Raw genomic sequence first — 114,057 nt, forward strand, 5'->3', positions numbered from 1 at the left:
CCATTCAGGTTCGCGATGCTGGCTGCTGGCGACGAAGTTGAGCACCGGCAGCAATGGCTTGCCGCAACTGGCCAGCACCTCCAGTTCGTCGCGGTATTTGGCCAGCACCGGCTCGCGCGCGTCGATCACATACAGGCCGGCATTGCTTGCCAGCAACTGGCGCAGCACCTTGGCTTCCTGCTCGAAGCGCTGGCGTGCTTCGCTGCCCTGCAGAAAGCGCTCCAGCCGTGCCGGGCCGTCCAGGCGCTCGCCCGGCCGTTCGAGGCGTTCCAGGTAGTCGAGCAAGGCAATGGCATCTTCCAGCCCGGGGGTATCGTAGAGCTCAAGCAGCGGCTCACCGTCCACCGAAAGGCGCGCGCCCTCGACGTGGCGGGTGGTGCTCGGGCGATGAGACACCTCACCGAAGCCGACATCGCGGGTCAGGGTGCGCAGCAGCGAGGTCTTGCCGACATTGGTGTGGCCGACCACGGCCAGTTTCAGGGGCTCAGTCATGGCCATGCTCCAGCCAGCTCATGGGGGCGGTGTCGGCGTGGGGCAGGCCCAGGCGGTCGAGGGCTTCATGCCAGTCCCCCAGGCGCTCGGCGTCCAGGACCTGGCCTGGGGCAGCCTGCAACAACCAGATGCGCGTGGCACCGGCATTGCGTGCCAGCTCTGCCAGAAGTGCCAGGCTGCCGCGGTCAGGTGAGCGGCGGGGGTCGCAGGCGATGGCCAGGCGTGCAGGAGGGAAGCGGCTCAGCTGCTCGAGCAGCCGGTTGCGCGATTCCCGGCTGTCGAGTACGCCGGCGTCGGTCACCCCCTTGGCCAGCGCAGGCGGCCATGGGCGCTGGTCGTCCAATTCGAGGCCGACCAGCAAGGCTCCACTGCTGCCGGTTTCCAGTTGACCTGCCTGGAACTGTGGCAACGCTTCGGGGGCGGAGTCCTGCACACCAATCCGTTCGCTGCGGGGCATCAGTGCATCGCGCAGTTGGGCATAGCCGGGCAGGCTGAGGTCCAGGGCCAGGCGTCGGCGACCTTGGTACCAGCGCCAAAGGCACAAGCCAGCCAACAGCAGGCGCGGCAGCAGGCCATAAACCAACACTACGCCCAGCAGCCAGCTGGCCCAGGCCTGGCGGGCGATATCAACGGCAAGCTGGGTGTCGCCGCTGGCGCGGATCATGCCCTCGTCCGGCACGGCAAAGCCGAGCAATGAGGGCAGGGCACCAAGCGTTTGGGTAAGGGTGATGAAGGGCTCGGGGGCGAGCAGGGTGGTTTCCCAGACGAAGCCGTAGCGCCGGGTGGCAAGCAACACCAGCAGCAGTGTCAGCGCACTGAGCATGGCCGCCAGCCACAAGCTGTGTACGAGCAGGCCAAGCAACCAGCGGTTGAGGCGCTGGCGCTGCAGTAGCACCAGCAGTGCTGGCGCCAGGTGTACGGCCTTGGCGTCGCGCGCGAAGCGTTCGCTCAGCCAGAGCCACAGCCGTCCGAGGCTGGCGCCATGTTCGCCACTCAAGGCCAGCCCGGCGGCCCAGCCCAGAAGCATCAGCAGGTTGAGCCCGAGCAGGCTGCCCAGCGCCCAGAACACGTTGACCGGGCGCAGGCCATCGCCGAGGGCGGCAAAGGCAAGGCCCGCGCCGCTGAGTATGGCCAACAGCAGCAACGCCAGCAGGGCCAGGCGTGCGCCTTGTTTCCAGTGCTGCAGGGCAGTGGTCATGCCATCGCGTTCTGCCAGGAACAGTGCGCGCGCTTCGATGCGGGCTGCCAGGTCGCCGCCCTGCTGGCGGGCGTGGCGGTTGGCTTCCTGATCCTCCAGGGGGCCGGCGTGTTCCTCGCGCAGGCGCACCGCTTCGGTGAGCCAGCGCTTGTCCAGTGGCGTATGTCCAGTCACAGGGTATTCCATTGCACACGGTTCAGGGCGCAAGCATAACCCACCATGGGTTTGCTATCCTCGCCGGCATGACTACTTCACTCCCCCTCAGCCTGATTGCGGCCCTCGCCGAGAACCGCGTCATCGGCATCGACAACACCATGCCCTGGCACTTGCCGGGGGATTTCAAATATTTCAAGGCCACCACCCTGGGCAAGCCGATCATCATGGGCCGCAAGACCTGGGACTCGCTGGGCAGGCCGCTGCCGGGGCGCCTGAACATCGTGGTCAGCCGTCAGGCCGGCTTGGTGCTGGCCGGCGCCGAAGTGTTCGCTTCGCTCGAAGATGCGCTGGAGCGCGCTGAGCAGTGGGCACGTGAGCAGGGTGTTGACGAACTGATGCTGATCGGCGGGGCGCAGTTGTACGCTCAGGCCCTGGAAAAGGGCTTGGTGAGCCGTATGTATCTGACCCGGGTGGAGCTTTCGCCGCAAGGGGATGCGTGGTTCCCGGAGTTCGACAAGGCGCAGTGGCAGCTGGCATCGAGTGAGCCGCAGGCAGAAGCGGACAAGCCTGCGTACCACTTCGAGGTGTGGGACAAGTCTTGAAGTGGTTGGGGCTGCGCACGCAGCCCCGCCTATATCAGGATTGGCTCAGCTCGGCATGCTCTTCGCCGGCCAGCACATCCTTGTCGGTTTCTTTCAACAACTGGCTGGTCACCACGCCCGCCGTCATCGAGCCGTTCACGTTCAAGGCTGTTCGGCCCATGTCGATCAGCGGCTCAACCGATATCAGCAGTGCCACCAGCTCGACCGGCAGCCCCATCGCTGGCAGCACGATCAGCGCTGCGAAGGTCGCACCGCCGCCCACGCCGGCAACGCCAGCGGAACTCAAGGTCACGATGGCCACCAAGGTCGCGATCCACAGCGGGTCGAAGGTGTCGATACCCACTGCCGGGGCAACCATCACCGCCAACATGGCCGGGTAGAGCCCGGCGCAGCCATTCTGGCCAATGGTTGCACCGAACGAGGCGCTGAAGCTGGCGATCGACTGTGGTACGCCCAGGCGACGGGTCTGCGCCTCGATGTTCAACGGGATGCTCGCCGCGCTGGAGCGGCTGGTGAAGGCGAAGGTCAGCACCGGCCATACCTTGCGCAAGAAGCGCAGCGGGCTGACGCCGGTTGCGGCCAGGATGATGCCGTGCACCACGAACATCAGGCCCAGGCCGATGTACGACACGACGACGAAACTGCCGAGCTTGAGGATGTCGTCCAGGTTAGAGCTGGCCACCACTTTGGTCATCAGCGCCAGCACGCCGTACGGGGTCAGCTTCATCACCAGGCGCACCAGGCGCATTACCCAGGCCTGCAGGGTATCGATGGCCGAGAGGGCGCGTGCGCCCTTCTCGGAGTCATCCTTGATCAGCTGCAGCGCGGCCAGCCCGACGAACACTGCGAAGATCACCACGCTGATGATCGAGGTCGGCTTGGCCCGTGCCAGGTCGCCTACCGGATTGCTTGGGATGAACGAAAGCAGCAGTTGCGGGATGTTGAGGTCGGCGACCTTGCCGGCATAGTCACTGTGGATGGCCTGCAGGCGTGCGCTTTCCTGTACGCCTGCCACCAGCCCCTCGGCGCTCAGGCCGAACAGATTGGTCAGGGCGACACCGATCAGCGCAGCGATGGCAGTGGTCAGCAGCAGTGTGCCGATGGTCAGGACGCTGATGCGGCCAAGCGCGGAGGCGTTGTGCAGGCGGGCCACGGCGCTGAGGATCGAGGCGAAGATCAGCGGCATGACGATCATCTGCAGCAAGCCGACATAGCCGTTGCCGACCAGATCCAGCCAGCCGATGGTGGCCTTTAGTACCGGGTGGCCGGCACCGTAGAGGGTGTGCAGCACCAGGCCGAAGCCCACACCCAATGCCAGGCCGAGCAGGACTTTCTTGGCCAGGCTCCAGTCGGTATGGCGAGTTTGCGCCAGGCCCAGCAGCAAGGCCAGGAACACCAGCAGGTTGAGAGACAGCGGCAGGTTCATTGAAGCTCCAGGAAAAAGCAGAAGAGGCATCGCCTCTGTGAGCGATTGCGAACGGAAATGCTAACAGCCTGAAAACAAACGAATTTATACCCAAAGGTAATTTGCTTAGTCGTTTATGGAATAACAGGTGGTCGCAAATAGCAATGAACACGACGTTTACAATTGTATGAGCGTCGCAGTGGAGGGGCGCTCGGGTGGTTTGATGGTCTAGTTTTTCCCGATCATTTCAGGGGATTCGTACATGAGGTTTGCTCCGAAAGCCTTGGCCATCGGTTTGTCCCTGCTGTTCAGTATCGAAAGCGGAGCCACTGAGCTCAAGCATTAGCCAGCCGAGGCGGCCAAGCAGGCGGCGATCCTCACGTATATCGATGAGTGGAAGAAGAGGGTGCTGGTGGGCGGTGATACCCCGGCCAGTGATGGCTACATGCAGTTTCAGGGCGTGGATATTGACAGGGGCGGTATCCACCTGTGGATAAACCGCAAGGCCAAGAACATGGACCAGTTGAACGGGATGATCGCCAGGAACGCGGCGGCCCAGGCCAAGGCGGGGTTGCCTGTGACAGCGGACAAGAACTGGGTGATCGTCACGCCGAAGCAGATTCAGTAGGCCATTGGATGCCTGTGCAGGCCCACATGGACCGCGCAGTTCCTGAGGTGTGCGCTGTACCTGTGGGAGACTCTATGGTTATCAGCAAGCCATTTTCGCGCCTTTGGTGACCTATTCGTTCTGATTTTTCCTCAGGGCGAATGCCACTCGTGCGAATTTTCTAGCCAGGATTATCTTTGCGGGGCTTTCTTTTGAGTCTTGCATCGGATTTACCGGCCCTATCGCCGGCAAGCCGGCTCCCACTGGGTTTGCGCTGAGCTTGAGAGCAGCGGGGTACCTGTGGGAGCCGGCTTGCCGGCGATAGGGCCGCAAAGCGGCCCTAAATCACTTGACTGCCTGGCACTAGGGCTCAGGGGGCCGGTTTCTTCACGTCATCAAGGCCTCACAGCCCTTCAAGCATTGCCTTGTTGCGCACAGCACCCTTGTCGGCACTGGTCGCCAGCAGGGCGTAAGCTTTCAGCGCGGTGGTCACCTTGCGTGGGCGCACTTCGGTCGGTTTCCAGCCTTTCTTGTCCTGCTCCACGCGGCGTGCAGCCAGCTCTTCATCACTGACCTGCAGGTTGATCGAACGGTTGGGGATGTCGATCAATACCTTGTCGCCGTCACGTACCAGGCCGATGGCGCCACCAGCGGCGGCTTCTGGTGAGGCATGGCCGATCGACAGGCCCGAAGTACCACCCGAGAAGCGGCCATCGGTGAGCAACGCGCAAGCTTTGCCCAGGCCTTTGGATTTCAGGTACGAAGTCGGGTAGAGCATTTCTTGCATGCCCGGGCCGCCTTTCGGGCCTTCGTAGCGGATGATGACGATGTCACCGGCCTTCACTTCGTCGGCGAGGATGCCGCGCACCGCGCTGTCCTGGCTTTCGAAGATTTTAGCGTTGCCTTCGAACACGTGGATCGACTCATCGACACCTGCGGTTTTCACCACGCAGCCGTCCAGGGCGATGTTGCCGTACAGCACGGCCAGGCCGCCTTCCTGTGAGTAGGCATGTTCGAAGCTGCGGATGCAGCCGTTTTCACGGTCGTCGTCCAGGGTTTCCCAACGGGTCGACTGGCTGAAGGCCGTCTGGGTCGGAATACCCGCCGGGCCGGCTTTGAAGAAGGTGTGCACCGCCTCATCGTCGGTCTGGGTGATATCCCACTTGGCGATGGCCTCTTCCATGCTGCGGCTGTGTACCGTAGGCAGGTCGGTGTGCAGCAGGCCGCCGCGGGCCAGCGAACCGAGGATGCTGAAGATGCCGCCGGCGCGGTGGACGTCTTCCATGTGGTACTTCTGGATGTTCGGCGCCACTTTGCACAGCTGCGGCACTTTGCGCGACAGGCGGTCGATGTCACGCAGGTCGAATGCCACCTCGCCTTCCTGCGCTGCGGCCAGCAGGTGCAGGATGGTGTTGGTCGAACCGCCCATGGCGATGTCGAGCATCATGGCGTTTTCGAACGCCTTGAAGTTGGCGATGCTGCGCGGCAGGACCGACTCGTCGTTCTCGCCGTAGTAGCGCTTGCACAACTCGACGATCGTACGGCCGGCGGTGAGGAACAGCTGCTCACGGTCGGCGTGGGTGGCCAGGGTCGAACCGTTGCCAGGCAAGGCCAGGCCGAGTGCTTCGGTCAGGCAGTTCATGGAGTTGGCGGTGAACATGCCGGAGCAGGAACCGCAGGTCGGGCAGGCGCTGCGCTCGTACTCGGCAACCTTTTCGTCGGAGGCCGAGGAGTCTGCAGCAATGACCATGGCGTCGACCAGGTCCAGGCCGTGGCTGGCCAGTTTGGTCTTGCCCGCTTCCATCGGGCCGCCGGACACGAAGATCACCGGGATGTTCAGGCGCAGGGCGGCCATCAGCATGCCGGGGGTGATCTTGTCGCAGTTGGAAATGCACACGATGGCGTCGGCGCAGTGGGCGTTGACCATGTATTCCACGGCGTCGGCGATGATCTCGCGGCTGGGCAGGGAGTACAGCATGCCGTCATGGCCCATGGCGATGCCGTCATCGACCGCAATGGTGTTGAACTCTTTGGCCACGCCACCGGCGCGTTCGATCTCGCGGGCGACCAGTTGGCCCAGGTCCTTCAGGTGCACATGGCCCGGGACGAACTGGGTGAACGAGTTGGCGATGGCGATGATCGGTTTCTTGAAATCTTCGTCCTTCATCCCGGTGGCGCGCCACAGGGCACGGGCGCCGGCCATGTTGCGGCCTTGGGTGGAAGTCTTGGAACGATAATCAGGCATGAAGCACTCCTGGCGGCTTAATCAGGTCACAAAAAGGGGAGTGAGCTTCTCTTTTCCTATGCGCCTTAGGCCGGTTGCCACTGGCACGGATGGGGCCGAAGACACAACGGGATCGCCGCGTGCTCGACCAGAGCTCATAAACCCGCCGGGGATGACTGGCGATGAATAGCCCGATTCTACACCGCTGGCGCGGCGAGGGAATGGCGATGTGTCTGGGCGGTGGCTTGGGGAGCATGACCGGCACTTTGTAGGACCGATCTGAAAAGCCCGGTGCGCAGCTGACAGGTGCGCATTGGCTGCTTATTATCCGCCGCGCCGCATGTGCGGTATCACGAGACAACACCTCAATGGACCTTCCCAGTTTCAGTTCATACAGAACCTGCAAATTGGCACTGAGCGCGCCGTCGCCAGGGCTTCCGAAGGCTTGAGCTCGTGTGGCTGAGGTTTACGGGTGCCTGCGTCGGCGCCTGGAGAATCTCATGCAACACACTTCCGATTTCGTCGTTTCCCCGTTCGACCTGCGTCAGGCTGCACAGGCGCGTCGTGATGGCCTGCTTCATCCTGAAGGCTACCCCGAGGGCACAGCCGGTTACCTGATGACCAGCGAGTATTCGTGTCTGGATGCCGGCCTCACTGCCAGCCAGGCGATCGACATGCTGCGCCGCGAGGCCGCAGATGCCGAAACCATCTATCAGTCCTATGTGCTCGACGAGAAACGCAACCTGCTGGGTTCGCTTTCCCTGCGCGAGCTTATCCTTGCGGCGCGTGAACAGCCGATCGAGCAGCTCATGGTGCGCAAGGTCATCTGCGTCTGTACCTCGACCCGCCAGGAGGAAGTGGCGCGGTTGATCCGCGAGCACGACCTGCTGGCGGTGCCGGTGCTGGATGAGGCCGGCCGTTTGGTCGGCCTGGTGACCTGCGATGACGCACTCGATGTGGTCGTCGAAGAGGCTACCGAGGACTTCCACAAGGGCGCCTCCATCACCAACCACGTGGGCAATCTCAGGGACGCCACTGTCAGCCTGCTGTACCGCAAGCGGGTGCTGTGGCTGGTGCTGCTGGTGTTCGGCAATCTGTTTTCGGGGGCGGGGATCGCGGCATTCGAGCAAACCATTGCCGCGCATATCGTCCTGGTGTTTTTCCTGCCGCTGTTGGTGGACAGCGGTGGCAACGCGGGCGCGCAGTCGGCGACATTGATGGTGCGTGGCTTGGCAACGGGTGAGGTGGTGATGCGCGACTGGTTGCGCATGCTGGCACGTGAATGCGCTGTGGCGCTGGCGCTGGGCGGCACCATGGCAGTGGCGGTGGCATCGCTGGGGGCGCTGCGCGGAGGGGCGGATGTCGCCTTGATCGTTGCCAGCAGCATGCTGGTGATCGTCCTGCTGGGCAGCCTGATTGGCATGAGCCTGCCCTTCATGTTCACCAGGCTCAAGCTCGACCCGGCCACTGCCAGCGGGCCGCTGGTGACCTCTATCGCCGATGCGGCAGGGGTGCTGGTGTATTTCGGTATTGCTTCTTACGTGCTGGGCATCTGAGGCACCCAAGGGGCCGCAGCGCGGCCCCTTGGACGTGAATCAGCTGTTGGGCAGCAACCGGCAGGTAATGCTCTTGATATAGCGGGTTTCAGCGATGGCCGGGTGAACCGGGTGGTCCGGGCCCTGGCCGCCGCGTTCGAGCATTTGCAGGTTGCGGTCCAGGTGGCGGGCGCTGGTCAGCAGGATGTTGTTCAGGTCGTCTTCGGGCAGGTGCATCGAGCACGAAGCACTGACCAGGATGCCGTCCTTGGTCAGCATGCGCATGGCCTGTTCGTTGAGGCGGCGGTAGGCGGCTTCGCCGTTTTTCAGGTCTTTCTTGCGCTTGATGAACGCGGGTGGGTCGGCAATGATCACATCGAAGCGCTCTTCAGCGGCCTTCAGCTCGCGCAGAGCCTCGAACACGTCGCCTTCGATGCAGGTCAGTTTTTCGCTGATGCCATTGAGCGCGGCGTTACGCTCCACGCCATCCAGTGCAAAGCCCGAGGCATCCACGCAGAACACTTCGCTGGCGCCGAATGCGCCGGCCTGCACGCCCCAACCACCGATGTAGCTGAACAGGTCGAGCACACGCTTGCCTTTGACGTAGGGCGCCAGGCGCGCGCGGTTCATGCGGTGGTCATAGAACCAGCCGGTCTTCTGGCCTTCGCGTACTGGCGCTTCGAACTTCACGCCGTTTTCTTCCAGCGGGACCCAGTCCGGCACTTCGCCGTAGACGGTTTCGACGTAACGCTGCAAGCCTTCGGCGTCACGGGCGGCGGAATCGTTCTTGAACAGGATGCCGCTGGGCTTGAGGACCTGGACCAGGGCGGCGATCACGTCGTCCTTGTGCAGTTCCATGGTGGCCGAGGCCAGTTGCACCACGAGAATGTCGAAGAAGCGGTCGACCACCAGGCCCGGCAGCAGGTCGGAATCACCATAGACCAGGCGGTAGCACGGCTGGTCGAACAGGCGCTGGCGCAGGGACAGGGCGACGTTGAGGCGGTGTACCAGCAGCGACTTGTCCAGCGGCAGCTTGGCATCGCGTGACAGCAGGCGGGCGCAGATCAGGTTGTTCGGGCTCAGCGCCACGATACCCAGCGGCTTGCCGTTGGCGGCCTCGAGGATCGCCTGTTGGCCGGCCTGAAAGCCCTGCAGCGGCGTCGCGGTGACATCGACTTCGTTGCTGTAGACCCACAGGTGGCCGGCGCGCAGGCGGCGGTCGGCATTGGCTTTGAGGCGAAGGCTGGGCAGGGACATGACGTCGCTCCGGGAAAAAAGAGCGGGAGTATAACCGGTTGGCCCTTGATTCGGTGCAGGGTACGACAAACTGCCCTGCCTGTTCGCGGGCACAAGCGCTACAAGTCGAGCGACCTACAGGGTTAGAATCCCCCGTCCTCAACGAGTATGTACGTATGTCCCAAGAACTCAGCGCCGAACAGATCCAGCAAGCCTTGCAAGGCATTACCATCCCGCCGCAACCGCAGATCATGGTCGACCTGCAGTTCGAGCAGTACATGCCCGACCCGGACCTGGAAACCATCGCCAAGCTGATTTCCCAGGACCCGGGCCTGTCCGGTGCCTTGCTCAAGCTGGTCAACTCGCCGCACTTCGGGCTGTCCAACAAGATCGGTTCGATCCAGCGTGCGGTGAACCTGCTGGGTAGCCGTTCGATCATCAACCTGATCAACGCCCAGTCGATCAAGGGCGAAATGAGCGACGAGACCATCGTTACCCTCAACCGCTTCTGGGACACGGCCCAGGACGTTGCCATGACCTGCCTGACACTGGCCAAGCGCACCGGCATCCAGGCGGCGGACGAGGCCTACACCCTCGGGCTGTTCCATGATTGCGGCGTCCCGCTGATGCTCAAGCGTTTCCCCAACTATATGGATGTACTGGAGGAGGCCTACGCCAAGGCTGATGCGCAAACACGCGTGGTCGACACCGAGAACCGTGCATTCAACACCAATCATTCGGTGGTCGGCTATTTCACCGCCAAGTCCTGGCGCCTGCCGGAGCACATCAGCGCGGCCATCGCCAACCATCACAATGCCCTGGCCGTGTTCCGCGAGGAGTCGCCGCGCAACACCCAGAGCCAGCTGAAGAACCTGCTGGCGGTGCTGAAGATGGCCGAACACATCTGTGCGTCCTGCCGGGTCTTGGGCAACCAGCATGTCGACCATGAGTGGAATGCGGTCGGCCCGCTGGTACTGGACTACATCGGTTTGTCGGAGTACGACTTCGAGAACCTCAAACAGACCATTCGCGAGCTGGGCGGGCACTGATTCATGCCGGAATTACCCGAAGTCGAGACTACGCGGCGCGGTATCGCACCGCACCTGGAAGGCCAGCGGGTCAGCCGCGTGGTGGTGCGAGACCGGCGCTTGCGCTGGCCAATCCCCGAGGACCTGGACGTGCGTTTGTCCGGGCAGCGTATTCTCAGCGTCGAGCGGCGCGCCAAGTACCTGCTGATCAATGCCGAGGTCGGCACCTTGATCAGCCATCTGGGCATGTCGGGCAACCTGCGTCTGGTGCAGATGGGGCTACCGGCGGCCAAGCATGAGCACGTCGATATCGAGCTGGAGTCGGGGCTGATGCTGCGCTACACCGACCCACGCCGGTTCGGTGCCATGCTCTGGAGCCTCGACCCGCTCAATCACGAGTTGCTGCTGCGTCTGGGCCCAGAGCCGTTGACCGACCTGTTCGACGGCGAGCGTCTGTTTCAGCTGTCGCGCGGGCGGACGATGGCCGTCAAGCCTTTCATCATGGATAACGCGGTGGTGGTGGGCGTGGGCAATATCTACGCGACCGAGGCGCTGTTTGCCGCCGGTATCGACCCGCGCCGTGAGGCGGGCGGAATCTCCCGTGCCCGTTACCTGAAACTGGCCATCGAGATAAAGCGCGTGCTGGCGGCAGCCATCGAGCAAGGGGGTACGACCTTGCGCGATTTCATTGGCGGCGACGGGCAGCCTGGGTATTTCCAGCAGGAACTGTTCGTGTACGGCCGGGGCGGAATGCCTTGCAAGCTGTGTGGCACTGCCTTGCGCGAGGCCAAGCTTGGGCAACGGGCCAGCGTTTACTGCCCGCGTTGCCAGCGTTGAATGGCATGGCCCAATCGCCGGCTAGCCGGCGATTGGGCCATCAGGAGCAGCGCAGCGTTCAAGCCTTGCCGGTAATCCGGCGGTACTTGGCCATCAGCTGCTCTTCGGTTTCCGGGTGCGCCTCATCCAGCGGGATGCAGTCGACCGGGCAGACCTGCTGGCACTGCGGCTCGTCGTAGTGACCCACGCACTGGGTGCACAGGTTCGGATCGATCACGTAGATCTCTTCGCCTTGGGAGATGGCCTCGTTCGGGCACTCGGGTTCGCAGACGTCGCAGTTGATGCAATCGTCGGTGATTATCAGGGACATGGGGACTCCGGCCGGGGCTCACCGCCCGGGCATGTTCAACGCAATGGGCACAATTGTGCCGCATTCGCGCCCGCAGTGCACGCGGGCGCGATAATCAGCGCTCAGGCTTACTTCTTGAAACGCTCAGTCAGGGCCTCGGCCACCACCGGGTGCACGAACTTGGTGATGTCGCCGCCCAGCGCTGCGATTTCCCGGACCAGGGTCGAGGAAATGAACGAATAGCGCTCCGAAGGCGTGAGGAACAGGCTTTCGACCTCTGGCGCCAGTTGCCGATTCATGTTCGCCAGCTGGAATTCGTATTCGAAGTCGGACACTGCCCTCAGCCCACGCAAGAAGACGTTGGCGCCCTGTTCCTTGGCAAAATGCGCAAGCAGGGTGGAGAAGCCGATGACTTCGACATTGGGCAGGTGCCTGGTGACCTCACGGGCCAGCGCTACCCGTTGTTCCAGCGGGAACAGCGGGTTTTTCTTCGGGCTGGCTGCCACTGCGATGATCACGTGGTCGAACAGCCGCGAGGCGCGCTCGACCAGGTCGCCATGGCCCTTGGTAATAGGGTCGAAAGTACCCGGGTACAACACTCGGTTCATCGCGTCATCCTGGCTGGAGTGCGTTGGGGAGTCGGATGGTAGCGCAGCGATTGCGCCCGGCCAAGTCATGCGGCCGGCTGATGGCACTATAGACAGCAGGGGCATTTGTTGTCATGCACTCTGTGCCAGGCGGGCTATCAGGGCGTCGGTGAGCTTCGCGCTGATGGCGTAGACCGACAGTTGTGGGTTGGCACCGATGCTGGTCGGGAACAGCGAGCCGTCGTGAATCGACAGGTTTTCCAGCTGATGGTGACGGCCCAGGCTGTCGCACACCGCGTGACGTGGATCTTCGCCCATTGCGCAGCCGCCCATTACGTGGGCGCTGCCCAGCCGCGTATGGAACGGCTCCAGGCGCAAACCGTCGATCATGCGTTGGGCCTGCGCCAGGCTGGCAGCAGCGCGGGCATCGCTGTGCGCGGGTGTAACCTGCGTGGCGCCTGCTGCGAACTGGATCTGCGCCATGCTGTGAAAGGCGCGGCGCAGGCCGTCTTGCAAGTAGTCGGTGACCGGGTAATCGAGCACCGGTGAGCCATCGCCACGCAGTTCCACCGCGCCGCCCGTGCTTTCGGGGTGGAAACCGTCGCGCAACAGCGCAAGCATGACGTGGGTATGCGGCAGCTCGGCCATGCGCCGGGCATTTACGACACCATCGCCACCGAGCAAGGTGCTGGCCAGCGCCGGGTGCAGGGGCGGCACTTCAAGTTTGTAGCCGACCGCGCCATCGACGCCGTCCTGCCATTGGAAGTGGTCACTGTAGATGGATTGCGGGGCGCCGTAGTAAGGGTCGATGCGTGCGTCGAAGCGTGCCGCGCTGAAGTTGACCAGGTGCAGGAAGGTCCGCTTGCCCAGGCGCTCGTGGGGGTCAGGAGCCTTGGAACGCAGCAGCAGGGCGGGGCTGTTGATGCCGCCGCCTGCGAGGATGTAGTGGCGTGCGCGCACAGTGATGCAGCGCCCGTTGGTGTGTATCCCTTGAGCATCCAGCCCTTGGCAGCGCAGATGCTCGATGCGCTCGCCGTCATGCTCGAAGCGTTCGGCCCGGGCCAGGTACAGCAGCTCGCCGCCCTTGTCGAGCATGGCTGGAATGCGCGTCACCAGCATCGATTGTTTGGCGTTGACCGGGCAACCCATGCCGCAATAGCCAAGGTTCCAGCACCCCCGGACATTGCGCGCAATCACGGCCCATCGGTAGCCGAGCCGTTCACACCCACGGCGCAGTACGTCGTTGTTGGCGTTTGGCGGCACCGCCCAAGGCGTAATGCCGAGGTCTTGCTCGATGCGTTCGAACCAGGGGCGTAGCGCGTCGTTGTCCAGCCCTTTTACGTTGTGGGCCGTGGCCCAGTGGGCCAAGGTCGGCGCGGGCGTGCGAAAGCTGGAGGTCCAGTTGACCAGCGTGGTGCCGCCTACCGCACGGCCCTGCAGAATGGTGATGGCGCCGTCCTTGCTCATCCTGCCCAGGCCTTCCTGGTAGAGACTGGCGTAGGCCTCATTCTCAAGCAGGTGGAAGTCACTGCTGGTCTTGAGCGGGCCTTCCTCGATCAGCAGTACCTTGAAACCTGCGGCACTGAGCATCTGCGCGCTGGTGGCGCCGCCGGCACCGCTGCCTATCACGGCAATGTCGGCTTGCAGGCTGAGGTCCTGCCCCAGGCGTGAGCCGTCGTAGGTGATCCAGCCGCGTTCGAGGCCTTGGCGAAACGGGTCGATGACAGGCATTGAAGATGCTCTTGTTGTTGGTCAGATTTTCGGCGGTCCGGGGTAACCACAGGCGGTCCAACTTTCCGGGCGCTCGTACCAGGCCATCGTCAGTAGTTGCACGATCGACGAGTGCCCCATGCGCAGCAGGTTCAGCGAACTGTCCTGCCAGCGTTGCAGAAACCCCGCAATCTGCTGTTCACTGGCCTGTTCCCAGGCGCCCCAGACCCCGGTCAGTGGGCCACGGGTCAGCGGCAGGTTGAGCACATCGAACAATTGCCGGGTGAGCTTGAGCATTTGCGGGGACAGTGCCGCCAGTTTGGCGTCGAGAGTGGGCAGCACCAGTGCTGCGCTTGCCGAAGTACCGGCAAGCACCACCGGGATCAGTGCCCGCAGCAATGGCAGGTCGTCATCGCGCAATACGTGGTATCCGGTTGCAGGCGCCTGAGGGCTGCAGCCGACCAGGCTGGCGCTGGCCAGAAACACACTGGCTCCCAGGCTGAAACGCATGAATTCGCGCCGCTGCATGGCCCGGCCCTCAGCGGATGAACAGTTTGTAGACCAGGCGCTGCAAGGCCTTGCCATACGGCGGGTAGATCAGGCGTGCGGCGTTCAGGCGCTGCTTGGCCAGCACTGCCTTGGCCTTGCTGAAGGTCAGGAAGCCGTCGTGGCCGTGGTAGTGGCCCATGCCCGAGGGGCCGATGCCGCCGAACGGCAGGTCGTCCTGAGCCACATGCAGCAGTGTGTCGTTGAGGCATACACCACCGGAGTGGCTGTGCTGCAGTACATATTCCTGCTCGGCACGGTCGTAGCCGAAGTAGTACAGCGCCAGTGGGCGTGGCCGTTCATTGATGTAGGCCAGTGCGCCGTCGAGGCTGTCATAGGGCACTACCGGCAGCAGCGGGCCAAAGATTTCGTCCTGCATCACCTGCATGCTGTCGTTCACCTCCAGTAGCAGCTGCGGCGGCAGGCGCCTGCCTTGGCGGGGCTCGTCCGGGTACAGGTCGATGATCTGCGCGCCTTTGCTGCGGGCGTCATCCAGCAGGTGTTGCAGGCGCTGCAATTGCCTCGGATTGATGATGGCGCTGTAGTCGGGGTTGTCGGCGATGCGCGGGTACAACCGGTGGACCGCCCTGCGGTAGGCATCGCTGAAGGCGTTCAGGCGCTCGCGTGGTACCAGGACGTAGTCTGGGGCGACGCAAGTCTGGCCGGCATTGAGGGTCTTGCCGAACGCGATACGCTCGGCGGCGCTGTCCAGCGGCACGCTGGACGAAACGATGGCTGGCGACTTGCCGCCAAGCTCCAGTGTGACCGGGGTCAGGTTTTGTGCCGCGGCCAGCATGACCTGGCGCCCGACGCTGGTGGCACCGGTGAACAGCAGGTGATCGAAGGGTAGCCGGGCAAACGCCTGGCCGACTTCCACCTCGCCCAGCACCACGCTGACCAGCTCGTGCGGGAATACCCGCTCAAGCAAGGTTTTCAGCGCCAGGGCGCTGGCAGGTGTGGCCTCACTGAGCTTGAGCATCACCCGGTTGCCGGCGGCCAGGGCGCAGGTCAGCGGGCCGATGGCGAGAAACAGCGGGTAGTTCCACGGCACGATGATGCCAACTACGCCAAGCGGCTGATACAGCACGCGGGCGCTGGCCGGCTGGAAGGCCAGGCCTACGGTTCGCCTTGCGGGTCGCATCCAGCGCTTGAGGTGGCGCTCGGCATGGCGAATACCTTGTACCGAGGGCAACAGTTCGGCCAGCAGGGTTTCGTCGGCGCTGCGGCCGGAAAAGTCCGTATCGATCGCCTCTATCAGCCGTTGTTGATCCGCCAGCACAGCCTCGCGCAGGCTTTTCAGCCATTGCCGGCGTTGGGCCAGGGGCGCCATGGGGTTGCCCGCAAATGCTTTGCGCTGGGTGGCGAACGTGGCCGCCAGGTCGTCGGACTGCAAGGGAGGCACGGCGATAGGTGAAGTCACGGCGGCTCTCATCGGGGCTAGAGAATCTCTAGAGCCTATACTCTAATCGGGACGATGGTACGAATATTTTTCCCGCCACCGCACGGTGCATCCGGGCCCTGTTACCCCGTAATATGGACCCTTACCGTAAGCCTGCAGACTGGGAGCTGAGCATGGCCCCGCGCATGAAGACCCGAGAGCGCATCGTGCAGAACAGCCTTGAGCTGTTCAACCAGCAAGGCGAGCGTAGCGTGAGTACCAACCACATTGCTGCGCACATGGAAATTTCGCCCGGCAACCTCTACTACCACTTCCCCAACAAGCAGGCGATCATCGCCCTGCTGTTCAGCCAGTACGAAGAGCTGGTGGACAGCTTCCTGCGCCCGCCGCAGGGGCGCGCCGCCACCGTCGAAGACAAGCGTTTCTATCTCAAGGCGTTGCTCGCAGCGATGTGGAGCTACCGGTTCCTGCACCGTGACCTCGAGCACCTGCTCGACAGCGACCCTGAGCTGGCTGCCCGTTACCGGCGCTTTTCCGAACGTTGCCTGCGCCAGGGCCAGGCGATCTATCGGGGCTTCGTCGAGGCCGGCATTCTGGTCATGGCACCTGCGCAGATCGAATCGCTGACCATCAACGCCTGGATCGTGCTTACTTCTTGGGTCCGCTTTCTCAGCACCACGCGCGAGCACTCCGCTCACCTGGGTGAAGAAGCCTTCAAGCGTGGCGTCTATCAGGTACTGGTACTGGAACTCGGCTTCGTCACCGCCAACGCCCGCAGTGCCGTGGATGCCTTGTGCCAGGAATTCCATGTTCCGTTCAACCAGGCTCTGGAACGTTAACCCAGAGCCTTCGTGCCATCGATCAGGAGATTGTCATGCCCCTTGCGCAATTGATCACCCCGCAGCAACTGGCCGAGCGCCTGGGCTCGCCCAAGTTGGTGATCCTCGATTGTCGGTTTGCCTTGGAAGACGTGGATTACGGCCAACGCAGCTATGCCGAGGGGCATATCGCCGGGGCGCACTTCGCCGACCTGGAGCGCGATCTGAGTGGGCCGGTAAGCAAGGGCAAGACCGGCCGCCATCCCTTGCCTGATCCGCAGCGGCTGGTCGAGCGTTTGCGTGAGTGGGGGCTGGACAATGACAGCGAGGTGGTGCTCTACGACGATGGGCCTGGTGCCTTTGCCGCCCGTGCCTGGTGGCTGCTGGCCTGGTTGGGTAAACGCACAGGTGTGGCGATTCTCGACGGAGGCCTCAAGGCCTGGCACGCCGCGGGCCAGCCATTGAGCCTGGACGCACCGGCACGCTATGAGGGTACGTTCAGCGGCGAGCCGGATACCAGACTGCTGATTGACGCCGAGCACTTGGCCACTGAGCTTGCAAGCCCCAAGCTGACGCTGATCGATGCGCGTGCCTTGCCGCGTTTTCGTGGGGATGTGGAGCCGATCGACCCGGTGGCCGGGCATATTCCCGGCGCTCAGTGCGCAGCCTTCACCGACAACCTGGGCGAAGATGGGCGTTTCCTGGCGCCAGAGCAGCTCAGGCAGCGCTTTGCCGAGAAGCTGGCGGGGCGTTCACCGGAACACCTGGTGGCGTATTGCGGTTCGGGAGTGACGGCTTGCCATAACCTGTTTGCCCTGGCATTGGCGGGGTATCCGTTGGGCAGGCTGTATGCCGGGTCGTGGAGTGAGTGGATCAATGATCCGGCGCATCAGGTTGCCACGGGCGACTGATACGCCGGGTTATCGCCTATCCACCAGCCACTGCGGAATCCGCCGCTCAAGGTAATACCCCGGATTTCGCAGGCTGCCTTCGACAAACCCCACATGCCCGCCCCGCTCATGCAGCTCGAACTGAGTTTGCGGCGTCAGCTCGCTGGGGGTGGGCAGGCTGTGGCGGTATACGAACGGATCATCGTTTGCCTGGATGATCAGCGTCGGCGTGCGGTTTTCCCCGAGATAGTAGCGGCTGGATGAGCGACGATAGTAGTCGTGTACATCGTCAAAACCGTTGAGTGGCGCGGTCACCTTGCCGTCAAAATCCCAGAAGGTACGCAGCTTGCGCAACGACCCGAGCTGGTCGAGCGCGGCCAGGCCTTCATGATGGCCCTGTGCGCGGAAATGCCGTTGTTTGACCTGCACATAGGCCATCATTTCACGCATGAAATGCGCCTGATACACCTTGGAAAAGCCTTGGCCGATGCGGTCGGCGCACTGATCCAGGCGAAACGGTACGGAAACCGCCACGGCCGCCTGCAGTTGGCTGGCGCTGCCACTTTCACCCAGGTACTTCAGCAGCACATTGCCGCCCAGTGAATAGCCGACGGCATACAAGGGGGCCAGCGGGCGTTGAGCGCGCAGGTGGGCGACGACCTCGGCCAGGTCCCCGCTGGCCCCGGAATGGTAACTGCGTGCCAGCAGGTTCGGCTCCCCCGAGCAGCCACGCCAGTTCACCGCAACGCTGGCCCAGCCGCGGGCATCGAGCGCCTGCTGCAGGCCTTTGACATAAGGCGAATGGGACGAACCGGTCAGGCCGTGCAGCACCAGCACCAGCGGTGTATCTGGCTGGTGGGGCCCGTGCCAGTCGAGGTCCATGAAGTCGCCATCGGCCAGCCACAGGCGCTCGCGCTTGCGTTCAAGTGCAGGCAGTTTGCGCCACAGCGGGCCCCAAAGGGTTTGCAGGTGAGGGTTGGACAACCCGGTGGCCGGGCGGAATGTGGCGGTAAGACTGGGCATGCTGGGCGACTCGTGTTGTGCCTGCCTAGATTGCCATGAAACACCGCCGTTGTACTTGCGCTATTGGTCGGTCAGGGCAGCTCGGGCAAAGGTTGTTGCGCATGGGGCGGGCCGAGAGTGATGAACACTTCCTGCGCAGGGCTCAGCCATAAGCGCGCGGCTTCGCGAATGTCCTTGGGCGTCAGGGCTGCCAGGCTTTGGATGTAGGTTGCAAAATGATCTGCAGGTTGGCCAAGGTGGCTTGACGTTGCCAGGCTCTTGGCCAGCTCTGCGTTGCTCGCCATGGTGCGATGCAACCTGCCTGCTATCTGGTTGCGCGCCATGTCGCACTCCGCCTGGCTTGGGCCATGCTCGCGCAGGCAAGCCAGCATCCCGGAAACCAGCTCACGCGAGGCATCTCGGTATTGGGGGGCAATGTCCCATTCAATTTGCAGCAGGCTCGCCGCATCAAAGGGTCTGAGCGACGAGCGGATGGTGTAGGTCAAGGCACGTCGGCTTCGTAGCTCTTGTGTCAGACGCGACTCGAAGCCGCTGCCGAGGATTTCGTCAAGCATGGTCAAAGCTGCATACCCTGGCTTGTCGGGTGATGTGGGCAGCAGCAGAGTCAGCGTGGCCCGGGTCGTACTTGCGGTGTGTTCCTGATGCCGGGTGAGCGCCTCTGGCAACGGCGCCGGTGGCGGGAGCTGCCCTGCCCAGTGTTGTGGTAGCGCCTGGAGCAGTTCAGTGATGAGTGTCTGCGCCTCGTCGCGCGAGAGGTCGCCCACCAGGCCGATATCGAGGTTGTTGGCAGAGTAGGCGCGTCGGTGGAAATCGCGCAGCTGCTGCTCGTCGATCTGCTTGAGGCTCTCAGGGGTGCCAGCCCAATGTGTGGCGTAGGGGTGGCCATCGAATACATGGCTCATTGTCGCGTGAGACATCCCTGAGGCCGGGCTCGATGCAACTGCGCCAAGGAAGTTGAGCAGTCGTTCGCGGATGCCTGCGACGGCTTCCTCCCGGAAGGCGGGGCGCGCCAGCATTTGCGTGAGCAGTTGCAGGGCGCTTGTACGCAGTGCCGGCAGGCTCAGGCAGCGCAGCGTGATCACGGCCTCATCCTGGTTCATCTGCCTTGCCATGATCGCACCCAGCCCCTCGATGGCCTGTGCGAATTGGGCGGCATCCAGATGCTCGGTACCCTGATCGAGGCTGTAAAGGACAAGGGCGGCCAGGCCCGGGCTAGTGCCGTCGAGCGCACTGCCAGCGCGAAAGCGTAGCGCCAGGTCGAATATCGGGCGGTCATGGGATGGCATGAAGCTGACCTTGGCGCCTTCGTCGGTCTGCCATTGCTGTATCTGGGCCGGCAAGGGCTGGTGCTGCTCCAGGTCCAGGCCTTGCGTGGACTCCAGCCGGGCCATTGCCGCCACGGCGGTATCGGTCATGGGGCCCTTGCAAATCAGTGGCATGCTGCTGGTGGAAAGAGGTTTGTTCATGCCGGTGCTCCTGTTTGCAGATGAGTGATGGTCAGCCTTTCGCGGCTCAGGTAGTCGAACGCTACCTGTCGTAATGTCGCGCTATCGAGGTGGCGGACACGTTCGGCTTCTTGATCGATCAGCGAGGGAGACAGACCAGCGGCCGCCGCTGCGCCGATGCGCCCAGCTTGCAGGGTGACGCTGTCGCGGCTGAACAGGCGGCGGGTAAGCATGCGCAGTTTCGCGCGCTCCAGTTCCTGGGGGGAAAGCAGCGTATGGCGCAGGGTATCGATCAAGGTATAGATCGCTTCTACGGCGTGCTCGTGGGTGGATCTTTGACTGTTGATATAGGTTGAAAGGGTCAACAGCGTGTCGCCACGCACCATTGGCTCATATGACAGGCCGATGCCCTTGAGCAGCCGTCGGTCTCGCACCAGCTCGCTGTAGAGCCTTGCGCTGAACCCTTTGCCAAGCACTTCACAGAGCACGCCCAAGGCAGGCACTGTGGTTGCCTCGGTGGCCGTGGCGTGGCTTGGTGCATTGAAGGACATGAACAAACCATCACGCAGGCCTGGCAATTTCAGCTTCTGGCTTCGCTCCTGCAGGTGCGCGTCATGCCGGGGGACCGGTGCTGCGCCAAGCGGGGCCCTGGCGATGCTGGCGAAATACCGGCTCACGTGCTGGCGAAGCGTGGGAAGGTCGACGGCGCCCACCACCACGAGGGTGGCGTTATTGGGCCGATACCACGTTTGATACCAGGTGCGCACGGTATCCAGGCGCATGTTGTTCAGGTCTGCCGGGTTGCCAAACGCCGCCGTGGCATACGGGCTGCTGCCGTGAGCAAGCGCTATGTGCCGTTCAGCTGCCTGCTGTGCAGGAGCGTTTTCGACTTTGAGTCGGCGCTCGTCTTCGATCGCTTTGACTGCCCGCTCCATGTCTGCCTGGCCAAAGGTTGCGCCCGCCATGGCATCCGCCATTATTTCGAGTGCAATCGGCAATCGTGCCGCGGGTAACAGGACATCGTATGCCGTTGCGTCATCGGTGGTAGTGGCATTGGCCTTTCCGCCGAGCCGCGCGATCACCTGGGTGTATCGGCCCGCTTCGAGTTTGCGGCTGCCTTCGAATATCAGGTGTTCCAGCAGGTGCGAGAGGTTGGTATGGCCGGCCGGTTCATGGCTGGTGCCAACGTGGTACCAGAGCTGGATTGCGGCGAGCGGGGTGCTGTGGTCTTCACGCAGATAGACAGCCAGGCCGTTATCCAATGTGAAATGCTGCAACGATGGGGGGGTGGCATCCGCGATGGAGTCGATGCCGGCTGACACCGTTTGGTCGTCGAGGGTAAACGGGGGAGTCGATGGCATTGCTCAAGTGCTCCTGGTTGGGGTGACCAGGAGCAGCTTCGGCGAGATTGTGCGCTTGCCTGCGCTATATAGTTAGGGCCTGCGTTCAGGCGCGCTGCCACAGCGCGTAATGCACCTGGCCGGTCTTTTTTTCGCGGTGCAGGCGCCAGTTGCCTGGCATTTGCAGGGTAGAGGGGGCGGCTTCGCTCTCGGTGTAGATCCACGCCTGCTCGCGCAGCCACTGGTTCTGCTCCAACAGGTTGCAGGTGTTGGCCAGCAGGTCCTGGTGGAACGGCGGATCGAGAAACACGACGTCGAACTGTTGCTTGGCCGGGGCTTGCAAGTAGCGCTGGGCGTCGGTCTGGAGGATTTGCCCGCGCGGGCAGCGCAGGATCTCCAGGTTGTTCTTCAGGTTGTTGATAGCCGCCGCGTTGCTGTCCAGTGCTACGGCATCTGCAGCACCGCGTGACAACGCTTCGAGCACCAGGGCGCCACTGCCGGTAAAGGCATCCAGCACCCGGGCGCCTTCGATGTAGGGCGCCAGCCAGTTGAACAGGGTTTCGCGCACACGGTCGGTGGTCGGCCGCAGGCCTTCGCCTTCAGGCACCGCCAGGCGGCGGCTGCGCCACTCGCCAGCGATGATGCGCAGGTGGCCCTGTCCCTTGCTTTGGCCCTGCTGAGGTCGGGCGGGAGGGGTGGATCTAGGCATTAGTGCTCCGGTACGCCGAGAGGCTGCTCGGCGGGTTTGTCAGTAGGGGCTGGCAGCGGCTTTTGCGGCACGCTCGGGCCGACGGTGACGATCACCAGTTTGTCGGCTGCCAAATGCTTGTTCATGGCTGCCTTGACCTGCTCGACGGTCAGCGCTTGGGACTGCTGCATGAAGTCTTCCAGCCAGGTCAATGGCAGGTTGTAGAAGCCGATGGCGCCCAATTGGCCGACGATGCTCGCATTGCTGGCGTTCGACAGCGGGAAGCTGCCGGCCAGTTCGCGCTTGGCGTCGTCCAGTTCCTGCTGGGTCGGGCCGCTCTTGAGGTAGTCGGCAAGGATACCCTGCACCAGCTTGAGTGTGCCCTCGCTGAGTTCGGCACGGGTTTGCAGGTTGATCATGAACGGGCCGCGCACCTGCATCGGGCTGAATACCGAGTATACGCCGTAGGTCAGGCCGCGTTTTTCCCGCACTTCGCTCATCAGGCGGGTACCGAAGGCGCCGCCACCGAGAATCTGGTTGCCCAGCGACAGGGCTGGCCAGTCCGGGTCCTGGCGGTCGATGCCCAGCTCGGCCAGCATCAGGTGGGTCTGCTTGGACGGGAAGTCGATGTGGGTGGTACCTGCCTTGGGCTCGACGGGTTGCGCAGGCTTGGCCAGTGCCGGGCCTTTGGGCAGGGCGGCGGAGACCTGGGCGGCAATCGCCTCGGCCTCTTCGCGGCTGAGGTCGCCGACCAGTGCGATTACCGCGTTGCCCGCTGCATAGGCTTTGGCGTGGAATGCGCGCAGCTGTTCCAGGGTGATGCCCGGGATGCTTTCAGCGCTGCCGTCGCTTGGATGGGCGTAAGGGTGTTCGCCGTAAAGTTTGCCGAACAACGCCTTGCCGGCGATCTTGCCGGGGTTCTGCTTCTCGTATTCGAAACCGGCCAGCAGCTGGTTCTTGATTCGTTTGAGTGCGTCCTCCGGGAAGGTCGGCTTGCCGGTTACTTCAGCGAACAGCTTCAGGGCCGGTTCGCGCTTGTCCTTCACACTCAGGCTGCGCAGCGAGGCCACCGCCATGTCGCGGTAGGAACCGTTGCCGAAGTCTGCGCCGAGCCCTTCGAAGCCTTCGGCGATGGCGGTCACATCCTTGCCGGCAACGCCTTCGTTGAGCATGGCATTGGTCAGGGTGGCCAGGCCCGGCGTGTTGCCGTCCTGGCTGCTGCCGGCGGCGAAGGTCACGCGCAAATCGAACATCGGCAGCTCGCGGGCCTCGACGAACAGTACGCGTGCACCTTCGGCAGTGGTCCAGTTCTGGATGTTCAGCTGGCGCCGGCTGGGGGCCTTGCCGTCCAGCTCGGCCAGCGACTGCAGGGTATTGGCGGGGCGGGCCGCGGTGCTGTCGGTTTCGGCGTGGGCAGGGCGAGCCAGGACGCAGGTCATCGCCACCACCAGTGCGATGATGCCCGTGCCGATCAGGGTGTAGCGTGGTGCGCTGCAATCACTCATGAGCGGACTCCTCAGGCAGTACATGGGCAACGCTCAGGCGTTCGCGGGTGAAATAGGTGCGTGCGGCGGCCTGGATGTCTTCGGGGGTCACGCGCTTGAGTTCGTCCAGTTCGCTGTCGATCAGTTTCCAGGACAGGCCGACCGTCTCCAGCTGACCAATGGTGGTGGCCTGGCTGCTGATGGAGTCGCGGTCGTAGACCAGCCCGGCGATCACCTGGGCGCGTACACGTTCCAGTTCCTCGGCGCTCGGCGGGGTGGTCTTGAGCTCATCGAGCAACTCCCAGACGCCTTTCTCGACATCGGCGAGCGTCTTCTGCTTCTGTACGTTAGGGGTAGCCGAGATCATGAACAGGCTGTCGCCGCGGGTGAAGGCGTTGTAGCTGGACGAGGCGCCGGCCACCAGTTCCTGGCCACGCTCCAGGCGCGCAGGCAGGCGGGCGCTGTAGCCGCCGTCGAGCAAGGCCGAGATCAGCCGCAGGGCGTGCGCGGTGCGCGGGTCCTTGGCGGTGGCAAGGCCCGGTACGTTGAAGCCGTAGATCAGGCTTGGCAGTTGGGTGCGCACGTGCAGGGTCAGCTGGCGCCGGCCTGGCTCGGTCAGCTCCAGCGGCAGCTTGGCCGGCGGCACGGCGCGCTTGGGGATACTGCCGAAGTACTTCTGCGCCAGGCCTTTGACCTCGGCGGCGGTAACATCGCCGACTACCACCAGGGTGGCGTTGTTCGGCGCGTACCAGGACTCGTACCAGTGGCGCAGCTCCTCGACTTTCATGCGTTCGAGGTCGGCCATCCAGCCGATGGTCGGGGTGTGGTAGCCGCTGGCCGGGTAGGCCATGGCGCGGAACAGCTCGAAAGCCTTGGCGCTTGGCTGATCGTCAGTGCGCAGGCGGCGCTCTTCCTTGATCACCTCGATTTCGCGGCTGAACTCATCGGCCGGCAGGCGCAGACTGGCCAGCCGGTCGGCCTCCAGCTCCAAAGCCACCGGCAGGCGGTCGCGGGCCAGAACCTGGTAGTAGGCGGTGTAGTCGTCGCTGGTAAAGGCGTTCTCTTCCGCGCCCAGGTCGCGCAGGATGCGTGAAGCTTCGCCGGGGCCGACCTTGGCGCTGCCCTTGAACATCATGTGTTCCAGAGCGTGGGACAGCCCGGTCTGGCCGGGTGTCTCATAGCTGGAGCCGACCTTGTACCAGATCTGCGAAACCACCACTGGCGCGCGGTGGTCCTCGCGTACGACCACTTTCAGGCCGTTGTCGAGGATGAATTCGTGGGTGGGTTGCACATCGGCGGCAAAGGCTGCGAGCGGCAGGCAGAGCGTGCTGAGCAACAGGCCAGCGGCGCGGCGGGCTAGAGCATTCATAAGGTGTTTAACCTGTTCGGCGGCCCGCAGGGTTTAGCGTCGGCGGGCCAGGAGGTGCTAGGATACTGATCCGGTTGCCTGGCGACCATGCCTGTCGCCGTTCTGGCCTGCAGGTCCATTAAGACAAAACATTGCGCATGAACCAGCCGGCTTCAAAACAGTCTGTTCTGCGTTTAGAGAATTCCAGATGAGCCGCTGCTGGCCCATCGCTACCCTGAGATAGCCGTCTTCCATGTTTGGTTCCAACGACGACAAAAAAGCGCCGGCCGAGGCTGGCGAGAAAAAAGGCCTGTTCAGCTGGTTTCGCAAGAAGCCGCAGCAACCTGTCGCCGAACAGCCACAAGCCCCTGATGCTCAGGCAGTAGAGCCGGTATCGCCGCAGCCTGCCGCCGAGCAGCCTGAAGTGGCAGCGGCCGAGCCGGTGGTTGCCGAAGCGCCCCCGCCTGCCGTTGAGCCGGTACGGCCCGCTGAGCCGGTGCAGGCCCCCCAGCCTGCGCCTGTCGTTGAGCCCGCTCCGGCTCCTGAGGTTGCACCGGTCCCTGAGCCTGCTCCAGCCCCTGAGCCAGTGCCGGTTCCCGAGCCTGTCCCGGCCCCTGTGAGGGCGGACTTGCCTGCGAGTGCTGAGCCCGCTGCTGCGCAGCTCGAAAGCCCTGCTCCAGTCGCAGCAGCCCCCGAAGCCCCGGTCAGCAACCTGGTCTTGCCCGTTGCCGAAGAGCCGGTCGCCCTGGTTCCAGACCTTGAGCCAAAAGCCCCGCCAGCGATCCCCGAGCGCCCGGCCCCCGAACAGGCCGTCGCGGCCGTCACCCCAGCCGTTGCCGAACCTGCCAAGCCCGGCTTCTTCGCTCGCCTCAAGCAGGGCCTGTCGAAGACCAGCGCCAGCATCGGCGAAGGCATGGCCAGCCTGTTCCTGGGCAAGAAAGTCATTGATGATGACCTGCTAGACGAGATCGAAACACGCTTGCTGACCGCCGACGTTGGCGTGGAGGCGACCTCGACCATCGTTCAGAACCTGACCCAGAAGGTTGCGCGCAAACAGCTGGCCGATGCCGATGCCCTGTACAAGTCGCTGCAGGAAGAACTGGCCGCGCTGCTGCGCCCGGTCGAGCAGCCGCTGAAGATCCAGGCGCAGAACAAGCCCTATGTGATCCTCGTGGTAGGCGTCAACGGCGCCGGCAAGACCACCACTATCGGCAAGCTGGCCAAGAAGCTGCAACTCGAGGGCAAGAAGGTCATGCTGGCCGCGGGTGATACCTTCCGTGCTGCCGCCGTCGAGCAGTTGCAGGTCTGGGGCGAGCGCAACCAGATCCCGGTGATCGCCCAGCACACCGGTGCCGACTCCGCGTCGGTGATCTTCGATGCCGTGCAGGCCGCCAAGGCCCGTGGCGTCGATGTGCTGATCGCCGATACCGCCGGCCGGCTGCACACCAAAGACAACCTGATGGAAGAGCTGAAAAAGGTTCGCCGGGTCATCGGCAAGCTTGACGCCGAGGCGCCGCATGAGGTGCTGCTGGTGCTCGATGCCGGTACTGGCCAGAACGCCATCAGCCAGGCCAAATACTTCAACCAGAGCGTCGAGCTGACCGGCCTGGCCCTGACCAAGCTGGACGGCACCGCCAAGGGTGGCGTGATCTTCGCGCTTGCCAAGCAGTTCAACATTCCGATCCGCTTCATCGGCGTGGGTGAAGGTATCGACGACCTGCGCACCTTCGAAGCCGAGCCGTTCGTCAAGGCTCTGTTTGCCGAGCGAGAGCACCCATGATCCGATTCGAACAGGTTGCCAAGCGCTACCCCAACGGCCATGTTGGCTTGCATGAGCTGAGTTTCCGGGCGCGCCGGGGCGAATTCCTGTTCGTCACCGGCCATTCCGGGGCCGGCAAGAGCACCTTGCTGCGCCTGCTGCTGGCCATGGAACGCCCCACCAGCGGCAAGTTGATGCTGGCAGGGCAGGACCTGGGCCAGATCAGCAATGCGCAGATCCCGTTCCTGCGTCGGCAGATCGGGGTGGTGTTCCAGAACCACCAGTTGCTGTTCGACCGCACCGTTTTCAACAACATCGCCCTGCCGCTGCAGATTCTCGGCCTGTCCAAGGCAGAGATCGCCAAACGCGTGGATTCGGCGCTGGAGCGTGTGTCGCTGGTCGACAAGGGTGAGCTGTTCCCGGCCGACCTGTCCACCGGCCAGCAGCAGCGGGTCGGTATCGCTCGTGCGATCGTCCACCAGCCCGCCTTGCTGCTGGCCGACGAACCCACCGGTAACCTCGACCCGCGCCTTGCCGCAGAGATCATGGGGGTGTTCGAGGACATCAATCGGCTGGGTACCACGGTGTTGATCGCCAGCCATGACCTGGCACTGATTGCGCGCATGCGCCACCGCATGCTGACCTTGCAGCGCGGCCGTCTGATCGGCGATGGGGAGGCCGGGCAATGAGCACTACACGTACACCCAAGGTTTCCGAACGGGTCGCCCCAAAGGCCGCCGACGCGGATACCCGGAAAAAGCGCGGCGAGCATGATGATGACGGCCCGGACTTCCGCACGCTGTTGCACGCCTGGCTGGACAGCCACCGTGCCAGCTTGGCCGACAGCCTGCGTCGCCTGGGCAAGCAGCCGATCGGCAGCTTCTTCACCTGCCTGGTGATGGCCGTGGCGCTGAGCATGCCCATGGGCCTTTCGCTGCTGTTGAAGAACGTCGAGAAGCTGGGGGGCTCCTGGCAGCGCGCCGCGCAGATTTCCCTGTACCTGAAGCTCGACGCGGGCAGCAAGGAGGGCGAGGCCCTGGGCCAAGAGATCAAAGGCATGCCTGGGGTGGCCGATGCCTTGTACATCAGCCCAGGGCAGGCGCTGGAAGAGTTCCAGCAGCAGTCCGGGTTGGGTGAAGCCCTGCGTGAACTGCCCGACAACCCGCTGCCTGGTGTCGTGGTGGTGACCCCGACCGAAGTCGACAAGCCGGCTCTGGAAGCGCTGCGGCAACGTCTGGCCGAGCTGCCGCGAGTGGAAAATGCACAACTCGACCTGGTGTGGGTGGAGCGCCTGGCGGCGATCCTCAAGCTGGGCGACCGGTTCGTCTTCGGCCTGGCGGTGATGCTTATTTCTGCCTTGCTGTTAGTAATCGGTAACACAATTCGTCTACATATTGAAAACCGCCGTACCGAGATCGAAGTCATCAAGCTGGTAGGCGGCACCGACAGCTACGTCCGTCGGCCTTTCCTGTACATGGGCGCGTTGTACGGCCTGGGTGCGGGCCTGCTTGCCTGGGGTATCCTCGCGTTCGGCCTCAACTGGCTGAACGAGGCCGTGGTAGGGCTGTCCGGGCTCTACGGCAGCGACTTCTCCCTGGGCGGTGTGCCAGCATCCGATGGTCTGTCGCTCTTGATCGGGGCGGTACTGTTGGGGTATATCGGTGCATGGATTGCGGTGGCTCGGCATTTGAACGAGTTGGCCCCGCGATAGTTTTTCTGAGCCAGCATTGACAATTTTTCATTTTTGGAACTTGCACCTTGGTTCCAGGTCTATGTTGGCAGTGCTCACAAGGCACGAGTCTGGTAAGTCGGAGGTTCTTGAATGACCACATCGTTGCAACCTGCCTATGCCCTGGTTCCCGGTGCAAACCTGGAAGCCTACGTGCACACGGTCAACAGCATCCCGCTGCTGACTGTCGAGCAGGAGCGTGATCTGGCCGAGCGTCTCTATTATGAGCAGGATCTTGAGGCCGCTCGGCAAATGGTGATGGCCCACCTGCGCTTCGTCGTACATATCGCCCGCAGCTATGCTGGCTACGGGTTGGCCCAGGCCGACCTCATTCAGGAAGGCAACGTCGGCCTGATGAAGGCGGTCAAGCGCTTCAACCCGGAAATGGGTGTGCGCCTGGTGTCGTTCGCCGTGCACTGGATCAAGGCTGAAATCCACGAATTCATCCTGCGCAACTGGCGCATCGTCAAGGTGGCTACCACCAAGGCCCAGCGCAAGCTGTTCTTCAACCTGCGCAGCCAGAAGAAGCGTCTGGCCTGGTTGAACAACGATGAAGTGCACCGCGTGGCTGAAAGCCTCGGCGTCGAGCCGCGTGAAGTGCGTGAGATGGAAAGCCGTCTGAGTGGCCAGGACATGGCCTTCGACCCGGCAGCAGAGGCGGACGACGACAGCGCCTTCCAGTCGCCTGCACATTACCTGGAAGACCATCGCTACGACCCGGCTGTGCAGCTTGAGGACGCTGACTGGAGCGACAACTCCACCAGCAACCTGCATGAAGCCTTGCAGGGCCTGGACGAGCGTAGCCGCGACATTCTCTACCAGCGCTGGCTGGCTGAAGAGAAAGCCACATTGCATGAGCTGGCAGACAAGTACAGCGTTTCGGCTGAGCGTATTCGCCAGCTGGAAAAGAATGCGATGAACAAGGTGAAGGCGTTGATTGCTGCGTGATTGGCGCCTGATGCACTGAAAAGCCGCTGGCCCATGACAGGGTGAGCGGCTTTTTTGTTTGCGTATGCTTTACCGGCCTCGGGAAGGGGCAGTCAAAGTCAGCGTATCAATTCAGGGCCTGCGCGAAGCATCCAGCTGCATCAGGTAGCTCGGCCCACCCAGCTGGCTCATTTGCCGGCGAATCCAGCCTGCCCGGCTCGCCACGTAGGCGCTCGGCCGGCTGGCGCTCCACTTGATGGGGCTGGGCAGCACCGCAGCCAATTGAGCAGCCTGCTGGCGGTTCAGGCGGCTGGCATCGATACCGAAGTGGTAGCGCGCCGCAGCCTGGGCACCAAATACCCCTTTGCCCCATTCGGCACTGTTCAGGTAGACCTCGAGGATCCGCTCTTTCGACCAGAACAGTTCCAGCAGCGCCGTGAACCAGGCCTCCAGCCCCTTGCGCAACCAACTGCGACCCGACCACAGGAACAGGTTCTTGGCCACCTGCTGGGTCAAGGTGCTGGCACCACGGATGCTGCCGCCGCGCTCGTTATAGGCTAGCGCCGCCTGGATGGCGGGGATGTCGAACCCCCAGTGGTTGGCGAACTTCTGGTCTTCACCGGCGATGACCGCGACCTTGAGGTCATCCGAGATATTTTCCCACGGCTGCCAGTCGCGCTGCAGGTCGATCGGCTCGCCACTGACCCACGACTGCACCTTGCGCTCGACCATCAATGCCGTGCCGGGAGGCGGCACCCAGCGGAACACCAGCACCAGCACGATGCTGCCGGCAGCGAACCAGAACAGGGCGCGGGCGAGGCGACGGAATAGGGATGACAGCATGGCGATGGCTTGGCCGGACCGGTGGAACGGGCCATTATACAGACCCGATCCCAGGAGTCGTCCCATGCTTCGCACCTTCCTCATGCTCGCCGCCCTTTTCGGCTTTACCGGTGTCGGCCTGGGCGCATTCGCCGCCCATGGGCTGAAAAACCGCCTGAGCGCAGATTACCTGGCCATCTTTCAAACCGGAGTGACCTATCAACTGGTACATGCCTTGGCAATCTTCGGGGTCGCGCTGCTCGCGGCGCATTTGCCGGGGCGCCTGGTTGGCTGGGCCGGTGGTCTGTTCGCCCTGGGCATCGTGCTGTTCTCCGGTAGCCTGTACCTGCTGACCCTCAGCGGGCTGGGCAAGCTTGGCATCATCACCCCTATCGGCGGCTTGTGCTTCCTGGCCGGCTGGGTCTGCCTGGGCATGGCAGCATGGCGTTTAGGCTGACCAAGCGGTCCACAATCACGACTAATGGCGTGCACCGCCCTTGGGTTAACGCGTTGATCGGCGCTAGAATGCTGGCCCCCAACGCACAATGGTGGCCGTGCGCATGCGCATTCAATTGAACGGTGAACCCTATGAATTGCCCGCTGGCGAAAGCGTCGCGGCGCTGCTGACCCGCCTGGAGCTGACCGGGCGCCGGGTGGCAGTGGAATTGAACCTGGATATCGTGCCGCGCAGTCAGCACGACAGCACGCAGCTCAACGACGGCGACCAGGTCGAAGTGGTCCACGCTATTGGCGGCGGCTGATTCCGGCCTGGCGATTCACCTGCAAGCCCAGCAACCTTTTCCAGAGGATCTTTGATGAGCAACGTTCGTAGCGACAAGCCCTTTACCCTGGCCGGGCGCACTTTCCAGTCGCGCCTGCTGGTCGGCACCGGCAAATACCGTGACATGGAAGAAACCCGCCTGGCCATCGAGGCCTCGGGCGCCGAAATCGTCACTGTCGCCGTGCGCCGCACCAACCTCGGCCAGAACCCGGGCGAACCGAACCTGCTCGATGTGCTGCCACCGGACCGTTACACCATTCTGCCGAACACCGCCGGCTGCTATGACGCCGTCGAAGCGGTGCGCACCTGCCGCCTGGCCCGTGAACTGCTCGATGGTCATAACCTGGTCAAGCTGGAGGTCCTGGCAGACCAGAAGACCCTGTTCCCCAACGTGATCGAAACCCTCAAGGCCGCCGAAGTACTGGTCAAGGACGGCTTCGACGTGATGGTCTACACCAGCGATGACCCGATCATTGCCCGTCAACTGGCCGAAGCAGGCTGCATCGCGGTCATGCCGCTGGCCGGCCTTATCGGCACTGGCCTGGGCATCTGCAACCCGTACAACCTGCAGATCATCCTGGAAGAATCCAAGGTGCCGGTGCTGGTCGATGCAGGCGTGGGTACCGCCTCCGATGCCACCATCGCCATGGAAATGGGTTGTGAAGCGGTGCTGATGAACTCGGCCATCGCCCACGCCCAGCAGCCCGTGCTGATGGCCGAGGCCATGAAACACGCAATCGTCGCCGGGCGCATGGCCTACCTCGCCGGGCGCATGCCGAAGAAACTCTATGCCAGCGCGTCTTCGCCGCTGGATGGTCTGATCAAGTAAGAGCTACTGATGACTGAATCGCAAGATACGCCGATCACCACCGACGGCGAAGCGCGTCCACACCGCCGCATCAAGAGTTTCGTGATGCGCGCCGGGCGCATGACCGAAGGCCAGCAACGCGGCCTGGACCAGGGCGGCCCGCTGTATATCCTGCCGCTGGCCGAAAGCCCGGTGGACTATGACCAGGTGTTCGGCCGTTCGGCGCCACGCACCCTGGAGATCGGTTTCGGCATGGGCCATTCCCTCTTGGAGATGGCCGCTGCCGCACCTGAGCAAGACTTCATCGGTGTTGAAGTGCACCGCCCGGGTGTCGGCGCGCTGCTTAACGGCGTGCTGACCGAGGGCCTGAAGAACCTGCGGGTGTACGATTGCGACGCCATCGAAGTGCTCAACCGCTGTGTGGCCGATAACAGCCTCGACCGCTTGATGCTGTTCTTCCCTGACCCATGGCACAAGGCGCGCCACCACAAGCGTCGTATCGTGCAGTTGGAGTTCGCCGAGCTGGTGCGTCGCAAGCTCAAACCGGGTGGCATATTCCATATGGCCACTGACTGGGAGCCGTATGCCCAATACATGCTGGAAGTGATGAGCGCGGCGCCGGGGTACCGAAACCTGGCCGCAGACGGGGCTTATGTACCGCGTCCCGAAGAACGTCCAATCACCAAGTTCGAGCGCCGTGGTGAGCGCTTGGGGCATGGGGTTTGGGATTTGAAATTCGAGAAGGTGGGTTGATTGGCTGTTTGAGCCTTTCGATGTTGCGCTGAGCCGCCTATGCAAGCCCTCCGGGGCTTGTTTGTAAACAAGGCCGAGGGGGTACGCCTGACCGCCTCGGTGGCTCCCTGCAAAGGGCAGTCGAGTGGTAGAGCTGCCCTGGTTTTGCGGGGCAGCTTCCAGTCAGTCAGCTTTACCCCCGCCGATCAGCGACCACGCCAATCAACACCAGCACCACCAACAGCACCGGCGCCAACGCGTAGTTGTTGAACTGGCTCAGCCCCTTCACCACCCACGGCGTGGCATAGATCAGCGCCGCGCCGCTGCCGATCATCACCAGCAGCGCCATGAACGGAACCCGCAGGGCACCTGCCAGGCCGCCCAGCCGTTGTTCCACCCAGCCCTTGATATCGGTGCCAAACAGCACCAGCAGGCAGCCCACCAAGGCCAGCGAAATCTCAGACAGGTTGCTACGGCTCCAGCGGGAAACCGTTGCCAGCAGGTCAAGTACCAGATCCATGGGTCATCCTTAGGTCAAGAAATACTGCAGCAGGTCATTGAGGAACAACTGGCCGCGTGGCGTGGCCACCAACCGATCCGGTTCGACCTGCAAAAGGCCTTTTTGTTCGGCGGCGCGGCGGGCCTCGGCCAGTTGCGCCAGTGGCAAGCCGGTACGCTGGCTGAACAGCTCGGCTTCTACGCCATCGGTCAGGCGCAGCGCGTTCATCAGGAACTCGAACGGCAGCTCGTCCACCGGCAGCAGCTTTTCGCCGGCCTTGAACGGCTTGGCCAGGTTCAGGTAGTCCTTGGGCAAGCGGGTTTTCCAGGTGCGCAGGATACGGCCGTCGGCAAAGGTCAGCTTGCCGTGGGCGCCGGCGCCGATGCCGATAAAATCGCCAAAGCGCCAGTAATTGAGGTTGTGCTTGGCAGCACGCCCCGCCTGGGCATAGGCCGAAACCTCATACTGCTTGTAGCCGTGCGCCGCCATCAGTGCCTGGCCGGCCTCCTGAATGTCCCAAAGAATGTCGTCCTCGGGCAGTTCAGGTGGTTGGTTCCAGAACACCGTGTTCGGCTCCACGGTCAGCTGGTACCAGGACAGGTGCGTTGGCCCCAGGTCGATGGCCTGGCGCAGGTCGCCCAACGCATCGTCCAGTGACTGATCCGGAAGGCCGTGCATCAGGTCCATGTTGAAGTTGTCGAAGCCGGCCGCCCGGGCCATGCCCGCTGCGCGAATGGCTTCGTCGCCATTGTGGATGCGCCCAAGCGCCTGCAGTTTGGCCGGCTGGAAGCTTTGCACGCCAATCGACAGGCGATTGATGCCCGTCTGCCGGTACGCCTTGAACTTCTCCTGCTCGAACGTCCCTGGGTTGGCTTCCAGCGTGATTTCAATGTCCGGCGCGAAGGGGATGCGTTGCTCCACGCCGCGCAGCAACCTGCCAAGGGCATTGGCGCTGAACAGGCTAGGGGTGCCGCCGCCGAAGAAGATCGACGAAATTGGCCTTCCCTGAACCGCAGGCAGCTCTTGGTCTAGGTCGGTCAGCAGGGCATCGACATAGGCCTCTTCCGGAAGCTCAGGCCCAGCTGCATGGGAGTTGAAGTCGCAGTAAGGGCATTTGCGCACGCACCAAGGAATGTGGATGTACAGTGCCAAAGGTGGCAACGTGGCGAAACCCGCCACGCCAGGCTGGCGCGGCTGGGTGGACAACAATTCGATCATGCCAGGCCCAGACGTTGGCGCAGCAGGGCCATGGCGCGGGCGCGGTGGCTGAGCTGGTTCTTGTCGGCAGGCGCGAGGTCGGCGCTCGAGCAGTTGCGCTCAGGCACCCAGAACAGCGGGTCATAGCCAAAGCCTTGATCGCCGCTGGCTTCGAACCTGATGCGCCCATGCCAAAGGCCTTCGCAGAGGATGGGCAGTGGATCGTCGGCGTGGCGTACCAGTGCCAGCACACAGACGAACTGGGCGCCGCGCTGATCTTGCGGTACATCCTTGAGTGCTTCGAGCAGCTTGGCGTTGTTTGCCGCATCGCCCTTGCCGTCGGCATAGCGCGCCGAGTAGATGCCCGGCGCGCCACCGAGAAAGTCGACCGCCAGGCCAGAGTCGTCGGCCAGCGCCGGCAGCCCGGAGATGCGTGCAGCATTGCGCGCCTTGAGGATGGCGTTCTCGACGAACGACAGGCCGGTTTCTTCGGGTTCTACCTGGCTGAACTCACCAATCGAGCGCAGTTGCACGGTCTGGCCGAGCATGGCCTGAAGTTCCTTGAGTTTGCCGGCATTGTGGCTGGCCAATACGAGTTGCTGGAGATTCATCATTCGCCTGGGAACACTTCCTGGTTGAAGCTGAGTTTATGGCTGACCCCGCCGGTTTCGACATTCAGGTCGAAGGTCAGCGTCTCGGCCTGTTGGATCTTGAACTGGGCGATGTAGTAAATCGCGCCTCGATCGGTAATCTGCTTGAACGACAGCGGGTTGCTGCGCCCGGTGAGGTCTTTTACCGTGCCGCTGACCACCGCCATGGCGGGTTTGCTGGCCTTGAGCACGGCGATGTTGAGCACCCCCTGATTCTTGCTGCGGACAAGCCCAGTGGCGGCGGCAATGTCCGGCTGCAGCATGCTGGAGGTGAAGGCGCTGTAGTGCACCGTCACGTCGCCGAACACTTCCTTGCGCTCGGGTTTGGCGGCATCGGCAGCCAGTACCGGCAGCGCCAGGCACAAGCTGATCAGAAACAGGGCTAGGCGACGCATGGTGCGATTCCTCTGCTGGGCGTCAGACCGCGAGCTGGTGCTCCTGCAGGCCGGGGCTACTGACGCGGTAAATGCCGATTTCCCCTAACAGATTAGGCCAAAGCCGGCCGCCCCACCCATTGCGGTGCAAGTGGTCGACGGCCAGGCGGTCCAGGACCTTGGCGCGGCGCTCATGGCACAGCTGTTCGAAGTCGGCAAAGGTGCAGAAGTGGATGTTCGGGGTGTTGTACCAGGTGTACGGCATGAAGTCCGAAACCGGCATGCGGCCTTTGGTCGCCAGGTACCAGCGGCAACGCCAGTGGCCGAAGTTGGGGAAGGTGATGATGCACTGGCGGCCTACCCGCAGCATCTCGTCGAGGATGCGGTCGGGGTACTCCACGGCCTGCAGAGCCTGGGTCATGATCACTACGTCAAAGCTGTTGCTGGCGAAGTTGCCAAGGCCCTTGTCCAGGTCCTGCTCGATGACGTTGACGCCTTTGGCTACACAGGCGGCGATGTTGTCGGGGTCGATCTCCAGGCCGTAGCCGGTGACCTGCTTGCGATCACGCAGCGAAGCCAGCAGCTCGCCACTGCCGCAGCCCAGGTCGAGTACCCGGCTGCCGGCGGGAATCCAGTCGTGGATGATTTCCAGGTCGGCTCTCATGCTGTCCTCAGATGGCGATGCGGTTCATGTAGTTCGCGAAACCCTGCATGTAGCGAGGCGTGGGGATCAGGAAGGCATCGTGCCCGTAAGGAGAGTCGATCTCCAGATAACAGACGTTCTTGCGTGCCGCCATCAGGGCATCGACGATCTCGCGCGAACGGGCCGGCGAGAAACGCCAGTCGGTGGTGAACGACATGATGCAGTAGTCGGCTGTGACGTGGGCCAGGGTCGCGGCCAGGTCGCCGCCATTGGCCGCCGCCGGGTCGAAGTAATCCAGCGCCTTGGTCATCAGAAGGTAGGTGTTGGCGTCGAAGCGGCCAGAGAACTCTTCGCCCTGATAGCGCAGGTAGCTCTCGACCTGGAATTCGACGCTGTGGAAGTCGTAATTGAGCTTGTCGCTCTTGAGCTCCCGGCCAAACTTTTCCCCCATCGAGTCGTCGGACAGGTAGGTGATATGCCCGACCATACGCGCCAGCATCAGGCCACGCTTGGGGATCACGCCCTGGTCCTGGAACGAGCCGCCGTGGAATTCGGGGTCGGTGAGGATGGCCTGGCGCGCCACTTCGTTGAAGGCAATGTTCTGGGCCGACAACTTTGGTGCCGAGGCGATATCGACGCAATGGCGCACGCGGTCGGGGTAGGTCATGGTCCATTGCAGGGCCTGCATGCCGCCGAGGCTGCCGCCGACAATGGCCGCCCACTGCCGGATGCCCAAGCGATCGGCAAGGCGTGCCTGGCTGTGTACCCAGTCTTCAACGGTCAGTACCGGGAAGTCGGCGCCATACGGCTTGCCGGTGGCGGGGTTGACGCTGCTGGGGCCGGTGCTGCCGTTGCAGCCACCGAGGTTGTTCAGGCTGACCACGAAGAAACGGTTGGTGTCGATCGGCTTGCCAGGGCCGATGCAGCTGTCCCACCAGCCGGGCTTGCGGTCGGTGGTGGCGTGGTAGCCGGCCGCGTGGTGATGGCCAGAGAGGGCATGGCAGATCAGCACAGCATTGCTTGCGCTGGCGTTCAGGGTGCCGTAGGTCTCGTAGACCAGCTCGTAGCTGGCCAAAGAACGGCCACAGGCCAGGGCCAGCGGTTCATCGAACCGGGCTGTTTGCGGTGTAACCAGACCGACGGAATCTTCGGGAAGGACAGTGGACATCGACCCTGCTCACGCTTGACGGAGGCGTAAGTCTAAAGAGCGCTACCCCCAGCGGCAAGCAAAGGCTTGCCGCCGGGAGCAACAGGGCTCAGATCATCCGCCACAGTTCCTGTGGCATGCCGGCATAGGCTGCCAGCGGTGGCATGACAAACGATTGCAGCACCTGGATCGCGATGAAGGCGAAGATCGGCGAAATGTCCATGCCGCCCAGGCTGGGCACGATACGGCGGAACGGCGCCAGCACGGGTTCGCTGATCTGGTAGGCCAGCTCGGCCGCAGGATTGTGGCTGTTCGGCGCGACCCAGGACACGATCACCATGACGATCATCGCGACCCAGAAAATCTTCAGGAACAGCGAGGTGATGCCGATGATCGCCCACATCAGCAGGTGCAGCACATCACCGAAGGTGCCGTAGGTCACCATCAGCACAAAGCCCATCAGCAGAGCCTGGATCACCACCGCCAGCAGCAGAGACGAGGTATCGAGGCCGCCGACGCTTGGGATGATGCGACGGATCGGTTTGAGCAGCGGTTGCGTGGCGCGCACCGCGAACTGGCACAGCGGGTTGTAGAAGTTGGCTTTTACCAGCTGCAGCACGAAGCGCAGCAGGACGATCACCAGGTACAGGCTGACCAGGGTTTGCACCACGAAGATCGCGGCGCCCGACAATGCATTCATCTAATACTCCTTATTTGCCCAATTGCTCGGCCAGCTCGGCAGAACGCTTCGCCGCGGCTGCCAGTGCCTGCTCGACGATGGCTTCGAAACCGTTGCTCTGGAACGACTTGATTGCGGCCTCTGTGGTGCCGGCTGGCGAAGTGACCCGGCGACGCAGCTCCGCGGCGTCAACGTCACTGGCCACCGCCATGTGCGCGGCACCCAGTGCGGTCTGCAGGGTCAGCTGGGTAGCGGTTTCGCGTGGCAGGCCAAGCTTCTCGCCGGCGGCAGTCATGGCTTCGATCAGCAGGAAGAAATAGGCCGGTCCGCTGCCCGAGACAGCTGTCACGGCATCGAGCTGGTGTTCATGCTCAAGCCACAAGGCGGTGCCCACGGCCGATAGCAGCTGCTCGGCCTGCTGGTGCTGTGTGCTGGTCACTTCGGCGGTGGCATACAGCCCGCTTACGCCTTGGCGCAACAGGGCCGGCGTGTTGGGCATGCAACGCACTACCGGGCGGGCGCCGAGCCAGGCCTGCAGGCTGGCGCAGGTGATGCCGGCGGCAATCGAAACGATCAGCTGGCCATCCTGCAGGTTCGGCTGCAGGGCCTCGCAGACGGTTTTCATCACCTGCGGTTTGACTGCCAGGACGATCACGTCGGCTCCGGCGATGGCCTGTGCGTTGTCTTCGAATACCTCGATACCGTGCTCGGCCTGGACCCGGGTGCGGGTCTCGGCGCCTGGATCGCTGGCGCGGATCTGCGTGGCGTCCAGGCCCTGGGCGCGCAGGCCGCCGATCAGGCTGGCAGCCATGTTGCCGGCGCCGATGAAGGCAATACGTGTCTTGCTCATGTCAGGTCCTTGAGGGAAAGAGTGAGTAAAGCATGGAATCAGGCGGGGCCGTAGCTGCGGGCGCCGAACAGGGCGGTGCCGATACGCACCCAGGTCGCACCCTGCGCGATCGCGGCTTCCAGGTCGTGGCTCATGCCCATGGACAGGGTGTCCAAGCCAAGATTCAGGCCCTCCTGCAGCTGGCGCAGGCTAGCGAAGGCGGCTTCTTGCTCGGCGCGGTCCTCGCTGGGTTCGGGGATCGCCATCAGCCCGCGCAGGCGCAGGTTGGGCAGTGCGGCCACGGCATTGGCCAGTGCCGGCAGGTCCTCGGGGGCGCACCCCGATTTGCTGTCCTCGCCGCTGACATTCACCTGCAGGCAGATATTCAGAGGCGGCAGGCCTGGGGGGCGTTGTTCAGACAGGCGTTGGGCGATCTTCAGGCGGTCCACGGAGTGTACCCAGTCGAAATGTTCGGCAATTGCTTTGGTCTTGTTCGACTGAATGGGGCCGATGAAGTGCCAGATCAAGGGCAAGTCCCGCAGGTCCTCCTGCTTGGCCAGGGCTTCCTGCAGGTAGTTTTCACCGACATCGCATACACCTGCGGCATGCAGCTCGCGGATGGCACTGGCCGGTTTGGTCTTGCTGACGGCCAGCAACTGAAGGCTGGCCGGGTCGCGTCCAGCGGCCTTGGCTGCGCTATCGATACGGGCGGCAAGGGCGCAAAGGTTGTGTGCTATGGTGGACATGGATCGATGCCGTTGGCTCAGGAGTCAGCGGCATTCTACCTGCTTGATGGCTGTTGGGGAGTCTCATGGACGTGACTGACCTGTTGGCCCGGGCTGGCGATGCAGGGGCGAGTGACCTGCACCTGGCCGCGGGCGAGATACCGATGCTGCGCGTGGATGGTGAGCTGCGGCGCATGGCGCTACCGAACTTGACGCCAGCGGCGTTGACCGATGCCCTGGCGCCGCTGCTCGATGAGTGCCGGCGCCAGCAGTGGGCGCAAGGTGATGAGCAGGACCTGGCACTGGAGCTGCCCTCGCTCGGGCGCTTTCGCCTGAACCTGTTCCGCCAGTTGAATGGCCCGGCGGCCTCCTTTCGCTTGATCCCAAAGCGGATTGCGACGCTCGACGAGCTTGACCTGGAAGATGTGTTTCGGTCTGTTGCACAGTGGACTGACGGCCTGATTCTGCTCGGCGGGCCTACCGGCAGTGGAAAATCCAGCACCTTGGCGACGCTGATCGATCAGCTGAACCGGCAGCGGTCCTTGCACATCATCACCCTCGAGGACCCTGTCGAAGTTATCCACAACAGCCAGCGAAGCCTGATCAATCAGCGAGAAATCGGTCGGCATTGCCGCGACTTTTCCCAAGGGCTGCGCAGCGCGCTGCGTCAGGACCCGGATGTGATCGTCATAGGCGAATTGCGCGACCTGGAGACGATTCGCCTGGCGTTGCGGGCTGCGGAGACCGGGCACCTGGTGCTGGCAACGGTGCATACGCGCTCGGCTGCTGGCAGTGTCGACCGGCTGGTGGAGGTGTTTGCCGCCGAGGAGAAACCGCTGGTGCGAGCGATGTTGGCGGAGTCGCTGCGTATGGTTGTGGCGCAGGTGCTGGTCAAGTGTGTGCGGGGTGGGCGGGTGGCTGCCCGGGAGGTGCTGGTGGGAACGCCTGCGGTACGTAACCTGATCCGCGAGGGGCGTATGGCGCAATTGAATTCGGTGATGCAGGCGGGTGCTGCGCAGGGCATGCGGACGATGGAGGGGGCGTTGCAGCGATTGAAGACCCAAGGGTTGATCGGGGCCGTGTAGCAGTGGCCCCAGCAATCCATCGGTTGCCTTGCCAGGTCAGCGCTTGGCCAGGGCCAACTGCTGCGGCGCCTTCGGCAACACCCGCTTGGCCACGACATAGTGCTTCTGCCAGTAAGGCTTGCTCAGGTTGTCGATGCTTACCCGCTTGCCGCGGCGCGGTGCATGGATGAAGCGATCGTTGCCCAGGTAGATGGCTACGTGGTTGACGCGGCGGCTCTTGATGTTGAAGAAGATCAGGTCGCCAGGCTTGAGATCGCTTTTGGCCACCTTCACGCCGTGGCCCTTTGCCATGGCATTGGAGGTGCGCGGCAAGTCGACATCAGCCACGTCATTGAAGGCGTACTTGACCAGCCCGCTGCAGTCGAAGCCTTTTTTAGGGCTGCTGCCGCCCCAAACATAAGGGGTGCCGAGCACATTCACGGCGCGGCTGAGCACGTCGCTGCTCTGTTTCGGCGACATGGCAGCCACTGGCACCTGGCCAGCGTTGTTGGCGCGTGCACGCAAGGCGGTGTGCTTGCTGGGCACGTGTTTCACCGTGGCATTGGTGGTATAGCCGGTGAAACCGTTGGGAAGACGTTGCTCACGGTTGGTGGCGTGGGCGGCCAGGGGCAATAATAGGCAGAGGGTCAGCCATGTCTTGAACAAAGGCGGCATAGATGAAGCTCTTGTGAAGTTTTGGTATTGGTTTTGGTATTGGCGCGCAACTTTATAACAGCTTTTTGATCAATTTCTGATCCGTTTGTCGATTGTCATGCTGCCGTACGTCGGCCTGCGACGCAAAAGTCACATTTTTTTTTAGAAAATTTTCGGCTAACCCATGGGGGCTATGAATGAACAGTTATGAACAAGGGGCGCCGTTCCACGACACCCATAGCAAGGTCATCGGCTATCTGTTGTGGATTTTCGGCTTCACGGGCTCGCATCGTTTCTACTACGGCAAGCCGATCACCGGAACAATCTGGTTCTTCACCCTGGGCCTGCTTGGCATAGGCTGGCTGATCGACCTGTTCCTGATCCCGTCGATGGACCGCGAGGCTGACTTGCGTTTTCAGTCTGGGCGCATCGACTACAACATTGCCTGGGTACTGCTGACCTTCCTCGGCATCTTTGGCGTGCATCGCCTGTACCAGGGCAAGTGGATCACCGCGATCATCTACTTCTTCACCGGTGGCCTGTTCCTGGTGGGTGTGCTGTATGACTTCTGGACGCTGAACAGCCAGGTTTCCCAAGCCAACGCTGAACGCCGTTGAGCACAAAAAAGGCCTTGTCACGCTGAGCGACAAGGCCTTTTTCGTTACTGGCGGGTCTGGCGCTGCTGCAGTAGCAGGTTACTGAACCCCGCTCCGGCCAGTTGCTTCTGCGCACCGGTCAACTGCTCACGGTTGCTGTATGGGCCGACCAGCACGCGGTACCAGGTTTCATCCTTGACCGTGCCCGACTCCACCTTCACCGTCTGGCCCAACAGGATGATCTGCGCCCGCACCTTGTCGGCGTCGGCCTGTTTGCGGAACGAGCCGGCCTGAAGGAAGTACTGCGTGGTGGCCGCAGGTTTGATCACTGGCGGAGCCGGGGGTGGCGTCTGGCCCAACAGTGCAGCCTGGGCGCGCGCGGTATCGATTTTCGCCGCTTCGGCAGGTGTGACCGGTGTGACCGGCTGGGCTGGGACAGGCGGCGTCTTCTCAGGCACGGCTTCTGGCGGCACGATCACTTCCGACTCGGGCAGCAGGGTGTAGAAGTCATACTTGGGCTTTACCGGCTGCTGCGTAGCGGCCGCGGTTGATTTGCCCGCCTCGGCAACTTTCTCGGGCTTCTGCTGCTCGGGCTTGGCGCGCTTGATATCGCCACCGCCAGGCTCGAGCTTCATCAGGAAGACGATGAAGGCGCCGACCGTCAGGCCGACTGCCAGCCATATCCAGCCGGGGATCGGCTGTTTGGCCGGTGCCTGGGTGCGGCTTGCACCGCGCTTGGGAGCTGGTTTTTTCTTGGCAGCCAACTTACATGCGCTCCAGGGTTTCCAGGCCGAGCAGTTCCAGACCTTGCTTCAGGGTGCGACCCGTCAGGGCTGCCAGGCGCAGGCGGCTCTGCTGTTGCTCGGGGGTTTCGGCGGCGAGGATCGGGCAATTCTCGTAGAAGCTGGAGAACAGGCCGGCCAGGTCGTACAGGTAGGTGCACAACACATGCGGGGTGCCCTTGTCCGCGACGTTGTTGAGGATCTCGCCGAATTGCGCCAGGCGTGCAGCCAGGTCCTGCTCGTGTGCAGCCTGCAGGACGATGCGGCCTTCCACCTCGTCAAAGCCCTTGCCCAGCTTGCGGAACACGCCGGCCACGCGGGTGTAGGCGTACAGCAGGTAGGGCGCGGTGTTGCCTTCGAAGTTGAGCATCAGCTCAAAGTTGAAGCTGTAGTCGCTGGTGCGGTGCTTGGACAGGTCTGCGTATTTCACCGCGCCGATACCGACCACTTCACCGATGTGGCGCAATTCGTCCTCGGCCAGGCTCGGGTTTTTCTCCTTGACCAGTGCGTAGGCACGTTCCTTGGCCTCGGTGAGCAGGTCGATCAGCTTCACGGTGCCGCCGTCACGGGTCTTGAACGGGCGGCCATCGGCGCCGTTCATGGTGCCGAAGCCCATGTGTTCCATTTGCATCGGGTGGCCGACGAAACCGGCGCGGCGCGCCACTTCGAACACCTGGTTGAAGTGCAGTGCCTGGCGCTGGTCGACGAAGTACAGCGCGCGGTCGGCCTTGAGCACATTGCTGCGGTAGCGCACGGCAGCCAGGTCGGTGGTGGCGTACAGGTAGCCGCCGTCGGCCTTCTGCACGATCACGGGCAGCGGCTCGCCTTCGCTGTTCTTGAACTCTTCGAGGAACACGCACTGGGCGCCTTGGTCCTCGACCAGCAGGCCTTTGGCCTTGAGGTCGGCAACCACGTTGGCGAGGTCGGCGTTATAGGCGCTTTCGCCCATCACGTCGGCCATGGTCAGTTTGACGTTGAGCAGCTCGTAGGTTTTCTGGCAGTGCGACAGCGAAATGTCCTTGAAGCGCGTCCACAGCGCCATGCACTCAGGGTCGCCGGCCTGCAGCTTGACCACCAGGCCGCGAGCGCGGGTGGCGAATTCTTCGGACTCGTCGAAGCGCTTCTTGGCGGCGCGGTAGAAGTTCTCCAGGTCGGACAGCTCGTCGCTGGTGATCGGGTTTTCTTCCAGATAGGCCAGCAGCATGCCGAACTGAGTACCCCAGTCGCCCACGTGGTTCTGGCGGATGACCTGGTCACCCAGGAACTCCAGCACGCGGGCGACGCTGTCGCCGATGATGGTGGAGCGCAGGTGGCCGACGTGCATCTCTTTGGCCAGGTTCGGTGCCGACATGTCGATCACCACCTTCTGCGCTGGGCCAGCCTTGCGCGCACCCAGGTGCGCATCGGCAAGGGCGGCGTCCAGGCGGTTGGCCAGGGCGTCGGTGTTCTGGAAGAAGTTCAGAAAGCCTGGGCCTGCGATCTCGACCTTGCTGATGTCGGCACTGGCCGGCAGGGCTGCAATCAGCTTTTCGGCGAGGTCGCGCGGCTTCATGCCAGCCGGCTTGGCCAGCATCATTGCGATGTTGCTGGCGAAGTCGCCGTGGGTCTTGTCCCGGGCGTTTTCCACCTGGATCGCCGGCGACAGCCCTTCAGGCAGCACACCGTCGGTGACGAGTTGGGTGAGGGCTTGCTGGATCAGCTGGCGAATGGTGTCTTTCATGGGGATCTCTTTTCGACCGCTAGCGCGGTGGAGCGCCTGGGTGCGCAGGTGGAAAAACTGGGCATTATCCGTTGCTGGGGCCGGGTTGCCAACCTTTGAGCTGCAAGCTTCAAGCTGCAAGAACAAACGCCATCGCCCGGCCTGCTCTTGCTCTTGCTCTTGCTTGCAGCTTACAGCTCAATATAGGTCGACCGGGTCGACATCCAGCGACCAGCGTACTTGCCGCCCGCCTGGAAGCTGCTCCAACACTAGCAACCAGGCACTGATCAGTCGATGCAGCGGTGCCCGGGTTTCGGCCTGTATCAGCAATTGCGCACGGAAGCGCCCGGCCTTGCGCTCCATCGGAGCAGGCACCGGGCCCAACAGTTCAATGCCGGGCAAGCGCTGCTCGGTCACCAGGCGCTGCGCGGCGCTGCAGGCTTCGTCGAGAAAACCTTCGGCCTGCCCTGGCTTGTGCGCTTCGGCGCGCAGCAGGGCAAGGTGGGAATACGGTGGCAGGCCAGCGGCGCGGCGCTCGTCCAGCGCCTGTTCGGCAAAGGCGAAGTAGCCTTGCTCGGTCAACTGCACCAGCAGCGGGTGGTCGGCCAGGTGCGTCTGGATGACCACTTTGCCGGGTTCCTCGGCACGCCCCGCGCGCCCGGCGACCTGCACGATGAGCTGGGCCATGCGCTCGGTGGCGCGGAAGTCGCCGGAGAACAACCCGCCATCAGCATCGAGAATCGCGACCAAGGTCACCCGCGGAAAGTGATGCCCCTTGGCCAGCATCTGCGTCCCGACCAGGATGCTCGGCTGGCCGCGCTGAATGGTGCTGAACAAATTGTGCATCGCGTCTTTGCGCGCCGTGCTGTCGCGGTCGACCCGCAGGATCGGGTAATCGGGGAACAGTACCTTCAGACGTTCCTCGGCGCGCTCGGTGCCTGCACCTACCGGGCGCAAGTCGACATGGTCGCACTTGGGGCACTGGTGCGGCAGGCGTTCGTCGTACCCGCAATGGTGGCAGCGCAGTACGCCGGCGCGCTGATGCACGGTCATGCGGGCATCGCAGCGCGGGCATTCGCTGAGCCAGCCGCAGTCGTGGCATAGCAGCGTCGGGGCGAAACCGCGGCGGTTGAGGAAAACCAGCACCTGCTGGCCTGCTTCCAGTGTCTGGCGGATGGCCTGTTGCAGCGGGCCGCTGATGCCGCTGTCCAGCGGCAGGCTTTTCACATCCAGGCGTAACATGCGTGGCGGGCGCGCGCCTCCTGCGCGCTGGTTCATGCGCAGCAGGCGGTAGCGGCCGGTCAGGGCATTGTGCAGGGTTTCCAGCGAAGGGGTGGCCGAGCCGAGCAGGATCGGGATGTTCTCCTGGTGAGCGCGCACCATCGCCAGGTCGCGGGCGTGGTAGCGCAGGCCTTCCTGCTGCTTATAAGAGCCGTCATGTTCTTCGTCGATGATGATCAGGCCCGGGTTCTTCATGGGAGTGAACAGCGCCGAGCGCGTGCCGATGATGATATCCGCCTCGCCATCTCGCGCCGCCAGCCAGGCGTCGAGGCGTTCGCGGTCATTGACGGCCGAATGCACCAAGGCGATGCGTGCGTTGAAACGCTGTTCGAAACGCGCCAGGGTTTGCGGGCCGAGGTTGATTTCCGGGATCAGCACCAGCGCCTGCTTGCCGGCTTCCAGGGTTTCGCGGATCAGTTGCAGGTAGACCTCGGTCTTGCCGCTGCCGGTAACGCCGGCCAGGAGGAACGCATTGAAGCTGCCAAAGCCATCGCGCACGGCCTCGAAGGCCACTCGCTGTTCTTCGTTGAGCGGCAGTTCCGGCTGGGCCAGCCAGTGCTCATGGCGTTGATCCGGCAGGTGGCGGCGTACTTCGAGCTGAACCAAGTCCTTGGCCAGTAACAGGTCAAGGCTGTCCTTGTTAAGGTTGAGCTTGCTCAGCAGGCTGTGCGCAACGCCGTGCGGGTGTTGCGCCAGCGTTCTGAGGGCGTCCCGCTGGCGCGGTGCGCGGGCGATGCGCGGGTCTTCCAGGCGGGCACCTGGGGCCACGTGCCAGAAGCGCTCCTGGCGCATCTCGGCCGGCTCGCCCTGGCGCAGCAAGGTGGGCAAGGCCCAGCTCAGGGTGTCGCCGAGGCTGTGCTGGTAGTACTGGGCCGTCCACAGGCACAGCTTGAACAGCGGCGCCGGCACCGGTGAAACCGGGTCGAGCAGGGCGCTGGCCGGTTTGAGCTTGTCGGCAGGGACCTCGCTGTGGTCGCAGACCTCCACCAGCACGCCGATCATCTCGCGGCGGCCGAACGGCACCCGGATGCGCATTCCCGGGGTGAGTGCCTGGCGCGCCATGCTCGCCGGCGCCCTGTAGTCGAACAGGCGACGCAGGGGGGAGGGCAGGGCAAGGCGCAGGATGACGTCGGACACGCGTAAGGTCTCGCAGGGCGTTTCGAAGACTGGCGAGCCTATCAGACGACAGTCGGTGCAAGCGACAACTTGCGTCGACGCGGCGCTCTGGTATTATTCCCCGCCTAATTACGTGCGGTATTCAACAATTGGTGTTGGGTGGCGGCACGCAGCTCGAGGAAGTGACCATGAAAGCTGATATTCATCCGAACTACGAAGCAGTTGCTGTGACCTGCAGCTGCGGCAACAAATTCGAAACCCGTTCGACCCTGGGCAGCACCCTGGCGATCGACGTTTGCAACCTGTGCCACCCGTTCTACACCGGTAAGCAGAAAGTGCTGGACACCGGTGGTCGCGTTCAGCGCTTCGCCGATCGCTTCGGTATGTTCGGTACCAAGAAGTAATCATGCGCATGGCGAATCCTTCGGGCTTCGCGTTGTTGCTGAAAAAGGCGCCCCTTGTGGGCGCCTTTTTTGTGGGCGCGCTCTGGCAAGTGCCGGCCCTGGCGTTTTGCCCATTGCCGGACAGGCCGCAGATCGTGGCGGTGCGTCAGGTGGTCGATGGCGATACCCTGCGCCTTACCGATGGTCGCAGCGTGCGCATGATTGGCATCAACGCCCCGGAGATAGGGCGCAAGGGGCGCACCAGCGAACCTTTTGCCGAGGCCGCCAAGCGGCGTTTGCAAGCCTTGGTCAAAGCCAGCGACGGCCGTGTCGGCTTGGTGCTCGGCGTCGAGCCCAAGGACAAGTACGGCCGCACGCTGGCACACGTTTACGCCCGCAGTGGCGACAATCTTGAAGCCCGATTGCTTGGCGAAGGGCTTGGCTATCGCGTCGCGGTTGCGCCCAATGTGCGTTTGGTGGCGTGCCAGCGAGTGGCCGAGCAATCGGCGCGCAAGGCAGGCGCTGGCCTTTGGCGCCCTTCACCGGTACTTCGCGCCAGCCAGGTTCGCCAGTCGGGCTTCGCGGTGATCGGCGGCAGCATCCGGAATATTGCACGCAATCGCGGTGGAGTCTGGCTGGAACTTGAAACTGACGTGGTGCTGCAAGTTCCCGCTCGTCTGCAACGCAACTTCCCCGTCGGCTTCTTCGATAACCTCAAAGGACGCCAGGTCGAGGCGCGGGGTTGGGTGCTGGATCGTTCCCGCAAGGGTGGGCTCAAGCCGGGGCAGCGACGCTGGGTGTTGCCAATCACCGATCCGAGCATGCTGGAACGCATTTCAAGCTGAAAAGATGTAGACATTTCGCTATTGGATTGTACACACTGTTGTTCGAATGCCCCCGTGTGTTATAGCGTAAAGTCGTAGGCTAAAGGCCTTGACACAAGTGACCGACCAGTCTTGTGGCTCCCCGGCTCTTTGCGTATCCTCGGCGGTCCGTCAGAACAGTAAATAGCGGAATGCCCACCATGTCAGACCTGAAAACCGCCGCTCTCGAATACCACGCTCAACCTCGTCCGGGGAAACTGAGCGTCGAGCTCTCCAAGCCCACCGCCACCGCCCGCGATCTCGCCCTGGCCTACAGCCCAGGTGTTGCAGAACCGGTGCGTGAAATCGGCCGTGATCCTGAGCTGGCCTACAAATACACTGGCAAGGGCAACCTTGTTGCAGTTATTTCCGATGGCACCGCCATCCTCGGTCTGGGTGACCTTGGCCCACTGGCTTCCAAGCCGGTCATGGAAGGCAAGGGCGTTCTGTTCAAGCGTTTCGCCGGTATCGACGTGTTCGATATCGAAGTCGAGTCGGAAAGCCCGCAAGCTTTCATCGACACCGTTCGCCGCATCTCGATCACCTTCGGTGGCATCAACCTCGAAGACATCAAGGCACCCGAGTGCTTCGAAATCGAGCGCACCCTGATCGAGCAGTGCGATATTCCGGTGTTCCACGATGACCAGCACGGCACCGCTATCGTTACCGCTGCCGGCATGATCAACGCCCTGGAAATCGCGGGCAAGAAGCTCGAAGACGCCAAGATCGTCTGCCTGGGTGCCGGCGCTGCCGCCATCTCTTGCATGAAGCTGCTGGTCAGCATGGGCGCCAAGGTCGAAAACATCTTCATGATCGACCGTAGCGGCGTGATCCACGCTGGCCGTGACGACCTGAACCAGTACAAGGCCCAGTTCGCTCACGCTACCGACAAGCGCACCCTGGCTGATGCCCTGGACGGTGCCGATGTGTTCGTTGGCCTGTCCGGCCCGAACCTGCTGAGCGCGGAAGGCCTGAAATCGATGGCTGCCAACCCGATCGTGTTCGCCTGCTCGAACCCGGACCCGGAGATCTCGCCAGAGCTGGCTCATGCCACCCGCAACGACGTGATCATGGCTACCGGTCGTTCCGACTACCCGAACCAGGTCAACAACGTGCTGGGCTTCCCGTTCATCTTCCGTGGTGCCCTGGACGTTCGCGCCAAGCGTATCAACGAAGAAATGAAGATCGCCGCCGCTATCGCCCTGAAGGACCTGGCCAAGCTGCCGGTGCCTAAGGAAGTTTGCGAAGCCTATGGCGTTGAAGGCCTGGAATTCGGCCGTGAGTACATCATTCCGAAGCCGCTGGACGCACGCCTGATCACCGTCGTTTCCGATGCCGTAGCCAAGGCTGCCATCGAATCCGGCGTGGCTACCCTGCCATATCCGAAGCACTACCCGCTCAACAGCGTTGACGAAGTATTCAACGGCTGAAGCAGGGTGCAAAAAAAAAACCGGCTCATATGAGCCGGTTTTTTTTTGGGTTCAAGCTGCAAGCTGTCGGCTCAGAACAAATCCATGGGCGCCGCTTCATCGGCCGGCAGCGGGCTGCCCGGCGCTGCACCGTTGCCCAGTTCATCCACCGATGGTGGCGAATCTTCAGCCTTGAACAGTTCGAAATACGCGTTAGGCGTGCTCGGGGAGGCCGCACGGCCGCTGACCGGGTCGACACGCAGGCTGAGGATGCCTTCCGGTTCTGCAGGCGGGTGGTTGGGCTTGTCCTTCAGGGCCGCGCCCATGAAGCTCATCCAGATCGGCAGGGCAGCCGTCCCGCCGTATTCGCGGCGACCCAGGGTTTCCGGCTGGTCGAAACCGACCCAGACGGTAGTGACGTAATCGGCGTTGTAGCCGGAGAACCAGGCATCCTTGGACTCGTTGGTGGTGCCGGTCTTGCCCGCCAGGTCCGTACGACCCAGGGCCAGGGCGCGGCGCCCGGTCCCGCGTTTGATCACGTCCTGCAGCATGCTGGTGAGGATATAGGTGGTACGGCCATCGATGATCTGCTCGGCGGTTACCGGCACTTGTGGAGCAGGGGCGGGCGGGCTGGCAGCCGACGGCGCCTCACCAGGCAGCGACGCCGTGCTGATCGGCTGCTCTGGTGCCGCCAGGCCTGCGTCGTCCTCGGCGCCCTGCGGCACGCGCGCAGGGTTGGCGGTGAACAGTGTCTCGCCGTTGCGGCTCTCGATGCGCTCGATCAGGTACGGGTTGATCTTGTAACCGCCGTTGGCGAAGGTGCTCCAGCCAGTGGCGATTTCCATGGGCGTGAGTGTCGCGGTGCCCAATGCCAGCGACAGGTTGGGCGGCAGATCCTGCTTGTTGAAGCCGAACTTGGTGATGTAGTCGATGGTGCGGCCTACGCCCATGGCCTGCAGCAAGCGGATCGATACCAGGTTGCGCGACTTGTACAGCGCTTCGCGCATGCGAATCGGGCCGAGGAAGGTGTTGGTGTCATTCTTGGGTCGCCATTCCTTGTCCAGGTATTCGTCGACGAACACGATCGGAGCGTCGTTGACCAGGCTGGCGGCCGTATAGCCGCTGTCCAGCGCCGCGCTATAGATGAACGGTTTGAAGCTTGAGCCGGGCTGGCGCTTGGCCTGCATGGCGCGGTTGTAGTTGCTCTGCTCGAACGAGAAACCGCCAACCAGCGCACGGATGGCGCCGTTGTAAGGGTCCAGCGTGATCAGCGCGCTCTGCGCTGCCGGTACCTGGCTGAACTTGAGTTTGCCGTCGTCCAGCCGCTGCACGCGCACCAGGTCGCCAACCTGGGCCACGTCTGCCGGCGATTGTGGCGCCCGGCCCTGCGCATTGCTATTGATGAACGGGCGTGCCCATTTCATGGTGTCCCATGCGACATCTTCTTCCTTGCCGCCGCGGGTCAGTACTTTCAGGCCGCTTTTTTCAACCTGGGTAACGATGGCCGGCTCCAGCCCGCCCAAGGTGCGCTGCTTGTTCAATTCCTGCAGCCAGGCAGCCTGGCCTTTGCCCGGGAAGCGCGATTCAGGGCCGCGGTAGCCGTGGCGCTCATCATAATCGGACAGGCCACCGTGAACGGCCTTGTTGGCGATTTCCTGCATGTCGCTCGGCACTGTGGTGGTGACGCGGAAACCCTCGGTATACGCATCGCTGCCATAGCGGCCAACCATTTCGGCACGGGCCATCTCGGCGATGTAAGGCGCGTTAACCTCCGGCGCCGATACGTGGTAGCTGGCGTTGAGCGGTTCGGCCAGGGCGGCCTGGTAGCTCGCCTCGTCAATCTTGCCGAGCTTGTACATGCGGCCCAGGATCCAGTCGCGACGCTCTTTTGCACGCACCGGGTTGGCCAGAGGGTTGAAGCGCGACGGTGCCTTGGGCAGGCCGGCGATCATCGCCATCTGCGCCAGGCTCACGTCACGGATCGACTTGCCATAGTAAACCTGTGCGGCAGCGTCGATGCCGTAGGCGCGGTTGCCCAGGTAGATCTTGTTCACGTACAGCTCGAGGATCTCGTCCTTGGTCAGTTCGCGCTCGATCTGCAGGGCCAGGAGAATCTCGTTGGTCTTGCGCGAGAAGCTGCGCTCGCTGGTGAGGAAGAAGTTCTTCGCCACCTGCATGGTGATTGTGCTGCCGCCGGTCTGTATATGACCGGTTTTCACCAGTTGGGTCGCGGCGCGCATCAGGCTGGCCGGGTCAACGCCGTAGTGATTGAGGAAATTGTCGTCCTCGGCTGACAGAAGCGCCTGAATGAATTGCGGGGGAATGTCCGCGAAACGGATGGGCGAGCGGCGCATTTCGCCAAACTCGGCGATCAGCTTGCCGTCGCTGCTGTACACCCTCAGGGGGATCTGCAACTGGATGCTTCTGAGCGAATCGACCGACGGCAGGTTGGGACTAAGATACAGAAACGCACCGCTCACACCGAGTACGAGCGCGCAGATGACTGCGACGAAAGACCACCAGAAGAACTTCAGCAGACGTATCAAGGCTTTTGGGTGTCCAGGTTGAGGGGTGAATTGCGCACGGAGCCGGCGGACGAAAAAACGCTGGGCATTATAAGCATTTTTCGCCTCGCCGGGTGACCGGCCGGGCGGCCCGCTGCACCTTCCGGCCATCAAGCCTTGGTGCTGGCGCGGGTTTCAGGGCTGACACAAAGGAGCAGCGATGCTTGGACGCATTGGCAAGGATGCCGGTTCACTGTTGGGGGTTGAAATTGCCGTCGATTCGGTTCGGCTTGTACAACTGCAACGCAGAAAAGGGCGCTGTGAGCGTCTTGCCTGGGAGGTTGAGCGATTCGAGCCCGCAGGTGCTGCTGATTGGTGGCAAGTGCCTGATCGCGTCGTGGCGGCGCTGCGTAGCGCTTGTCGGCGCAGTGGCAGTCGCCAGCGCCGGGTCGCAGTGGCCCTGGCTGCCTCGCAGGTAATCTGCAAGTTGTGCCAGCTACCGGCAGACCAGCCAGTAGCCGAAATGGAGGCGCAACTTCTGGCTGATGCGGACAGGTTGTTTCCTTTCCCGCTGGAAGACCTGGTGATGGACTTCCAGGTGTTGGGGGCTTCATGTGGGCAGGCTGGCGCGCGTGATGTTCTGGTGGTGGCCTGCCGGCAGACCTTGCTGCAGTCGTTGGAAGCGATTTTCGATGACGCTGGGTTGCTGCTGGAAGTCGTCGAGGTCGACAGCATCGCCTTGCGGCGAATGATGCCGCAACCGGGTGCAGACGGCTGCGCGCTGCTGCGCCTTGAGCCCGGCAGCGCTACGCTGCATTGCTGGTCACAGGGTGTATTGCCGCAGCGGCGCGAAGTGCCCCTGGGCCGGCTGGCCGAACTGTTTGTCGATGACCTGCAGGTGCAAGACCTGCTTCTGGCTGGGAGCCTGCAGCTTGAGCAAGGTCGGCTCGGTGATTTGATTGACCGGTTGGAAGTGCCTTATCGGGCGTTGCCCCAGGTGGCTGGCCTTGCATGTCACGACGACAACATGGCATTGGCGTCTGCCCTGGCGCTGGGAGCTTTGCGCTGATGCTGCGTATCAATCTTTTGCCCTGGCGCGAACAGCAACGCTTGGCGGCGCTTCGCCGTTTTCAGCTCATGCTGATTGGCAGCGTGGTGCTGGCACTCTGTGTTGTGTTGTTGATGGACCAGCTGGCGCGCCAGCGGGCGCAGCATCAGGCCGCTGCCAACCTGGGGCGCCAGGCCGCGATCGCGGGGCTCAATAGGCAGCTGGAGCAGCTTGACGTCATTCAGCAGGCTCTCGACGCAGCAAGGGCCCAAACCGCCTCGCTGGACGCTTTGTTTGCGGACCGAGGGCTTCTCACGGCGCTGTTCAGCGATCTGGAGCGGGCATTGCCCGAGGGCGTTCAGGTTGTCGAACTGAAGGTCGAGGGTGAGCGGTTGCACTTGGTTGGGCTGGCCGCTTCCAGCGCTGTGATAGCGCAATTGATGCGTGATCTCGGGCGCTCCGGGATATTGCTCGACCTGGAATTGAGGCGGATCAAGAGCTTGCCTGCTGGTGAAGAGTTTTTGCTGCTGGCGCGGATGTCGGACTCTTGGTCGTGAAGCTGCGCGTGCGTCTGGACTGGCAGGCGCTGGTAGCTCGCTCGCGCTTGTTCCGATGTGCCCTGCCGATAGCCGCGGCGTGCCTGGTGTTTGCGGTCGGCTGCCTGATTCGTTGGCCGGAATGGCGGCAACTGCAGCAGGCAGCGCAGGTAAACCAAAGGGCCCTTAACGACAAGCATCATGCCAAGGCCACCCAGGTGTTGGCGCATGTGCATGCACCGCAAGCGCTGAGTGAAGCCCAGCGGCACCTGCACGATATGCGATGGCGCCTGGCAGCCGGGGGCGAAATCAGCGATCTGCTCGATCAGTTGGCCGCGTCGGGGCATGTGCATGGGCTGCATTTCGAGCAACTTGAGGTACTGGATGAGCAGAAGAAGGCAGGTTTTGGACGAACGCCGCTGGATGTGCAGGTAGTTGGGCGTTACGCGGCGTTGCGACTTTGGCTCGATGAGTGGCTTGGGCAGGTTCGCCTGCTGCGTGTCGGCGACATGCATCTGGCCGATGCTCAAGGCAGGCCCGGCTTGCTGCGATTGAGGCTGCGGGTTGACGCCTTCCACGCCGATGGGCCGGTGGCAGAGCCGCAATCATTGGCCTGGATACCCGCCCGGGGTGAGGTCTTGCCAGCGGTTCTCGATCCGTTTTCGACGTGGTCGGGTCGCGTTGTCAGGCGAGGGCTCGCCTCTGTCCCGCTGGCTCAGCTGGAAATGGTCGGAAGCTTGTCCCGGGGCATGGAACATGAGGCTTTGCTGTCATCTGCCGGGAGGCTCTATCGCGTGCGTTCCGGTGACCGTCTGGGGCGCGATGGGGGGCTGGTGGAACGCGTGGATGAGCACCAGGTAACGGTGCGCGAGCGGTTGTTCGTGGGCGGCACTTGGCGCGAGCGCACGGCATTTCTGAGGCTCAGGCAGGGCGTGGACGGGGAGATCAGGGAAGATCATGAACAGGTTGATGAAGTGGGTGGTGGCGGCCTTGCTGCCGATGCCGTTGCTGGCGGCAACGCCTTATCGGGGTGAGCCGATTTCGCTGAACTTCCAGGACGTGGAAGTGCGCCTGGTGTTGCAGGTGCTGGCCGATTATGCCGGCATCAACCTGGTCGCCAGCGACACGGTGCAGGGCAGTATTACCTTGCGTCTGCAGGATGTTCCCTGGGATCAGGCTTTGGGGCTGGTGTTGCGCAGCAAGGGCCTGGCCCGGCGCGAAGAGGGCAAGGTGCTGTTGGTGGCGCCAGCGGCTGAGCTGGCCGAACAAGCCCTGGGCGCGCGTATAGGCTTGGAGCTGGACGCCCAATCGCAGCCGTTGCGCCGCGAGTTGCTGCCGATACACCACGCCGAGGCCTCAGAGCTTGCCGAATTGCTGCTGGCCACGCTGGCCGATGACGGCATTCTGACGGGGCGCGGTAGTTTGAATGTGGATGTGCGCACCAATACGCTGGTGGCGCACCAGCCTGAGGAGCGGCTTGCCGAGCTGCGCCAGTTGGTGGCGCAACTGGATGTGCCGGTACGGCAGGTAGAGATCGAGGCGCGCATCGTCGAGGCCAATGTCGATTACGAGAAAAGCCTTGGGGTGCGCTGGGGCCCGCGGCTCTACAGCGAAGCTGCTGTTTTGGGCAAGGACGTGTTTGTCGATCTTGGGGTGGAACGGGCCGGTTCCAGCATTGGCCTGGGGGTGTTGCGTGGGAGCGTGCTGCTGGACCTTGAACTCAGCGCCATGGAGAAGACCGGCAATGGTGAAATCATCTCCCAGCCCAAGGTGGTCACCGCCAATAAGGAAACCGCCCGCATCCTCAAAGGCACCGAAGTCCCTTACCAGGAGACCACGAAGAGTGGCGCTACCTCGGTTGCATTCCGCGAGGCTTCGCTGTCGTTGGAGGTCACTCCGCAGATTACGCCGGACGGCAAGGTGATCATGACGGTCAAGGTGACCAAGGACGAGCCTGATTTCGTCAATGCCTTGAACGATGTGCCGCCGATCCGCAAGAACGAGGTCAATGCCAAGGTACGGGTAGCTGACGGGGAAACCATCGTCATTGGCGGTGTGTATTCGACCACGCAAAACAATGTGGTCGACAAGGTGCCATTTTTCGGTGATCTGCCGTATGTTGGGCGGCTGTTTCGACGCGATGCATTACAAGAGAAAAAATCCGAGCTGCTGGTCTTCCTGACTCCGCGTATCATGAATGACCAGGCGATTGCTGTGAGTCGTTGATTCTGTGCGAAATTTGATACTTGTAGGGCCCATGGGCGCTGGAAAAAGCACCATCGGGCGCCTGTTGGCCAAAGAGCTGCGCCTGCTGTTCAAAGATTCCGACAAGGAAATCGAACTGAAAACAGGCGCCAACATCCCGTGGATCTTCGACAAAGAAGGCGAGCCGGGCTTCCGTGATCGTGAGCAGGCGATGATCGCCGAGCTCTGCGCGCTCGATGGCGTGGTCGTGGCGACCGGCGGCGGCGCGGTGATGCGCGAGGCCAACCGCCAGGCTCTGCACCATGGTGGCCGGGTGATCTACCTGCATGCCTCGGTGGAACAGCAGGTCGGGCGTACTGCGCGCGATCGCAATCGCCCTTTGCTGCGTACTGCCAATCCGGAGGCGACTTTGCGTAGCCTTCTTGAAGCACGCGATCCGCTCTACCGTGAGATCGCCGACATCGTGGTTGAAACCGACGAACGGCCCCCGCGCATGGTCGTACTGGATATTCTCGAGCGCTTGCAGCAGTTGCCGCCCCGGTAGGCCGGGACTATTCTCGGCCAGCGCCGAGGCGAGGTTCAACGTTACCGCGTGGGTCGCTCAGCCGACGCCGCGCCCAAGTACATTGTGGGGATACATGCAGACACTAAAGGTCGACCTGGGCGAGCGCAGCTACCCGATCTACATTGGCGAAGGCCTGCTTGAGCAGCCAGAACTGCTGGCGCCGCACATTGCCGGCCGGCAGGTTGCCATCGTTTCCAACGAGACCGTCGCGCCCCTGTATCTCGAACGTCTGAGCAAGACGCTGGGTGCCTATTCGGTGCTGCCAGTGATCCTCCCGGATGGCGAAGCCCACAAAAACTGGGAAACCCTGCAGTTGATTTTCGACGGCCTCCTCACGGCCCGGCACGACCGCCGCACCACGGTGGTGGCCCTCGGTGGTGGCGTTATCGGCGACATGGCCGGCTTCGCTGCGGCGTGCTATCAGCGCGGCGTCGATTTCATCCAGGTACCGACCACCCTGCTGTCCCAGGTCGACTCCTCTGTCGGCGGCAAGACCGGCATCAACCATCCGCTGGGCAAGAACATGGTGGGTGCGTTCTACCAGCCCAAAGCCGTGCTGATCGACACCACCACCCTCAACACCCTGCCCGAGCGCGAGCTGTCGGCGGGCCTGGCCGAAGTGATCAAGTACGGGCTGATCTGCGACAAGCCCTTCCTTGGTTGGCTCGAGGACAATATCAAGGCTTTGCGCGCCCTCGAGCCAGCGGCGCTGACCGAAGCGATCCAGCGCTCGTGTGCAGCCAAGGCAGCGGTGGTCGGGGCTGACGAACGTGAGTCTGGTGTGCGCGCAACGCTCAACCTGGGGCATACCTTCGGGCATGCCATCGAAACGCACATGGGCTACGGTGTCTGGTTGCACGGCGAAGCTGTGGCAGCGGGTACGGTGATGGCCCTGGAGATGTCGATGCGTCTGGGCTGGATCGATCAGTCCGAGCGCGATCGCGCAATCCGCCTGCTGCAGGATGCAGGTTTGCCGGTGGTGCCACCACAGGAAATGACCCCGGCGCATTTCATGGAGCATATGGCGGTCGACAAAAAGGTGATCGATGGGCGTTTGCGTCTGGTGCTCCTGCGCCAGATGGGCGAAGCCGTGGTTACCGACGACTATCCGAAAGAGATTCTTCAGGCCACGCTGTCGGCGGATTACCGCGCGATCGTGGCCCAGCTTTGAGGTTGTGACAGCGCAATGACCAGTTTGCATGCCGATGAGGCGTTTCTCGACCATTACCAGTTGAGCCACGATCCGTTCGCGCCGCGTGTGCCCGGCTTCAAGTTTTTCCCTGCCCAGCGCAAGCCTGTGCTCGGCCAACTGCACCACCTGGCCCGTTACAGCCAGCTGATGCTGGTGGTTACAGGCCCCGTCGGCAGCGGCAAGACGTTGTTGCGCCAGGCCTTGGTGGCCAGCACCAACAAGCAGTCGGTGCAGAGCGTCGTGGTATCGGCGCGCGGCGCCAGCGATGCCGCCAGCGTGCTGGGCCAAGTGGCCCAGGCGCTGGACGTGGCTCCAGCGGAAGTTCAGGCGATCCTCTCCAAGGTAGTACAGCTTGCCCTCACCGGGCAGGAAGTCTATTTACTGGTGGACGATGCGGAACAACTCGACGAGTCGGCACTCCAAGCGTTGCTGGAGCTGGCGGCAGGTGTCCCGGAGGGGCGCCCGCACGTGTTCCTGTTCGGCGAAGCGTCGCTGATCGCCGGGTTGGATGAGATCCATGTCGAGGAAGAGCGTTTCCACGTCATCGAACTCGCCCCCTACAGCGAGGAAGAGACCCGCGAGTACCTGGAGCAGCGCCTGGAAGGTGCAGGCCGGGGCATCGAGGTGTTCACCCATGAGCAGATCGTCGATATTCATGAACACTCCGACGGTTGGCCTGGCAACATCAACCAGGTCGCCCGCGATACCTTGATCGAAGCCATGATCGCCAGCCGTAGTACGGCGAAGCGACCAACCATGGGGTTCAAAATGCCTAAGAAACACGTGCTCGCGCTGTCCGCTGTCGTTGTAGTGGCCGTTGCTGCCGCGGTTCTCATGCCCAAGAAAAGCGACAAGGCGGCTACGGATGCGCCCGCAGCCCAAGCCCAATTGCCGCTGGGGGAAGCAAAGCCCGCTGACCCGGCCATCGAATTCTCAGGCTCGTCGCAGCCGATGCCACTGCCCCTGGTTGGCCAGTCGCAGCCGGTGATGCGCGAGCCGCTGGCGCAGGCCGCCGGCATGGGGGATGGTGAAGAAGGTGGCCCGGCGGACAGCACTGCGCTGCAGCCAGGCAATCCGCCAACGGTAACGACCATCGCACCACCGCAGGGTGAAGCTGCAGGCCCCGCACCGACCATGGCTCAGGCCACCACCAGTACGCCGCCGGCCCAGCCGGTTGCGCCTGCGCAGAAGCCGGTAGCAACCCAGCCGGCCAAGCCGGTTGCACCCGCCAGGCCCGCTCCGGCACCGACCCAGGTTGCCACTGCCAAACCTGCAACAGGCGGCAGCGGTAACAGCGGCTGGTACTCCGGTCAGAAGCCTGGCAATTATGTAGTGCAGATCCTTGGTACCAGCTCCGAAGCGTCGGCGCAGGCCTTCGTCAAGGCGCAGGGTGGCGACTATCGCTACTTCAAGAAAAGCCTGCAGGGCAAGCCGCTCTACGTGGTCACCTATGGTAGCTTCGCCAACCGCGATGCAGCGGTTGCGGCAATCAAGAACTTGCCAGCGAAGGTTCAGGCTGGTAAACCTTGGCCACGTACTGTCGCCAGCGTCCAACAAGAGCTGGCCACGGCCCGCTGATACCTTCCGGGCGGCACCACCCCGCCGCCCAGTTGCTGAGCGATAACTGACTTTCGTCTAGCCTGCTGCGCCCGAGCGCGGCAGGCTTTTCTGTCCCAGGCTGCCGGCCACAAGCCAATCTTGCAGTCATGGCTGAAACGCTTCAGACTCGAGCCAAGCCGCTATCACGGCGCATGGCGCAAAAACATTCAAAATTGCGACATAAATTTTCAATGGTGAGACATGAAAATTTGTGGGCATCGCTGTCGCTGTGCAACAATGGTTTTCCATGGCCACCGCAAAAAAGCTGGCATTTGATCGGCGTGGATGGTAAGTGGTTGTTAAAAAAGAGATTTGCCTCCGGTTGAGAGGTGAACCTGGTGAGAAAGTGTCTATGAAAACAGGTCTGTACCATCCCGAAGAATTCAAGGACAACTGTGGTTTTGGCCTGATCGCCCATATGACGGGCGAACCGAGCCACCACCTTCTGCAAACGGCCATGCAGGCCCTGACTTGCATGACCCACCGTGGCGGCATCAACGCCGACGGCAAGACCGGTGACGGTTGCGGTCTGCTCATGCAGAAACCCGATCAATTCCTGCGTGCCGTGGCCCAGGAGCACTTTGCCGTCGAGCTGCCCAAGCAGTACGCCGTTGGCATGGTGTTCTTCAATCAGGACCCGGTAAAAGCCGAAGCCGCTCGCGCCAACATGGATCGCGAAATCATCGCTGCCGGCCTGACCCTGGTTGGCTGGCGCAAAGTCCCGATCGACACCAGCGTGCTCGGCCGCCTGGCGCTGGAGCGCCTGCCGCAGATCGAACAGGTGTTCATCGGCGGTGAAGGCCTGAGCGATCAGGAATTCGCCATCAAGCTGTTCAGTGCCCGTCGCCGTTCGTCCGTGGCCAACGCCCACGACGCCGACCACTACATCTGCAGCTTCTCGCACAAGACCATCATCTACAAAGGCCTGATGATGCCGCGCGATCTCGCGGCCTTCTATCCCGACCTGGACGACGAGCGCCTGCAAACCGCGATCTGCGTGTTCCACCAGCGCTTCTCCACCAACACCCTGCCGAAATGGCCGCTGGCGCAGCCGTTCCGCTTCCTCGCCCACAATGGCGAGATCAACACCATCACCGGTAACCGCAACTGGGCGATGGCCCGTCGCACCAAGTTCGCCAACGACCAGATCCCCGACCTCGAAGAGCTCGGCCCGCTGGTCAACCGCGTAGGCTCCGACTCCTCGAGCATGGACAACATGCTGGAGCTGATGGTCACCGGCGGTATCGACCTGTTCCGCGGCGTGCGCATGCTGGTACCGCCAGCCTGGCAGAACGTCGAGACCATGGACGCCGACCTGCGCGCCTTCTACGAATACAACTCCATGCACATGGAGCCGTGGGACGGCCCGGCCGGCATCGTCATGACCGAGGGCCGTCATGCGGTCTGTCTGCTTGACCGCAACGGCCTGCGCCCGGCGCGCTGGGTGACCACCAAGAATGGCTATATCACCCTGGCGTCGGAAATCGGCGTGTGGGACTACAAGCCTGAAGATGTCATCGCCAAGGGCCGTGTCGGCCCAGGCCAGATCTTCGCGGTGGATACCGAGACCGGCCACATCCTCGACACCGATGCCATCGACAACCGCCTGAAGTCGCGCCACCCGTACAAGCGCTGGCTGCGTCAGCACGCCTTGCGCATCCAGGCGACGCTCTCCGACGACCAGGGCGCGGCCAGCTACGACGCTGACCAGCTCAAGCAGTACATGAAGATGTTCCAGGTCACTTTCGAAGAGCGTGACCAGGTACTGCGCCCACTCGGCGAGCAAGGCCAGGAAGCGGTCGGTTCGATGGGTGACGACACGCCAATGGCCGTGCTGTCGCAGCGCGTGCGTTCGCCTTACGACTTCTTCCGCCAGCAGTTCGCCCAGGTTACCAACCCGCCGATCGACCCGCTGCGCGAAGCGATCGTCATGTCGCTGGAGATCTGCCTGGGTGCCGAGCGCAACATCTTCCAGGAATCTCCTGAGCATGCCTCGCGGGTAATCCTCAGCTCCCCGGTCATCTCGCCCGCCAAGTGGCGTTCGTTGATGAACCTGGAACGCGAAGGCTTCGACCGTCAGCTGATCGACCTCAACTACGAGGAAGACATCGGCCTGGAAGCGGCCATCCGCAACATCGCCGATCAGGCTGAAGAAGCGGTGCGCGCGGGCAAGACCCAACTGGTGCTCAGCGACCGCTACATCGCCCCGGGCAAGCTGCCGGTGCACGCTTCGTTCGCCGTTGGCGCGGTCCACCACCGCCTGACGGAAAAAGGCCTGCGTTGCGACAGCAACATCCTGGTCGAAACCGCCACTGCCCGTGACCCGCACCACTTCGCCGTGCTGCTGGGCTTCGGCGCCTCTGCGGTGTACCCGTACCTGGCGTATGAAGTGCTGGCCGACCTGATCCGCACCGGCGAAGTGCTGGGCGACCTGGACGAGGTCTTCAAGTACTACCGCAAAGGCATCTCCAAGGGCCTGCTGAAGATCCTGTCGAAGATGGGCATCTCCACCATCGCCTCCTATCGTGGTGCTCAGCTGTTCGAGGCCGTAGGCCTGGCCGAAGAAGTGGTCGGCCTGAGTTTCAAAGGCGTGTCCAGCCGCATCAAGGGTGCGCGTTTCGTCGACCTCGAGGGCGACCAGAAGCTGCTCGCCGCTGAAGCCTGGAGCGCGCGCAAGCCGATCCAGCAGGGTGGCCTGCTCAAGTTCGTCCACGGTGGCGAGTACCACGCCTACAACCCGGATGTGGTCAATACCCTGCAGGCCGCCGTGCAGCAGGGCGACTACGCCAAGTTCAAGGAGTACACCACGCTGGTCGACCAGCGCCCAGTGTCGATGATCCGCGACCTGCTGAAAGTGAAGGTGGCCGACGAGGCCCTGCCGCTGGATCAGATCGAGCCGCTGGAGGCGATCCTCAAGCGCTTCGACTCCGCCGGTATCTCGCTGGGTGCGCTGTCGCCAGAGGCTCACGAAGCGCTGGCCGAGGCGATGAACCGCCTGGGCGCGCGCTCCAACTCCGGTGAGGGCGGTGAAGACCCCTCGCGCTATGGCACCATCCGCAGCTCCAAGATCAAGCAGGTGGCCACCGGCCGCTTCGGTGTGACCCCGGAATACCTGGTCAATGCCGAAGTGCTGCAGATCAAGGTTGCCCAGGGCGCCAAGCCGGGCGAGGGCGGCCAGTTGCCCGGCGGCAAGGTCAACGGCCTGATCGCCAAGCTGCGCTATGCGGTACCGGGCGTGACCCTGATCTCGCCGCCACCGCACCACGATATCTACTCGATCGAAGACCTGGCCCAGCTGATCTATGACCTCAAGCAGGTCAACCCCCAGGCCCTGGTATCGGTCAAGCTGGTGGCAGAGGCGGGCGTTGGCACCATCGCCGCCGGCGTGGCCAAGGCCTATGCCGACCTGATCACCATCTCCGGTTATGACGGTGGTACCGGCGCTTCGCCGCTGACCTCCATCAAGTACGCCGGTGCCCCGTGGGAGCTTGGCTTGGCCGAAACCCACCAGACCCTGCGCGGCAACGACCTGCGCGGCAAGGTACGGGTACAGACCGACGGCGGCCTGAAAACCGGCCTGGATGTGATCAAGGCCGCCATCCTCGGCGCCGAAAGCTTTGGCTTCGGTACCGCACCGATGATCGCCCTGGGCTGCAAGTACCTGCGCATCTGCCACCTGAACAACTGCGCCACTGGCGTGGCCACGCAGAACGACAAGCTGCGCAAGGACCACTACATCGGCACCGTCGACATGGTGATCAACTTCTTCACCTTCGTCGCCGAGGAGACTCGCGAGTGGCTGGCCAAGCTGGGTGTGCGTAGCCTGGGCGAGCTGATCGGCCGCACCGACCTGCTCGACGTGCTGCCAGGCGATACCGAGCGCCAGCACTACCTGGACCTGTCGCCGCTGTTGGGCAGCTCGCACATCCCGGCTGACAAGCCGCAGTTCTGCGAAGTCGACAAGAACCCGCCGTTCGACAAGGGCGAGCTGGCCGAGAAAATGGTCGAAATGGCCCTGCCGGCCATTCGCGATCAGGCCGGTGGCGAGTTCGCGCTCGACATCTGCAACTGTGACCGCTCCATTGGTGCGCGCATCTCCGGCGAAATCGCCAAGCTGCACGGCAACCAGGGCATGGCCGCAGCGCCGATCACCTTCCGCTTCAAGGGAACTGCGGGCCAGAGCTTCGGCGTGTGGAACGCCGGTGGTCTGAACCTGTACCTGGAAGGTGACGCCAACGACTACGTTGGCAAAGGCATGACCGGTGGCAAGGTCACCATCGTGCCGCCAGCCGGCAGCCCGTTCGAAACCCAGCACAGCGCCATCGTCGGCAACACCTGCCTGTACGGCGCCACGGGCGGCAAGCTGTTCGCCGCCGGCACCGCGGGCGAGCGCTTCGCTGTGCGTAACTCCGGCGCCCATGCTGTTGTCGAGGGTACTGGCGATCACTGCTGTGAATACATGACCGGTGGCTTTGTCTGCGTTCTGGGCAAGACCGGTTACAACTTCGGCTCTGGCATGACTGGCGGCTTCGCCTACGTGCTCGACATGGACAACAGCTTCGTCGACAAGCTCAACCACGAGCTGGTGGAAATCCAGCGTATCAGTGGTGAAGCGATGGAAGCCTACCGTAGCCACCTGGCGCGGGTCCTTGGCGAATATGTGGAAGAAACCGGCAGCGAGTGGGGGCGTGAGCTCTCGGAGAACCTGGACGACTACGTGCGGCGCTTCTGGCTGGTCAAGCCGAAGGCGGCCAACCTCAAGCAACTGCTGTCCAGCACCCGTGCCAACCCGCAGTAAAAACAGCTGCAAGTGGCAAGCCTCAAGCTGCGAGTAATAGCAGCTCGAGGTTTGCCCGGCTTAAGTGATCGTCTTGCGGCTTGCAGCTTGTAGCTTGCAGCTGCTGTTAAGAGGTTTTGAAAAATGGCTGAACGTCTGAGTAACGACTTCCAGTTCATCGAAGTGGGCCGCAAGGACCCGAAGAAAAAACTGCTGCGCCAACGCAAGAAGGAGTTCGTGGAAATCTACGAGCCTTTCAAGCCCCAGCAGTCCGTAGAGCAGGCACACCGCTGCCTGGGCTGCGGTAACCCGTATTGCGAGTGGAAGTGCCCGGTGCACAACTTCATCCCGAACTGGTTGAAGCTGGTCTCCGAAGGCAACATCCTGGCTGCGGCGGAACTCTCGCACCAGACCAACACCCTGCCGGAAGTCTGCGGCCGTGTGTGCCCGCAGGACCGCCTGTGCGAGGGTGCCTGCACCCTGAACGATGGCTTCGGCGCGGTGACCATCGGTTCGGTCGAGAAATACATCACCGACACCGCCTTCGCCATGGGTTGGCGCCCGGACATGTCCAAGGTCAAACCGACCGGCAAGCGCGTTGCCATCATCGGTGCTGGCCCGGCAGGCCTGGGCTGTGCCGACGTGCTGGTGCGCGCCGGGGTTACCCCGGTGGTGTTCGACAAGAACCCGGAAATCGGCGGCTTGCTGACCTTCGGCATCCCTGAGTTCAAGCTGGAAAAGACCGTGCTGAGCAATCGTCGCGAAGTCTTTACCGGCATGGGTATCGAGTTCCGCCTGAACACCGAAGTGGGCACCGACATCACCATGGAACAGCTGCTCGCCGAGTACGACGCCGTGTTCATGGGCATGGGTACCTACACCTACATGAAAGGCGGCTTCCCGGGCGAGGACCTGCCGGGCGTGCATGACGCGCTGGACTTCCTGATCGCCAACGTCAACCGCAACCTGGGCTTCGAGAAGTCGCCGCAAGACTTCGTCGACATGCAGGGCAAGAAGGTCGTGGTGCTGGGCGGTGGCGACACCGCAATGGACTGCAACCGCACCTCGATCCGCCAGGGCGCCAAGGCGGTGACCTGTGCCTACCGTCGTGACGAAGCCAACATGCCGGGCTCGCGCAAAGAGGTGAAGAACGCCAAGGAAGAAGGCGTGAAATTCCTCTACAACCGTCAGCCGATCGCCATTGTCGGTGAAGACAAGGTCGAAGGCGTGAAGGTGGTCGAGACCCGTCTTGGCGAGCCGGATGCCCGTGGCCGTCGCAGCCCTGAGCCAATCCCGGGTTCCGAAGAAATCCTCCCGGCGGACGCCGTGGTGATCGCTTTCGGCTTCCGCCCAAGCCCGGCACCTTGGTTCGAGCAGCATGGCATCCAGATGGACAGCCAAGGCCGCGTGGTGGCCCCGGAGAAAGGCAAGTTCAAGCACCAGACCAGCAACCCGAAAATCTTTGCCGGTGGCGATATGGTGCGCGGTTCGGACCTGGTGGTGACCGCCATCTTCGAAGGTCGTACCGCTGCCGAAGGTATCCTGGATTACCTCGAAGTCTGATGTGACCGATGGGGCCGCACAGCGGCCTCATCGCTTTTTGTATACAAAATTGCTTGATCCACGGCACCCAATAGACAAAACGCATGGTCTCAACCGTGCCTTTTGCGCTGGCGTCTGAGAAAATGCCCGCACTTTTTTGCCGGATGCCGACATGACTGCCCTGAAGAACGATCGTTTCCTGCGTGCACTGCTCAAGCAACCCGTAGACGTCACCCCTGTATGGATGATGCGCCAGGCCGGCCGTTACCTGCCGGAATACCGCGCCAGCCGCGCCAAGGCCGGTGACTTCATGAGCCTGTGCATGAACCCGCAGTTCGCCTGCGAGGTCACCCTGCAGCCGCTGGAGCGCTACCCGCTTGACGCAGCGATCCTGTTCTCGGACATCCTCACCATTCCCGATGCCATGGGCCTGGGCCTGTACTTCGAGACCGGCGAAGGTCCGCGTTTCAAGAAGGTCATCAGCACCCCGGCCGACATCGAAGCCCTGCCAATCCCTGATCCGCAGAAAGACCTCGGCTACGTGATGGATGCCGTCAGTACCATTCGGCGCGAGCTCAACGGCCGTGTGCCGCTGATCGGTTTCTCCGGCAGCCCGTGGACCTTGGCCACCTACATGGTCGAAGGTGGTTCGTCCAAAGACTTCCGCAAGACCAAGGCGATGGCCTACGACAACCCGCAGGCCCTGCACCTGCTGCTGGACAAGCTGGCACAGTCGGTCACCAGCTACCTCAACGGGCAGATCCTGGCCGGCGCCCAAGCCGTGCAGATCTTCGACACCTGGGGCGGCAACCTGTCGGCGGCGGCGTATCAGGAGTTCTCCCTGGCCTACATGCGCAAGATCGTCAGCGGCCTGATCCGTGAGCACGATGGGCGCAAGGTGCCGGTAATCCTGTTCACCAAGAACGGCGGCCTGTGGCTGGAAAGCATCGCCGAAGCCGGCGCTGATGCCCTGGGCCTGGACTGGACCTGCGAGATCGGCGACGCCCGCCGCCGCGTTGGCGACAAGGTTGCCCTGCAAGGCAACATGGACCCGACCGTGCTGTACGCCAAGCCTGAGGCCATTCGCAACGAAGTGGCACGGATCCTGGCGAGCTATGGCAAGGGTACCGGCCACGTGTTCAACCTGGGTCACGGCATTACGCCGGAGGTCGACCCGGAGCATGCGGGTGTGTTCATCAACGCCGTGCATGAGCTGTCGGCGCAGTATCACCAGTGATCTGAATGGCAGTCAGTCAAGCGATTTGGGGCCGCTTTGCGGCCCATCGCCGGCAAGCCGGCTCCCACAGGTACGGCGCACAGCTCAACAACTGCGCGGGCCTTGTAGGAGCCGGCTTGCCGGCGATGGTCTGCGTAGCAGACCTGATCACGCTAACTGACTGGCACTAGCCTGCAGGCCGGTTTTTGTTGCATTAAGTTTTAATTCAGCGATCGTCGTTAATCTGGTCCCATCGAAACCGAAACAGGACCCGACCCTCATGAAAGCTCGTTACTTCGCTCTGATTCTCGCCCCCTTGTTCAGTACCGCTGCCTTGGCCGCCGGCTATACCGGCCCGGGCGCCCAGTCGGTGACTACCGTCGCTGCTGCCAATGACGCAGCCGATGACACCCCCGTGGTGCTGCAGGGTTATGTCACCAAGAAGATCAACAACGACGACAAGTACGAATTCAAGGACAACACCGGCACCATCACCGTTGAGATCGACGATGAAGACCTGCCGCCGACGCCGTTCAACGACAAGACCAAGGTCAAGCTGACCGGCGAGGTGGAAAAGCACCTGATGAGCCGTGAAGTGGATGTGGATATTGTCGAGATCGTGAACTGATCTGAAGCCCCAATCGCCGGCAAGCCGGCCCCCACAGGTAAACCACTGTATTCAAGGGCAGTGGGATACCTGTGGGGGCCGGCTTGCCGGCGATTGGGCTGCACAGAGCAGCCCTGTTTCAGGCAGCCTTGGGCGCCAGCTTGCTAAGGTGCAACGCCACCAGCAACGCCACCGCCAGGAGGCTGCCGATGAACAGCCCGATGCCACTCCAGCCCCATTGGTGCCAGAACACCCCGCCTGCCGTCCCCGCCACACTCGACCCCGCGTAATAGCAGAACAGGTACAGCGAAGACGCCTGGCCCTTGGCCTTCAGCGCTCGGCGGCCGATCCAGCTGCTGGCCACCGAATGCGCTCCGAAGAAGCCGAAGGTAAAGATCAGCATCCCGACGATAATCATCGCCAGTGGGTTGGCCAATGTCATCAACAGCCCGCCCGCCATGACCAGAATGCTCGCCCAGAACACCCGGCGGCGCCCCAGTTTATCTGCCAGCGCACCCACTTGTGCCGAGCTGTAGATACCCGACAGATAGACCACCGAGAGCAAACCGACCAGCGCCTGGTTCATGTGATACGGCTCGGCGAGCAGCCGATAGCCTATGTAGTTGAACAGAGTGACGAATGCGCCCATCAACAGGAAGGCTTCGAGGAACAGCCAGGGCAGACCCGCGTCCTTGAAGTGCATGACGAAGCCATCTAGCAGGCTGCGCGGTTTGAGCGTCTGCGCCCTGAAATTGCGCGATTCGGGCAGCACCTTCCAGAACACCAGCGCTGCGATCAGGGCCAAACCACCGATGGTCAGCATTGCCGTGTGCCAGCTGACGAAGTCGATCAGCACGCCTGTGATCAGCCGACCGCTCATGCCGCCGATGGCATTGCCACCGATATACAAGCCCATGGCCAGGCCGATGTGCTGCGGGTGGATTTCTTCACTCAGGTAGGTCATCGCCACAGCTGCCAGGCCGCTCAGCGACAGGCCGACCAGCGCCCGCGTGGCGAGTACGCCTTCCCAGGTCGGCATCACTGCGCTGACCATGGTCGATAACGCGGCGCAGAGCAGCGCAAAAACCATCACCGGCTTGCGCCCGATGCGGTCGGAAATCGGCCCGGTGATCAGCAGGCCGAACGCCAGCATGCCGGTCGACACCGACAGTACCAGGCTGCTCTGCGCGGCATTGATCGAAAACTCCTGCGACAGCAGCGGCATCATCGGCTGCACGCAATACAGCAGGGCGAAGGTCGCGAAGCCGCCGCTGAACAGGGCCAATACGGTCTTCATGAAGGCAGGGGTGCCTTTCTCGATCCAGATTTCGTTCAGCGGGGCAGGCTCGGGGTCGGCAGGAAGGGGGGCTACAGCAGTTTTCACGGGCGGGTACCTCTGGCGCAATGGAAAAAGCATATAGCTGCCTAATGATTAGATCCAATATATTGTTCGACCTATTTAAGACGTTTTGCGACTTGTTCTGGAGGCCCCATGGAACTGCGCCACCTGCGTTATTTCATTGCCGTTGCCGAAGAGCTGCACTTCGGGCGGGCGGCCCAGCAGTTAGGCATTTCTCAGCCACCCCTGAGTCAGCAGATTCAGGCTTTGGAACAGGAGTTGGGCGCGCGCCTGTTCGAACGTACCAATCGTCGGGTCGAGCTGAGTGAGGCCGGTCGGCTGTTCCTCGAGGAAGCCCGTCAGGTAATTGCGCAGGTAGAGAAGGCGGCCGATGTTGCGCGCCGTGCGCAACTGGGTGAGCTGGGCGAAATGAAGATCGGCTTTACCTCGTCGGCCCCTTTTACCTCGAAGATTCCCAAGGCGATTCATGCCTTCCGCCAGCGCTTCCCGGCGGTGCACCTGAACCTCAAGGAAATGAGCAGCCGCGATGTCGCCGAAGGGGTGTTCGACGAGTCCATCGAGGTCGGCCTGATGCGGCCCATGCCCTTGCCGGAAGGGCTGGTGGCCACGGAGCTGTTTCGCGAGCCGCTGGTGGCGGTGATCAATGCCTCACATGCGCTGGCCGAAGGGACCGAGCACGGTGTGCACATGGCGGCGCTGGCCCACGAGCCCTTCGTGTTCTTCCCGCGCAGTTACGGCAGTGGATTGCACGCCCAGTTGCTGAGCCTGGCGCGACAGGCGGGTTTCAATCCGCATTTTGCTCAGGAAGCAGGGGAGGCCATGACCATCATTGGGCTGGTGTCGGCGGGCCTTGGGGTGTCGATTTTGCCTGCTTCCTTTCAGCGCATGCGCATCGAGGGCGTCGTGTACCGAACGCTTCTGGATGAAGACGCCACCTCTGCTGTATGGCTGGTCCAGCGCCAACATGGCGGATCGGCAATGGCCAAGGCCTTTGCCGCATTGCTGATGGGCGTAACCGCAGGGGGCAATTGAACCCTTGCCATCGGCGTCGGGCAATTGGCGCTGGCCAATGCCGCTGCGCCGCCACATACTCGGGCATTCGTTGATACACGGAGGTCTCTCATGCGGCGCGTGGTGTTCAATCAGAAAGGTGGTGTGGGCAAGTCGAGCATCGCTTGCAATCTGGCGGCGGTCAGCGCCAGTGAAGGTTATCGGACCCTGCTGATCGACCTGGATGCCCAGGCCAACTCGACTCAGTACCTGACCGGCCTTACCGGCGAAGACATTCCGATGGGCATCGCCGACTTCTTCAAGCAAAGCCTCTCCAGCGGGCCGTTCAGCAAGAAGAACAAGGTCGATATCTACGAAACCCCGTTCGACAACCTGCATGTGATCACCGCCACGTCAGAGCTGGCCGATTTGCAGCCCAAGCTTGAGGCCAAGCACAAGATCAACAAGCTGCGTAAGTTGCTCGACGAGCTCGACGAGGATTACGAGCGGATCTACATCGATACCCCGCCTGCACTCAACTTCTATGCGGTATCGGCGCTGATTGCGGCAGACCGTGTGCTGATCCCGTTCGACTGCGACAGTTTTTCGCGCCAGGCGCTGTATGGGCTGCTGGCCGAGATAGAAGAGTTGAAGGATGACCACAACGAAGAGCTGGTGGTCGAAGGCATTGTCGTCAATCAGTTCCAGTCCCGCGCCAGCCTGCCCCAGCAGATGCTCGACGAACTGCTGGCCGAAGGCCTGCCGGTATTGCCGGTATACCTGAGCAGTTCGGTGAAGATGCGCGAGTCGCACCACGCCAGTTTACCGCTGATCCACCTGGAGCCACGGCACAAGCTGACCCAGCAGTTTGTCGAGCTGCATGACTTGCTTGAGCGCACCGCGTGAAATGCTCATCCTTGCGCGAGGAGTAGATAAGCGCTAGCATCTCCCAAAACGGGAGATCTGCTTGGATGCGCGTCATTGCCAAAAGTACATTGGTGAAATTCTGGGAGTTACCAGGGCATGAAGATGCCAAGGCACCGTTGGAGAGTTGGCACGATATGGCACAAAAAGCCACATGGCGAACACCGCAAGAGGTGAAAAGCCAGATTGGCAGCGCTAGCATATGTGGCAACAACCGCGTGGTCTTCAACATCGGAGGCAATAAATACCGGCTAGTGGTTGAAATGCAGTATCGAGCTGGTATTGCCTGGGTGAAATTCGTCGGAACGCACAAGCGATATGACGAAATTGACGTGGAGACGATCAGTGAATATTAAGCCAATCCGCAATGACGACGACCTTAAAGCCGCATTTCTGCGACTGGAATCCATTTATCAAGCACAAGCCGGTACGCCCGATGCTGATGAAATGGAAGTTCTTGTGACATTGATTGAGGTGTACGAAAACAAGCACTACCCCATTCAGCCCGCAGACCCAATCGAGGCTATCAAATTCTGCATGGACCAGCAGGGGTTGACAGCGCGGGACCTGGAGCCTTACATCGGCCCAAGCGGTCGCGTATCTGAAGTCTTGAACGGGAAGCGCAGGCTAAGTCTGTCCATGATCAAACGGCTTCACGATGGCCTCCGTATTCCCTATGAATCCCTACTGGCGAACGCTTGAGGCTTAAACCCCTTGGCTGCGTAGCCACTCCAGCAACGACTGCAGTGGAAACGCGCCGGCCTGGCGGCTGACTTCGCGGCCGTTCTTGAACAGGATCAGGCTGGGAATCGAACGGATACCCAACTGGCCCGCAAGGTTGCGGTTGGCTTCACTGTCGAGCTTGGCCAGGCGGCAGCGGCCGGTGAGCTGGCGGGCGGCCTGTTCGAAAGTGGGGGCGAAGGACTTGCACGGGCCGCACCAGTCGGCCCAGACGTCGATCAGCAGCGGCAGGTCGCCTTTGATCTGGCTGGCATAGTTGCGTTCGTTGAGCTCGAACGGCTGGCTCAACAGCACATCCTGTTTGCAGCGGCCGCATTTCGGCGCATCGCCCAGGCGGGATGAAGGCAGGCGGTTGAGGCCGTCGCAGTGGGGGCAGGGCACTAGCAGTGAGTCGGACATGTCGTTTCCTTGTGGTGTTTGTTCGGACGCTATCGCCGGCCAGCCATCAGGAGGAGCAGCTGATTTCCAGGTGTTTGCCCCACGCGGGCGGTCGCTCGGCGTAGGCCTGCATTCCGGCTTGTTCCTCGAAAGGCGTGCTCAACACCTGATGCAGCCGCCGCACTTCACTGTAGTCACCGGCCTCGGCGGCTTCGATGGCTTTTTGCGCCAGGTAGTTGCGCAGTACGTACAGCGGGTTCACCGCATGCATGCGCTCGCGGCGCCCATCGCCATTACCGGCTTCACGCTCACAGCGGGCCAGATAGTCCGCGCCCCAGGCATCGAAACCTGCCAGGTCGATGAAATCGTCGCGTACGCCCTTGAGTGCCTCGGCCACCGGTTGATCGCCCAGCCTGCGGAAGAACAGGTTGTAGTCCACACCCCCGCTCTGCATGCGTTGCAGCAGGCGCTCGACCAGCGCCATGTCGTCGTCCTCGGCCGTGGTCAGGCCCAGGCGTCGGCGCATCAGGTCCAGGTAATGTGCCTGGTACAGTGGCAGGAACAACCCCAATGCCTCCTTTAAAGGCTCGACCTCGATCACGGTGGTCAGGGCCTGGGCCAGTGCGCTGAGGTTCCAGTGGGCGATCGGTACCTGGTTGGCATAGCTGTAGCGGCCACGATCATCGGAATGGTTGCAGATGAAGTTGGCGTCGAAGTCGTCGAGGAAGGCATAGGGGCCAAAATCGAAGGTGATGCCCAGGATCGACATGTTGTCGGTGTTCATCACCCCATGACAGAAGCCGTACGCCTGCCAGTGAGCAATCAGTTCGGCGTTACGCTCGACGATGGTGCGGAACATGGCCAGGTAGGGTTGTTCGGCCTCACGGCATTCGGGGTAGTGCTGTTCCAGCACATGATCGATCAGTACCCGCTGCTGTTCCGGTTGCTTGGTGTAGTAGAAATATTCGAAGTGGCCGAAGCGCACGTGGCTCTGCGCCAGGCGCGTGAGCATGGCCGCACTTTCGCGTGTTTCGCGCCATACCGGGGTGCTGGAGCCGATCACGCACAGTGCCCGGCTGGTGGCGATACCCAAGGCATGCAGGGCCTCGGATGCGAGAAACTCGCGGATGGAGGAACGCAGTACGGCGCGGCCGTCGCCCATGCGTGAATACGGCGTCTGGCCGGCGCCCTTGAGGTGCAGGTCCCAGTGTTCGCCTGCGTCGTTGAGCACTTCGGCCAGTAGCAGGCCGCGCCCATCGCCCAGGCGTGGGTTATACGAGCCGAACTGATGTCCGGAATAGACCATCGCCCGCGGGTCGGCCTCTTCCCAGAGCTTTTGGCCGCTGAACACTTCGGCGAACAAGGGCAAATCGGCTTGGGCCGGGTCGAGGTCGAGCAAGGCCATGGCTGACTCGCTTGCCACCACCAGGCGAGGCTCTGCGATGGGCTCGGGCAAAACCTGAGTGGAGAACGCATCGCCCAGGCGGGCGAAGCGGTTGTCGAAGGTGAGTTGGTCGAGGGCTTTCACGGGCTGCTCCTGGGGATCGGTGCCAAGGGGCCGCTTTGCGGCCCAATCGCCGGCAAGCCGGCTCCCACATGACTATCGCAGCGGCGCGGACCCTGTGGGAGCCGGCTTGCCGGCGATCGAGGGCGCAGCCCTCGTATGTATTTTGGGTGTTCAAGCGCTACGGCGTCTACTCACACTGGTTGAGTGCCATCCGGTTTCGGTTGCTCCACCGGTATCAGCTGCTGCTTGCCGCCCTGCATGTCCATCAGGTACACCTCGACCTGGCGAACAGAGATCTTGATGTTGTGCGCTTTGAACTCGCGATTGATAAAGCGGTTGATCTCGTCCAGCGTCGGGTTGCGGTCGCCCAGGTCCCGTACATGCATGCGCAGTTCGTGGTCCAGCGAGCTTTCGCCGAAATTGAGGAAGTACACGAGCGGCTCCGGGTCCTTGAGCACCCGTGGGTTCTCGTGGGCGCCCTTGAGCAGCAGCTCGCGCACCAGGTCCAGGTCGGAGCCATAGTCGATGCCCAGTTTCAGCGTGACGCGGGTGACCGTGTCGGTCAGCGACCAGTTGATCAGCTGGCCGGTGATGAAGGTCTTGTTGGGGACGATGATGTCCTTGCGGTCGAAGTCGGTGATGGTGGTGGCGCGGATACGGATCTTGCTCACGGTGCCGGACAGGTTGCCGATGGTGATGGTGTCGCCGATGCGCACCGGGCGCTCGAACAGGATCATGATGCCGGAGATGAAGTTGGCGAATATCTCCTGCATGCCGAAGCCCAGGCCGACCGACAGGGCTGCCACCAGCCACTGCAACTTGTCCCAGCTTACGCCGAGGGTCGACAGGGTACTGACGATGCCTATACCGACGATGGTGTACGACAGCAGCGTGGTGGTGGCATAGGCGCTGCCCTGGGCCAGGTTCAGCCGCGACAGCACCAGCACCTCCAGCAGGCCCGGCAAGTTACCGGCCAGGGCGAAGGTGATGCCGACGATCACCAGCGCGCCGAGCAGGTCGCCGAGGCTGATCGGCACCATGCTGGCGGCCGTGCCGGTGCCGCTGGTGTATTCGTACAGGGTGAAGTTGTTGAGGTAGGCGAACACCGTGATCAAGTCGGCCCACACCCAGTACAAGCCGGCAATGAAGCCACCGAGCAAGGCCAGGCGGATCAGGCGCAACGACTGCTGGTTGACCTGCTCGATGTCCAGTGTCGGCTCTTCGGTGATGACTTCGCCATCCAGCCCTTCCTTGGCGGCCGCACGCTTGCTCAGGGCACGCTGGTAGGCCAGGCGTCGCGCGGCAACCGACAGGCCGCGTACGAAGGCGGCCTCGATCACCAGCCAGAACATCAGCAGATAAAGGGTGTAGATCAACCGGTCGGTGAGTTTGAGTGCGGTGTAGTAATAGCCAAAGCAGACTGCCACGAACAAGGCGATCGGCAAGGCCGTGAAGGCCAGCCCGACGGCCCTGCGGAACAGCGAGGCGTCGCGGTGCGCGGGGCTGCTCAGCAACAGGCGGCTGAGCAGCCAGGCCATCAGTGCATAACAGGTCAGCACTACCCCGATGCCCAGCACGTCGTCGGCCAGTGCCGACGGCTGGTGCTCGGCCACCGCCACGACGCCGACCAGCGCCAGCACCACGGTGCCCAGCCTGCGCACCCAGCCGCGCAGGAACTCGACTTGCGGCTTGTGCCAGCGGAAGTGGACTTCCGCCACCCCGCCCGGGGCTAGTATGCGGTAGGCGGTGTAGAACACCAGCCAGGCCTGGGCCAGTTGCCAGAGCGCGGAGCCAAGGTTGGCGTTCTGCCCGCGGGCGTCGATCTGTAGGGCATAGCTGCACAGGGCAAGGCCCAGGCTCACTGGCATCGCCAGGAGGATATTGATCAGGATCGCCTGGGGCGTATGCCACTGGCTGTCACGGCGAAAATGGCCGATGTCCTGGTGCACCTTGCTCAGCCGCTGGTACAGGTATTTGCGGCGCCACAGCAAGGCGCCGATCACCAGCAGTAGCGGCAGGAACAACAATGGGCGCTGGCTCAGCCCGTCGCCCAGCTCCTTCAGGCCAGACCCCCAAGGCACGTCCGCGACCTGCTTGGCAAAGCGCTCCGGAACAGACTTCAACCAGTCCCAGTCCAGCGGCTTGTTGCTCGGGATCCAGAACATCTGTTCGTCGAGCGTGGTGCGCAGGCCTTGCGCAGTGCTGAGCAGCTGCTTCTGGTTGAGCTGCAGGGTGATCGATTCGTTGAGCAGCGCCGACAGTTCTCGGTTCAGGCGTTCGAGCAGGTCGCTGCGGGTGATCGCCACTTCCAGCAGGGCTTTGCGCAGGGCCGGGGTGACGTCTTCCTGCGGCTGGTTGGCCAGCAGCTTGTCGACGTAGGTCACGGGGCTGCTCATCTGCTCGCGCTGCTGGTTGATCTCGAACTGGTACAGGCGGATGTCAGCGATCTGGTCGGCCAGGTCACGGTCGAGCTTCAGGTGCGGCAGGGCCTGTTTCTGCTTGTAGAGGATCTTCGAAAGCAGCAGGCTGCCCTTGAGCACGCTGATCTGCTCGTCCAGGGCCTGGTCGGCCTGGGTCAGGCTGTCGAGCTGCTGCTTGGTGCGCAGGTTCTGCTGGGTCAGCTCGTTAAGGCGGTCGGTGCTCTTGAGCAGGTAGTCGGAAAGCTTGAGGTTGGCTGCGCTTTCGCTGGCCAGCAGGCTGCTGCCGCCAGCCTTCTGCGCTTCGATCGACTGCTGGGTGACGGTTTGCTGGGATTGGGCCAGACGCTTCTCATTGATCAGCGTCTGCAGGTCCTGGATTTCCTGTTCCAGGCGTGCGGTGCGTTCAATCAGCAGGTCGTGGCGGGCGTTGCCCAGGTCTTGCAGCAGGCCGTTGCCGGCCAGCTCCTGGCGGCGCAGCAGGGTCACGGCGTTGAGCGAGGCCAGTTCGGCATTGAGCTGGTTACGCTGGTCGGCATTGATTGATTTGCCGCCATCCTTGCCGCTCTTGAGGATAGTGTTGATCTGCTGGCTGCGGGTCTGGTTGTTGCTGATCTCAGCCTGAGCGCGCTCGGGGCGGGTCTGCGAATTGATGATCAGGCTGTTGGCGTCGGACAGCGCTTTTTGCAGCTCGCCCTGCAGGGTGTTGCGTTCGCTGAGCATCTGTTCGAGTTGCGGCACGCTAAGGCTGGCGTAGCGCTGTGCCACCGGTTGTGGCTTGCTGGCCTTGAGCTTGGCCAGTTCTTTCTGGCTGTCGCTGGTCTCTTTGGGGGCGCCAGTCAGCTGTTGCTTGAGCGCGGCAAGCTTCTTCTCGCTGTCTTCCTTGTTGGCAAGCAGGCTCAGGGTTTGTTCGAGCACCTGCTGCAAGGCCTTCTGATCGGCCTCGGGCAGCTTGCGTTCGGCGATCTTGTCGAGGCTGTTCTGGATACTGGCAGCGCTCGGGGCTTCGGCCGCAGCAGCGGCGAACGGCAGGGACAGGCACAGCCCGAGCAGGGCTGTGCGAAGGTACACGCGCAGGGACATAGGCAGACTACTTGTGGATCATGCAGAAACGAAGTTTAGAGGAACAATCCTGGTCCGGGTCGCGTTCCTTCGGGGAATCTGACGCCCACTTTCTGGATCTTGTTCCCGTCCATGGTCGCCACGGTCCAGATCGTGCCGTGCCATTCGACCTGATCGCCCACTACTGGAGCGCCCCCGACCTTCTGTCGGATGAACTGCGCCAGCGGCATTTTTGCGTCCAGGCCGTCGAGTTTCAGGCCGTAAAGGGCTGCCACCGCGCCCAGTTCGGCATCGCCTTCGAGCACGAAGTCGCCGAAAAAGCGCAGGTCCAGGCCGCGTTGCGGGGCTTGGCTGAACAGTTTGCCCAGTGCTGGCAGGTTGTGTTCGTGGCCGATCACGCAAAGCATGTCGCCGACTTCGAGCACGGTACTGCCGGAGGGGTGCAATAGCTGTTCGCCACGGAACAGCGCGGCGATGCGGGTGCCCTCGGGCATCTTCAGTTCGCGCAGGGCGGCACCGATGCACCACTTTTCCGCACCCAGGCGATAGACGAACAACTCCCACTCGCTGGTGATGTGCACCTCGAGCGCAGACCGCGAGATCGGTGCCGGGTCCGGTGGTACCGTGACTTTCAGCAGTTTGGCCATCCACGGCAGGCTGGTGCCCTGCACCAGCAGCGATACCAGCACGATGAAGAACGCCAGGTTGAAGAACAGCTGCGCGTCAGGCAGCCCGGCCATCAGCGGAAACACCGCGAGGATGATGGGGACCGCGCCGCGCAGGCCGACCCAGGAAATGAAGGCTTTCTCGCGGCCATGGAAGGCCTTGAACGGCAGCAGTGCGGCAACCACCGACAGCGGCCGCGCGATCAGGATCATCCACAGCGCCAGGCCCAGTGCGGGCAGGGCGATCGGCAGCAGGTCATGTGGCGTGACCAGCAGCCCCAGCACCAGGAACATGCCGATCTGGGCGAGCCAGGCCATGCCGTCGAGCATGTGCAGTATGCCGTGGCGGCTGCGGATCGGCTTGTTGCCCAGCACCAGGCCGCACAGGTAAACGGCAAGGAAGCCGCTGCCGTGCAGGGCGTTGGTCAGCGAGAACACCGCCAGCCCGCCAGCGATGACCAGAATAGGGTACAGGCCACCGGCCAGGTTGATCCGGTTGACCAGTTGCAGCATCAGCCAGCCACCGCCCAGGCCCAGCAGGCCACCGATGCCGAACTCGCGCAGCAAGTGCCCCAGCAGGCTCCAGTGCAGCCCGGTCTGGCCGCTGGCGATCATGTCGATCAGGGTGACGGTGAGGAAGACGGCCATGGGGTCGTTGCTGCCCGATTCGATCTCCAGCGTGGCCGTGACCCGTTCGTTCAGGCCTTTGCCCCCGAGCAGCGAGAATACCGCTGCGGCGTCGGTGGAACCGACGATGGCGCCGATCAGCAGGCCCTGGATGAGGCTGAGGTCAAACAGCCAGGCCGCGACCAGGCCGGTGAGGGCAGTGGTGATCATCACGCCGATGGTGGCCAGCGACAATGCCGGCCACAAGGCCACGCGGAAGCTCGCTACCCGCGTGCGCAGGCCGCCGTCGAGCAGGATCACCGCCAGTGCCAGGTTGCCCACCAGGTAGGCGGTCGGGTAGTTGTTGAAGATGATGCCGCCACCGTCCACGCCTGCGAGCATGCCGACCGCGAGGATGATGACCAGGATTGGAATGCCAAGGCGCGAGGACAGCGAGCTGACCAGGATACTTGCGCCCACCAGCAATGCGCCGATCAGGAACAGGCTGTTGATGGTGCTTGCATCCAAAGGCAGGTACTCCGGGATAACGCGGGGAAGAGGACTCGATAGCTTTGAAGAACTAGCAGGTCGCGTGCCAATCGATTCTAACCTGATGAATTGGCAGCATGTAAAGCGTTTCTGCAGATGTAGAAAAGGCACCGCGGTGGGTGCCTTTTCTTGTGTTGCCTATGCCGGCGATGAGGCCGGTGCAGGTCAGGCCTGCTTCACTTCACGCATTGGCTTGCCTTTTACCGGGGCGCCGTTGGCCACGTAGTACTTGGCAGTGCTGCGAGGCAGCGGCTTGCGGTTGCGGATCTTGTCCGAGATTTTCTCGGCGATCATGATCGTGGTGGCGTTGAGGTTGCCGGTGATGATGATCGGCATGATCGACGCATCCACCACGCGCAGGCCCTGCATGCCGTGCACGCGGCCTTCGCCATCGACCACCGCCATGTCGTCGGTACCCATCTTGCACGAGCAGGACGGGTGGAAGGCGGTTTCGGCGTGCTCGCGGATGAACTTGTCCAGCTCTTCGTCCGTCTGCACGTGCGCGCCCGGGCTGATCTCGCGGCCACGGTACGGGTCCAGCGCTGGCTGGGCCATGATCTCGCGAGTCAGGCGGATACCGTCACGGAACTCCTGCCAGTCCTGCTCGGTGGCCATGTAGTTGAACAGGATGCTCGGGTGCTGGCGAGGGTCCTTGGACTTGACCTGGACGCGGCCACGGCTAGGCGAACGCATCGAGCCCATATGTGCCTGGAAACCGTGTTCCTTCACGCCGTTGGAACCGTTGTAGTTAATCGCGACAGGCAGGAAGTGGTACTGAATGTTCGGCCATTCGAACTCAGGGCGGGTACGGATGAAACCGCCTGCCTCGAACTGGTTACTGGCGCCGATGCCGGTGCCGTTGAACAGCCACTCGGCACCGATGGCCGGCTGGTTCCACCACAGCAGCGACGGGTACAGCGACACCGGCTGGGTGCAGGCGTACTGCAGGTAAAGCTCGAGGTGATCCTGCAGGTTCTCACCGACGCCCGGCAGGTCGTGCACGACCGGGATGTCGAGGCTTTCCAGCAGGGCGCGCGGGCCCACGCCGGAGCGCTGCAGCAATTGCGGCGAGGCGATGGCGCCAGAGCTTACGATGACTTCCTTGCGGGCGCGGGCTTCGACGCGCTCCTCGCTGTCGCCGACCAGATAGGTCACGCCAACGGCGCGCTTGCCTTCGAACAGCACGCGGTCGCTCAGGGCATGGGTGACGATGGTCAGGTTCGGGCGCTTCTTGGCCTGGTCCAGGTAACCGCGGGCGGTACTGGAGCGGCGGCCGTTCTTGGTCACCGAACGGTCCATCGGGCCGAAGCCTTCCTGCTGGTAGCCGTTCAGGTCTTCAGTGCGCGGGTAACCGGCCTGTACGCCGGCCTCGACCATGGCGTTGAACAGTGGGTTGTTGCCGGCTTTGGGCGTGGCAACGCTGAGCGGGCCTTCACCACCGTGGTAATCGTTGGGGCCGATGTCACGGGTTTCCGCCTTGCGGAAGTACGGCAGGCAGTCCAGGTAAGCCCAGTCTTCCAGGCCCGGCAGTTTTGCCCAGCCGTCGAAGTCCAGGGCGTTACCGCGGATGTAGCACATGCCGTTGATCAGCGAGGAACCACCCAGGCCCTTGCCGCGGCCACATTCCATGCGGCGGCCGTCCATGTGCGGCTCCGGGTCGGTCTCGTAGGCCCAGTTGTAGCGACGGCCTTGGAGCGGGAATGCCAGGGCGGCCGGCATCTGGGTGCGGAAGTCGAGGCGGTAGTCGGGGCCACCGGCTTCGAGCAGCAGGACGGTGACGCTGGCGTCTTCGGTCAGGCGAGTGGCCAGGGTGTTACCGGCCGAGCCGGCACCAACGATGATGTAATCGTATTCCATGGGCTTTCTCCTCGAAAGCAGCGGCAAGCTTCAAGCTACAAGCTGCAAAAAAACACAGCCGTGCGAAGCTCGTGAATGGATTAGGGCTGCAAGGGCCGGGGCGTGATGCACCCGGCACTTGCTTGCAGCTTGTTGCTCGCGGCTTGGAGCTGAGTTTCTCAGAAGACCGACGCGTAGCCGCCCAGTTCGACCTGGACCGACTTGATGCGAGTGTACTGCGCCAGCGAACTGATGCCGTTTTCACGGCCGACGCCCGACTGCTTGTAGCCACCGACCGGCATTTCGGCTGGCGATTCACCCCAGGCGTTGATCCAGCAGATGCCGGCTTCGAGCTTGTGGATGATGCGGTGGGCGCGGGTGATGTCGTTGGTGCACACGCCTGCGGCCAGGCCGTATTCGGTGTCGTTTGCGCGACGGATGACTTCTTCTTCGGTTTCGTAGGTGAGGATGCTCATCACCGGGCCGAAGATCTCTTCCTTGACGATGGTCATGTCGTCGGTGCAATCGGTGAACACGGTCGGGGCCACGAAGGCGCCCTTGGCGAAATCACCTTCGGTCAGACGCTCGCCGCCGCACAGTACGCGGGCACCTTCTTGCTTGCCCTTGGCGATGTAGCCCAGCACGCTTTCCATGTGCTGGAAGCTGACCAGCGGGCCGAAGTTGGTGTTTTCGTCTTCCGGGTTGCCGGCGCGGATACGGGCAACGCGCTCGGCGATCTTGGCTTCGAAGGCCGCTTTCATCTGGGCAGGGATGAACACGCGGGTACCGTTGGTGCAGACCTGACCGGAGCTGTAGAAGTTGGCCATCATGGCGATGTCGGCGGCCTTGTCCAGGTCGGCGTCGGCGCAGATGATCAGCGGCGACTTGCCACCCAGCTCCATGGTGACTTCCTTGAGCGAGGAGCTCGAAGCGCTGGCCATGACTTTCTTGCCGGTGGTGGTGCCGCCGGTGAAGGAGACTTTCTCGATGCGCGGGTGTTCGGTCAGCCAGGTGCCGACTTCACGGCCGCTGCCGGTCAGCACGTTGAACACGCCGTCCGGCAGGCCAGCTTCGGTGTAGATCTCGGCCAGTTTCAGGGTGGTCAGCGAGGTGACTTCCGAAGGCTTGAAGATCATCGCGTTGCCGGCGGCCAGGGCTGGGGCGGACTTCCACAGGGCGATCTGGATCGGGTAGTTCCAGGCGCCGATACCGACGGTCACGCCCAGCGGCTCGCGGCGGGTGTAGACGAACGAGCTTTCGCGCAGCGGAATCTGCTCGCCTTCGATGGCCGGCACCAGGCCTGCGTAGTATTCCAGCACGTCGGCGCCAGTGACGATGTCGACGTAGCGGGTTTCGGAGTACGACTTGCCGGTGTCCAGCGTTTCCAGCATGGCCAGTTCGTCGTTGCGCTCACGCAGAATGTCGACGGCACGGCGCAGGATGCGCGAACGCTGCATGGCAGTCATTGCGGCCCAGATTTTCTGACCGCGCTCGGCGCTTTCGACGGCTTTCTCGACGTCGGCCTGAGTGGCGCGCTGCACGTGGGCGAGGACTTCGCCGGTCGCCGGGTTGATGGCTTCGAAGGTGGCGTCGCTGCCAGCGTCGACATAACCGCCGTCAATGTAGAGTTTTTGCGTTCCGAAACGGGCCATAGTGTCCTCGCAAGTGCAGTGTGTGAGTGGCTTTCGCGTCACGCTCCGGCCGGCTGGGCAAGGGCTGTGCGCGTTTTTTCAGAGGCCGGTGGTTGCGTGTCCGGGCGCTGCTGTTTAGCCAGTTGTAGTTCCAGGTATTCGTAAGCGATCTGTATCGCCTGGCCGGTGTCGAAGGCATCGCCCGACAACGCTCCGCGCAGCCACAGCCCGTCGATCAAGGCAGCCAGGCCGCGGGCGGCGGTGCGCGCTTCATCGAGCGGCATGGCGCGGCGGAACTGGCAGCACAGGTTGGAATACAGGCGGTGATCGTTGATCCGCTGCAACCTGTGCAAGGACGGCTGGTGCATGCTGGAGGCCCAGAAGGCCAGCCAGGTTTTCATTGCCGGGCCATTCACCTGGCTGGCATCGAAGTTGCCTTCGATGATCACCCTCAGGTGGGCTCGCGGGCTGTCGTCGGTCAGCGCTTGGCGACGAGCGATCACGCCCTCGTTGAGCATGTTCATGATGTAGCGCATCGTCGCCGCTATCAGGCCGTTCTTGTCCTGAAAGTAGTGACTGATGATGCCGTTCGACACACCGGCCAAACGGGCAATCAGCGCAATGCTGGCATCTCCCAGGCCGACCTGATCGACTGCTTGCAGCGTAGCTTCGATCAATTGCTGGCGGCGGATGGGTTGCATACCGACCTTGGGCATCTTGCTATCTCCTCAGGCCTGACGAGCAGACGAAGTGCGGCTGACTCGGCGAGGACCAGTCTATTTTGTTTTGATTGAACGTTCAATCAATAAAGAATAAGCTCTGCGACAATTTGTGCCATTGACAGTTTTTCAGGCTGTTTCGAGGGCACGGATTGACACCCCAGGAAATCGCGTAACCCCCGGAATACAAGGCGTTGACGGGTATGAGCGATGCGAACTGCAGATTCTGCCGAGCGGTCATCGACCTGCGGCAGGCCCTTGGAGCGGGCGGGGTGCTCTGTGACGAATGCGCGCACCAATCTGATTTGGCGAAGCATTTGCGCCGACCACCTGTCTGGTTTTTGCAACGTTTCTATCAGGGATCACGGTTTCCAAGGTGCTTTTATAACACCTGACGCAGTGGGGGTATTCCACCAATTGCTCGGGAAAAGACTGATTAGCCTCCACAGCCGCACTGCCCGGAGCATTCGTGCAATGAGTTCTGCCTCCCTTACCAAACCCCCCGCCGAGAGGGTACGGGTCAATCGCGTGGTGTTTTTCACTTCCGCGCTGATGATCCTCGTTCTGACTGCCTTGCTTATCGCTGTTCCCGAAACCGCCGGTCAGGTACTGGGCGTGGCCCAGAAGTGGCTGACGCGCACCTTCGGCTGGTACTACATGCTGGTGATCTGCGGTTACCTGCTGTTTGTCGTTTACCTGGCGTTCTCCGATTACGGCAAGCTCAAGCTTGGCGGCAAGGATGACCAGCCCGACTTCAGTTACGGCGCCTGGGCCGGCATGCTGTTTTCCTCCGGTATCGGCATCTCGCTGCTGTACTTCGGCGCCTCCGAGCCGCTGGACCACTACTTCAATCCGCCCCAGGGCACCCCTGCCAGCCTCGAGGCCGCGCGCCAGGGCCTGCAACTGACCTTCCTGCACTGGGGCCTGCATGGCTGGGCGATCTACGCCCTGGTCGGGTTGGCCGTAGGCTACTTTGCCTACCGGCACAACCAGCCGCTGGCACTGCGCTCGGCACTGTATCCGCTGGTCGGCGAGCGTTGGGTCAAGGGCGCTGCCGGCAATGCCGTGGACATCTTCGGCATGTTCGTCACCCTGCTCGGTCTGGTGACCAACCTGGGGATCGGTGCGATGCAGGTGTCTTCGGGCCTTGAATACCTGTTCGGCATGGACCACAGCCAGACCAACCTGCTGGTGGTGATTCTGGTCATGGCCGGCGTGGCTACGGTGGCTGCGGTGTCAGGTGTGGAAAACGGCATCCGCCGCCTGTCCAACCTGAACATCATGCTGTTCAGTGGTTTGCTGATCTTCGTGCTGCTGGGCGGCGAGACCCTGCACCTGCTCAACGGCCTGGTGCAGAACATCGGCGACTACCTCAATGGCATCGTGCTGAAGACTTTCGACCTTTATGTCTACGAAGGCGAGGCCGGCAACTCTGAGCGCTGGTTGGGCCTGTGGACCGTGTTCTACTGGGCGTGGTGGATCTCCTGGGGCCCGTTCGTCGGCATGTTCATTGCCCGTATCTCCAAGGGCCGTACCGTGCGCCAGCTGGTCTGCGGCGTACTGCTGATCCCGCTGGGCTTCACCCTGGCCTGGTTGTCGATCTTCGGTAATACCGCCCTTGACCTGGTGATCAACCAGGGCGCCGTGGAGCTGGGCAAGACCGCGCTGGAGCAGCCGTCGATGTCGATCTACCAGCTGCTGGAGTATTTCCCAGCCGCCAAGATCGTGATCGGTGTGGCGGTGTTCGTGGGCTTCGTGCTGTTCCTCACCCCGGCCGACTCCGGTGCGGTGATGATGGCCAACCTGTCGTGCAAAGGCGGCAAGGTCGACGAAGATGCCCCGCACTGGATGGTGGTGTTCTGGTCGGTGATCATCACCCTGGTCACCATTGGCCTGCTGTTCGCCGGTAACTTCGAAGCCATGCAGACCATGGTGGTGCTGGCGGGCCTGCCGTTCTCGGTGGTGCTGGTGCTGTTCATGTTCGGCCTGTACAAGGCCATGAAGCAGGACGTTGCCGTGGAGCAGGAGCGTGCCGAGCTGGCCGCCCGTGGCCGTCGCGGTTTCACCGAGCGCCTGAGCCAGCTGGAGCTGCAGCCGACCCAGGCCGTGGTGCAGCGCTTCATGGACAAGCAGGTCAGCCCGGCCCTGAAAGAAGCAGCCGAGCAACTGCGCACCCTGGGCTTTGATGTCGAGAGCCGTGTTGGCCAGTCGCGCAACATGATGGGCCTGCGGGTGATGATGGAAGAGGGCAACCCCTTCGTTTACGAGGTGAGCCTGGACGGTTACATGGCCGCACCGAGCGATGCGCCGGTCGAGGGCGAGCCGCAGGTGCGCCAGCGCTTCTATCGCGCCGAAGTGTACCTGCACGATGGCAGCCAGGAGTACGACCTGATGGGCTTCGCGCCTGAGCAGATCGTGCGTGATGTACTCGACCAGTTCGAGAGCCATCGCCAGTTGCTGGGCCGCGTCTACAGCTGATCCGGTTAGCCCTTGGGCGGCCGGATGCCGGCCGCCCAACGGCTCCAGCTTTATGTAACGCAGCGAACTTTGCCCCTTGGCACATCCTTGCGCTCCATTTGTCGCGAGGAAGCCGCCCCATGCCCATTCAGCCAAGTCCTGTGCCTGACTTTCGTCGGGCAGTTGCTACCGAGTTTTTCAGTCGTCCAACCCTACGTAGTGTTCTGAGCCAGCAGATTCTCGAATTGCTGGTCCCCTGTCATGCCGCTTTGGCCGGCGCCAGGCTGCCCGATGCCGAACCGCTCATACTCAACATCCCTGCCCGCATTGCGTCCGGCCCGCAGACCTACGACGCGTGGACGCCCCGGCCATTGCTGGAGGTCATGCTTGAGGCATTTCACGCCCGCCAACCCCTGGCATCGCTGGGGGCTGACGGTGGGGATTTCCTGCTGGCAGTCCGGGAACCCTGGTTCCTGCGCGACCAGCAGGGCAACAAATTGCCGTCTGGGGCGATTTCGATCCGGCCCCAACTGGCTGCCTTGGATGACCTCCTGCTTATGCTTGCGGACAACTTCTGCCAAGCCCTGGTCGATTACTGGACGGCGTCAGGCAGTCAAGGCGTGAGCCGGGACCTGTGGCTGCAGCACCTGCTCAAAACGGCATTGCTGCAGAATTTGAGATTGCAAAGCCTGGACGACCAGCAACGTCAGTGTTTGCTCAGCTTGCTCAAGAATCACGGCGCCACTCCTTCTGTATTTATGGTCCAGGTGCAACTCGATAACGACGCTCAGTGGTTGCCTAACCTGCTGGTCAGGGGCGAGTGGGACGAGCGCGAGGTGTTTCTGTGGTGCGCCCCGTCCAGCCTGGTGAGGGCATTTGCATCGCTGGATGACTTCGCTGAAACGTTACGTGACGAGTTTGCCGAGCACCAGCGCTTCGAATCCATGGCATGGCACCGCTATGAGTTGGAAGGTGACGTGTTTGCCCAGCAAAGCAGCCTGTTGTTGGAGATCATGCTTGATGACATAGGGCGTTTGCGTTACGCGCAGTTGCCAGACTGTTCGCTGCTTGAGAGGGCTTTTTCTGCGCTGAGCGACCCCGCGCGCTGGTTCATTGAAGGTTACGGCCAAGCCAGCGAGGCACAGATTGCATTGCCGCCTGGCCTGCGAAATAGCAATGCTGCAAATAACTTTGTCTATCAACGGGGCGTGTTCGAACTGGCTTTGGCTCAGGCTCAGTCCGAAGGGGGTGGGGCGCTTGAGGATGTACTTGATCTGCGCAGCTACACCCGTCAGGCGCTGCGGGCGCGAATGCTTGCTGATTTCCCGGTCGAGGCCAACTATTTTCCGGATGACCTGGTTCTGCAACTGACCATCAATGCCGGCTGGCCCGGTGGTGCCGGCGTCGGGCCGGGCGATTCGGCGGTTGAGCACCGCAGCATGACGTTGACCGATTTCGCCATCGGTAACCTCTGGTCGCTGCAGAGCGCGCAGCTTACCGGCATAACGCACCGTGAAAACCAGTTGATCATGGACTGGATGAATGTCGACTACGTCAAGTCGCTGGTGCAGCGTGTCGACATCGGCAAGCACTACCCCACCTACGTCGCGCAGAAGCTGGACGACCCCGCTACACAGACCGAGCGGATCAAACGCTTTGGCCGTGAATGGCGGTGTTCACTACTGTTCAGCGCGCTCTATGCCCGCTTGCAGGGCGGGCTGAGCGACGCAGGCTTGCAGTGTGTGACCGATTTTTGCCACGGCTACCTTGACCCGCAATTGCCAGCGCTGATGCTGATGCCTCTGGCCTTCAGGCGTGAAGCGAGCGCGATCGAGCAGGATGAGGTCAGTGGCATGTATGTTCTGTTCGCTGCTGAGCCTGCAAAGGTTTTGCTGTATCGGCCTCTGTACAACGCAACGCCGCTGCTCGAGTTTGCCAGCCTGGACCTGATGATGGCTGCAATCCGCAAGCCCGGGCCATTGCAGGACAGCGTCCTTGAGTGGATGTCGCCCGCCTCGCGTGCCGCCTACGCATATGGCGGCTTTTACGAGCCGCATTGGCCAGGGCCTATCCTGGCAAGCGATTTGCTGCCTGAGCGAGGGCGCCCACCAACTTTCGCAGCGCAGTTCTGGCGCAATGATGTGGATGTGAGGCTGTATAAGGCCAATCGCAACCTGCTGGTGGAACTGGCTGACCGCGAATCGGTTTCCAATGCCGAGAGTCGCTGGGCGGTTCTCGTTCAGGGGGCTTGGCTGTTGTTCGACGTTGTAACGTTGCTGCTGCGTGGGCCTGTGGCCGTCGTTGCCTGGCTGGTACAGGCCATTTCCGGATTGCACGACGACCTGGTGGCCTTGCGCGATGGCAGTGCGTTCGAGCGCAGTGCAGCTGTGGTGGACCTGTTGCTCAACGCCTGCATGGCCTTGATGCATTTGCGTTTGCCGCGGTTGCACTTAAGCGAGCCTGTAAGGGACCTTCCCGCTCGGGGCGCAATGCCTGCGTGGCCTGGCGCACAAGCAATGGTTGTTCCCATACAAGGCAAGGTTGGTGTTCCAGGAGGGCTGGCGAAGCATGGCTCTACCCGGCTGGATTTTTCCTGGCGTGGCACACAGGGGTTCAATGTGCTCTCACCGCAGCAGCGCAAGGTGGTGTCCGGTATGCGCGTGGATGTATCGCTGGAAGGCCTGGAACCGCTTGCAGCGGGAGCGGAACGCGGGTTGTACCGCGTTGGCGAGCACTATTACCTTACGCTAGGCGATGGTGTGTACCGGGCCACCTTTGAGGAGCAAGGTTTGCGTATGGTGGGGGCCGACGGCGGCCTGGGGCCCTGGTTGGCGTTCGAGCACGGACAATGGCGTGTCGATCGTGGCTTGCGCTTGCAAGGCGGCATGCCACGCAGTCGCCTTGAAGCCTTGAAAGAGGAAAATCGCAAGAAAATCGAGCAACTCAAGAGCGAAGAAACAGTACTGGCCCGCCAGCACAATGCGCTGGCAGATACGCTGAACAGGCACCGCGACCTGCTCGGTGAAAAGGACAAGCGCATCGCAGTGCTCGAGGCGCTTGCCGAGCCGGACGACTTGGCCCTTCGCGAACTGGAACTGACCCAACGCCTGCGCAAGCAGATCAACTTGAAGATTGTCTATGAGGTCAAGAGCCTGATCGGGAACTCACTCGAGCATGAGCGAGTGGTCGCCAGCCTCTTCAGCATGCGCCATGACAACAATGCCTACAGCAATGCTGTCAGGGAGCAGCGCAGCAGGATCCGCCACAGCCTGATCGAGAATATTTCGACGTTCTATAACGAACTGGCTTCCATCATCAATGATGAGGATGTGCAAAGCCTGGCCGACCAGGTCGTCATACACCCTGAGCAGGCAGAGGAGATCAGCCAGTACGAGCACTTTCGCAGCGTACTGGAAGAGGTCATCAAGTGGGAGTCGGACCTTGTGGACATGTCCCGACTGCTCGACACCCTGCTCGACGAAACGCTCAAGGACGACAGTTACGTTTTCAGAAACGATGAAACCCACCAACGCATCAACAAGGAAGCCGAGCTCAAAGGTACTATTGAGGCGCGTCGGGTATCGGCCATCGATCTGGACTTTCGCCTGCTCCAGGACTTGGCGGAGGTCAGCCTGGACCGGCTGGCCGATGTGGAGGAACGGGTGTTGTCGCAATACCTCGAGTACCTGGCCGGCGACAGCCTGAAAAGTGCAGGCAACGCGCACGGCGATCTGGCTGGCAGTAACCTGGCGCTGGCCGAGCAGATCGAGGTCTTGAGCGGCATCCTGGAAGGTTATGAAGAAGCCGCAGCGATGGCCGATTACCTGGGCAGTGTGGGCGGCGCCGCGATCAGGCAGGAACCGTTGCAGCAGTACAAGAGAACGCTGCGCGGTTTGCAGCGTGCCGCCCAGAACGAGCTGGCCCAAGCGGTACGCGAGCAGGAACTGTCCGAGCCTGCCGCGCCGCGTCCGGTGTTCTACACCCCGCGCGGCGGGCGGCGCAAGCTGGTCCGCACCCATCGCGGGCGCAAGGTGCTGGGCGAGGAAGTCGAGCTGGATGGGGTGGCGGTCGTCCAGCAGCGCGACGAACGTACCCGGCATGTGCTGAAAACCTTCCGTCAGCAAGGTGATGAATGGGTCGAGGATGCGCCACAGCCCGATGAAGCGAAGCCGCCATTCTCGCCGCAGATCCCACGCTTGGCACGCAAGCGGGCTCAGGCACTGCTTGACGAGGTCGATCGGATCAACAAACTGGCCAGAAGCTTTTTCCAGGCTGAGCAACCCAATGGTTTGGCCACGGTCGTCGATGGGCACCTGGAAAAACTGCGGATTGCTCACAGTACTTTGCCCCGCATGACCCCTGACGATGCTTTGTTCGAGCAGCTGGGGGCGGCCATTGAACGCTTGCAGGCCACCCGTCGCGATCTGCTGACCGGTATCTACCTGTCAACCGACCATCCGGATGCCAGTAGCCTGCGCTTTCTGCTCGACAACCACCAAGTGACGATACACCGCGCAGGGCCACGCAAGCTGCTGGCAGCGGGCGATTACCTGGATGTCTACGAAATCAGGCGTATGCCGCGGGCCGGGCAGGCTCAAGGCGACGGGCTGTGGGAGGCGCACTTCCACTACCTGGACATGGATACGACGGCGCGGCAATTCAGCAAGGGCCATCTGAAGCTGTGGGCGCAGCGCAAATTGGGGCGCCTGGCGCAGCTGCGGGCAGCGACCAGCGGTGAAGCCCTGGTGGCGATCTACCGGGGTAATTTACGCCTGAACCAGGTGGAGGGCCTGATCCCTTTCGACTGAAATGCCTCAGCGGTTGCTGTAGCGGCCGTGCTTGCCGTGTGCGGGCATTGCCTGATTACCGCGCTCGGCGATCATCTGTGAGAGCGTGATCAGTTCGATGCCCTGGCTCTTGAGCCGGGGCATTTGCTGTTCCAGTACTTGCAGGGTCTGCGGATAAGGATGCCCGATCAGCACAGCCGAGCCTTGCCTGTGTGCCAGTGCCACGCCTTGCTGCAGCTGTGTGGTGATGGCCTCTGTGGTGCGTACGTCGTCCAGAAACACGTCGCGCGACACATGCCCAAGGGCCTGTGCCTGTGCCTCGGCGGCAGCGACGGTGGCAGCACTGGTACGGCTGTCTACGAAAAACAGATGCCGCCGCTGGAGTTCCCCCATCAGCCAGGTCATGGCGCCACGCTGGGCGGTCATGCGGCTGCCCATGTGGTTGTTGATGCCGGCGGCGTAGGGCACTTTGGCCAAGGCTGCGTCCAGTCGCCTGGCGAGCTCCGGCAAGGCGATGTCCGGGTGCCAGGCATAGGGCCCGGTGGCGGGGTCCATGGGCATATGCAGGATTACCGTCTTGCCCGCCTTGTGCGCCTGGCGGGCGAACTCGCTGGCGTGGGGGGTATCCGGCATGATCGCCATCGTCACAGGGCCAGGCAGCGCAAGCGTTCTGCTGTCGCGCTCGGTGCTCTGGCCCAGGTCGTCGATGATGATGCTCATGTAGGCCTTGTTGGCCGGCGCTGCATGGGCGAACGCGGCCGACAGGCATAACAGCACGGGCAGCAGATACCGCAACGGATGAATCATTTGCCGGAGGTGATGTTCAGCCCCTTGAGCAGGCTGAGCGCCTGGCTCAGCTGGAAGTCATCGTCCTGCGGACGCTCCTTGCGCTTGCTGCTGCCGGTCGGGCGGTCAGCGCCACCGTTGCCGTTGCCCAGGTGGCCTTGCAGGTCGGCTTCCTTGAAGTTCTCGGTATCGACCTCTGCTGTGAGTTTGGCCGGGCGCACCTCGATGTCCGGCACGATGCCCTGGGCCTGGATCGAGCGGCCATTGGGGGTGAAGTACAGTGCGGTCGTGAGCTTCAGGGCACGGTCGTTGGCCAGTGGCAGCACGGTCTGCACCGAACCTTTGCCGAAGCTGTCGGTGCCCATCAGTACGGCGCGTTTCTGGTCTTGCAGGGCGCCGGCGACGATTTCCGAGGCCGAGGCGCTGCCGCCGTTGATCAGCACGACCAGTGGCACGGCTTCGCTGGCGTCGGCCGGGTCGGCGGAGAAGCGCAGTTCGGAGTTGGCGATACGCCCCTTGGTGTACACGATCAGGCCCTTGGTCAGGAAGTGGTCGGCCACTTCCACCGCTGACTGCAGCACGCCACCGGGGTTGTTGCGCAGGTCCAGAACAACGCCGCGCAGTTTCTTGCCGTTGTCTTTGCGCATCTTGGCCAATGCCTTGCCCACTTCGTCGCCGGTCTTGACCTGGAACTGGGTGATGCGGATGTAGCCGTAGTCGTTTTCCAGCAACTGGCTCTTCACGCTCTTGACCTGGATCACCGCGCGGACCAGGTTCACGTCGAACGGGGTGCCGCCGTCACGTACCAGGGTCAGGGTGATCTTCTCGCCGACCTTGCCGCGCATCTTGTCCACGGCTTCGGTCATGCTCTGGCCGCGGGTGGGCGCACCGTTGATCTTGACGATCAGGTCGCCTGCCTGCACGCCGGCGCGCGAAGCGGGGGTGTCATCGATGGGCGAGACCACCTTGATGAAGCCGTCTTCCTGGCCGACTTCGATACCCAGGCCACCGAACTCGCCACTGGTGCTTTCCTGCAGTTCCTGGAAGTCCTCGGGGCCAAGGTAGGCCGAATGCGGGTCGAGGTTGCTGAGCATGCCTTTGATGGCATTCTCCAGCAGCGTCTTGTCGTCTACCGGCTCGACATAGGCCGCCTTGATGCGGTCCATGACCTCGGCGAAGGTGCGCAGCTCTTCCAGTGGCAGCGGCGCCCTGGCGGTCACCTCGGTGGCTGGCACCGCGGCGGGCTTGGCGGGCGCCGGCTCGGCAGCGATGGCCAAAGGCATACCAGTCGCCAGGGCGATGGTCAGGGCCAGCTGGGTGAGACGAGGCGAGTGCAGCATGTCGAACGAACTCCTGATCCTGTAGGCGCTCCCTGGGGAGCATCGGCCCAGCGTGGGGCGCCGGGCCGTAAAAAAGTGACTAGGCTTTAACCTTAACCTTTGCACCACTGCGAAGGGTCGGTTGGCCTGCCCTGCTGGCGGATGGCGAAGTACAAGCCGGCGGCATCCTGGCCGCCGCTGTCGCCAACGGTGGAAATGGCCTCGCCGGCCTTGACGATGTCCCCGGCGCTCTTGAGCAGGCTCTGGTTGTGGCCGTACAGGCTCAGGTAACCATTACCATGGTCGAGAATGACCAGAAGTCCAGCACCGCGCAACCAGTCGGCGAACACCACGCGCCCGCCGTGCACGGCACGCACCTGGGTGCCGGGGTTGGCGCTGATCATCACGCCGTCCCACTTGGCTCGGGCATCGCTGCCACGGGCTTCACCGAAACGTGCCAGCAATCGACCATTGACGGGCCAGGGAAGTTTGCCCCGTGCGGCAGAAAAAGCACCGCCGTAGGTTGAGCTGCTGCTGGAAACCAACGGGCCTAGGGTGGTGCGCGCCTTTTTTGGCGGTTCGCTGTCTTGCTGTGCGGCCAGCGCTTCCTGCTGTCGGCGCTTTTGGGCCTCTTGCTCGGCCAGCAGGGCCTTCTTGCGCGCTTCTTCGGCCTCACGGGCCTGACGGGCCAGGGTTTCCTCAATGGTCTTGAGCACCTTGGCAAGGTCGGCCTGGTCTTGTTCACGGGCCTGCAGCTTCTTGTCGCGGTCTTTCATGTCACTGTTGAGCTTGGCCAGCACCTGCTGACGTTTGCCACGTTCGGCTTCCAGGGCCTGGCGGCGGCTGTCGAGATCGGCGCGCTGGGCCAGCAACTGTTCTTGCTGGCGGGAAATGTCCTGTTCGACATTGGCCAGCTGGCGCAAGGTCTCGTTGAAGGCACGCAGCTGCTCCATACGCGCCTTGCTCAGGTAGTCGTAGTAGCTGAGGGTGCGGGCGAACTTTTCTGGGTTCTGCTGGTTGAGCAGCAGCTTGAGGTATTCCTCACGGCCATTGTTCTGGTAGGCGGACCGCGCCTGAATGGCGATCAGTCGCTGTTGTTCAATGCGCGAGCTCTGGAGTTTTTTTTTCTCGGTATCAAGGCGCTCCAGCTCGCCCTCGGTCTTTTTTAGTTCTTGCTGCAGAGCCTCCACCTGCTTTTCGAGGTTGCCGATGTCGGTCTCGGTGGCTTTGAGGTCTTTCTGCACGCCGGATTTTTCTTCCTGGAGCTTGCCCAGCGTTTTCTTGAGCTCGGCGATGTCCTGGCGGGTGGCGTCCAGTTGTTGCTGGGTCTGTGCGCGCTCGTCGGCGAAGGCCGGGCTGAGCAGGCAAGACAGGGCTAGGAGAATCAGGGCGCGAAGCATGAGGTTGGGCGTACCAAGGATGGAGACTGGCCTAGTATGCCCGCCCGGGGCTGCAAAAAAAACGCCTCACGGCGTCAGCGGCAAGCTTCAAGCTACAAGCGGCAAGCAAAAGCAGGCGCCAGGCCAGGTTTCGCTTGCCGCTTGCCGCTTAATCCTCGAGCAGAATCGAGGTACCGGTCATTTCCGCAGGTTTTTCCAGCCCAAGCAGCTTGAGCATGGTCGGCGCCACGTCGGCCAGCACGCCGCCCTCGCGAACCTTGACCTGGCGCTTGCCGACATAGATGAACGGTACCGGCTCGGTGGTGTGGGCCGTATGCGCCTGGCCGGTGCATTCGTCTTCCATCTGCTCGACGTTGCCGTGGTCTGCGGTGATCAACGCTTCGCCGCCCACCTTGTCCAGTGCCTCGACGATGCGACCGACACAGCCGTCCAGGGCTTCGACGGCCTTGACTGCGGCATCGAACACGCCGGTATGGCCGACCATGTCACCGTTGGCGTAATTGACCACGATCACGTCGTAGCGCTGCTGCTCGATGGCCTCGACGATGCGGTCGGTGACCTCTGGGGCGCTCATTTCCGGCTGCATGTCGTAGGTGGCGACTTTCGGCGACGGGATCAGGATGCGCTCTTCGCCTTCGAACGGTTCTTCGCGCCCCCCAGAGAAGAAGAAGGTGACGTGTGCGTATTTCTCGGTCTCGGCGATGCGCAGCTGGGTCTTGCCGTTTTTGGCCAGGTATTCACCCAGCACGTTGTTCAGGCTGGCCGGGGCAAACGCCGCCGGGGCCGGGATTTTCGCCGAGTACTGGGTCAGGCCGATGTAGGCGGCCAGCTTTGGCAGGCGTGCCCGTGGGAACTCGTTGAAATCGGCTTCGACGAACACGCGCGACAGCTCACGTGCGCGGTCGGCGCGGAAGTTCATGAAGATCACGGCATCGCCATCTTCGACCTTCACCGCTTCGCCAATACGCGTGGCCTTGACGAATTCGTCGCTCTCGTCGCGCGCATAGGCCGCTTCGAGCCCGGCAACAGCGCTGTCTGCAGTGTGTTCGGCAACGCTGTCGACGATCAGGTTGTAGGCGGCACTGACGCGGTCCCAGCGGTTGTCGCGGTCCATCGCGTAGTAACGGCCGATCAGGCTGGCGATTCGGCCTTTGCCAAGCTTGGCAAAGGCCGAATCGAGCAGCTCGATGGACGATTGCGCGCTGCGCGGCGGGGTGTCACGACCGTCGAGGAACGCATGCAGGTAGATCTTCTCGGCGCCACGCTGCGCGGCCAGTTCGGCCATGGCAATCAGGTGGTCCTGGTGGCTGTGTACGCCGCCGTCGGAGAGCAGGCCGAGGATATGCACGGCCTTGCCGGCACCTGCAGCCTGGTCCACCGCGCCTGTCAGCACCGGGTTCTTGAAGAACTCGCCGTCGCGAATGGCCTTGGTGACGCGGGTGAAGTCCTGGTAGACGACACGGCCGGCGCCCAGGTTCATGTGACCGACTTCGGAGTTGCCCATCTGCCCGTCCGGCAGGCCGACGTCCATCCCTGAACCGGAAATCAGGCCATGCGGCGCGGTGGCACGCAGGCGGTCATAGACCGGAGTGTTGGCGGCATAGATGGCGTTGTATTCGGGGCTTTCGCTGTGGCCGAAGCCATCCAGGATGATCAGGACCAGGGGTTTGGGCGTACTCGTCATCAATCAAACTCACGGTTGTTCAAAGATGATAAAGACACGCATTTTAGGGCAAATGCGCCACCTGCGGCGAATATTCGTCCTGTTCCCTGACCAGCGCGGCGCCCGCGAGAACGGGAAGGTAGTTTTCCCACCGGCCTGTCGGACTTTGGTGGTCATTGGGGGCTGTGTATACTGGCCGGCATTTTCAATCGCCTGGAACACCGCTGATGGTTGCTCACCTGATTCAATTCGCGACAGATCACTACATCCTGGTTGCGATCTTCGTTGTTCTGCTGGTCCTGCTGCTGCTCAATGAAATCCGCCGTGGCGGCCAGAGCCTGAGCAATGGCCAACTGACCGCCCTGGTCAATGCCGAGAAGGGCCTTGTCATCGATATCCGCCCTGCCAAGGAATACTCCGCCGGCCACATCGTTGGTGCGGTGAACATCCCGCAGGACAAGGTCGCCACCCGCATGACCGAACTGGACAAGCACAAAGAGAAGACCCTGATCGTCGTCGACGCAATGGGCCAGCAGTCCGGCACCATCTGCCGCGAACTGCTCAAGGCTGGTTATACCGCCGCCAAGCTGAGCGGTGGCGTTTCCAGCTGGAAAGCCGATAACCTGCCCCTGGTGAAGTGATATGAACGACGTCATCGTCTACTCCAGCGACTACTGCCCCTACTGCATGCGTGCCAAGTACCTGCTCGAGAGCAAGGGCGTGGCCTTCGAGGAAATCAAGGTCGACGGCAAGCCGCAGGTACGCGCCGAGATGAGCCAGAAGGCCGGCCGGACTTCGGTGCCGCAGATCTGGATCGGCAGTACCCATGTCGGTGGCTGCGATGACCTCTACGCCCTGGAGCGCGCCGGCAAGCTCGACGCGCTGCTCAAGGCCTGATTTGCACTGCATTCAAAAACATTAGGATAAGGATCTGCCATGACTGACCAACAGACCAACGGCGCAGCAGCCGAAGACAACAGCCCTCAGTTCTCCATGCAGCGTATCTACGTGCGCGACCTGTCGTTCGAGGCCCCGAAAAGCCCGCAGATCTTCCGTCAGACCTGGGAGCCGAGCGTTGCCCTGGACCTGAACACCAAGCAGAAGGCTCTGGAAGGCGACTTCCACGAGGTGGTGCTGACCCTGTCGGTGACCGTCAAGAATGGTGACGAAGTGGCGTTCATCGCTGAAGTTCAGCAGGCTGGTATCTTCCTGATCAAGAACCTCGACGCCTCTTCCATGAGCCACACCCTCGGCGCGTTCTGCCCGAACATCCTGTTCCCGTACGCCCGCGAGACTCTGGATAGCCTGGTGACCCGTGGTTCGTTCCCGGCCCTGATGCTGTCGCCGGTCAACTTCGACGCCCTGTACGCGCAAGAGATGCAGCGCATGCAGGAAGCGGGCGAAGCACCGACCGTGCAGTAATTTTGCCTGGTAGCAAAGAGGCGGCCTTCGAGGTCGCCTTTTTATTACCCGGCTGCCTGCCTCGGGCTTGTCAGCTCCCGGCAAACCCCGGCTGCCTGCCTCGGGCTTGTCAGCTCCCGGCAAACCCCTGCTGCCGCCACGCCTCATACACCGTCACCGCCACGGTGTTGGACAGGTTCAGGCTGCGGCACCCCGGCCGCATCGGCAGGCGCAGGCGTTGCTCGGCCGGCAGGCTGTCCAGCACCTCGGCCGGCAGGCCGCGGCTTTCCGGCCCGAACAGGAAGGCGTCGCCCGGCTGGTAGGCAACCTCATGAAACGGGTGCGAACCCTTTGTGGTAAAGGCGAACAAGCGTGGGTTGCCCAGGCTCTCCAGGCATCCGGCCAGGCTTTCGTGGCGCTTGAGCGTGGCATACTCGTGGTAATCCAGCCCTGCACGGCGCAGCCGCTTGTCGTCGAGCTCGAAGCTGATCGGTTCGATCAGGTGCAGCGCGCAGCCACTGTTGGCGCAGAGGCGAATGATATTGCCGGTATTGGGCGGAATTTCAGGTTGAAAGAGGATGACGTGAAACATGCACGGCTCCAAGCGTGAAGATGGCGAGCATTCTACCCCCGAACCTGATGTGCGTTCGAAGGGCTTGCCGAAGGTTTTGCTCTCGTTGGCGATCGTCGGCTTGATGGTCGGTTTGATGATCGGCCGTCTGACTGCACCCGAAGCGCTCGTGCTTGAGCGGGTGGAGGTGGTGCAGGACGGGCTGGACCTGTGGTTCAACGATGAACCGAAGCTGCATGGCGAGAATGTCCAGGGTACGGTCGCGTTGCTGTTCCAGGCCGAAGGTAAAGCCCAGCGTGGGCAACTGACCCTGCAGGGCAAGCCGGTGAGCTGGCGTTTGCAGAAAAGTGAGGAAGGGTTGCTGCTGAGCGTGATTGCCGCGCGCCCTCTGCGTGGCGAATGGGCCGGTGCAGAGGACGCGGGGCGCTGGCGGGTGCAGGTGAGGCTGCACGAATAAAAGAGGGGATGTCCCGGCCTGCCTGTACCAGGGTCCCCAAAGCTTGCGCTACTGCGTGTAAAAGAGGGGATTCCCGGCCTGCCTGTACCGAGGTCCCCAAAGCTTGTGCAACTGCGTATAAAAGAGGGGTTCACCCGGCCTGCCTGTACCGAGGCCCCCGAAACTGGAGATACATTACGTATTGCAGGTGGCGTGCCAGTTTTGAAAAACCCGGAAACATTGGGTTTCAGGGCGATCTGGCCGGTTTTTGAGGGGATTTGTGCCTTGGCGCGGTGCAGCTGGCACAGCTTCGGTGCATTGGCCAGAAATGGTTGGGGCCGCAAAGCGGCCCCAACGGTGTTACTGATTCAGCGGGAAGTCAGTGATCATCGCCCTCATCGTCATCCCCGCCATCCACGTTCATCCCCAGTTCCTTGATCTTGCGGGTCAGGGTATTGCGCCCCCACCCCAGCAGCACCGCTGCATCCCGGCGGCGCCCGGCAGTATGCTTGAGCGCCGTCTCGATCATGATCCGTTCAAAGCTGGGCACGGCGCTGTCCAGCAGGTTGGATTGCCCGCGTGCCAAGGCTTGGTCGGCCCATTGGCGCAGCGCCTGCTCCCAGTTGGTCACCGGTGCAGCGTCCTGCGGCAGGTTGAGCAATTCGGGCGGCAGATCGCCGACCAGCACTTCGCGGCTGGACGCCATGACGGTGATCCAGCGGCAGGTGTTTTCCAGCTGGCGGACGTTGCCAGGCCAAGGCAGGTTGCGGATGAATTCTTCGGTTTCCGGCTTGAGCAGCTTCGGTTCGACGGCCAGCTCCTGAGCGGCACGGCCAAGGAAGTGGCGTGCCAGCGCGGGGATGTCCTCGCGGCGGTCGGCCAGGCGCGGGATATGAATACGGATCACGTTCAGGCGATGGAACAAGTCTTCACGGAACTTGCCAGCCTGTACCAGTGACTCGAGGTTTTGATGGGTTGCAGCGATGATTCGCACATCGACCTTTACGGGCACATGGCCGCCCACACGATAGAACTCCCCATCGGCCAGCACCCGCAGCAGGCGGGTCTGCGTATCGGCAGGCATGTCACCGATTTCGTCGAGGAACAAGGTGCCGCCGTCCGCTTGCTCGAAGCGGCCGCGTCGCAGGTTGGCCGCGCCGGTGAAGGCGCCTTTTTCGTGGCCGAACAGCTCCGACTCCATCAGGTCCTTGGGTATGGCGGCCATGTTCAGGGCAATGAACGGTGAGGCCGCCCGCGGGCTGTGGCGGTGCAGGGCGTGGGCTACCAGCTCCTTGCCGGTACCGGACTCGCCATTGATCAGTACGGTGATGTTGGAGTGGCTCAGCCGGCCAATGGCGCGGAACACCTCCTGCATCGCCGGGGCTTCACCGATGATTTCCGGCGTACGGGCCAGGGCCTGGGGCACATCGAGGCCTTGCTGCTCCTGCGCATGCTGGTTGGCGCGTTTTACCAGCGAGACCGCCTCATCGACATCGAACGGTTTGGGCAGGTATTCGAAAGCGCCCCCCTGGTACGACGCCACTGCGCTGTCCAGGTCGGAATGGGCGGTCATGATGATGACCGGCAGGCGCGGGTGTTGGTCGCGAATCTGTGCCAGCAGGTCGAGGCCGCTGGCGCCGGGCATGCGAATGTCGGAAATGATCACGTCCGGCTGCTGCCGGGCCAAGCGGCCCATCACGCCATCGGCGCTGTCGAAGCTCTGGGTGGTCATGCCCTCCTGTTGCAGGGCTTTTTCCAGGACCCAGCGGATGGAGCGATCATCGTCGACGATCCATACGGTTTCACTTCGGCTCATGAGGCGGTGGCTCCTTGTTCCAGCGGCAGGAAGATCGAAAAGGCGGTGTGGCCGGCGTGGCTTTCACACTCGATCAGGCCTTGGTGCTGACTGATGATGTTCTGGGTAATGGCCAGGCCCAACCCGGTACCGTCCGGGCGGCCACTGACCATGGGATAGAAGAGGGTGTCTTGCAGTTCACTGGGGATGCCGGGGCCGTTGTCGATGATCTCGACGCGGGCCACCAGTCGGTGGCGCACATGGCCGATGGTGAACTGGCGCATCGCGCGGCTGCGCAGGGTGATGCGGCCCAGGCGCAACTCGTTCTGTGAGCTGATCGCCTGCATCGCGTTGCGCACGATATTCAGTACCGCCTGGATCATCTGTTCGCGGTCGATCAGCACGTCCGGCAGGCTCGGGTCATAATCACGCACCAAAGTGATGCATCCTTGGCTTTCTGCGTCGACCAGGCTGCAGACCCGTTCAAGGACTTCGTGAATGTTGGTCATGGCCAGCGATGGCAGCTTGTTCGAACCGAGCATGCGATCGACCAGGTTGCGCAGGCGATCGGCCTCTTCGATGATCACGTTGGTGTAGTCGCGCAGGCCATCTTCGGGCAACTCCCGGGCCAGCAGTTGCGCCGCGCCACGGATGCCCCCCAGTGGGTTCTTGATCTCGTGGGCGAGGCCGCGGACCAGCATCTTGGTGGTTTCCTGCTTGCTCAGCTGGGCTTCTTCCTTGGTGATGCGCAGCAGGCGGTCACGCGGGTGTACCTCCAGCAACAGCAGGGTGTTGCCCTGGTGCAGGATGGGCGTCACGGCATAGTCAACGGTGATGGTCTGGCCGGTCAGCGAGGTCAATTGGGCTTCGCGCTTGGTGAACGGGTGCGCCTGCTCGACCGCCTGGCGCAGGGAGTTGAGCGCCTCGGACGATTCGGTGAACAGTTCGCTGATGAACTGCCCGTGGCTGCGCTGCCCACTCACGGCCAGGAGCATTTCCGCAGCCGGGTTCATGTACTCCAGGCGCAGCTCGGCGTTAAGCAAGAGCGTGGCGGTGGTCAGGTTGTCCAGAAGCAGACGGTGCTGTGCATCGCTGATGGTCATAAGGCGTCGTTGACCTCTTTTGGCGCTTGCCGGGCATGGCGGTGAGCGTGGCCGGCGCACTATGGATCTGCTCATGCCAGGCTCTTTGCGTAGAAAATGCAAGAAACAAACCAAGGCTCCGAAAAGAAGCGGGATTGCTTTATAAACCCCCGAAATTGCGCCTATTCGGACCAGAAAGCACTGATTTACCGTTCAACGTGACCTGTTTTGGGGTGCGGGGCGGGGCAGGCAACGTTGCATCGCACCAATATAGAGCATCGGTGCGCGTGGCGTATGGCGCCAAGGTGTTGGGGCGCTTCCGATCGGGACGGCTGGAAAAACAAAAACGGCCTTCATGAGAAGGCCGTTTCCGGGATTTCATCGGCGCAATGCGCCAATCAAATCAGCAGCTGTAGTACAGCTCGTATTCCAGCGGGTGCACGAAGGTACGGACCTTGATCTCTTCTTCGCTCTTCAGTTCGATGAAGGCATCGATGAAGTCGTCGGAGAACACGCCGCCCTTGGTCAGGAACGCACGGCCTTTATCCAGCTCTTCCAGAGCTTCTTTCAGGCTGCCGCAAACTTGCGGGATATCTTTCGCCTCTTCAGGCGGCAGGTCGTACAGGTTCTTGTCGGCAGCATCGCCTGGGTGGATCTTGTTCTGGATGCCGTCCAGGCCAGCCATCAGCAGGGCCGCGAAAGCCAGGTACGGGTTGGCCGATGGGTCCGGGAAGCGCGCCTCGATACGGCGGGCTTTAGGGCTGCCGACGTAAGGGATACGGATCGAGGCGGAACGGTTGCGTGCCGAGTAGGCCAGCATTACCGGGGCTTCGAAGCCTGGAACCAGGCGCTTGTAGGAGTTGGTCGACGGGTTGGTGAAGCCGTTCAGGGCCTTACCGTGCTTGATGATGCCGCCGATGAAGTACAGGGCGGTTTCGGACAGGCCGGCATAGCCTTCACCCGCGAAGGTGTTCTTGCCGTCTTTCCAGATCGACATGTGCACGTGCATGCCCGAGCCGTTGTCGCCGTACAGTGGCTTTGGCATGAAGGTGGCGGTACGGCCGTAGGCGTCGGCAACGTTGTGCACGACATATTTCAGGGCCTGTACTTCGTCAGCTTTCTTCACCAGGGTGTTGAACTTGACGCCGATTTCGTTCTGGCCGGCAGTCGCCACTTCGTGGTGGTGAACTTCGACGGTCTGGCCCATCTCTTCCAGTGCGTTGCACATGGCAGTACGGATTTCGTGGTCGTGGTCGAACGGCGGAACCGGGAAGTAGCCGCCTTTGACGCCAGGACGGTGGCCTTTGTTGCCGCCTTCCACGTCAGCGCCAGTCATCCACGAGCCTTGCTCGGAGAAGATCTTGAACATCGAGCCGGAGATGTCCGACTGAAACTTCACTTCGTCGAAGATGAAGAACTCAGGCTCTGGGCCGGCGAAGACGGTGTCACCGATGCCGGTGCTCTTGAGGTACTCTTCAGCGCGCTTGGCGATCGCACGCGGGTCGCGATCGTAGCCCTGCATGCTCGACGGGTCGACGATGTCACAGGTGATGATCAGGGTCGGCTCTTCGGTGAACGGGTCCAGTACGGCGGTATCGTCGACCGGCATCAGGATCATGTCGGAGGCTTCGATGCCTTTCCAGCCAGCGATGGAGGAGCCGTCGAACATCTTGCCGACTTCGAAGAAGTCTTCGTCCAGGCCATCACGCGCTGGCATGGTCACGTGATGCTGAGTGCCTTTGGTGTCCGTGAAACGCAGATCAATCCACTTGACGTCATGATCTTTGATGAGTTGAACCGACTTCGACATGTTGTCCTCCGGATGGTCTAGAGCGCGGTGGGCCGCTGCCCTGGAAAAAAGGGTGTTGCCGGGCGCGGATAGTCGGCCAAGCTTACCTGCCTCACAAGGGAGCAAATTGCATGCCAGTGCCCGAAAATGGCGAGGCCGGGATAAAAGGGGGCGTTTGCGGGCATTTGGCGGCGGTTTGGCGGCGAAAAACGCACCCTTACGAGGCGGCTTTTGCTGTTGGTGCACCAATAGCGTGCACAGATCGGGTTGTGTGCTTCCTTTAAGGGCCTCATCGCTGGCAAGCCAGCTCCCACACCCTAAGCGCAGTCTTGAGGCCTACCGACGTCCTGTAGATGCTGGCTTGCCAGCGATGAGGCCAGTACAGGCAATATAAATCCAACCTTCTGTACAAAAGTTGGTCAAATCCTGAGCAATTTCCGATATAATTCGCGCCCCTCATTTTTCGGCAGGCCCTGCGCGCGCTGTTAACCAATGAAACTTATCGTCAAAGTCTTCCCAGAAATCACCATCAAGAGCCGGCCGGTACGCAAGCGCTTCATCCGCCAGCTCGGCAAGAACATCCGCAACGTGCTCAAGGACCTCGACCCTGAGCTCGCGGTCGATGGTGTCTGGGACAACCTCGAAGTGGTCACCCGCGTCGAAGACGAAAAAGTCCAGCGCGAGATGATCGAGCGGCTCACCTGCACCCCGGGCATTACCCACTTCCTGCAGGTGGAGGAATACCCGCTCGGTGACTTCGACGATATCGTCGCCAAGTGCAAGCAGCACTTCGGCCACCTGCTGGCCGGCAAGTATTTCGCCGTGCGCTGCAAGCGCGGGGGCCACCATGACTTCACCTCGATGGACGTCGACCGCTACGTTGGCAGCCAGTTGCGCCAGCAGTGCGGCGCCGCTGGCATCGAGCTGAAGCAACCTGAAGTGACGGTGCGCATCGAAATCCGCAACCAGCGCCTGTACGTGATCCACAACCAGCACCAAGGCATTGGCGGCTACCCGCTGGGCGCCCTGGAGCAGACCTTGGTACTGATGTCCGGCGGTTTCGACTCCACCGTGGCGGCCTACCAAATGATGCGTCGCGGCCTGATGACCCATTTCTGCTTCTTCAACCTCGGCGGCCGTGCCCACGAACTGGGCGTGATGGAAGTGGCCCACTACCTGTGGAAAAAGTACGGCAGCAGCCAGCGCGTATTGTTCATCAGCGTGCCGTTCGAAGAAGTGGTCGGCGAGATCCTCAACAAGGTCGACAACAGCTACATGGGCGTGACCCTCAAGCGCATGATGCTGCGCGGCGCTGCGCGCATGGCCGATCGTCTGGAAATCGATGCGCTGGTCACCGGCGAGGCGATTTCCCAGGTGTCCAGCCAGACGCTGCCGAACCTGTCGATCATCGACTCGGCCACCGACAAGCTGGTGCTGCGCCCATTGCTGGCCAGCCACAAGCAGGACATCATCGACCAGGCGACCGAAATCGGCACCGCCGACTTCGCCAAGCACATGCCTGAATATTGCGGCGTGATCTCGGTGAACCCGACCACCCATGCCAAGCGTCACCGCATGGAGCATGAAGAGAAGCAGTTCGACATGGCCGTGCTGGAGCGCGCCCTCGAACGTGCCAAGTTCATCTCGATCGACCACGTGATCGACGAGCTGGGCAAGGACGTGGAAATCGAGGAAGTAAGCGAAGCGCTGCCAGGCCAGATCGTGATCGACATCCGTCACCCTGACGCCCAGGAAGACGAGCCTTTGGTGCTCGAGGGTATCGAAGTTCAGGTGATGCCGTTCTACGCGATCAACAGCAAGTTCAAGCAGCTGGATGAAACCCGCCAGTACTTGCTGTATTGCGACAAAGGTGTGATGAGCCGATTGCACGCACACCACCTGCTCAGTGAGGGACATGCCAATGTGCGTGTTTATCGTCCGGCATAAGACCCCAGGGCTGTATGGCGGCAGCATCCGCCATCGCCCTCCCGACCGCCGGGCCCGCTGAGCCTTTTACCTTCATATTGGCCGCCTAGACTGGCGGCAACCGAATCCTCTGATCGAGATACAGTTGTGATCGAAAATCTGCGTAACATCGCCATCATCGCCCACGTTGACCATGGTAAAACCACCCTGGTCGACAAACTCCTGCGTCAGTCCGGCACCCTGGAACGTAACGAGCTCAACGACGAGCGCGTAATGGACTCCAACGACCAGGAAAAAGAGCGCGGGATTACCATTCTGGCGAAAAACACCGCCATCAACTGGAACGGCTACCACATCAACATCGTCGACACCCCCGGCCACGCCGACTTCGGTGGCGAGGTTGAGCGTGTAATGTCCATGGTCGACTCCGTGCTGCTGCTGGTCGACGCCCAGGACGGCCCTATGCCGCAAACCCGCTTCGTGACCAAGAAGGCCTTCGAAGCCGGCCTGAAGCCGATCGTCGTGATCAACAAGGTCGACCGTCCGGGCGCCCGTCCTGACTGGGTTCTGGACCAGATCTTTGACCTGTTCGACAACCTCGGTGCTACCGACGAGCAGCTGGACTTCAAAGTGGTCTACGCCTCGGCCCTGAACGGCATCGCCGGTCTGGACCACACCGCCATGGCCGAAGACATGACCCCGCTGTACCAGTCGATCGTCGACAACGTACCTGCGCCGGACGTTGACCGTGAAGGCCCGTTCCAGATGCAGATCTCGGCACTGGACTACAACAGCTTCCTGGGTGTTATCGGCGTTGGCCGTATCGCCCGTGGCCGCGTGAAGCCGAACACTCCGGTGGTCGCCATCGACACCAACGGCAAGAAGCGTAACGGCCGTATCCTCAAGCTGATGGGCCACCACGGCCTGCACCGTATCGACGTCGAAGAAGCCCAGGCTGGCGACATCGTCTGCATCAGCGGTTTCGACGAGCTGTTCATCTCCGACACCCTGTGCGACCCGACAGCCGTCGAAGCGATGAAGCCGCTGACCGTCGACGAGCCAACCGTTTCGATGACCTTCCAGGTCAACGACTCGCCGTTCTGCGGCAAGGAAGGCAAGTTCGTCACCAGCCGTAACATCAAGGACCGTCTGGACAAAGAGCTGCTGTACAACGTTGCTCTGCGCGTTCAGGAAACCGATTCCCCTGACAAGTTCAAGGTATCGGGCCGTGGTGAGCTGCACCTGTCGGTACTGATCGAAACCATGCGCCGTGAAGGCTTCGAGATGGCCGTAGGCCGTCCTGAAGTGATCATCCGCGAAGTCGGTGGCGTCAAGCAGGAACCGTTCGAGAACGTCACCATCGACATCCCTGAAGAATCCCAGGGCAAGGTCATGGAAGAAATGGGCCTGCGTAAAGGCGACCTGACCAACATGGTTCCGGATGGCAAGGGCCGTGTTCGCCTGGAGTACAACATTCCAGCCCGTGGCCTGATCGGCTTCCGTAACCAGTTCCTGACCCTGACCAACGGCGCAGGCATCCTGACCTCGATCTTCGATCGCTACGACACCATGAAGTCGGGCCAGATGTCCGGCCGCCTCAACGGCGTACTGGTTTCGGTCGAGACCGGCAAGGCACTGACCTACTCCCTGGAAACCCTGCAGGCGCGCGGCAAGCTGTTCGTCGAGCACGGCCAGGAGATCTACAACGGTCAGATCATCGGCCTGAACAGCCGTGACAACGACCTGGGCGTGAACCCTACCAAGGGCAAGAAGCTCGACAACATGCGTGCTTCGGGCAAAGACGAAGTCATCGCCCTGGTTCCGCCGGTTCGTCACACCCTCGAACAGGCTCTGGAATTCATCCAGGACGACGAGCTGTGCGAAGTTACGCCGAAGTCGATCCGTCTGCGCAAGAAGATCCTGGACGAAGGCGAGCGTACCCGCGCTGCCAAGAAAGCCAAGAACTGAGTTAGCTCAGGCTGAATGAAAACGCCCCCGGTCGAAAGGCCGGGGGCGTTTTTTTATCTGGGCTTTTTGTATCGGTTTTATCGGCCTCATCGCTGGCAAGCCGGCTTCCACAGGTCCTTGCGCAACTGTTTTGGCGAGGCCAATGATCAGCGCGTGGTCGCCTTGGGCTTGTAAGCGCAATACCCCGGCCGCGGGCCTACCTTCGGATGGTTCCGGCAAGTATCCGGGCGCTTGTCATAAATGGTGCACAGCCGGCTCTTGCGGTCCAGATACATGCAATCATCGTTGCTCATCCGGGTCAGGGTGAAGATCCCCGACTTCTGGTTGAAGCGTTCGATGATGCCTTCCTTCTGCAGGCGTTTGGCCACGTTCTTCGGGGGTTCGTCCTTTTCGAACTCGTCCACTACGCCGATGCGTATCAGGTCTTTGATCTTCACTTCCACAGGCAGGGTGCAGCAGGTCGAATGGCAACCCCCGCACATGTGGCTGGCATAGCGTTGCCAGGTTTCCAGGCGGTCGACTTCGGCTGCGGCAATCAGGGTCGTTTTCATCGTTATAGGTGGCGGATCACGGTCTTGGGGCGCGCGATCATACCGGAGTTGTTCAATTTGTGAACAACCTTTTGCCGGATTGGCCAAGCCGGCATGAAAACTGCGAACAGAGGCTGTCAGTCCCTGTCGAAGGGTCTAGTCTCAACACTCTCCCGCCGCTTTTGCCAATTTGCCCGAGGATGCCGCATGTCCCAGGAACCCAAAGCACGTGACGCCGAGGTGGCCGACTTTCGCGCCGCTGTACTGGACAAGCTGACCTACGCGGTCGGCAAAGACCCGGAGCACGCCTTTGACCACGACTGGTTCGAGGCCATTGCCCTGGCTGCCCGTGATCACATGGTCGATCACTGGATGGATCACACCCGTCAGGCCTACCGGCGCAGCCAGAAACGGGTCTATTACCTCTCTCTGGAATTTCTCATCGGGCGGCTGCTCTACGACAGCCTGAGCAACCTTGGCCTGCTGGACATCGCCCGTGATGCGTTGGAGGGGCTGGACGTGGACCTTGAGCGCATCCGGTTGCTGGAGCCGGACGCCGCATTGGGCAACGGTGGCCTGGGCCGCCTGGCTGCCTGTTTCATGGAGAGTATGTCGACGCTGGGCATCGCCGCCCACGGCTACGGCATCCGCTATGAGCACGGGCTGTTCCGCCAGGCCATGATCGACGGATGGCAGCAGGAACAGACCGAAAACTGGCTGGATTTCGGCAACCCTTGGGAGTTCGAGCGCGCCGAGGTGATCTACCCGATCAGTTTCGGCGGCAGCGTCGAAACGGTGCAAGATACCCATGGTCAGCAACGTCAGGTGTGGTGGCCGGGCGAGACGGTACGGGCGGTCGCCTACGACACGCCGGTGGTCGGCTGGCGCGGCTCCAGTGTCAACACCTTGCGCCTGTGGCGCGCACGGGCGCTGGAAGAGCTGCACCTGGAGCGCTTCAATGCCGGTGACCACCTTGGCGCGGTGGCCGAAGTGGCTCGCGCCGAGAGCATCTCGCGTGTGCTGTACCCGGCCGACAGCACAGAAGCGGGGCAGGAATTGCGCCTGCGCCAAGAATACTTCTTCGTATCGGCGTCGCTGCAGGACCTGCTGCGACGCCACCTGAACATGCATAAGGACTTGCTCAACCTGCCAGATGCTGCGGCCATCCAGCTCAACGACACGCACCCGTCGATTGCCGTGGCCGAACTGATGCGGCTGTTGGTCGACCAGCATGAAATCCCGTGGGAAAAAGCCTGGGAGCTGACCGTCGGTACCCTGGCCTACACCAACCACACGCTGCTGCCAGAAGCGCTGGAGACGTGGCCGGTGGCCCTGATGGAGCGCATGCTGCCGCGGCACATGCAGATCATCTACCTGATCAATGCCTACCATATCGATGCCCTGCGCGCGAAAGGCCTGCATGACTTCGACGTGCTGCGGGCGGTGTCGCTGATCGAGGAAGACAACGGCCGCCGGGTGCGCATGGGCAACCTTGCGTTCCTCGGCTCGCACAGCGTCAACGGGGTATCGGCGCTGCACAGCAAGCTGATGAAAAGCACGGTGTTCTCCGAGTTGCACAAGCTCTACCCCGAGCGAATCAACAACAAGACCAACGGCATTACCTTCCGCCGCTGGCTGTACCAGTCCAACCCGCAGTTGACGGCGATGCTGGTGGATGCCTTGGGGCCAGAGTTGCTTGACGACCCGCAAGGGCGCCTGGCCAACCTGGTGCCGTTCGCCGACAAGGGCGGCTTCCTCAAGCAGTTCGCCGCGCAGCGCCTGCACAGCAAGCGCGCGTTGGCCAGCATCATCCAGGAGCGGGTGGGCGTTACGGTCAACCCTGAGGCGCTGTTCGATGTGCAGGTCAAGCGCATCCACGAGTATAAGCGCCAGCTGCTCAATCTGCTGCACACCGTGGCGCTGTACCAGGCCATCCGTAACGACCCGGGCACCAACTGGGTGCCGCGGGTGAAGATCTTTGCCGGCAAGGCCGCAGCCAGCTACCACCAGGCCAAGCTGATCATCAAGCTGGCCAATGACATCGCCCGGGTGGTCAACAACGACCCTACCGTGCGCGGCCTGCTAAAGGTGGTGTTCCTGCCCAACTACAACGTCAGCCTGGCCGAGAGCATCATCCCGGCGGCGGACCTGTCGGAGCAGATTTCCACGGCCGGCTACGAGGCGTCGGGCACCAGCAACATGAAGTTCGGGCTCAATGGTGCACTCACCATTGGTACCCTCGATGGCGCCAACGTCGAGATGTGCGAACAGGTGGGTGCCGACAACATGTTCATTTTCGGCCTGACCGCGCAGCAGGTGGAGGCGCGCAAGCGTGACGGTGATTTTGGTGCCGTGGCCGCGATAGCCGCCTCCCACCGCTTGAACGATGTGCTGCAGGCGATCCGCAGTGGCGTGTTCTCCCCCGATGATCCGTCGCGCTATGCCGGGCTGATCGACGGGCTGGTGGCTTACGACCGCTTCCTGGTCTGTGCCGACTTCGATGCTTACTGGGATGCCCAGCGGCGGGTGGAGGAGTTGTGGCATACGCCGCAGGCGTGGTGGCGGATGGCGGTGCTCAACACCGCGCGAATGGGGTGGTTCTCTTCGGACCGGACCATTCGCGAGTATGCGACCGAGATCTGGAAGGTGCTGGATTGAGGCTTGGGGCCGCACAGCGGCCCCACCTGACCATCGGCCTGGTGAGCGCTGAACTACCGACCTGTTGTGCCGTCTGACTGCCCAGGCGTGTCTCTTTACTCGCTAGCATTGAACTCTCCCTGTAAACTGCGGGGGTTTTTCTCCCCCATCCTTTCGGAGCCATACATGTCCCGCGTTACCTTGAGTCGCTATCTGATTGAGCAGACCCGCAGCAACAATACCCCTGCCGATCTGCGCTTCCTGATCGAAGTGGTGGCGCGTGCGTGCAAGGAAATCAGCCATCACGTGTCCAAGGGCGCCCTTGGCGGCGTGCTGGGCAGCATGGGCACTGAAAACGTGCAGGGCGAAGTGCAGAAGAAGCTCGACGTGATTTCCAACGATATCCTGCTCGAGGCCAACGAGTGGGGCGGCCACCTGGCCGGCATGGCGTCCGAGGAAATGGACAACGCCTACCAGATCCCGGGCCGATACCCCAAAGGTGCCTACCTGCTGGTCTTCGACCCGCTGGACGGCTCGTCGAACATCGACGTCAACGTTTCGGTCGGCACCATCTTCTCGGTACTGCGTTGCCCTAACGAATACCTGAGCCAGAACGAAACCCTGAACGAAAACGCCTTCCTGCAGCCAGGTACCGAGCAGGTCGCCGCCGGTTATGCCATCTATGGCCCGCAGACCATGCTGATCCTGACCCTGGGCAACGGCGTCAAGGGCTTCACCCTGGACCGTGAGCTGGGCAGCTTCGTGCTGACCCACGAAAACATCCAGGTCCCGGCAACCACCGCCGAGTTCGCCATCAACATGTCCAACCAGCGCCACTGGGAAGCCCCGGTCCAGCGCTACGTGGGCGAGCTGCTGGCCGGTGAGACCGGGCCGCTGAAAAAGAACTACAACATGCGCTGGATCGCCTCGATGGTGGCCGACGTGCACCGTATCCTGACCCGTGGCGGTCTGTTCATGTACCCGCGCGACGCCCGCGAGCCGAGCAAGCCGGGCAAGCTGCGCTTGATGTACGAAGCCAACCCGATGTCGTTCATCATCGAGCAGGCCGGCGGCGCTTCTACCAACGGTTACGAACGCATCCTCGACATCAAGCCAGAGAGCCTGCACCAGCGTGTATCGGTGATTCTCGGCTCGAAGGAAGAGGTCGAGCGCGTCACCGCCTATCACAAGGAGTAAATCATGCTCGCACCTTGGCAGCCGTTGCTGGAGTGGTGGTTCGGTTGGGGCACCAGTCCCCAGGCCGTGGCTGACGAGAAGAGCACGCTGTGGTTCGGCAAGCATCACGATGCCGAAGCCCAGGCGCTGTTTGGCGAGCTCGTCGAGCATGCCCTGGCGGGTGGGCTCGAGGAGTGGCAGCAAAGCCCTCAGGGCTGGCTCGGCCTGTTGATACTGCTGGACCAGCTACCGCGCATGATCTACCGCGACACGCCGCGCGCTTTCGAGGGCGACCGGCGTGCCCAGGTGGTGGCAATGCAGGGGCTGCAGAAAGGCTGGGATTACCAGCTGCTGCCGATCCAGCGGGTATTCGTGCTGCTGGTGCTGGAGCATGCCGAGGTGCTGGACTGGCAGAACCTGTGCGTTGAGCGGTACCAGGTGCTGCTGGATGAGCAGCCCGAGGCCAACCGTCGGTTGTTCGAAGGGTTCCTCGACTATGCCGAGCAGCACCAGCGGGTGATTGCCCGGTTCGGGCGCTTCCCGCATCGCAATCTGTTGCTGGAGCGGCCGAGCACCAGTGAAGAGATGGACTTTTTGCTGGAGCCTGGCTCCAGGTTTTGAGTGATGAATGGGGCCGCAAAGCGGCCCCGTTCGTTTCAGATCCTGAAACTCCCTACCAGATGCTTCAACCGTTCGACCTGGTGTTCAAGGTCGGTGCAGGCACGCAAGGTGCTCTGCAGGTTCTGCACCCCTTCCTGGTTCAGCGTATTGATCTCGGTGATGTCGACATTGATCGACTCGACCACCGCCGTCTGCTCCTCGGTAGCGGTAGCCACTGACTGGTTCATGCCATCGATTTCGCCAATACGCTGGGTCACGCTGCCCAGGCGCTCACCGGCCTGGTTGGCAATCCCGACGCTCTGGTCGCTGTGCTCACGGCTCTGGTTCATGGTGCTGACGGCCATCTGGGCACCGGCCTGCAATTCCTCGATCAGGCGCTGGACCTGCTGCGCCGACTCCTGAGTGCGGTGCGCCAGGTTGCGGACTTCGTCGGCGACCACGGCAAAACCACGGCCGGCTTGACCGGCACGGGCCGCCTCGATCGCGGCATTCAGGGCCAGCAGGTTGGTCTGCTGGGAAATGCCGCTGATCACATCGAGAATCTGGCCGATGTTGGCGGTGTGGGCATTGAGCGTTTCGATGTTGCCGCATGAATCGCTGATGCGCGCCGACAGCTGGTTCATCACATCGATGGTGCGCCCGACCACCTGCTGGCCGTCTTCGGCCAGGCCGCGTGCCTCACTGGAGTGTTGCGAAGCCAGCGCTGCGTTCTGGGCGATCTCCTGGGCTGCGGCACCCAGCTGGTTGATGGCCGCGGCCACGCTGTTGGTGCGGCTGGACTGCTGGTCGGCGTTGTAGATCGAGGCATTCGAGGCGCTCACCACCTGCGTGGCCACCGCATTGACTTGGCCAGTGGCCGAGGCCACTTCGCGGATCGATTCGTGAATACGCTCGACGAAACGGTTGAACGACTGGCCAAGGCTGCCGAACTCGTCCTGCGCGTGGATGGCCACGCGCCGGGTCAGGTCACCTTCGCCTTCGGCAATGTCATGCATGGCGCGACCCATCAGGTGCAAGGGCTCCATCAATACGCGGATCAGCAGGCCGAGCAGGGCGATGATGACCAGTATCGCGATCAGCGTCGCGACGATGGCCGAGGTACGCAGCTCGCTGAGCATGGCGAATGCCGCGTCCTGGTCGACCACAAGGGCCACGTACCAGTCCGCTGAGGGCACGCCGTCGACGTGGGTGAAACTGATGAACTGCTTGCGCCCATCCAGCTCGACTTCCTTGAGGCCGCTGCTGATGTGCGGCGTGTTGCCTGGGTAGACATCCGCCAAGGGCTTGAGCGCCTGCCGACCAACGGTGTAGAACGAAAAAGGCCTGTCAGGGAACCAGGGACCGTTTTTCCCGTCGAAGGTCCCTGCAGGCCTCTCGCCTGCATCCACCTTTCAGGAGTGTTCCTTCATGTCGTTGCGTTCCCTCGCCCTGTTGTCCCTGTGCGTCATCCTGACTGCGTGCAGCAAGATCAATCAGGAAAACTATTCCAAGCTCAAGGCCGGCATGAACAAGGCCGAGGTCGAGCAACTGCTCGGCACACCCACCGAGTGCTCCGGCGCACTGGGCATGAGCAGCTGTACCTGGGGGGACGAAAAGAGCTTCATCAGCGTGCAGTATGCGGCTGACAAAGTACTGATGTATTCAGGGCAGGGCCTCAAATGACGCGTCTGCACCTGCTGCTGGGGTTGTGCCTGGTGATGCTGCTGGGTGGCTGCGCCACGTCGGCCAACGACCCGTTGGCACCCAAGACCGCCGGCGATATCGACCTCAAGCGCTACCAGGGCAAATGGTACGAGCTGGCGCGCTTGCCCATGCCTTACCAGAGCGAATGCGCCCAGTCCGAGGCGCATTACAACCTCAAGCCTGATGGTTCGTACGGGGTGCTGAGCCGCTGCCGCACCATGGGTGACGAATGGCTGCGCGCCGAGGGGCATGCCAACATCCAGCAGCCGGGGCATACCGACAGGTTGTGGGTGGAGTTCGATAACTGGTTCACCCGCCTGGTACCGGGCCTGACCAAGGGGGAGTACTGGATCCTGTACGTGGACGACCGCTACCGCACGGCCATTGTCGGCAGCCCCGACCGCAAGTACCTGTGGATACTGTCGCGTACGCCGACCCTGCCGGCGTGGGAGCGCGAGAGCCTGCTGGCCAAGGCACGTCAACAGGGCTACGACACCAGCCGCTTGATCTGGCGCATGGCGGACAAGCAGATCGTGCAGATGCATTGAGGCCTTAGGGGGCCGCTTTGCGGCCCTTTTGTCGTCAGCCCAATAACTGTCGCAACACCTCGACATACGCCCGAGCGCTTTCCTCTTCTTGCCCGTGGCGCCCCTGGCGCACCACCCACTGCCCGTTGACCATCACATCGCGTACCTGGCGGTCGCTCCCGGCAAACAGCCAGCGGTTGAGAATTGCATCTTCGTCGGCCGTGGCGATATACGGGTCTTGCCCATCCAGCACCAGCCAGTCGGCACGTTTGCCCACGGCCAGCTCACCCACGGGCTGCCCCAATGCCTGAGCCCCACCCATCAGTGCCGCGTCATACAGGGTGCGGCCAACCATCGGCTGATCTTCGCGATAAAGCCGGTTGCGCCGCTGGTCACGAAGGCGCTGGCCATATTCGAGCCAACGCAGCTCTTCGACCACGCTCAGCGATACATGGCTGTCAGAGCCGATACCCATCCGGCCACCCTGGCTCAGGTAGTCCACTGCCGGGAAAATCCCGTCACCCAGGTTGGCTTCGGTGGTCAGGCACAAACCGGCCACCGCGCCACTGCCGGCCATGGCCGCCACTTCGTCAGCCTGCGCGTGGGTGGCATGCACCAGGCACCAGCGCGCATCCACCTGCACATGCTCATACAGCCACTGCAACGGGCGCAGGCCGCTCCAGGCCAGGCAGTCGTCCACTTCCTTCTGTTGCTCGGCGATATGAATATGGATCGGACATTGCTGATTGCCCGCTGCCAATACCTGGGCAATCTGCGCCGGCGTGACCGCCCGCAGCGAGTGGAAGCACAAGCCCAGCTGCTGCGCGGGTTGTGCAGCGATTGTCGCAGCGAGTTGCGCGTGCAATTGCAGGTACTGCTCGGTGGAATTGATGAAGCGCCGCTGCCCCTCGCTGGGCGGCTGGCCACCGAAGCCGGCATGGCTGTACAGCACCGGCAGCAGGGTCAGGCCGATACCGCTGCTGGCCGCCGCCGCGCTGATGCGGCGGGACAGTTCGGCTGGGTCGGCATAGGCCTTGCCCGCCTGGTCATGGTGCACGTAGTGGAACTCGGCCACCGAGGTGTAACCGGCCTTGAGCATCTCGATGTACAGCTGGCGGGCGATGACCTGCAGTTGCTCCGGGGTGATCTTGCCGACCAGGCGATACATCAGTTCGCGCCAGGTCCAGAAACTGTCGTTGGGGTTGCCCGCCACTTCTGCCAGGCCGGCCATTGCGCGTTGAAAGGCATGCGAGTGCAGGTTGGGCATGCCGGGCAGAAGTGGCCCGGCCAGC

At 62.4% G+C, this 114,057-nt stretch carries 97 protein-coding genes and 3 pseudogenes (2 of these 100 running past the window's edge); 48 read left to right on the plus strand and 52 right to left on the minus strand.

Annotated elements, in window-relative coordinates; translation table 11 throughout:
- Positions 1–492: the 5' portion of a GTPase/DUF3482 domain-containing protein gene (locus tag EGJ09_RS08670; RefSeq protein ID WP_125923622.1), read on the minus strand. The gene continues 873 nt to the left of window position 1, outside the view; the window shows 492 of its 1,365 coding nt (coding positions 1–492); its start codon is at positions 490–492; its stop codon lies off the left edge, out of view.
- Positions 485–1,876: a DUF2868 domain-containing protein gene (locus tag EGJ09_RS08675; protein WP_125923623.1), complete on the minus strand. Its 1,392-nt coding sequence runs from the start codon at positions 1,874–1,876 to the stop codon at positions 485–487. The genes EGJ09_RS08670 and EGJ09_RS08675 overlap by 8 nt, the downstream gene beginning before the upstream one ends.
- 56 nt (positions 1,877–1,932) lie before the next feature.
- Here EGJ09_RS08675 and EGJ09_RS08680 point away from each other — a divergent pair, with 56 nt between their 5' ends.
- Entirely contained in the window at positions 1,933–2,448 is a 516-nt protein-coding gene (locus EGJ09_RS08680; RefSeq protein WP_046787018.1) for a dihydrofolate reductase, read from the plus strand.
- 34 nt (positions 2,449–2,482) lie between these two features.
- On the opposite strand, the gene EGJ09_RS08685 is transcribed toward EGJ09_RS08680, so the two are convergent.
- Complete coding sequence (locus EGJ09_RS08685) at positions 2,483–3,874, minus strand: L-cystine transporter (protein ID WP_125923624.1); 1,392 nt, start codon at positions 3,872–3,874, stop codon at positions 2,483–2,485.
- A 334-nt stretch (positions 3,875–4,208) separates the two neighbouring features.
- On the opposite strand from EGJ09_RS08685, the pseudogene EGJ09_RS08690 reads away from it, so the two are divergent.
- Positions 4,209–4,481, plus strand: a pseudogene (locus EGJ09_RS08690) (haloacid dehalogenase-like hydrolase); the annotation flags it as partial.
- A gap of 382 nt (positions 4,482–4,863) precedes the next feature.
- Here EGJ09_RS08690 and ilvD read toward each other — a convergent pair.
- Complete coding sequence (gene ilvD, locus EGJ09_RS08695) at positions 4,864–6,705, minus strand: dihydroxy-acid dehydratase (protein WP_125923625.1); 1,842 nt, start codon at positions 6,703–6,705, stop codon at positions 4,864–4,866.
- Positions 6,706–7,184: 479 nt separating this feature from the next.
- Between ilvD and mgtE the strand changes: the two genes are divergently transcribed.
- Positions 7,185–8,240 (plus strand): magnesium transporter, encoded by a 1,056-nt coding sequence (gene mgtE / locus EGJ09_RS08700; protein ID WP_125923626.1) that lies wholly within the window; start codon positions 7,185–7,187, stop codon positions 8,238–8,240.
- 39 nt (positions 8,241–8,279) lie between these two features.
- Here mgtE and EGJ09_RS08705 read toward each other — a convergent pair whose 3' ends face one another.
- Positions 8,280–9,476: a class I SAM-dependent rRNA methyltransferase gene (locus tag EGJ09_RS08705; protein ID WP_046787023.1), complete on the minus strand. Its 1,197-nt coding sequence runs from the start codon at positions 9,474–9,476 to the stop codon at positions 8,280–8,282.
- A gap of 209 nt (positions 9,477–9,685) precedes the next feature.
- Here EGJ09_RS08705 and EGJ09_RS08710 point away from each other — a divergent pair, with 209 nt between their 5' ends.
- Both EGJ09_RS08710 and mutM read left to right on the plus strand, forming a co-directional pair.
- Entirely contained in the window at positions 9,686–10,504 is an 819-nt protein-coding gene (locus tag EGJ09_RS08710) for an HDOD domain-containing protein (protein WP_174141113.1), read from the plus strand.
- Between the two features lie 3 nt (positions 10,505–10,507).
- Complete coding sequence (gene mutM / locus EGJ09_RS08715) at positions 10,508–11,320, plus strand: bifunctional DNA-formamidopyrimidine glycosylase/DNA-(apurinic or apyrimidinic site) lyase (protein ID WP_115273352.1); 813 nt, start codon at positions 10,508–10,510, stop codon at positions 11,318–11,320.
- A gap of 58 nt (positions 11,321–11,378) precedes the next feature.
- Here the strand turns inward: mutM and EGJ09_RS08720 are convergent, their stop codons facing one another.
- The 5 genes from EGJ09_RS08720 to EGJ09_RS08740 all read right to left on the minus strand — a co-directional run bounded on the left by EGJ09_RS08720 (position 11,379) and on the right by EGJ09_RS08740 (position 15,872).
- Complete coding sequence (locus tag EGJ09_RS08720) at positions 11,379–11,630, minus strand: YfhL family 4Fe-4S dicluster ferredoxin (RefSeq protein ID WP_009683359.1); 252 nt, start codon at positions 11,628–11,630, stop codon at positions 11,379–11,381.
- Between the two features lie 107 nt (positions 11,631–11,737).
- Entirely contained in the window at positions 11,738–12,217 is a 480-nt protein-coding gene (coaD, locus tag EGJ09_RS08725) for a pantetheine-phosphate adenylyltransferase (protein ID WP_039601221.1), read from the minus strand.
- A 111-nt stretch (positions 12,218–12,328) separates the two neighbouring features.
- Positions 12,329–13,927 carry a GMC family oxidoreductase gene (locus EGJ09_RS08730; protein WP_125923627.1) on the minus strand — a complete coding sequence of 533 codons (1,599 nt, stop codon included), beginning with the start codon at positions 13,925–13,927 and terminating at the stop codon, positions 12,329–12,331.
- Positions 13,928–13,948: 21 nt separating this feature from the next.
- A complete protein-coding gene (locus tag EGJ09_RS08735; RefSeq protein ID WP_125923628.1) occupies positions 13,949–14,434 on the minus strand; it encodes a twin-arginine translocation pathway signal protein in 486 nt (161 codons plus the stop codon).
- A gap of 10 nt (positions 14,435–14,444) precedes the next feature.
- A complete protein-coding gene (locus EGJ09_RS08740; RefSeq protein ID WP_125923629.1) occupies positions 14,445–15,872 on the minus strand; it encodes a coniferyl aldehyde dehydrogenase in 1,428 nt (475 codons plus the stop codon).
- Positions 15,873–16,024: 152 nt separating this feature from the next.
- On the opposite strand from EGJ09_RS08740, the gene EGJ09_RS08745 reads away from it, so the two are divergent.
- Positions 16,025–16,690 carry a TetR/AcrR family transcriptional regulator gene (locus EGJ09_RS08745; protein ID WP_046787081.1) on the plus strand — a complete coding sequence of 222 codons (666 nt, stop codon included), beginning with the start codon at positions 16,025–16,027 and terminating at the stop codon, positions 16,688–16,690.
- Positions 16,691–16,725: 35 nt separating this feature from the next.
- A complete protein-coding gene (locus tag EGJ09_RS08750) occupies positions 16,726–17,580 on the plus strand; it encodes a sulfurtransferase (RefSeq protein WP_125923630.1) in 855 nt (284 codons plus the stop codon).
- Between the two features lie 9 nt (positions 17,581–17,589).
- Here the strand turns inward: EGJ09_RS08750 and EGJ09_RS08755 are convergent, their stop codons facing one another.
- From EGJ09_RS08755 to EGJ09_RS08780, 6 genes and pseudogenes are all read right to left on the minus strand, one after another.
- On the minus strand, positions 17,590–18,582 hold the full coding sequence (locus EGJ09_RS08755) for a hydrolase (RefSeq protein WP_115273356.1): 993 nt from the start codon (positions 18,580–18,582) through the stop codon (positions 17,590–17,592).
- Positions 18,583–18,653: 71 nt separating this feature from the next.
- Positions 18,654–20,048 carry a pitrilysin family protein gene (locus EGJ09_RS08760; RefSeq protein ID WP_125923631.1) on the minus strand — a complete coding sequence of 465 codons (1,395 nt, stop codon included), beginning with the start codon at positions 20,046–20,048 and terminating at the stop codon, positions 18,654–18,656.
- Positions 20,045–21,388 (minus strand): pitrilysin family protein, encoded by a 1,344-nt coding sequence (locus EGJ09_RS08765; protein ID WP_125923632.1) that lies wholly within the window; start codon positions 21,386–21,388, stop codon positions 20,045–20,047. The genes EGJ09_RS08760 and EGJ09_RS08765 overlap by 4 nt, the downstream gene beginning before the upstream one ends.
- 85 nt (positions 21,389–21,473) lie before the next feature.
- Positions 21,474–22,076: a 16S rRNA (guanine(966)-N(2))-methyltransferase RsmD gene (rsmD, locus tag EGJ09_RS08770; RefSeq protein WP_012312296.1), complete on the minus strand. Its 603-nt coding sequence runs from the start codon at positions 22,074–22,076 to the stop codon at positions 21,474–21,476.
- Positions 22,076–23,428 (minus strand): annotated as a pseudogene (locus EGJ09_RS08775) (M16 family metallopeptidase); the annotation flags it as partial. The gene rsmD and the pseudogene EGJ09_RS08775, both read right to left, overlap by 1 nt.
- Positions 23,429–23,552: 124 nt before the next feature.
- Entirely contained in the window at positions 23,553–24,908 is a 1,356-nt protein-coding gene (locus EGJ09_RS08780; RefSeq protein ID WP_125923634.1) for a pitrilysin family protein, read from the minus strand.
- A gap of 232 nt (positions 24,909–25,140) precedes the next feature.
- Between EGJ09_RS08780 and ftsY the strand changes: the two genes are divergently transcribed.
- The 4 genes from ftsY (at position 25,141) to rpoH (ending at position 29,323) form a co-directional block, all read left to right on the plus strand.
- Complete coding sequence (ftsY, locus tag EGJ09_RS08790; RefSeq protein WP_125923635.1) at positions 25,141–26,667, plus strand: signal recognition particle-docking protein FtsY; 1,527 nt, start codon at positions 25,141–25,143, stop codon at positions 26,665–26,667.
- Positions 26,664–27,335 carry a cell division ATP-binding protein FtsE gene (ftsE, locus tag EGJ09_RS08795; RefSeq protein ID WP_039601211.1) on the plus strand — a complete coding sequence of 224 codons (672 nt, stop codon included), beginning with the start codon at positions 26,664–26,666 and terminating at the stop codon, positions 27,333–27,335. The genes ftsY and ftsE overlap by 4 nt, the downstream gene beginning before the upstream one ends.
- Positions 27,332–28,357 carry a permease-like cell division protein FtsX gene (gene ftsX, locus EGJ09_RS08800; protein WP_125923636.1) on the plus strand — a complete coding sequence of 342 codons (1,026 nt, stop codon included), beginning with the start codon at positions 27,332–27,334 and terminating at the stop codon, positions 28,355–28,357. Before ftsE ends, ftsX begins: the two co-directional genes overlap by 4 nt.
- A gap of 111 nt (positions 28,358–28,468) precedes the next feature.
- Positions 28,469–29,323 (plus strand): RNA polymerase sigma factor RpoH, encoded by an 855-nt coding sequence (gene rpoH / locus EGJ09_RS08805; RefSeq protein ID WP_012312302.1) that lies wholly within the window; start codon positions 28,469–28,471, stop codon positions 29,321–29,323.
- A 111-nt stretch (positions 29,324–29,434) separates the two neighbouring features.
- Here rpoH and mtgA read toward each other — a convergent pair whose 3' ends face one another.
- Positions 29,435–30,145, minus strand: coding sequence for a monofunctional biosynthetic peptidoglycan transglycosylase (gene mtgA, locus EGJ09_RS08810; protein ID WP_125923637.1), 711 nt, complete (start codon positions 30,143–30,145; stop codon positions 29,435–29,437).
- 64 nt (positions 30,146–30,209) lie between these two features.
- Here mtgA and EGJ09_RS08815 point away from each other — a divergent pair, with 64 nt between their 5' ends.
- From EGJ09_RS08815 to trmB, 4 genes are all read left to right on the plus strand, one after another.
- A complete protein-coding gene (locus EGJ09_RS08815) occupies positions 30,210–30,581 on the plus strand; it encodes a DUF423 domain-containing protein (protein WP_115273363.1) in 372 nt (123 codons plus the stop codon).
- A 103-nt stretch (positions 30,582–30,684) separates the two neighbouring features.
- A complete protein-coding gene (gene thiS / locus EGJ09_RS08820) occupies positions 30,685–30,885 on the plus strand; it encodes a sulfur carrier protein ThiS (protein WP_012312305.1) in 201 nt (66 codons plus the stop codon).
- A gap of 54 nt (positions 30,886–30,939) precedes the next feature.
- Positions 30,940–31,734 (plus strand): thiazole synthase, encoded by a 795-nt coding sequence (locus EGJ09_RS08825; protein WP_008092966.1) that lies wholly within the window; start codon positions 30,940–30,942, stop codon positions 31,732–31,734.
- Between the two features lie 9 nt (positions 31,735–31,743).
- Complete coding sequence (gene trmB / locus EGJ09_RS08830) at positions 31,744–32,466, plus strand: tRNA (guanosine(46)-N7)-methyltransferase TrmB (RefSeq protein WP_115273364.1); 723 nt, start codon at positions 31,744–31,746, stop codon at positions 32,464–32,466.
- A 172-nt stretch (positions 32,467–32,638) separates the two neighbouring features.
- Here trmB and EGJ09_RS08835 read toward each other — a convergent pair whose 3' ends face one another.
- From EGJ09_RS08835 to EGJ09_RS08875, 9 genes are all read right to left on the minus strand, one after another.
- A complete protein-coding gene (locus EGJ09_RS08835) occupies positions 32,639–32,965 on the minus strand; it encodes a DUF3392 domain-containing protein (RefSeq protein ID WP_003257821.1) in 327 nt (108 codons plus the stop codon).
- A 9-nt stretch (positions 32,966–32,974) separates the two neighbouring features.
- Positions 32,975–34,162 (minus strand): radical SAM family heme chaperone HemW, encoded by a 1,188-nt coding sequence (hemW, locus tag EGJ09_RS08840; RefSeq protein ID WP_046787036.1) that lies wholly within the window; start codon positions 34,160–34,162, stop codon positions 32,975–32,977.
- The gene (rdgB, locus tag EGJ09_RS08845) at positions 34,159–34,755 is read right to left on the minus strand and encodes an RdgB/HAM1 family non-canonical purine NTP pyrophosphatase (protein ID WP_125923638.1); all 597 of its coding nucleotides are present in this window, start codon (positions 34,753–34,755) and stop codon (positions 34,159–34,161) included. Before rdgB ends, hemW begins: the two co-directional genes overlap by 4 nt.
- Entirely contained in the window at positions 34,752–35,186 is a 435-nt protein-coding gene (locus EGJ09_RS08850; RefSeq protein WP_046787038.1) for a DUF4426 domain-containing protein, read from the minus strand. The genes rdgB and EGJ09_RS08850 overlap by 4 nt, the downstream gene beginning before the upstream one ends.
- Before the next feature lie 22 nt (positions 35,187–35,208).
- Positions 35,209–35,829: a methionine biosynthesis protein MetW gene (gene metW, locus EGJ09_RS08855; RefSeq protein WP_012312310.1), complete on the minus strand. Its 621-nt coding sequence runs from the start codon at positions 35,827–35,829 to the stop codon at positions 35,209–35,211.
- A 7-nt stretch (positions 35,830–35,836) separates the two neighbouring features.
- Positions 35,837–36,976, minus strand: coding sequence for a homoserine O-acetyltransferase (locus EGJ09_RS08860; RefSeq protein WP_046787039.1), 1,140 nt, complete (start codon positions 36,974–36,976; stop codon positions 35,837–35,839).
- Between the two features lie 88 nt (positions 36,977–37,064).
- Positions 37,065–37,655, minus strand: a complete 591-nt coding sequence (locus tag EGJ09_RS08865; protein ID WP_046787040.1) for a YggT family protein — start codon at positions 37,653–37,655, stop codon at positions 37,065–37,067.
- Between the two features lie 10 nt (positions 37,656–37,665).
- Positions 37,666–38,484, minus strand: coding sequence for a pyrroline-5-carboxylate reductase (proC, locus tag EGJ09_RS08870; protein ID WP_125923639.1), 819 nt, complete (start codon positions 38,482–38,484; stop codon positions 37,666–37,668).
- 38 nt (positions 38,485–38,522) lie between these two features.
- On the minus strand, positions 38,523–39,209 hold the full coding sequence (locus tag EGJ09_RS08875; RefSeq protein WP_125923640.1) for a YggS family pyridoxal phosphate-dependent enzyme: 687 nt from the start codon (positions 39,207–39,209) through the stop codon (positions 38,523–38,525).
- A 65-nt stretch (positions 39,210–39,274) separates the two neighbouring features.
- Between EGJ09_RS08875 and EGJ09_RS08880 the strand changes: the two genes are divergently transcribed.
- The gene (locus tag EGJ09_RS08880) at positions 39,275–40,273 is read left to right on the plus strand and encodes a type IV pilus twitching motility protein PilT (protein ID WP_125923641.1); all 999 of its coding nucleotides are present in this window, start codon (positions 39,275–39,277) and stop codon (positions 40,271–40,273) included.
- 36 nt (positions 40,274–40,309) lie between these two features.
- On the opposite strand, the gene EGJ09_RS08885 is transcribed toward EGJ09_RS08880, so the two are convergent.
- A complete protein-coding gene (locus EGJ09_RS08885) occupies positions 40,310–40,927 on the minus strand; it encodes a C40 family peptidase (RefSeq protein WP_046787044.1) in 618 nt (205 codons plus the stop codon).
- A gap of 176 nt (positions 40,928–41,103) precedes the next feature.
- On the opposite strand from EGJ09_RS08885, the gene EGJ09_RS08890 reads away from it, so the two are divergent.
- Complete coding sequence (locus tag EGJ09_RS08890) at positions 41,104–41,523, plus strand: TM2 domain-containing protein (protein ID WP_039602507.1); 420 nt, start codon at positions 41,104–41,106, stop codon at positions 41,521–41,523.
- Positions 41,524–41,567: 44 nt separating this feature from the next.
- Here EGJ09_RS08890 and EGJ09_RS08895 read toward each other — a convergent pair whose 3' ends face one another.
- The 3 genes from EGJ09_RS08895 to EGJ09_RS08905 all read right to left on the minus strand — a co-directional run bounded on the left by EGJ09_RS08895 (position 41,568) and on the right by EGJ09_RS08905 (position 46,401).
- On the minus strand, positions 41,568–42,266 hold the full coding sequence (locus EGJ09_RS08895; protein ID WP_046787045.1) for an SPOR domain-containing protein: 699 nt from the start codon (positions 42,264–42,266) through the stop codon (positions 41,568–41,570).
- A gap of 1 nt (position 42,267) precedes the next feature.
- Positions 42,268–44,004 carry an arginine--tRNA ligase gene (argS, locus tag EGJ09_RS08900; protein ID WP_115273369.1) on the minus strand — a complete coding sequence of 579 codons (1,737 nt, stop codon included), beginning with the start codon at positions 44,002–44,004 and terminating at the stop codon, positions 42,268–42,270.
- Positions 44,005–44,181: 177 nt separating this feature from the next.
- Positions 44,182–46,401, minus strand: coding sequence for a primosomal protein N' (locus tag EGJ09_RS08905; protein ID WP_119688130.1), 2,220 nt, complete (start codon positions 46,399–46,401; stop codon positions 44,182–44,184).
- A gap of 167 nt (positions 46,402–46,568) precedes the next feature.
- On the opposite strand from EGJ09_RS08905, the gene rpmE reads away from it, so the two are divergent.
- From rpmE to EGJ09_RS08920, 3 genes are all read left to right on the plus strand, one after another.
- Positions 46,569–46,784 (plus strand): 50S ribosomal protein L31, encoded by a 216-nt coding sequence (gene rpmE, locus EGJ09_RS08910; RefSeq protein ID WP_012312321.1) that lies wholly within the window; start codon positions 46,569–46,571, stop codon positions 46,782–46,784.
- Positions 46,785–46,786: 2 nt separating this feature from the next.
- On the plus strand, positions 46,787–47,608 hold the full coding sequence (locus tag EGJ09_RS08915) for a thermonuclease family protein (protein WP_046787048.1): 822 nt from the start codon (positions 46,787–46,789) through the stop codon (positions 47,606–47,608).
- A gap of 179 nt (positions 47,609–47,787) precedes the next feature.
- Positions 47,788–49,056, plus strand: coding sequence for a malic enzyme-like NAD(P)-binding protein (locus tag EGJ09_RS08920; protein ID WP_039603148.1), 1,269 nt, complete (start codon positions 47,788–47,790; stop codon positions 49,054–49,056).
- A 71-nt stretch (positions 49,057–49,127) separates the two neighbouring features.
- Here the strand turns inward: EGJ09_RS08920 and EGJ09_RS08925 are convergent, their stop codons facing one another.
- On the minus strand, positions 49,128–51,578 hold the full coding sequence (locus EGJ09_RS08925) for a penicillin-binding protein 1A (RefSeq protein WP_371928072.1): 2,451 nt from the start codon (positions 51,576–51,578) through the stop codon (positions 49,128–49,130).
- Positions 51,579–51,759: 181 nt separating this feature from the next.
- On the opposite strand from EGJ09_RS08925, the gene pilM reads away from it, so the two are divergent.
- The 11 genes from pilM to EGJ09_RS08980 all read left to right on the plus strand — a co-directional run bounded on the left by pilM (position 51,760) and on the right by EGJ09_RS08980 (position 66,847).
- Complete coding sequence (gene pilM / locus EGJ09_RS08930; protein ID WP_125923643.1) at positions 51,760–52,608, plus strand: type IV pilus biogenesis protein PilM; 849 nt, start codon at positions 51,760–51,762, stop codon at positions 52,606–52,608.
- Positions 52,608–53,144: a PilN domain-containing protein gene (locus EGJ09_RS08935; RefSeq protein ID WP_119688133.1), complete on the plus strand. Its 537-nt coding sequence runs from the start codon at positions 52,608–52,610 to the stop codon at positions 53,142–53,144. Before pilM ends, EGJ09_RS08935 begins: the two co-directional genes overlap by 1 nt.
- Positions 53,141–54,157, plus strand: coding sequence for a pilus assembly protein PilP (locus EGJ09_RS08940; protein ID WP_125923644.1), 1,017 nt, complete (start codon positions 53,141–53,143; stop codon positions 54,155–54,157). Before EGJ09_RS08935 ends, EGJ09_RS08940 begins: the two co-directional genes overlap by 4 nt.
- Positions 54,081–55,349 (plus strand): type IV pilus secretin PilQ, encoded by a 1,269-nt coding sequence (locus tag EGJ09_RS08945; protein WP_125923645.1) that lies wholly within the window; start codon positions 54,081–54,083, stop codon positions 55,347–55,349. Before EGJ09_RS08940 ends, EGJ09_RS08945 begins: the two co-directional genes overlap by 77 nt.
- A gap of 4 nt (positions 55,350–55,353) precedes the next feature.
- Entirely contained in the window at positions 55,354–55,872 is a 519-nt protein-coding gene (aroK, locus tag EGJ09_RS08950) for a shikimate kinase AroK (RefSeq protein WP_039602073.1), read from the plus strand.
- Positions 55,873–55,966: 94 nt separating this feature from the next.
- Entirely contained in the window at positions 55,967–57,064 is a 1,098-nt protein-coding gene (aroB, locus tag EGJ09_RS08955; RefSeq protein ID WP_125923646.1) for a 3-dehydroquinate synthase, read from the plus strand.
- A 15-nt stretch (positions 57,065–57,079) separates the two neighbouring features.
- Positions 57,080–58,663, plus strand: coding sequence for an SPOR domain-containing protein (locus EGJ09_RS08960; RefSeq protein WP_125923647.1), 1,584 nt, complete (start codon positions 57,080–57,082; stop codon positions 58,661–58,663).
- Positions 58,664–59,036: 373 nt separating this feature from the next.
- The gene (gltB, locus tag EGJ09_RS08965; RefSeq protein WP_125923648.1) at positions 59,037–63,482 is read left to right on the plus strand and encodes a glutamate synthase large subunit; all 4,446 of its coding nucleotides are present in this window, start codon (positions 59,037–59,039) and stop codon (positions 63,480–63,482) included.
- 123 nt (positions 63,483–63,605) lie between these two features.
- Positions 63,606–65,024 (plus strand): FAD-dependent oxidoreductase, encoded by a 1,419-nt coding sequence (locus EGJ09_RS08970; RefSeq protein ID WP_115273377.1) that lies wholly within the window; start codon positions 63,606–63,608, stop codon positions 65,022–65,024.
- 151 nt (positions 65,025–65,175) lie between these two features.
- A complete protein-coding gene (gene hemE, locus EGJ09_RS08975; RefSeq protein ID WP_115273378.1) occupies positions 65,176–66,240 on the plus strand; it encodes a uroporphyrinogen decarboxylase in 1,065 nt (354 codons plus the stop codon).
- A 259-nt stretch (positions 66,241–66,499) separates the two neighbouring features.
- Positions 66,500–66,847 carry a YgiW/YdeI family stress tolerance OB fold protein gene (locus EGJ09_RS08980; protein WP_115273379.1) on the plus strand — a complete coding sequence of 116 codons (348 nt, stop codon included), beginning with the start codon at positions 66,500–66,502 and terminating at the stop codon, positions 66,845–66,847.
- A 118-nt stretch (positions 66,848–66,965) separates the two neighbouring features.
- Here EGJ09_RS08980 and EGJ09_RS08985 read toward each other — a convergent pair whose 3' ends face one another.
- A complete protein-coding gene (locus tag EGJ09_RS08985) occupies positions 66,966–68,210 on the minus strand; it encodes an MFS transporter (RefSeq protein WP_125923649.1) in 1,245 nt (414 codons plus the stop codon).
- Between the two features lie 108 nt (positions 68,211–68,318).
- Here EGJ09_RS08985 and EGJ09_RS08990 point away from each other — a divergent pair, with 108 nt between their 5' ends.
- The 4 genes from EGJ09_RS08990 to EGJ09_RS09005 all read left to right on the plus strand — a co-directional run bounded on the left by EGJ09_RS08990 (position 68,319) and on the right by EGJ09_RS09005 (position 70,802).
- Complete coding sequence (locus EGJ09_RS08990; protein ID WP_125923650.1) at positions 68,319–69,218, plus strand: LysR family transcriptional regulator; 900 nt, start codon at positions 68,319–68,321, stop codon at positions 69,216–69,218.
- Between the two features lie 90 nt (positions 69,219–69,308).
- On the plus strand, positions 69,309–70,082 hold the full coding sequence (locus EGJ09_RS08995) for a ParA family protein (RefSeq protein ID WP_115273382.1): 774 nt from the start codon (positions 69,309–69,311) through the stop codon (positions 70,080–70,082).
- A 65-nt stretch (positions 70,083–70,147) separates the two neighbouring features.
- Positions 70,148–70,456 carry a type II toxin-antitoxin system HigB family toxin gene (locus tag EGJ09_RS09000; protein WP_046784973.1) on the plus strand — a complete coding sequence of 103 codons (309 nt, stop codon included), beginning with the start codon at positions 70,148–70,150 and terminating at the stop codon, positions 70,454–70,456.
- Positions 70,446–70,802: a type II toxin-antitoxin system HigA family antitoxin gene (locus tag EGJ09_RS09005; protein WP_046784974.1), complete on the plus strand. Its 357-nt coding sequence runs from the start codon at positions 70,446–70,448 to the stop codon at positions 70,800–70,802. Before EGJ09_RS09000 ends, EGJ09_RS09005 begins: the two co-directional genes overlap by 11 nt.
- A gap of 3 nt (positions 70,803–70,805) precedes the next feature.
- Here the strand turns inward: EGJ09_RS09005 and trxC are convergent, their stop codons facing one another.
- The 8 genes from trxC to EGJ09_RS09045 form a co-directional block, all read right to left on the minus strand.
- Entirely contained in the window at positions 70,806–71,240 is a 435-nt protein-coding gene (trxC, locus tag EGJ09_RS09010; protein WP_115273383.1) for a thioredoxin TrxC, read from the minus strand.
- Between the two features lie 46 nt (positions 71,241–71,286).
- Positions 71,287–72,747 (minus strand): protein adenylyltransferase SelO, encoded by a 1,461-nt coding sequence (gene selO / locus EGJ09_RS09015; RefSeq protein WP_119688138.1) that lies wholly within the window; start codon positions 72,745–72,747, stop codon positions 71,287–71,289.
- Positions 72,748–72,917: 170 nt separating this feature from the next.
- Positions 72,918–76,226, minus strand: a complete 3,309-nt coding sequence (mscK, locus tag EGJ09_RS09020; RefSeq protein WP_125923651.1) for a mechanosensitive channel MscK — start codon at positions 76,224–76,226, stop codon at positions 72,918–72,920.
- 35 nt (positions 76,227–76,261) lie between these two features.
- Positions 76,262–78,004 (minus strand): potassium/proton antiporter, encoded by a 1,743-nt coding sequence (locus EGJ09_RS09025; RefSeq protein ID WP_115273385.1) that lies wholly within the window; start codon positions 78,002–78,004, stop codon positions 76,262–76,264.
- Between the two features lie 186 nt (positions 78,005–78,190).
- A complete protein-coding gene (betA, locus tag EGJ09_RS09030; protein ID WP_046784979.1) occupies positions 78,191–79,882 on the minus strand; it encodes a choline dehydrogenase in 1,692 nt (563 codons plus the stop codon).
- Between the two features lie 158 nt (positions 79,883–80,040).
- Positions 80,041–81,513: a betaine-aldehyde dehydrogenase gene (gene betB, locus EGJ09_RS09035; RefSeq protein WP_046784980.1), complete on the minus strand. Its 1,473-nt coding sequence runs from the start codon at positions 81,511–81,513 to the stop codon at positions 80,041–80,043.
- A gap of 38 nt (positions 81,514–81,551) precedes the next feature.
- Positions 81,552–82,208, minus strand: coding sequence for a transcriptional regulator BetI (betI, locus tag EGJ09_RS09040; RefSeq protein WP_039601898.1), 657 nt, complete (start codon positions 82,206–82,208; stop codon positions 81,552–81,554).
- A gap of 86 nt (positions 82,209–82,294) precedes the next feature.
- Complete coding sequence (locus tag EGJ09_RS09045) at positions 82,295–82,528, minus strand: hypothetical protein (protein WP_125923652.1); 234 nt, start codon at positions 82,526–82,528, stop codon at positions 82,295–82,297.
- A 214-nt stretch (positions 82,529–82,742) separates the two neighbouring features.
- Between EGJ09_RS09045 and EGJ09_RS09050 the strand changes: the two genes are divergently transcribed.
- Positions 82,743–84,689 carry a BCCT family transporter gene (locus tag EGJ09_RS09050; RefSeq protein WP_237859345.1) on the plus strand — a complete coding sequence of 649 codons (1,947 nt, stop codon included), beginning with the start codon at positions 82,743–82,745 and terminating at the stop codon, positions 84,687–84,689.
- 224 nt (positions 84,690–84,913) lie between these two features.
- A complete protein-coding gene (locus EGJ09_RS09055; protein WP_125923653.1) occupies positions 84,914–89,476 on the plus strand; it encodes a dermonecrotic toxin domain-containing protein in 4,563 nt (1,520 codons plus the stop codon).
- Positions 89,477–89,482: 6 nt separating this feature from the next.
- Here EGJ09_RS09055 and EGJ09_RS09060 read toward each other — a convergent pair whose 3' ends face one another.
- The 4 genes from EGJ09_RS09060 to gpmI form a co-directional block, all read right to left on the minus strand.
- Complete coding sequence (locus EGJ09_RS09060; protein WP_115275464.1) at positions 89,483–90,250, minus strand: divergent polysaccharide deacetylase family protein; 768 nt, start codon at positions 90,248–90,250, stop codon at positions 89,483–89,485.
- 8 nt (positions 90,251–90,258) lie between these two features.
- Positions 90,259–91,581 (minus strand): S41 family peptidase, encoded by a 1,323-nt coding sequence (locus tag EGJ09_RS09065; RefSeq protein WP_046784985.1) that lies wholly within the window; start codon positions 91,579–91,581, stop codon positions 90,259–90,261.
- A 92-nt stretch (positions 91,582–91,673) separates the two neighbouring features.
- Positions 91,674–92,960 (minus strand): murein hydrolase activator EnvC, encoded by a 1,287-nt coding sequence (locus tag EGJ09_RS09070; protein ID WP_125923654.1) that lies wholly within the window; start codon positions 92,958–92,960, stop codon positions 91,674–91,676.
- 148 nt (positions 92,961–93,108) lie between these two features.
- Positions 93,109–94,644: a 2,3-bisphosphoglycerate-independent phosphoglycerate mutase gene (gene gpmI / locus EGJ09_RS09075; RefSeq protein ID WP_125923655.1), complete on the minus strand. Its 1,536-nt coding sequence runs from the start codon at positions 94,642–94,644 to the stop codon at positions 93,109–93,111.
- Positions 94,645–94,850: 206 nt separating this feature from the next.
- On the opposite strand from gpmI, the gene EGJ09_RS09080 reads away from it, so the two are divergent.
- Genes EGJ09_RS09080 through secB form a run of 3 tightly spaced genes read left to right on the plus strand, consistent with a single transcriptional unit; the run spans position 94,851 to position 96,045 of the window.
- Positions 94,851–95,264: a rhodanese-like domain-containing protein gene (locus tag EGJ09_RS09080; RefSeq protein ID WP_046784988.1), complete on the plus strand. Its 414-nt coding sequence runs from the start codon at positions 94,851–94,853 to the stop codon at positions 95,262–95,264.
- Position 95,265: 1 nt separating this feature from the next.
- A complete protein-coding gene (grxC, locus tag EGJ09_RS09085; RefSeq protein ID WP_046784989.1) occupies positions 95,266–95,520 on the plus strand; it encodes a glutaredoxin 3 in 255 nt (84 codons plus the stop codon).
- A gap of 39 nt (positions 95,521–95,559) precedes the next feature.
- Positions 95,560–96,045, plus strand: a complete 486-nt coding sequence (secB, locus tag EGJ09_RS09090; RefSeq protein WP_012312355.1) for a protein-export chaperone SecB — start codon at positions 95,560–95,562, stop codon at positions 96,043–96,045.
- A 109-nt stretch (positions 96,046–96,154) separates the two neighbouring features.
- Here the strand turns inward: secB and trmL are convergent, their stop codons facing one another.
- Positions 96,155–96,616, minus strand: a complete 462-nt coding sequence (trmL, locus tag EGJ09_RS09095; protein WP_011531803.1) for a tRNA (uridine(34)/cytosine(34)/5-carboxymethylaminomethyluridine(34)-2'-O)-methyltransferase TrmL — start codon at positions 96,614–96,616, stop codon at positions 96,155–96,157.
- On the opposite strand from trmL, the gene EGJ09_RS09100 reads away from it, so the two are divergent.
- Positions 96,615–97,052 carry a hypothetical protein gene (locus EGJ09_RS09100; RefSeq protein ID WP_046784990.1) on the plus strand — a complete coding sequence of 146 codons (438 nt, stop codon included), beginning with the start codon at positions 96,615–96,617 and terminating at the stop codon, positions 97,050–97,052. The two genes, trmL and EGJ09_RS09100, sit on opposite strands and share 2 nt — an antisense overlap.
- Before the next feature lie 358 nt (positions 97,053–97,410).
- Here the strand turns inward: EGJ09_RS09100 and ntrC are convergent, their stop codons facing one another.
- The 3 genes from ntrC to glnA all read right to left on the minus strand — a co-directional run bounded on the left by ntrC (position 97,411) and on the right by glnA (position 101,718).
- Positions 97,411–98,847 (minus strand): nitrogen regulation protein NR(I), encoded by a 1,437-nt coding sequence (gene ntrC / locus EGJ09_RS09105; RefSeq protein WP_039603934.1) that lies wholly within the window; start codon positions 98,845–98,847, stop codon positions 97,411–97,413.
- The gene (gene glnL, locus EGJ09_RS09110; RefSeq protein WP_046784991.1) at positions 98,844–99,929 is read right to left on the minus strand and encodes a nitrogen regulation protein NR(II); all 1,086 of its coding nucleotides are present in this window, start codon (positions 99,927–99,929) and stop codon (positions 98,844–98,846) included. The genes ntrC and glnL overlap by 4 nt, the downstream gene beginning before the upstream one ends.
- Positions 99,930–100,311: 382 nt before the next feature.
- Positions 100,312–101,718: a type I glutamate--ammonia ligase gene (gene glnA, locus EGJ09_RS09115; RefSeq protein ID WP_012312360.1), complete on the minus strand. Its 1,407-nt coding sequence runs from the start codon at positions 101,716–101,718 to the stop codon at positions 100,312–100,314.
- A 471-nt stretch (positions 101,719–102,189) separates the two neighbouring features.
- Here glnA and thiI point away from each other — a divergent pair, with 471 nt between their 5' ends.
- Together thiI and typA are read left to right on the plus strand one after the other, a co-directional pair.
- On the plus strand, positions 102,190–103,644 hold the full coding sequence (gene thiI / locus EGJ09_RS09120) for a tRNA uracil 4-sulfurtransferase ThiI (protein ID WP_039604090.1): 1,455 nt from the start codon (positions 102,190–102,192) through the stop codon (positions 103,642–103,644).
- Between the two features lie 126 nt (positions 103,645–103,770).
- Positions 103,771–105,591 (plus strand): translational GTPase TypA, encoded by a 1,821-nt coding sequence (typA, locus tag EGJ09_RS09125; RefSeq protein ID WP_046784993.1) that lies wholly within the window; start codon positions 103,771–103,773, stop codon positions 105,589–105,591.
- 146 nt (positions 105,592–105,737) lie between these two features.
- Here typA and EGJ09_RS09130 read toward each other — a convergent pair whose 3' ends face one another.
- Positions 105,738–106,142, minus strand: coding sequence for a YkgJ family cysteine cluster protein (locus EGJ09_RS09130; RefSeq protein ID WP_012312363.1), 405 nt, complete (start codon positions 106,140–106,142; stop codon positions 105,738–105,740).
- Positions 106,143–106,328: 186 nt separating this feature from the next.
- Between EGJ09_RS09130 and EGJ09_RS09135 the strand changes: the two genes are divergently transcribed.
- From EGJ09_RS09135 to EGJ09_RS09145, 3 genes are all read left to right on the plus strand, one after another.
- Entirely contained in the window at positions 106,329–108,779 is a 2,451-nt protein-coding gene (locus EGJ09_RS09135; protein WP_125923656.1) for a glycogen/starch/alpha-glucan phosphorylase, read from the plus strand.
- Between the two features lie 165 nt (positions 108,780–108,944).
- Positions 108,945–109,955 (plus strand): class 1 fructose-bisphosphatase, encoded by a 1,011-nt coding sequence (locus tag EGJ09_RS09140; protein ID WP_012312365.1) that lies wholly within the window; start codon positions 108,945–108,947, stop codon positions 109,953–109,955.
- A 3-nt stretch (positions 109,956–109,958) separates the two neighbouring features.
- A complete protein-coding gene (locus EGJ09_RS09145) occupies positions 109,959–110,555 on the plus strand; it encodes a DUF924 family protein (RefSeq protein ID WP_012312366.1) in 597 nt (198 codons plus the stop codon).
- Positions 110,556–110,590: 35 nt separating this feature from the next.
- Here EGJ09_RS09145 and EGJ09_RS09150 read toward each other — a convergent pair whose 3' ends face one another.
- Positions 110,591–111,421 (minus strand): methyl-accepting chemotaxis protein, encoded by an 831-nt coding sequence (locus tag EGJ09_RS09150; protein WP_371928073.1) that lies wholly within the window; start codon positions 111,419–111,421, stop codon positions 110,591–110,593.
- A 24-nt stretch (positions 111,422–111,445) separates the two neighbouring features.
- Positions 111,446–111,673, minus strand: a pseudogene (locus tag EGJ09_RS27005) (HAMP domain-containing protein); the annotation flags it as partial.
- Between the two features lie 289 nt (positions 111,674–111,962).
- On the opposite strand from EGJ09_RS27005, the gene bamE reads away from it, so the two are divergent.
- Together bamE and EGJ09_RS09160 are read left to right on the plus strand one after the other, a co-directional pair.
- Entirely contained in the window at positions 111,963–112,217 is a 255-nt protein-coding gene (bamE, locus tag EGJ09_RS09155) for an outer membrane protein assembly factor BamE (protein WP_012312368.1), read from the plus strand.
- On the plus strand, positions 112,214–112,786 hold the full coding sequence (locus EGJ09_RS09160) for a lipocalin family protein (RefSeq protein WP_115273394.1): 573 nt from the start codon (positions 112,214–112,216) through the stop codon (positions 112,784–112,786). The genes bamE and EGJ09_RS09160 overlap by 4 nt, the downstream gene beginning before the upstream one ends.
- Before the next feature lie 34 nt (positions 112,787–112,820).
- Here EGJ09_RS09160 and EGJ09_RS09165 read toward each other — a convergent pair whose 3' ends face one another.
- Positions 112,821–114,057 carry the 3' portion of a formimidoylglutamate deiminase gene (locus EGJ09_RS09165; RefSeq protein ID WP_125923657.1) on the minus strand. The gene runs 128 nt beyond the window's last position, so 1,237 of the gene's 1,365 nt are visible here — the last part of the coding sequence; its start codon lies beyond the right edge, outside the window; its stop codon occupies positions 112,821–112,823.

It is taken from the genome of Pseudomonas sp. p106, assembly GCF_003936645.1.
Classification (GTDB): domain Bacteria; phylum Pseudomonadota; class Gammaproteobacteria; order Pseudomonadales; family Pseudomonadaceae; genus Aquipseudomonas; species Aquipseudomonas putida_E.

Bases quoted from the DNA above. Each gene is read 5' to 3' on its own strand.
- metW (WP_012312310.1), bottom strand. From the start codon at position 35,829: ATGAGAGCCGACCTGGAAATCATCCACGACTGGATTCCCGCCGGCAGC.
- betI (WP_039601898.1), bottom strand. From the start codon at position 82,208: ATGCCCAAGGTCGGTATGCAACCCATCCGCCGCCAGCAATTGATCGAA.
- argS (WP_115273369.1), bottom strand. From the start codon at position 44,004: ATGAAAGACACCATTCGCCAGCTGATCCAGCAAGCCCTCACCCAACTC.
- EGJ09_RS08825 (WP_008092966.1), top strand. From the start codon at position 30,940: ATGAGCAACGTTCGTAGCGACAAGCCCTTTACCCTGGCCGGGCGCACT.
- hemE (WP_115273378.1), top strand. From the start codon at position 65,176: ATGACTGCCCTGAAGAACGATCGTTTCCTGCGTGCACTGCTCAAGCAA.
- aroB (WP_125923646.1), top strand. From the start codon at position 55,967: ATGCAGACACTAAAGGTCGACCTGGGCGAGCGCAGCTACCCGATCTAC.
- EGJ09_RS08960 (WP_125923647.1), top strand. From the start codon at position 57,080: ATGACCAGTTTGCATGCCGATGAGGCGTTTCTCGACCATTACCAGTTG.
- grxC (WP_046784989.1), top strand. From the start codon at position 95,266: ATGAACGACGTCATCGTCTACTCCAGCGACTACTGCCCCTACTGCATG.
- EGJ09_RS08760 (WP_125923631.1), bottom strand. From the start codon at position 20,048: ATGAACAAACCTCTTTCCACCAGCAGCATGCCACTGATTTGCAAGGGC.
- glnL (WP_046784991.1), bottom strand. From the start codon at position 99,929: ATGACCATCAGCGATGCACAGCACCGTCTGCTTCTGGACAACCTGACC.
- pilM (WP_125923643.1), top strand. From the start codon at position 51,760: ATGCTTGGACGCATTGGCAAGGATGCCGGTTCACTGTTGGGGGTTGAA.
- rpoH (WP_012312302.1), top strand. From the start codon at position 28,469: ATGACCACATCGTTGCAACCTGCCTATGCCCTGGTTCCCGGTGCAAAC.
- trxC (WP_115273383.1), bottom strand. From the start codon at position 71,240: ATGTCCGACTCACTGCTAGTGCCCTGCCCCCACTGCGACGGCCTCAAC.
- EGJ09_RS08890 (WP_039602507.1), top strand. From the start codon at position 41,104: ATGAACAGTTATGAACAAGGGGCGCCGTTCCACGACACCCATAGCAAG.
- bamE (WP_012312368.1), top strand. From the start codon at position 111,963: ATGTCGTTGCGTTCCCTCGCCCTGTTGTCCCTGTGCGTCATCCTGACT.
- gpmI (WP_125923655.1), bottom strand. From the start codon at position 94,644: ATGACGAGTACGCCCAAACCCCTGGTCCTGATCATCCTGGATGGCTTC.
- EGJ09_RS08945 (WP_125923645.1), top strand. From the start codon at position 54,081: ATGAACAGGTTGATGAAGTGGGTGGTGGCGGCCTTGCTGCCGATGCCG.
- EGJ09_RS08745 (WP_046787081.1), top strand. From the start codon at position 16,025: ATGGCCCCGCGCATGAAGACCCGAGAGCGCATCGTGCAGAACAGCCTT.
- EGJ09_RS09045 (WP_125923652.1), bottom strand. From the start codon at position 82,528: ATGCTTCGCCAAATCAGATTGGTGCGCGCATTCGTCACAGAGCACCCC.
- EGJ09_RS08920 (WP_039603148.1), top strand. From the start codon at position 47,788: ATGTCAGACCTGAAAACCGCCGCTCTCGAATACCACGCTCAACCTCGT.
- trmB (WP_115273364.1), top strand. From the start codon at position 31,744: ATGACTGAATCGCAAGATACGCCGATCACCACCGACGGCGAAGCGCGT.
- EGJ09_RS08705 (WP_046787023.1), bottom strand. From the start codon at position 9,476: ATGTCCCTGCCCAGCCTTCGCCTCAAAGCCAATGCCGACCGCCGCCTG.
- EGJ09_RS08880 (WP_125923641.1), top strand. From the start codon at position 39,275: ATGGACGTGACTGACCTGTTGGCCCGGGCTGGCGATGCAGGGGCGAGT.
- EGJ09_RS08750 (WP_125923630.1), top strand. From the start codon at position 16,726: ATGCCCCTTGCGCAATTGATCACCCCGCAGCAACTGGCCGAGCGCCTG.
- ftsY (WP_125923635.1), top strand. From the start codon at position 25,141: ATGTTTGGTTCCAACGACGACAAAAAAGCGCCGGCCGAGGCTGGCGAG.
- EGJ09_RS09065 (WP_046784985.1), bottom strand. From the start codon at position 91,581: ATGCTGCACTCGCCTCGTCTCACCCAGCTGGCCCTGACCATCGCCCTG.
- EGJ09_RS09080 (WP_046784988.1), top strand. From the start codon at position 94,851: ATGGTTGCTCACCTGATTCAATTCGCGACAGATCACTACATCCTGGTT.
- glnA (WP_012312360.1), bottom strand. From the start codon at position 101,718: ATGTCGAAGTCGGTTCAACTCATCAAAGATCATGACGTCAAGTGGATT.
- ilvD (WP_125923625.1), bottom strand. From the start codon at position 6,705: ATGCCTGATTATCGTTCCAAGACTTCCACCCAAGGCCGCAACATGGCC.
- EGJ09_RS08980 (WP_115273379.1), top strand. From the start codon at position 66,500: ATGAAAGCTCGTTACTTCGCTCTGATTCTCGCCCCCTTGTTCAGTACC.
- EGJ09_RS08850 (WP_046787038.1), bottom strand. From the start codon at position 35,186: ATGCGTCGCCTAGCCCTGTTTCTGATCAGCTTGTGCCTGGCGCTGCCG.
- EGJ09_RS08685 (WP_125923624.1), bottom strand. From the start codon at position 3,874: ATGAACCTGCCGCTGTCTCTCAACCTGCTGGTGTTCCTGGCCTTGCTG.
- betB (WP_046784980.1), bottom strand. From the start codon at position 81,513: ATGGCCCGTTTCGGAACGCAAAAACTCTACATTGACGGCGGTTATGTC.
- EGJ09_RS08995 (WP_115273382.1), top strand. From the start codon at position 69,309: ATGCGGCGCGTGGTGTTCAATCAGAAAGGTGGTGTGGGCAAGTCGAGC.
- gltB (WP_125923648.1), top strand. From the start codon at position 59,037: ATGAAAACAGGTCTGTACCATCCCGAAGAATTCAAGGACAACTGTGGT.
- EGJ09_RS09000 (WP_046784973.1), top strand. From the start codon at position 70,148: ATGCGCGTCATTGCCAAAAGTACATTGGTGAAATTCTGGGAGTTACCA.
- EGJ09_RS09145 (WP_012312366.1), top strand. From the start codon at position 109,959: ATGCTCGCACCTTGGCAGCCGTTGCTGGAGTGGTGGTTCGGTTGGGGC.
- EGJ09_RS08720 (WP_009683359.1), bottom strand. From the start codon at position 11,630: ATGTCCCTGATAATCACCGACGATTGCATCAACTGCGACGTCTGCGAA.
- EGJ09_RS08875 (WP_125923640.1), bottom strand. From the start codon at position 39,209: ATGTCCACCATAGCACACAACCTTTGCGCCCTTGCCGCCCGTATCGAT.
- mgtE (WP_125923626.1), top strand. From the start codon at position 7,185: ATGCAACACACTTCCGATTTCGTCGTTTCCCCGTTCGACCTGCGTCAG.
- ftsX (WP_125923636.1), top strand. From the start codon at position 27,332: ATGAGCACTACACGTACACCCAAGGTTTCCGAACGGGTCGCCCCAAAG.
- betA (WP_046784979.1), bottom strand. From the start codon at position 79,882: ATGGAATACGATTACATCATCGTTGGTGCCGGCTCGGCCGGTAACACC.
- EGJ09_RS08990 (WP_125923650.1), top strand. From the start codon at position 68,319: ATGGAACTGCGCCACCTGCGTTATTTCATTGCCGTTGCCGAAGAGCTG.
- EGJ09_RS08755 (WP_115273356.1), bottom strand. From the start codon at position 18,582: ATGCCCAGTCTTACCGCCACATTCCGCCCGGCCACCGGGTTGTCCAAC.
- EGJ09_RS08835 (WP_003257821.1), bottom strand. From the start codon at position 32,965: ATGGATCTGGTACTTGACCTGCTGGCAACGGTTTCCCGCTGGAGCCGT.
- coaD (WP_039601221.1), bottom strand. From the start codon at position 12,217: ATGAACCGAGTGTTGTACCCGGGTACTTTCGACCCTATTACCAAGGGC.
- EGJ09_RS08970 (WP_115273377.1), top strand. From the start codon at position 63,606: ATGGCTGAACGTCTGAGTAACGACTTCCAGTTCATCGAAGTGGGCCGC.
- rpmE (WP_012312321.1), top strand. From the start codon at position 46,569: ATGAAAGCTGATATTCATCCGAACTACGAAGCAGTTGCTGTGACCTGC.
- ftsE (WP_039601211.1), top strand. From the start codon at position 26,664: ATGATCCGATTCGAACAGGTTGCCAAGCGCTACCCCAACGGCCATGTT.
- EGJ09_RS09100 (WP_046784990.1), top strand. From the start codon at position 96,615: ATGCACGGCTCCAAGCGTGAAGATGGCGAGCATTCTACCCCCGAACCT.
- EGJ09_RS08675 (WP_125923623.1), bottom strand. From the start codon at position 1,876: ATGGAATACCCTGTGACTGGACATACGCCACTGGACAAGCGCTGGCTC.
- EGJ09_RS08915 (WP_046787048.1), top strand. From the start codon at position 46,787: ATGCGCATGGCGAATCCTTCGGGCTTCGCGTTGTTGCTGAAAAAGGCG.
- proC (WP_125923639.1), bottom strand. From the start codon at position 38,484: ATGAGCAAGACACGTATTGCCTTCATCGGCGCCGGCAACATGGCTGCC.
- mtgA (WP_125923637.1), bottom strand. From the start codon at position 30,145: ATGCTGTCATCCCTATTCCGTCGCCTCGCCCGCGCCCTGTTCTGGTTC.
- EGJ09_RS09160 (WP_115273394.1), top strand. From the start codon at position 112,214: ATGACGCGTCTGCACCTGCTGCTGGGGTTGTGCCTGGTGATGCTGCTG.
- mutM (WP_115273352.1), top strand. From the start codon at position 10,508: ATGCCGGAATTACCCGAAGTCGAGACTACGCGGCGCGGTATCGCACCG.
- mscK (WP_125923651.1), bottom strand. From the start codon at position 76,226: ATGTCCCTGCGCGTGTACCTTCGCACAGCCCTGCTCGGGCTGTGCCTG.
- EGJ09_RS08815 (WP_115273363.1), top strand. From the start codon at position 30,210: ATGCTTCGCACCTTCCTCATGCTCGCCGCCCTTTTCGGCTTTACCGGT.
- EGJ09_RS09140 (WP_012312365.1), top strand. From the start codon at position 108,945: ATGTCCCGCGTTACCTTGAGTCGCTATCTGATTGAGCAGACCCGCAGC.
- thiS (WP_012312305.1), top strand. From the start codon at position 30,685: ATGCGCATTCAATTGAACGGTGAACCCTATGAATTGCCCGCTGGCGAA.
- EGJ09_RS08765 (WP_125923632.1), bottom strand. From the start codon at position 21,388: ATGCCATCGACTCCCCCGTTTACCCTCGACGACCAAACGGTGTCAGCC.
- EGJ09_RS08730 (WP_125923627.1), bottom strand. From the start codon at position 13,927: ATGCCTGTCATCGACCCGTTTCGCCAAGGCCTCGAACGCGGCTGGATC.
- EGJ09_RS08860 (WP_046787039.1), bottom strand. From the start codon at position 36,976: ATGTCCACTGTCCTTCCCGAAGATTCCGTCGGTCTGGTTACACCGCAA.
- hemW (WP_046787036.1), bottom strand. From the start codon at position 34,162: ATGATCGAATTGTTGTCCACCCAGCCGCGCCAGCCTGGCGTGGCGGGT.
- EGJ09_RS09135 (WP_125923656.1), top strand. From the start codon at position 106,329: ATGTCCCAGGAACCCAAAGCACGTGACGCCGAGGTGGCCGACTTTCGC.
- EGJ09_RS08935 (WP_119688133.1), top strand. From the start codon at position 52,608: ATGCTGCGTATCAATCTTTTGCCCTGGCGCGAACAGCAACGCTTGGCG.
- EGJ09_RS09130 (WP_012312363.1), bottom strand. From the start codon at position 106,142: ATGAAAACGACCCTGATTGCCGCAGCCGAAGTCGACCGCCTGGAAACC.
- EGJ09_RS08780 (WP_125923634.1), bottom strand. From the start codon at position 24,908: ATGAATGCTCTAGCCCGCCGCGCCGCTGGCCTGTTGCTCAGCACGCTC.
- ntrC (WP_039603934.1), bottom strand. From the start codon at position 98,847: ATGAGCCGAAGTGAAACCGTATGGATCGTCGACGATGATCGCTCCATC.
- EGJ09_RS08735 (WP_125923628.1), bottom strand. From the start codon at position 14,434: ATGCAGCGGCGCGAATTCATGCGTTTCAGCCTGGGAGCCAGTGTGTTT.
- rdgB (WP_125923638.1), bottom strand. From the start codon at position 34,755: ATGATGAATCTCCAGCAACTCGTATTGGCCAGCCACAATGCCGGCAAA.
- trmL (WP_011531803.1), bottom strand. From the start codon at position 96,616: ATGTTTCACGTCATCCTCTTTCAACCTGAAATTCCGCCCAATACCGGC.
- EGJ09_RS09070 (WP_125923654.1), bottom strand. From the start codon at position 92,960: ATGCTTCGCGCCCTGATTCTCCTAGCCCTGTCTTGCCTGCTCAGCCCG.
- secB (WP_012312355.1), top strand. From the start codon at position 95,560: ATGACTGACCAACAGACCAACGGCGCAGCAGCCGAAGACAACAGCCCT.
- rsmD (WP_012312296.1), bottom strand. From the start codon at position 22,076: ATGCCTAGATCCACCCCTCCCGCCCGACCTCAGCAGGGCCAAAGCAAG.
- EGJ09_RS08865 (WP_046787040.1), bottom strand. From the start codon at position 37,655: ATGAATGCATTGTCGGGCGCCGCGATCTTCGTGGTGCAAACCCTGGTC.
- EGJ09_RS08885 (WP_046787044.1), bottom strand. From the start codon at position 40,927: ATGCCGCCTTTGTTCAAGACATGGCTGACCCTCTGCCTATTATTGCCC.
- EGJ09_RS08680 (WP_046787018.1), top strand. From the start codon at position 1,933: ATGACTACTTCACTCCCCCTCAGCCTGATTGCGGCCCTCGCCGAGAAC.
- thiI (WP_039604090.1), top strand. From the start codon at position 102,190: ATGAAACTTATCGTCAAAGTCTTCCCAGAAATCACCATCAAGAGCCGG.